Source organism: Clostridium sp. BIOML-A1, assembly GCF_009874105.1.
Classification (GTDB): Bacteria; Bacillota; Clostridia; order Lachnospirales; family Lachnospiraceae; genus Coprococcus.
Genome location: NZ_WWTL01000009.1, coordinates 1 through 115343 on the forward strand (window position 1 = coordinate 1; position 115343 = coordinate 115343).

At 40.5% G+C, this 115343-nt stretch carries 121 protein-coding genes and 2 tRNA genes (1 of these 123 running past the window's edge); 117 read left to right on the forward strand and 6 right to left on the reverse strand.

Going from position 1 to position 115343, the window contains the following annotated elements:
* The 15 genes from GT641_RS08315 to GT641_RS08385 form a co-directional block, all read left to right on the forward strand.
* Positions 1 to 874, forward strand: an 874-nt coding sequence (locus GT641_RS08315) for a hypothetical protein (protein WP_161117273.1), incomplete at its 5' end; no start/stop codon positions are given.
* 2 nt (positions 875 to 876) lie between these two features.
* Positions 877 to 1101 carry an alanine racemase gene (locus GT641_RS08320; RefSeq protein WP_161117274.1) on the forward strand — a complete coding sequence of 75 codons (225 nt, stop codon included), beginning with the start codon at positions 877 to 879 and terminating at the stop codon, positions 1099 to 1101.
* 187 nt (positions 1102 to 1288) lie between these two features.
* The gene (locus tag GT641_RS08325) at positions 1289 to 1522 is read left to right on the forward strand and encodes a hypothetical protein (protein WP_161117275.1); all 234 of its coding nucleotides are present in this window, start codon (positions 1289 to 1291) and stop codon (positions 1520 to 1522) included.
* Positions 1512 to 2207: a hypothetical protein gene (locus GT641_RS08330; RefSeq protein WP_161117276.1), complete on the forward strand. Its 696-nt coding sequence runs from the start codon at positions 1512 to 1514 to the stop codon at positions 2205 to 2207. Before GT641_RS08325 ends, GT641_RS08330 begins: the two co-directional genes overlap by 11 nt.
* A gap of 5 nt (positions 2208 to 2212) precedes the next feature.
* A complete protein-coding gene (locus GT641_RS08335) occupies positions 2213 to 2467 on the forward strand; it encodes a hypothetical protein (RefSeq protein ID WP_118488058.1) in 255 nt (84 codons plus the stop codon).
* Positions 2468 to 2558: 91 nt separating this feature from the next.
* Positions 2559 to 3395 (forward strand): DUF6273 domain-containing protein, encoded by an 837-nt coding sequence (locus tag GT641_RS08340; RefSeq protein ID WP_161117277.1) that lies wholly within the window; start codon positions 2559 to 2561, stop codon positions 3393 to 3395.
* 53 nt (positions 3396 to 3448) lie between these two features.
* Positions 3449 to 4786, forward strand: coding sequence for a ParB/RepB/Spo0J family partition protein (locus GT641_RS08345; RefSeq protein ID WP_161117278.1), 1338 nt, complete (start codon positions 3449 to 3451; stop codon positions 4784 to 4786).
* 2 nt (positions 4787 to 4788) lie between these two features.
* Entirely contained in the window at positions 4789 to 6126 is a 1338-nt protein-coding gene (locus GT641_RS08350; RefSeq protein WP_161117279.1) for a phosphoadenosine phosphosulfate reductase family protein, read from the forward strand.
* A gap of 1 nt (position 6127) precedes the next feature.
* Positions 6128 to 6631 carry a hypothetical protein gene (locus GT641_RS08355; protein WP_243143723.1) on the forward strand — a complete coding sequence of 168 codons (504 nt, stop codon included), beginning with the start codon at positions 6128 to 6130 and terminating at the stop codon, positions 6629 to 6631.
* On the forward strand, positions 6621 to 6959 hold the full coding sequence (locus GT641_RS08360) for a hypothetical protein (RefSeq protein WP_161117280.1): 339 nt from the start codon (positions 6621 to 6623) through the stop codon (positions 6957 to 6959). Before GT641_RS08355 ends, GT641_RS08360 begins: the two co-directional genes overlap by 11 nt.
* Before the next feature lie 3 nt (positions 6960 to 6962).
* Positions 6963 to 7352 carry a helix-turn-helix transcriptional regulator gene (locus GT641_RS08365; RefSeq protein ID WP_161117281.1) on the forward strand — a complete coding sequence of 130 codons (390 nt, stop codon included), beginning with the start codon at positions 6963 to 6965 and terminating at the stop codon, positions 7350 to 7352.
* The gene (locus tag GT641_RS08370) at positions 7346 to 7693 is read left to right on the forward strand and encodes an ASCH domain-containing protein (RefSeq protein WP_161117282.1); all 348 of its coding nucleotides are present in this window, start codon (positions 7346 to 7348) and stop codon (positions 7691 to 7693) included. The genes GT641_RS08365 and GT641_RS08370 overlap by 7 nt, the downstream gene beginning before the upstream one ends.
* Positions 7690 to 8118 (forward strand): single-stranded DNA-binding protein, encoded by a 429-nt coding sequence (locus GT641_RS08375; RefSeq protein ID WP_161117283.1) that lies wholly within the window; start codon positions 7690 to 7692, stop codon positions 8116 to 8118. Before GT641_RS08370 ends, GT641_RS08375 begins: the two co-directional genes overlap by 4 nt.
* An 11-nt stretch (positions 8119 to 8129) precedes the next feature.
* Positions 8130 to 8369, forward strand: a complete 240-nt coding sequence (locus GT641_RS08380) for a hypothetical protein (protein ID WP_161117284.1) — start codon at positions 8130 to 8132, stop codon at positions 8367 to 8369.
* A 7-nt stretch (positions 8370 to 8376) separates the two neighbouring features.
* On the forward strand, positions 8377 to 8616 hold the full coding sequence (locus GT641_RS08385) for a hypothetical protein (RefSeq protein WP_012742880.1): 240 nt from the start codon (positions 8377 to 8379) through the stop codon (positions 8614 to 8616).
* A 280-nt stretch (positions 8617 to 8896) separates the two neighbouring features.
* On the opposite strand, the gene GT641_RS08390 is transcribed toward GT641_RS08385, so the two are convergent.
* Entirely contained in the window at positions 8897 to 9478 is a 582-nt protein-coding gene (locus GT641_RS08390; protein WP_161117285.1) for a tyrosine-type recombinase/integrase, read from the reverse strand.
* Between GT641_RS08390 and GT641_RS08395 the strand changes: the two genes are divergently transcribed.
* The 22 genes from GT641_RS08395 (at position 9428) to GT641_RS08490 (ending at position 25562) form a co-directional block, all read left to right on the forward strand.
* Positions 9428 to 10333 carry a hypothetical protein gene (locus tag GT641_RS08395; RefSeq protein ID WP_161117286.1) on the forward strand — a complete coding sequence of 302 codons (906 nt, stop codon included), beginning with the start codon at positions 9428 to 9430 and terminating at the stop codon, positions 10331 to 10333. The two genes, GT641_RS08390 and GT641_RS08395, sit on opposite strands and share 51 nt — an antisense overlap.
* The gene (locus tag GT641_RS08400; protein WP_117822836.1) at positions 10330 to 10536 is read left to right on the forward strand and encodes a hypothetical protein; all 207 of its coding nucleotides are present in this window, start codon (positions 10330 to 10332) and stop codon (positions 10534 to 10536) included. Before GT641_RS08395 ends, GT641_RS08400 begins: the two co-directional genes overlap by 4 nt.
* 80 nt (positions 10537 to 10616) lie before the next feature.
* On the forward strand, positions 10617 to 11084 hold the full coding sequence (locus tag GT641_RS13190; protein WP_243143725.1) for a DUF2829 domain-containing protein: 468 nt from the start codon (positions 10617 to 10619) through the stop codon (positions 11082 to 11084).
* A 157-nt stretch (positions 11085 to 11241) separates the two neighbouring features.
* A complete protein-coding gene (locus GT641_RS08410) occupies positions 11242 to 11493 on the forward strand; it encodes a hypothetical protein (protein WP_161117287.1) in 252 nt (83 codons plus the stop codon).
* A 235-nt stretch (positions 11494 to 11728) separates the two neighbouring features.
* Positions 11729 to 11896 (forward strand): hypothetical protein, encoded by a 168-nt coding sequence (locus tag GT641_RS12990; RefSeq protein ID WP_192919820.1) that lies wholly within the window; start codon positions 11729 to 11731, stop codon positions 11894 to 11896.
* A gap of 112 nt (positions 11897 to 12008) precedes the next feature.
* A complete protein-coding gene (locus tag GT641_RS08415) occupies positions 12009 to 12377 on the forward strand; it encodes a MerR family transcriptional regulator (RefSeq protein WP_161117288.1) in 369 nt (122 codons plus the stop codon).
* Positions 12367 to 13224, forward strand: a complete 858-nt coding sequence (locus tag GT641_RS08420; RefSeq protein ID WP_161117289.1) for a DUF6591 domain-containing protein — start codon at positions 12367 to 12369, stop codon at positions 13222 to 13224. The genes GT641_RS08415 and GT641_RS08420 overlap by 11 nt, the downstream gene beginning before the upstream one ends.
* A gap of 207 nt (positions 13225 to 13431) precedes the next feature.
* The gene (locus GT641_RS13195) at positions 13432 to 13605 is read left to right on the forward strand and encodes a helix-turn-helix domain-containing protein (protein WP_008401550.1); all 174 of its coding nucleotides are present in this window, start codon (positions 13432 to 13434) and stop codon (positions 13603 to 13605) included.
* Positions 13602 to 13838 carry a hypothetical protein gene (locus GT641_RS13200; RefSeq protein WP_008401551.1) on the forward strand — a complete coding sequence of 79 codons (237 nt, stop codon included), beginning with the start codon at positions 13602 to 13604 and terminating at the stop codon, positions 13836 to 13838. Before GT641_RS13195 ends, GT641_RS13200 begins: the two co-directional genes overlap by 4 nt.
* A 206-nt stretch (positions 13839 to 14044) precedes the next feature.
* The gene (locus GT641_RS08430; RefSeq protein WP_008401553.1) at positions 14045 to 14668 is read left to right on the forward strand and encodes a TetR/AcrR family transcriptional regulator; all 624 of its coding nucleotides are present in this window, start codon (positions 14045 to 14047) and stop codon (positions 14666 to 14668) included.
* Between the two features lie 84 nt (positions 14669 to 14752).
* Positions 14753 to 15382, forward strand: coding sequence for a CatB-related O-acetyltransferase (locus tag GT641_RS08435; protein WP_161117290.1), 630 nt, complete (start codon positions 14753 to 14755; stop codon positions 15380 to 15382).
* Positions 15383 to 15447: 65 nt separating this feature from the next.
* Positions 15448 to 16797 (forward strand): MATE family efflux transporter, encoded by a 1350-nt coding sequence (locus tag GT641_RS08440; protein WP_161117291.1) that lies wholly within the window; start codon positions 15448 to 15450, stop codon positions 16795 to 16797.
* A 313-nt stretch (positions 16798 to 17110) separates the two neighbouring features.
* Complete coding sequence (locus GT641_RS08445) at positions 17111 to 17404, forward strand: hypothetical protein (RefSeq protein WP_133302407.1); 294 nt, start codon at positions 17111 to 17113, stop codon at positions 17402 to 17404.
* Positions 17401 to 17754, forward strand: a complete 354-nt coding sequence (locus GT641_RS08450) for a hypothetical protein (protein WP_119963249.1) — start codon at positions 17401 to 17403, stop codon at positions 17752 to 17754. The genes GT641_RS08445 and GT641_RS08450 overlap by 4 nt, the downstream gene beginning before the upstream one ends.
* A gap of 103 nt (positions 17755 to 17857) precedes the next feature.
* Positions 17858 to 18919 carry a histidinol-phosphate transaminase gene (gene hisC / locus GT641_RS08455; protein WP_161117292.1) on the forward strand — a complete coding sequence of 354 codons (1062 nt, stop codon included), beginning with the start codon at positions 17858 to 17860 and terminating at the stop codon, positions 18917 to 18919.
* Between the two features lie 305 nt (positions 18920 to 19224).
* The gene (locus GT641_RS08460) at positions 19225 to 20157 is read left to right on the forward strand and encodes a DUF5688 family protein (protein WP_161117293.1); all 933 of its coding nucleotides are present in this window, start codon (positions 19225 to 19227) and stop codon (positions 20155 to 20157) included.
* Between the two features lie 148 nt (positions 20158 to 20305).
* Positions 20306 to 20893, forward strand: a complete 588-nt coding sequence (locus tag GT641_RS08465) for a TetR/AcrR family transcriptional regulator (RefSeq protein WP_161117294.1) — start codon at positions 20306 to 20308, stop codon at positions 20891 to 20893.
* An 18-nt stretch (positions 20894 to 20911) separates the two neighbouring features.
* Positions 20912 to 21304, forward strand: a complete 393-nt coding sequence (locus GT641_RS08470; protein ID WP_008401563.1) for a response regulator — start codon at positions 20912 to 20914, stop codon at positions 21302 to 21304.
* Between the two features lie 9 nt (positions 21305 to 21313).
* The gene (locus GT641_RS08475; RefSeq protein ID WP_008401564.1) at positions 21314 to 22630 is read left to right on the forward strand and encodes a replication-associated recombination protein A; all 1317 of its coding nucleotides are present in this window, start codon (positions 21314 to 21316) and stop codon (positions 22628 to 22630) included.
* Positions 22630 to 22878, forward strand: a complete 249-nt coding sequence (locus GT641_RS08480; RefSeq protein WP_161117295.1) for a hypothetical protein — start codon at positions 22630 to 22632, stop codon at positions 22876 to 22878. Before GT641_RS08475 ends, GT641_RS08480 begins: the two co-directional genes overlap by 1 nt.
* A gap of 54 nt (positions 22879 to 22932) precedes the next feature.
* Positions 22933 to 23436 (forward strand): SEC-C metal-binding domain-containing protein, encoded by a 504-nt coding sequence (locus GT641_RS08485; protein ID WP_161117296.1) that lies wholly within the window; start codon positions 22933 to 22935, stop codon positions 23434 to 23436.
* Between the two features lie 107 nt (positions 23437 to 23543).
* Positions 23544 to 25562, forward strand: coding sequence for an ATP-dependent helicase (locus GT641_RS08490; RefSeq protein ID WP_161117297.1), 2019 nt, complete (start codon positions 23544 to 23546; stop codon positions 25560 to 25562).
* Here GT641_RS08490 and GT641_RS08495 read toward each other — a convergent pair.
* A complete protein-coding gene (locus GT641_RS08495) occupies positions 25559 to 25873 on the reverse strand; it encodes a DUF1292 domain-containing protein (protein WP_008401569.1) in 315 nt (104 codons plus the stop codon). The two genes, GT641_RS08490 and GT641_RS08495, sit on opposite strands and share 4 nt — an antisense overlap.
* A 228-nt stretch (positions 25874 to 26101) precedes the next feature.
* Here GT641_RS08495 and glgA point away from each other — a divergent pair, with 228 nt between their 5' ends.
* The 16 genes from glgA (at position 26102) to GT641_RS08575 (ending at position 44222) form a co-directional block, all read left to right on the forward strand.
* Positions 26102 to 27538, forward strand: a complete 1437-nt coding sequence (gene glgA, locus GT641_RS08500) for a glycogen synthase GlgA (RefSeq protein ID WP_044945451.1) — start codon at positions 26102 to 26104, stop codon at positions 27536 to 27538.
* 144 nt (positions 27539 to 27682) lie between these two features.
* Positions 27683 to 29431 (forward strand): NFACT RNA binding domain-containing protein, encoded by a 1749-nt coding sequence (locus GT641_RS08505; RefSeq protein WP_161117298.1) that lies wholly within the window; start codon positions 27683 to 27685, stop codon positions 29429 to 29431.
* Positions 29432 to 29499: 68 nt separating this feature from the next.
* On the forward strand, positions 29500 to 30378 hold the full coding sequence (locus GT641_RS08510) for a YicC/YloC family endoribonuclease (RefSeq protein WP_008401574.1): 879 nt from the start codon (positions 29500 to 29502) through the stop codon (positions 30376 to 30378).
* A 5-nt stretch (positions 30379 to 30383) separates the two neighbouring features.
* On the forward strand, positions 30384 to 31004 hold the full coding sequence (gene gmk / locus GT641_RS08515) for a guanylate kinase (RefSeq protein ID WP_008401576.1): 621 nt from the start codon (positions 30384 to 30386) through the stop codon (positions 31002 to 31004).
* A gap of 32 nt (positions 31005 to 31036) precedes the next feature.
* On the forward strand, positions 31037 to 31279 hold the full coding sequence (rpoZ, locus tag GT641_RS08520; RefSeq protein WP_044945455.1) for a DNA-directed RNA polymerase subunit omega: 243 nt from the start codon (positions 31037 to 31039) through the stop codon (positions 31277 to 31279).
* Positions 31280 to 31342: 63 nt separating this feature from the next.
* Entirely contained in the window at positions 31343 to 32842 is a 1500-nt protein-coding gene (locus tag GT641_RS08525; protein WP_161117299.1) for a UDP-N-acetylmuramoyl-L-alanyl-D-glutamate--2,6-diaminopimelate ligase, read from the forward strand.
* A complete protein-coding gene (gene priA / locus GT641_RS08530; RefSeq protein ID WP_008401580.1) occupies positions 32799 to 35051 on the forward strand; it encodes a primosomal protein N' in 2253 nt (750 codons plus the stop codon). Before GT641_RS08525 ends, priA begins: the two co-directional genes overlap by 44 nt.
* 14 nt (positions 35052 to 35065) lie before the next feature.
* Positions 35066 to 35527, forward strand: coding sequence for a peptide deformylase (gene def, locus GT641_RS08535; protein ID WP_161117300.1), 462 nt, complete (start codon positions 35066 to 35068; stop codon positions 35525 to 35527).
* Between the two features lie 40 nt (positions 35528 to 35567).
* The gene (fmt, locus tag GT641_RS08540) at positions 35568 to 36521 is read left to right on the forward strand and encodes a methionyl-tRNA formyltransferase (protein ID WP_161117301.1); all 954 of its coding nucleotides are present in this window, start codon (positions 35568 to 35570) and stop codon (positions 36519 to 36521) included.
* The gene (gene rsmB / locus GT641_RS08545) at positions 36514 to 37863 is read left to right on the forward strand and encodes a 16S rRNA (cytosine(967)-C(5))-methyltransferase RsmB (RefSeq protein ID WP_161117302.1); all 1350 of its coding nucleotides are present in this window, start codon (positions 36514 to 36516) and stop codon (positions 37861 to 37863) included. Before fmt ends, rsmB begins: the two co-directional genes overlap by 8 nt.
* A 70-nt stretch (positions 37864 to 37933) precedes the next feature.
* Positions 37934 to 38998 carry a 23S rRNA (adenine(2503)-C(2))-methyltransferase RlmN gene (gene rlmN, locus GT641_RS08550; RefSeq protein WP_243143726.1) on the forward strand — a complete coding sequence of 355 codons (1065 nt, stop codon included), beginning with the start codon at positions 37934 to 37936 and terminating at the stop codon, positions 38996 to 38998.
* Between the two features lie 14 nt (positions 38999 to 39012).
* Positions 39013 to 39735: a Stp1/IreP family PP2C-type Ser/Thr phosphatase gene (locus GT641_RS08555; protein ID WP_008401585.1), complete on the forward strand. Its 723-nt coding sequence runs from the start codon at positions 39013 to 39015 to the stop codon at positions 39733 to 39735.
* A 14-nt stretch (positions 39736 to 39749) separates the two neighbouring features.
* The gene (gene pknB, locus GT641_RS08560; protein WP_161117304.1) at positions 39750 to 41969 is read left to right on the forward strand and encodes a Stk1 family PASTA domain-containing Ser/Thr kinase; all 2220 of its coding nucleotides are present in this window, start codon (positions 39750 to 39752) and stop codon (positions 41967 to 41969) included.
* Positions 41970 to 41977: 8 nt separating this feature from the next.
* Positions 41978 to 42856 carry a ribosome small subunit-dependent GTPase A gene (gene rsgA, locus GT641_RS08565; protein WP_119963237.1) on the forward strand — a complete coding sequence of 293 codons (879 nt, stop codon included), beginning with the start codon at positions 41978 to 41980 and terminating at the stop codon, positions 42854 to 42856.
* Positions 42857 to 43516, forward strand: coding sequence for a ribulose-phosphate 3-epimerase (gene rpe / locus GT641_RS08570; RefSeq protein WP_161117305.1), 660 nt, complete (start codon positions 42857 to 42859; stop codon positions 43514 to 43516).
* 58 nt (positions 43517 to 43574) lie between these two features.
* Entirely contained in the window at positions 43575 to 44222 is a 648-nt protein-coding gene (locus GT641_RS08575; RefSeq protein ID WP_161117306.1) for a thiamine diphosphokinase, read from the forward strand.
* A 166-nt stretch (positions 44223 to 44388) separates the two neighbouring features.
* Here the strand turns inward: GT641_RS08575 and GT641_RS08580 are convergent, their stop codons facing one another.
* Positions 44389 to 46380: a Na/Pi cotransporter family protein gene (locus tag GT641_RS08580; protein WP_274922254.1), complete on the reverse strand. Its 1992-nt coding sequence runs from the start codon at positions 46378 to 46380 to the stop codon at positions 44389 to 44391.
* A 292-nt stretch (positions 46381 to 46672) separates the two neighbouring features.
* Between GT641_RS08580 and GT641_RS08585 the strand changes: the two genes are divergently transcribed.
* Together GT641_RS08585 and GT641_RS08590 are read left to right on the forward strand one after the other, a co-directional pair.
* Positions 46673 to 48097 (forward strand): hypothetical protein, encoded by a 1425-nt coding sequence (locus GT641_RS08585; RefSeq protein ID WP_161117307.1) that lies wholly within the window; start codon positions 46673 to 46675, stop codon positions 48095 to 48097.
* Positions 48094 to 48549: a 23S rRNA (pseudouridine(1915)-N(3))-methyltransferase RlmH gene (locus GT641_RS08590; protein WP_008401593.1), complete on the forward strand. Its 456-nt coding sequence runs from the start codon at positions 48094 to 48096 to the stop codon at positions 48547 to 48549. The genes GT641_RS08585 and GT641_RS08590 overlap by 4 nt, the downstream gene beginning before the upstream one ends.
* On the opposite strand, the gene GT641_RS08595 is transcribed toward GT641_RS08590, so the two are convergent.
* A complete protein-coding gene (locus GT641_RS08595; RefSeq protein ID WP_119963233.1) occupies positions 48533 to 48934 on the reverse strand; it encodes a 23S rRNA (pseudouridine(1915)-N(3))-methyltransferase RlmH in 402 nt (133 codons plus the stop codon). The two genes, GT641_RS08590 and GT641_RS08595, sit on opposite strands and share 17 nt — an antisense overlap.
* 184 nt (positions 48935 to 49118) lie before the next feature.
* Here GT641_RS08595 and GT641_RS08600 point away from each other — a divergent pair, with 184 nt between their 5' ends.
* From GT641_RS08600 to GT641_RS13360, 17 genes are all read left to right on the forward strand, one after another.
* Positions 49119 to 49928 (forward strand): Cof-type HAD-IIB family hydrolase, encoded by an 810-nt coding sequence (locus GT641_RS08600; protein ID WP_243143727.1) that lies wholly within the window; start codon positions 49119 to 49121, stop codon positions 49926 to 49928.
* Positions 49929 to 50065: 137 nt separating this feature from the next.
* Positions 50066 to 51298 carry an LCP family protein gene (locus GT641_RS08605; RefSeq protein ID WP_008401597.1) on the forward strand — a complete coding sequence of 411 codons (1233 nt, stop codon included), beginning with the start codon at positions 50066 to 50068 and terminating at the stop codon, positions 51296 to 51298.
* Positions 51299 to 51491: 193 nt separating this feature from the next.
* The gene (gene pyrH, locus GT641_RS08610; protein WP_008401598.1) at positions 51492 to 52193 is read left to right on the forward strand and encodes a UMP kinase; all 702 of its coding nucleotides are present in this window, start codon (positions 51492 to 51494) and stop codon (positions 52191 to 52193) included.
* 21 nt (positions 52194 to 52214) lie between these two features.
* Positions 52215 to 52760, forward strand: a complete 546-nt coding sequence (frr, locus tag GT641_RS08615) for a ribosome recycling factor (protein ID WP_008401599.1) — start codon at positions 52215 to 52217, stop codon at positions 52758 to 52760.
* A gap of 12 nt (positions 52761 to 52772) precedes the next feature.
* Complete coding sequence (locus tag GT641_RS08620; protein WP_008401600.1) at positions 52773 to 53501, forward strand: isoprenyl transferase; 729 nt, start codon at positions 52773 to 52775, stop codon at positions 53499 to 53501.
* Between the two features lie 12 nt (positions 53502 to 53513).
* The gene (locus GT641_RS08625; protein ID WP_008401601.1) at positions 53514 to 54311 is read left to right on the forward strand and encodes a phosphatidate cytidylyltransferase; all 798 of its coding nucleotides are present in this window, start codon (positions 53514 to 53516) and stop codon (positions 54309 to 54311) included.
* A gap of 140 nt (positions 54312 to 54451) precedes the next feature.
* Complete coding sequence (gene dxr / locus GT641_RS08630; RefSeq protein ID WP_008401602.1) at positions 54452 to 55594, forward strand: 1-deoxy-D-xylulose-5-phosphate reductoisomerase; 1143 nt, start codon at positions 54452 to 54454, stop codon at positions 55592 to 55594.
* A gap of 3 nt (positions 55595 to 55597) precedes the next feature.
* Positions 55598 to 56695 carry a M50 family metallopeptidase gene (locus GT641_RS08635; protein ID WP_008401603.1) on the forward strand — a complete coding sequence of 366 codons (1098 nt, stop codon included), beginning with the start codon at positions 55598 to 55600 and terminating at the stop codon, positions 56693 to 56695.
* A 27-nt stretch (positions 56696 to 56722) separates the two neighbouring features.
* Positions 56723 to 57781, forward strand: a complete 1059-nt coding sequence (ispG, locus tag GT641_RS08640; protein WP_008401604.1) for a flavodoxin-dependent (E)-4-hydroxy-3-methylbut-2-enyl-diphosphate synthase — start codon at positions 56723 to 56725, stop codon at positions 57779 to 57781.
* Between the two features lie 3 nt (positions 57782 to 57784).
* Complete coding sequence (locus GT641_RS08645) at positions 57785 to 62329, forward strand: PolC-type DNA polymerase III (protein WP_161117309.1); 4545 nt, start codon at positions 57785 to 57787, stop codon at positions 62327 to 62329.
* Between the two features lie 330 nt (positions 62330 to 62659).
* A tRNA-Glu gene (locus tag GT641_RS08650) sits at positions 62660 to 62731 on the forward strand.
* Positions 62732 to 62856: 125 nt separating this feature from the next.
* Entirely contained in the window at positions 62857 to 64263 is a 1407-nt protein-coding gene (cysS, locus tag GT641_RS08655; protein WP_008401607.1) for a cysteine--tRNA ligase, read from the forward strand.
* Positions 64248 to 64706 carry a ribonuclease III domain-containing protein gene (locus tag GT641_RS08660; protein ID WP_008401608.1) on the forward strand — a complete coding sequence of 153 codons (459 nt, stop codon included), beginning with the start codon at positions 64248 to 64250 and terminating at the stop codon, positions 64704 to 64706. The genes cysS and GT641_RS08660 overlap by 16 nt, the downstream gene beginning before the upstream one ends.
* Before the next feature lie 15 nt (positions 64707 to 64721).
* Entirely contained in the window at positions 64722 to 65477 is a 756-nt protein-coding gene (rlmB, locus tag GT641_RS08665) for a 23S rRNA (guanosine(2251)-2'-O)-methyltransferase RlmB (protein WP_008401609.1), read from the forward strand.
* Positions 65478 to 65492: 15 nt separating this feature from the next.
* Complete coding sequence (locus GT641_RS08670) at positions 65493 to 66095, forward strand: sigma-70 family RNA polymerase sigma factor (RefSeq protein ID WP_161117310.1); 603 nt, start codon at positions 65493 to 65495, stop codon at positions 66093 to 66095.
* A gap of 111 nt (positions 66096 to 66206) precedes the next feature.
* A complete protein-coding gene (locus GT641_RS08675) occupies positions 66207 to 67493 on the forward strand; it encodes a ComEC/Rec2 family competence protein (RefSeq protein WP_161117311.1) in 1287 nt (428 codons plus the stop codon).
* Positions 67494 to 67523: 30 nt separating this feature from the next.
* Complete coding sequence (locus tag GT641_RS13360; protein WP_161117312.1) at positions 67524 to 68474, forward strand: cysteine-rich small domain-containing protein; 951 nt, start codon at positions 67524 to 67526, stop codon at positions 68472 to 68474.
* 6 nt (positions 68475 to 68480) lie between these two features.
* Here the strand turns inward: GT641_RS13360 and GT641_RS08685 are convergent.
* Positions 68481 to 68553, reverse strand: a tRNA-Thr gene (locus GT641_RS08685).
* 171 nt (positions 68554 to 68724) lie between these two features.
* Here GT641_RS08685 and GT641_RS08690 point away from each other — a divergent pair.
* Together GT641_RS08690 and GT641_RS08695 are read left to right on the forward strand one after the other, a co-directional pair.
* Complete coding sequence (locus tag GT641_RS08690; RefSeq protein WP_044946142.1) at positions 68725 to 70389, forward strand: glutamine--tRNA ligase/YqeY domain fusion protein; 1665 nt, start codon at positions 68725 to 68727, stop codon at positions 70387 to 70389.
* 19 nt (positions 70390 to 70408) lie between these two features.
* Positions 70409 to 71023, forward strand: coding sequence for a hypothetical protein (locus tag GT641_RS08695; protein ID WP_161117313.1), 615 nt, complete (start codon positions 70409 to 70411; stop codon positions 71021 to 71023).
* 238 nt (positions 71024 to 71261) lie between these two features.
* Here the strand turns inward: GT641_RS08695 and GT641_RS08700 are convergent, their stop codons facing one another.
* Positions 71262 to 71981 carry a DUF6062 family protein gene (locus GT641_RS08700; protein ID WP_161117314.1) on the reverse strand — a complete coding sequence of 240 codons (720 nt, stop codon included), beginning with the start codon at positions 71979 to 71981 and terminating at the stop codon, positions 71262 to 71264.
* Positions 71982 to 72328: 347 nt separating this feature from the next.
* Between GT641_RS08700 and GT641_RS08705 the strand changes: the two genes are divergently transcribed.
* The 43 genes from GT641_RS08705 to GT641_RS08905 form a co-directional block, all read left to right on the forward strand.
* Positions 72329 to 72616, forward strand: a complete 288-nt coding sequence (locus tag GT641_RS08705; protein ID WP_021943267.1) for a co-chaperone GroES — start codon at positions 72329 to 72331, stop codon at positions 72614 to 72616.
* 35 nt (positions 72617 to 72651) lie between these two features.
* Complete coding sequence (gene groL, locus GT641_RS08710) at positions 72652 to 74283, forward strand: chaperonin GroEL (RefSeq protein ID WP_008402791.1); 1632 nt, start codon at positions 72652 to 72654, stop codon at positions 74281 to 74283.
* A 315-nt stretch (positions 74284 to 74598) separates the two neighbouring features.
* Positions 74599 to 76581 (forward strand): InlB B-repeat-containing protein, encoded by a 1983-nt coding sequence (locus tag GT641_RS13065; RefSeq protein WP_161117315.1) that lies wholly within the window; start codon positions 74599 to 74601, stop codon positions 76579 to 76581.
* A 388-nt stretch (positions 76582 to 76969) separates the two neighbouring features.
* A complete protein-coding gene (locus GT641_RS08720) occupies positions 76970 to 77971 on the forward strand; it encodes a calcium/sodium antiporter (protein WP_008402794.1) in 1002 nt (333 codons plus the stop codon).
* A gap of 15 nt (positions 77972 to 77986) precedes the next feature.
* The gene (locus tag GT641_RS08725; protein WP_161117316.1) at positions 77987 to 78682 is read left to right on the forward strand and encodes a TMEM165/GDT1 family protein; all 696 of its coding nucleotides are present in this window, start codon (positions 77987 to 77989) and stop codon (positions 78680 to 78682) included.
* Between the two features lie 185 nt (positions 78683 to 78867).
* Complete coding sequence (locus GT641_RS08730) at positions 78868 to 80187, forward strand: MATE family efflux transporter (RefSeq protein ID WP_347562877.1); 1320 nt, start codon at positions 78868 to 78870, stop codon at positions 80185 to 80187.
* 8 nt (positions 80188 to 80195) lie between these two features.
* Entirely contained in the window at positions 80196 to 81065 is an 870-nt protein-coding gene (locus tag GT641_RS08735; RefSeq protein WP_161117318.1) for an AraC family transcriptional regulator, read from the forward strand.
* Between the two features lie 63 nt (positions 81066 to 81128).
* A complete protein-coding gene (locus tag GT641_RS08740; protein ID WP_192919821.1) occupies positions 81129 to 82472 on the forward strand; it encodes an MATE family efflux transporter in 1344 nt (447 codons plus the stop codon).
* A gap of 391 nt (positions 82473 to 82863) precedes the next feature.
* On the forward strand, positions 82864 to 83277 hold the full coding sequence (locus tag GT641_RS08745) for a hypothetical protein (RefSeq protein WP_243143728.1): 414 nt from the start codon (positions 82864 to 82866) through the stop codon (positions 83275 to 83277).
* A gap of 83 nt (positions 83278 to 83360) precedes the next feature.
* On the forward strand, positions 83361 to 84158 hold the full coding sequence (locus GT641_RS08750; RefSeq protein WP_008402805.1) for a PfkB family carbohydrate kinase: 798 nt from the start codon (positions 83361 to 83363) through the stop codon (positions 84156 to 84158).
* Between the two features lie 128 nt (positions 84159 to 84286).
* Complete coding sequence (locus GT641_RS08755) at positions 84287 to 84544, forward strand: DUF4143 domain-containing protein (protein WP_243000361.1); 258 nt, start codon at positions 84287 to 84289, stop codon at positions 84542 to 84544.
* A 36-nt stretch (positions 84545 to 84580) separates the two neighbouring features.
* A complete protein-coding gene (locus tag GT641_RS08760) occupies positions 84581 to 85033 on the forward strand; it encodes a GNAT family N-acetyltransferase (protein WP_008402810.1) in 453 nt (150 codons plus the stop codon).
* A gap of 74 nt (positions 85034 to 85107) precedes the next feature.
* Positions 85108 to 85374 (forward strand): hypothetical protein, encoded by a 267-nt coding sequence (locus GT641_RS08765; protein ID WP_161117320.1) that lies wholly within the window; start codon positions 85108 to 85110, stop codon positions 85372 to 85374.
* A 7-nt stretch (positions 85375 to 85381) separates the two neighbouring features.
* Positions 85382 to 85579: a hypothetical protein gene (locus GT641_RS08770; protein WP_119963217.1), complete on the forward strand. Its 198-nt coding sequence runs from the start codon at positions 85382 to 85384 to the stop codon at positions 85577 to 85579.
* 74 nt (positions 85580 to 85653) lie between these two features.
* Entirely contained in the window at positions 85654 to 86412 is a 759-nt protein-coding gene (locus GT641_RS08775) for an EFR1 family ferrodoxin (RefSeq protein ID WP_161117321.1), read from the forward strand.
* 71 nt (positions 86413 to 86483) lie between these two features.
* Positions 86484 to 87110 (forward strand): alpha/beta hydrolase, encoded by a 627-nt coding sequence (locus GT641_RS08780; protein WP_161117322.1) that lies wholly within the window; start codon positions 86484 to 86486, stop codon positions 87108 to 87110.
* Between the two features lie 22 nt (positions 87111 to 87132).
* Positions 87133 to 87789: a hypothetical protein gene (locus GT641_RS08785; protein WP_161117323.1), complete on the forward strand. Its 657-nt coding sequence runs from the start codon at positions 87133 to 87135 to the stop codon at positions 87787 to 87789.
* A 22-nt stretch (positions 87790 to 87811) separates the two neighbouring features.
* A complete protein-coding gene (locus GT641_RS13365; protein WP_347559466.1) occupies positions 87812 to 88084 on the forward strand; it encodes a hypothetical protein in 273 nt (90 codons plus the stop codon).
* Positions 88069 to 88317 carry a GNAT family protein gene (locus GT641_RS13370; protein WP_347559467.1) on the forward strand — a complete coding sequence of 83 codons (249 nt, stop codon included), beginning with the start codon at positions 88069 to 88071 and terminating at the stop codon, positions 88315 to 88317. Before GT641_RS13365 ends, GT641_RS13370 begins: the two co-directional genes overlap by 16 nt.
* A gap of 192 nt (positions 88318 to 88509) precedes the next feature.
* Entirely contained in the window at positions 88510 to 89460 is a 951-nt protein-coding gene (locus GT641_RS08795; protein WP_008402817.1) for an alpha/beta hydrolase, read from the forward strand.
* Between the two features lie 117 nt (positions 89461 to 89577).
* On the forward strand, positions 89578 to 89988 hold the full coding sequence (locus GT641_RS08800) for a peptide deformylase (RefSeq protein WP_161117324.1): 411 nt from the start codon (positions 89578 to 89580) through the stop codon (positions 89986 to 89988).
* A gap of 12 nt (positions 89989 to 90000) precedes the next feature.
* Positions 90001 to 90732, forward strand: a complete 732-nt coding sequence (locus GT641_RS08805; protein WP_008402820.1) for a hypothetical protein — start codon at positions 90001 to 90003, stop codon at positions 90730 to 90732.
* A gap of 135 nt (positions 90733 to 90867) precedes the next feature.
* Complete coding sequence (locus tag GT641_RS08810; protein WP_161117325.1) at positions 90868 to 91635, forward strand: zinc ribbon domain-containing protein; 768 nt, start codon at positions 90868 to 90870, stop codon at positions 91633 to 91635.
* A 129-nt stretch (positions 91636 to 91764) separates the two neighbouring features.
* Entirely contained in the window at positions 91765 to 92514 is a 750-nt protein-coding gene (locus GT641_RS08815) for a helix-turn-helix transcriptional regulator (protein WP_118483741.1), read from the forward strand.
* Positions 92515 to 92671: 157 nt separating this feature from the next.
* Positions 92672 to 93019 carry a P-II family nitrogen regulator gene (locus tag GT641_RS08820; RefSeq protein ID WP_008402823.1) on the forward strand — a complete coding sequence of 116 codons (348 nt, stop codon included), beginning with the start codon at positions 92672 to 92674 and terminating at the stop codon, positions 93017 to 93019.
* Between the two features lie 27 nt (positions 93020 to 93046).
* Positions 93047 to 94183 carry an ABC transporter ATP-binding protein gene (locus tag GT641_RS08825; RefSeq protein ID WP_161117326.1) on the forward strand — a complete coding sequence of 379 codons (1137 nt, stop codon included), beginning with the start codon at positions 93047 to 93049 and terminating at the stop codon, positions 94181 to 94183.
* Between the two features lie 13 nt (positions 94184 to 94196).
* The gene (locus GT641_RS08830) at positions 94197 to 95063 is read left to right on the forward strand and encodes an ABC transporter permease (protein ID WP_118662678.1); all 867 of its coding nucleotides are present in this window, start codon (positions 94197 to 94199) and stop codon (positions 95061 to 95063) included.
* 3 nt (positions 95064 to 95066) lie between these two features.
* Positions 95067 to 95867 carry an ABC transporter permease gene (locus GT641_RS08835; protein WP_008402826.1) on the forward strand — a complete coding sequence of 267 codons (801 nt, stop codon included), beginning with the start codon at positions 95067 to 95069 and terminating at the stop codon, positions 95865 to 95867.
* Between the two features lie 74 nt (positions 95868 to 95941).
* Entirely contained in the window at positions 95942 to 97006 is a 1065-nt protein-coding gene (locus GT641_RS08840) for a spermidine/putrescine ABC transporter substrate-binding protein (protein ID WP_161117327.1), read from the forward strand.
* A 51-nt stretch (positions 97007 to 97057) separates the two neighbouring features.
* Positions 97058 to 98536 carry an aldehyde dehydrogenase family protein gene (locus GT641_RS08845; RefSeq protein WP_161117328.1) on the forward strand — a complete coding sequence of 493 codons (1479 nt, stop codon included), beginning with the start codon at positions 97058 to 97060 and terminating at the stop codon, positions 98534 to 98536.
* 334 nt (positions 98537 to 98870) lie between these two features.
* Positions 98871 to 100223 carry a putrescine aminotransferase gene (locus GT641_RS08850; RefSeq protein ID WP_008402829.1) on the forward strand — a complete coding sequence of 451 codons (1353 nt, stop codon included), beginning with the start codon at positions 98871 to 98873 and terminating at the stop codon, positions 100221 to 100223.
* 294 nt (positions 100224 to 100517) lie between these two features.
* Positions 100518 to 101081, forward strand: a complete 564-nt coding sequence (locus tag GT641_RS08855) for a rhomboid family intramembrane serine protease (RefSeq protein WP_117807660.1) — start codon at positions 100518 to 100520, stop codon at positions 101079 to 101081.
* Between the two features lie 33 nt (positions 101082 to 101114).
* Positions 101115 to 102380 carry a glycerate kinase gene (locus GT641_RS08860; protein WP_243143729.1) on the forward strand — a complete coding sequence of 422 codons (1266 nt, stop codon included), beginning with the start codon at positions 101115 to 101117 and terminating at the stop codon, positions 102378 to 102380.
* 107 nt (positions 102381 to 102487) lie between these two features.
* Positions 102488 to 103192: a response regulator transcription factor gene (locus GT641_RS08865; RefSeq protein ID WP_008402833.1), complete on the forward strand. Its 705-nt coding sequence runs from the start codon at positions 102488 to 102490 to the stop codon at positions 103190 to 103192.
* A complete protein-coding gene (locus GT641_RS08870; RefSeq protein ID WP_161117329.1) occupies positions 103170 to 104726 on the forward strand; it encodes a HAMP domain-containing sensor histidine kinase in 1557 nt (518 codons plus the stop codon). The genes GT641_RS08865 and GT641_RS08870 overlap by 23 nt, the downstream gene beginning before the upstream one ends.
* A gap of 223 nt (positions 104727 to 104949) precedes the next feature.
* Complete coding sequence (locus GT641_RS08875) at positions 104950 to 105366, forward strand: cytidine deaminase (protein ID WP_161117330.1); 417 nt, start codon at positions 104950 to 104952, stop codon at positions 105364 to 105366.
* Between the two features lie 13 nt (positions 105367 to 105379).
* Complete coding sequence (locus GT641_RS08880; RefSeq protein ID WP_161117331.1) at positions 105380 to 108310, forward strand: insulinase family protein; 2931 nt, start codon at positions 105380 to 105382, stop codon at positions 108308 to 108310.
* 121 nt (positions 108311 to 108431) lie between these two features.
* Complete coding sequence (era, locus tag GT641_RS08885) at positions 108432 to 109337, forward strand: GTPase Era (RefSeq protein ID WP_008402838.1); 906 nt, start codon at positions 108432 to 108434, stop codon at positions 109335 to 109337.
* Positions 109334 to 110077 (forward strand): DNA repair protein RecO, encoded by a 744-nt coding sequence (gene recO / locus GT641_RS08890; protein WP_161117332.1) that lies wholly within the window; start codon positions 109334 to 109336, stop codon positions 110075 to 110077. The genes era and recO overlap by 4 nt, the downstream gene beginning before the upstream one ends.
* Before the next feature lie 65 nt (positions 110078 to 110142).
* Positions 110143 to 111540 (forward strand): glycine--tRNA ligase, encoded by a 1398-nt coding sequence (locus GT641_RS08895; RefSeq protein WP_044946160.1) that lies wholly within the window; start codon positions 110143 to 110145, stop codon positions 111538 to 111540.
* Positions 111541 to 111819: 279 nt separating this feature from the next.
* Positions 111820 to 114465 carry a pyruvate, phosphate dikinase gene (gene ppdK, locus GT641_RS08900; RefSeq protein WP_119963205.1) on the forward strand — a complete coding sequence of 882 codons (2646 nt, stop codon included), beginning with the start codon at positions 111820 to 111822 and terminating at the stop codon, positions 114463 to 114465.
* A gap of 265 nt (positions 114466 to 114730) precedes the next feature.
* The gene (locus GT641_RS13210) at positions 114731 to 114979 is read left to right on the forward strand and encodes a DUF6075 family protein (protein WP_119963204.1); all 249 of its coding nucleotides are present in this window, start codon (positions 114731 to 114733) and stop codon (positions 114977 to 114979) included.
* A gap of 63 nt (positions 114980 to 115042) precedes the next feature.
* On the forward strand, positions 115043 to 115343 hold the 5' end (the start) of the coding sequence (locus tag GT641_RS08905; RefSeq protein WP_161117333.1) for a LytTR family DNA-binding domain-containing protein. Its footprint extends 443 nt past the window's final position; 301 of the gene's 744 nt are visible here — the first part of the coding sequence; the start codon lies at positions 115043 to 115045; its stop codon lies off the right edge, out of view.

Here is a 115343-nt window from a genome sequence, read left to right on the forward strand (position 1 = left end):
CGATATGATGTCATTCAGCGAGTATAAGACCGGGAGCAAGACTGCTGGTTACAAGGCACAGGTCGATAAGGCATACGAGCTGGCAGAGAAGGTAATCGAGGCAAGACCAACCGAAGAGGAAAGAGTGTCGAAACTCTGCGAGAGATATTCGAGACGACTGGCTCAGAACATCAACAAGGATATTCAGATCGGCATGATGTGTCCGTCGGTAATGATTTCCGGAGCAGGAAACTTCCCGGTCAAAAAGAAGGAAAAGCAGGTAGCGGCATGGGATAAGAACCATGAGGACTATAAAGAGGTTGAGGCAATCCTTGGAAAGATTGAGGCAATTTTTTATGGCAAGGACGTTATCAAGTCTGATGATGAGAACGCAATCGAGAAGCTACAGGATAAGGTTGACGGATTGAGAGAGGACCAGGAGAGAATGAAGCAGGCCAACAAAGCAATCCGCATGAAGGACAAAGAAAAGGGCGATGCAATGCTGCACGACATGGGATATACGGACGAGCAGATCGCCCAGCTGAGAGAACTGGACTTCTGCGGAAGAATCGGTTTTCCGGACTATATACTGACGAACAACAACGCCAACATCAGAAGATTGGAAGGAAGAATTAAGAGCCTGCAGAAAACAAAGTCCCAGGGAACACAGGAGAGCGAGAATAAGTTTTTTAAGGTCAAGGAGAACGTGGAGGCTATGAGAATCCAGCTGTTCTTTGAAGGAAAGCCGGAACCGGAGGTAAGAGATATTTTAAAAAGCAATGGGTTCAGATGGGCGCCGTCGGTAGGTGCATGGCAGAGACAGCTCAACAATAATGGAAAATATGCAGTAGAGAGAGTTGTCAGAGAGTTGGAAGAAATGGAGGCGGTAGAGTGAACATGAAGTTAGAACCAAGAAAGGCTGCAGATCGTGGCGGCTGGTTGTGTATGCCACTGGTGATGAACAGACAGGAAGGAAAGCCTGGCTGGAAAAAGGTGCATTGCCCGGAATGTGGAACGCTCTGCTGGCAGAGACCGGAGGATGCAGGAGTTGTTAAGGCATCACACCTTGACGGTGCGGTATGTACTAAGTGCGCATTAAGAAAGGCGGGTGATGTAGTGTGACATTACGAGAGGCAAGCAAAGGAGTAGTTAAATCCGGAGGAGGAACCTATAACATTGGCTTCAACGGTGGAGACGAGACGCAGTTTGACGCTCAGAACCTAAAAGAATTGCAGGAGTGCTGGTCGGAGTTCTGTAAGGATGAAAAAATCAGTCCTGGATGCGTTGATTACGTGGAAAGGGTGAGTTAGTGGAAATTCTGACAAGAGCCATAGCAAATGAATACAGAGACAGAGCGTTGCTCCTGCCGTCTAACGGACTGCAGGACATTGGAGAAAGAAGAACGTTGCGGGAAGAGCTGCAGGTCAGGTGCAATCTGACAGAGCTGCAGGCGGTGAATATCATAAATGGCTTTCATATCCCGGACTATGCGAGAATCGCAGAAGCGAGAGCAGCAAAGGAGGCAGAAGAACATGAGAATTGAGAAAGAAGGATTTGTGTTACACCTGGAAGGAACATGGTGCGAAATCTCAAATAAGTACGCTGTTTTGGAAAGTGGAGATGTAGCAGTAAACGAAGAGGACATTCCTGCAGGGTTTGCAGAAAAGAAACTGGATCGCTATATCGAAACGCACAAGATCAGAGGATATGGAAAGGTTGACGGATGCGTAAAGAGAGTTGCGTGCGACGAAAGAACGAAGGAGTACATTCAGTTGCAGGCAGTAAAGCTGGACGATGATACATACATGGTGCAGGAGTTTGATAATGAGCTGGTATTTATGGGCGAGTTATGGAGCGGATGCAAATATCCGGATGAAGTGCTTGACTGGATGAAGAGCAACTATGAGATTGAGAGCTGTCTGACCGCAGAGGTGTATCGTAGTAGTTTAGGAGATTGCACGAATAACGGCGTATCTTCTTACGCAAGAGAATTGTATATCCTGGACGCACAGAAAGGCCCTTTTGAGCCGGACGACATCAGACAGTGCGTGTATATCGAAAAGCGCGAGATTATGGGACAGGAGTATGTTGACTGCAAGCCTGCATACTGCAGGAAGCGCTGGTATATGGCGGGCGGCAATATTCTTTACACATCGGACAGCAGATTCAAACAGATTACCGGGATCAGCTACCCGATAGCGATTCACGACAGATACGAAGGGAGGTAGGAGATATGGTAATTGTCGGGTATTATGCACATGGCAATAAGCATTATGTGGCTTTCAAGGATGAAGCAGATACGAAGGGCAGATTTATGATTACGGACGGATTCCACGACAGACCGGTTACGGAAAGAAACCAGGGAAAGTATGAAGGGTACGTGAAAATCGACAAAGCAGAGTGCAATATCAAGAAGATTATCGGCCGCATTCGCGGTACAAGACCGTGGCATCCGCTTCTGAGATTACTGCAGAAGGAAGCGGGGTAATTTTTTTACCCCGGAAATTCGCAAATGTGAGCGTTAGGAAAAAGAAATTCGCAATAGTAGAACGCATGAGAATTAAATGGAGGTAGAGAAGATGAATGAAATCAGATTAAAGGCTTACGGATTTAGCATGGAGGCAGTAGGCAGTAAAAAGTTTATCGCACAGGAACGAGAGGCATTCTTGGATTTTACAGAAGAAAAGGTATCAAAAGCAGCAATGAAGTTATCCGGGAATGACGCTCGGGCAGAGGTTCATTCACAGGAAGTAAGAAACAGGGAAAACGCCGAACATGGCGAAGATTTAGTAACAATAACACATAAGACAACGCAGCCTATTTCGTTAGAATGGATACAGGAGGTTGTAAGACTTGGGCGTGCCAGGGATTATTTTTCAGAGGGTGACACGATCGATATTGAATTTGACGGAGAAGTTATCCAGCATGACATCATCGGAATTGACGCAGAGAAACTTGCAGACAAGAGCCTTGAACACAGTATCACAATTCAGATGCACGACCTTGTGATGGAGAAAAGACCGTTCGATACAACAGGCGATTATGGCAGTAATGTGTGGGAGACATCAGAATTGAGAAAGTACCTGCAGAGTGAAGAATTTCGTGAGAGATACAAAAAGCTCATTCCTTACCTCGCAAAGGTAGTGAAAGAGAATAACAGCGGAGATGATACAGAAGATCTGTTTTTCTTACTGTCGGCGGACGAAGTAGACCCAAAGAAAACGCCGTATAAGTATTACGAAGATGTTACTAACCGGCAGAAGAAAAATGCAGACGGAGAAACAGATTATCACCGCTTGCGCTCGGCTTATCGTGGCTATTCGTGCGGTACGTGGTACGTGAACTCTAGCGGCCACGTCTACGGCACCGGCGCGTACTGGGCCTATCGCTGCGCCCCGGCTTGTACCATCGCATAATCATATAATCCCGGCACCCGCGGATGCCGGAAAGAAAAAGGAGAGAAAAGAACATGGCAGAAATACAGAATATCAGCATTGAACTTGTAAAGGTCCACCCAAACAATGTGAGAAAAACGTATAACGATATTGAGGAACTTGCGGAGAGCATCAAAGCGAAGGGAATACTTCAAAATTTAACTGTTGTGCCCGACCCACAGGAACATGGAAAGTATTTGACTGTAATCGGAAACAGAAGATTGACAGCAGCACGCATGGCGGGACTTGAAACTGTTCCCTGCATTGTTTCGGATATGGACGAAAAAGAGCAGACATCTGTAATGCTTTTGGAGAATATACAGAGAAGCGATCTGACCGTATATGAACAGGCACAGGGATTTCAGATGATGCTTGACCTGGGAGAAACAGAGGACACAATCGCAGAAAAGACCGGCTTTAGCAAGAAAACAATCAGACACCGTTTGAACATTGCAAAGCTGGATTCCAAGACGCTGATGGAGAAAGAGAGACAGGATGGATACCAGCTGTCGCTTACGGATTTGTACGAACTGGAAAAGATCAAGGACGTAAAGACCAGGGATAAGATTTTGAAGGATTCCACAGATTCGAGAGATTTGGCAAGACGAGCAATCAATGCTCAGAAGGAGCAGAAACGCCAGGAGAACATGAAGCTGTACGTGGCAATGATGAAGAAACTGGGATTGAAGAAAGCTCCGAAGGAAGCAGACAGCGAGTTTTACACGGATAAGTGGGAACGTATGAAGGACTACAGCCTCGATAAGGAGCCGCCTAAGACGATGAAGTTCGAGGATAATGGCGAGCCGACGTTTTACCTGGAAAGATACGGAACATTGTACGTGATCCGTAAGAAAAAGAAGGAAAAGAAGGAGCTCACGCCCGCACAGGAAGCAGAGAGACAGAATAAGCGGAACAAGAAGCAAATCAAGGCAATTCTGAAGGAGGCGGCCAACACGAGGAAGGCGTTCATTGAAGGCATTTTATCCGGCAGAATTAAGAAGGTTACGAATGAAGAAAAAGTCGTTGCAGAACTTTTTGAGCAGATGATAAGCTGGGAGACATTCACGGGTCATAACACATTGAAGGAGTTTTTCCTGGGAGACAAGTGCTACAACGCTCAGAAAGAAGATATAGAAGCTGCAGAGAAGAAAATGGAAGGGCTCAGCGTACTCCATAAACTGCTTTGCATGGTATCGGCAATGGTTGCTGATGCAGATTTGATTGAGTGGAATTACACATACAACACGGTCAGAGGCAAGAGGGTAAAGGCATTCTACGGAATACTAGAACAGTACGGCTTCCAGTTCCCTAACGATGAAGAGAAAAGCGTGGTCGAAGGAACCAGCGACTTGTATGTAAAGAAGGAGTGCTAGCGATGCAGGAATGCGAGGGATTTATAAAAGACGCCGATTGCACCAAAGACACGCCGCTTATGTATGGGGAACTAGATATACCGATATATGGTACTGGCAAAAGGATAATTCCGAGAGTTGAAGGCAGGAGAGACTCTTCCCACTTCGAGAAGATTTTCCTGCCGGAACTGTTACCGCTTGAGGAGTACGACCTGGTTGCAATACTTCTTTCCGGAGGAAAAGATAGCATAGCTTGCTATTACAAACTGCTGGAACTCGGGGTACCAAAAGAGCGGATGGAGTTTTGGCACCATGATATTGACGGTGGAAACCCGGAGAGAAAAATGGACTGGAAATGCACACAGAATTATGTGAAATCATTTGCAGAAGCAGAAGGAGTAAAGCTGAGACTTTCGTGGAGGGTTAATGGATTTTTCGGGGAACTGTATAGAATCGGCGCAAGCGAACCGGTTGAATGGCTTGATCCGGATACCGGAGAAGTAAGGCAATGCAGATTGTCGAGAAATTATCTACAATGCCAGGAAATTAAAGAAAAAGCCACGGAAGATATGGAAGCAGAACTGAAAAAGCTGGGTTATAGAATGAAATTTCCTGCTAAAACAGGAGATTTGAGCAGGAGATGGTGCAGCGCATATTTGAAAATTATGGTTGCAGACACGGTGATGTCAAACCTTAGCCGACTGCAGGAGTTAGAACAGCTTGGAGGGAAGAGACATAAATTTCCGGCAAAAGGCGGTACCCACCAGGGACGTTGGTGCAGCGGAAATCTAAAGGCGGCAGTCCAGGACAGTGTAACATCGAACCTGGAACAGACAAAGGAAAATGTAAAGATTTTAGTCGTCTCCGGAGAACGACGAGGCGAGTCAAAAGGACGCTCAAAGTATAACGAAATAGAAATACACAGGACAAACGCACCGGCAAAAGCACATAGAATAGTGCATCAATGGCGGCCGGTGATCGACTATTCAGAAAGAGACATATGGGAAGTCCTAAAGAGGCACAACGTCAATCCGCATCCTTGCTACAGAGCGGGATGGAATAGATGCAGCTGTGCAATGTGCATATTCTCTACTCCGAAACTGTTTGCGGGAATAAAGGAGATATATCCGGAAGAATTTGAGGCATTAAAGAGAGATGAAGAGATACTTGGCTTCACACTGGATAACAAATGCGACTTAGAAACATTCGTCGGAGATGCGGAGTCATGTGTATATCACGGAGATTTCGAGGCATTGAGGAGTTTGATTACCGGAGAATTTACAATCGATGATGTGTATGTGAAGGGGCGATGGATGTACCCGGCGGGAGCATTTCATGGAGCGGAAGGAGGACCGTGTTAGGATGGAAAAGAATAAAAGACCGGAGATCACGGCGATGTTGTCACTCTCGATCCAGCGGCACATCTGCCCGAATAATGATCCGAGAATTTACTGGGCCAGGGAAGTGACTTTCGACTACGCCACCACGAATGCGGTGCGAGTGGATTTTATGAAATTCAAGCCGGTAAACAATACGGTGTCCGGTATAGAGAAGGGAGACTTCTACTGCTACGAGGTTAAGTCCTCGGTAGAGGATTTTCACTCGAAGAACGGTCATAACTTCCTGGGAGACTACAATTACTACGTGATGCCGGAAGAAGTGTACGAGCAGGTTAAGAAAGAAATCCCATACCAGGTAGGCGTGTATGTTCCGGATGGAATGAACTACCGGGGTGAGTGGTACGACCTCAAAGCAATCAAGAAGGCAAAGAGAAAAGATAGAAGCAGGCCAGTATCAGAAATGCTGTTGATGATGTTCCGGTCTGCAGCGCGAGATAGAAAGAAGGTGTTGAGCGATGGACATTAAAAACAAAAACGAATTAAAGAGAAGGATAGACCTGTTCTTGCATGACTTCACGCCGGAAGAATATAAAATCAACGAACAGTTTTGCAAGGAAACCATGAGAATGATGGCTGATTTTATCGGCCACGTAGATAACAGACTGGATTCGGCGAATGCCAAAATTATGGCCGGAAGGAAGAGAGAAAACGAACTGGCGGAATACATCCTCAAAGAGTGCCATTTCTGCCCGATCCCGGTTGAAGTTAAATGCCAGTATGGTTTCAGAGAGAACGGATGCAAGAAGTGCTTATTGAAACATACGGAATCGCTAGATAAACCAAGGGAGGACTGACGTATGGTGGTGAATGCAAAATGCAATCCCTGCAAAGAACCTACGAAATACGTGGTAGGGTTCTTCGATGGACCAAGGGGCAGGCACGGATGCCTGTTTGATTGCAAAAATGAGCGGTGCGAGGTTTATCAAGTGAAGAGATTTACAGAGTCAGAGGCAGTCAAGGAACGAATTAAGATTCAGAACTTGAACAGTCAGAAGGGAATGTATGCAGGTTATATTGCGGCGCTGAGAAAAGATGCCAAAATAACAATGATGAAAATGTCACAAATTGCTGGATGCAGTCCGGCAGAGTACAGTTCCTACGAGCATGAACGGAAAGAGTTCGATCCGGAAATATACCGGAAATGCGAAAAATATCTGAAAAAGAAGGAAGGTGGAGGGCGATGCTGACACTGCCAATAAAAAAGAAGTGGTTCGATATGATCGTCTCCGGGGAAAAGAAAGAGGAGTATAGAGAAATCAAGCCATATTACGACAGCCGGTTTATGAATGCGTTCGGATTTCTCAATGTAGGCGGACAGATGGTATATGGAGAGGCAGCACCGGAAGAAATCCGGAAGTCATGGCCGGTACCGATAGTATTTAGAAATGGCTATTCCAAAGAGTCTCCGGAAATCATCTGCAAATGCACATTGCATTTCGGAGAAGGCAAGCAGGAATGGGGAGCTGAGCCAGGAAAATTATACTATGTGTTAAAAATACAGGAAATCGAGAAAGGAGCAGGACAATGAATAAAGTAATTTTGATGGGTCGTCTTACACGTGATCCGGAGGTTAGATATTCCCAGGGAGAGCAGGCTACGGCAGTAGCTCGTTACACCCTGGCAGTAGATAGAAGGGGAAGAAACCAGGAGAACTCAGCAGATTTTATTCAGTGCGTTGCGTTTGGCAAGGCGGCTGAATTTGCTGAGAGATATTTGCATAAGGGAACGAAGATTGTATTGACCGGAAGAATACAGACCGGAAGCTACACCAATAAGGACGGTCAGCGAGTATATACGACCGACATTGTTGCGGAGGACCAGGAGTTTGCTGAGAGCAAAAACGCAGAGAGCGGCAACGCAGGAGGTTATAACACACAGCCTGCACCGGCACCACAGTCGGGGAAAGATGGATTTATGCCTGCAGGAGACGACAGCGAGTTACCGTTTGTATAGGAGGGTGAAGGATGAAACAGTACACATTGAACAGAAAAACATACAAGGACGTTAAGAGAATGGATCATCAGCAGATGGATGCGTTCTGTAAGAATTTATACAAGGCAGGTCATGCGGACGGCATGAAGGATGCGGAAGGTTTGACCGAGGATGAAGTGAGAGAAGTTATCCTGGGTGTGAAGGGCATCGGGCCAAAGAAGGCAGAGGATATTGTGAACGCTCTGACTGCAGCACAGAGAGAAAGGAGTTAGTTGACAAATGGATAAGAGTAAAGTATATTTAGAAGTACCGGAGTTCACTGGCGAAAATGTACCGGTGGCAGTAGCGGCAAGAGTAATGAAAAAGGATCAGCAGTTTATACGCCAGGGCATTATCCTTGGATTTCTGAAATTCGGAGTTGCTTTCAAGAAGGAAGGGAGCAGCCAGTACGATTACTACATTTCCCCGATGAAGTTTTGGGAAGAGACAGGTTTTGTGTATGCCGGAGAGGAATGCTAAATAAGCCGCGAGAAGTGCTGAATAGGTATAAAAATTGATGAATAGGAAACATACAGGCAACAAAAACGCCAGCGGATGCGATAAATACGTGCATTACTGTTTCTGTTGAGGAAGCTGCAAAGGCTGGTAAGTTCTAAAAAAGCTAGTATTTATGCGGTTCCTGGTTCTGCTAGAATGTGCCAAAATTAGTGCGTAAGACACAAATAAGACACAGGTAGAACACAGTCGTAGAACACAAATAATTGCCCCGGGAGATTATATGCTCCCGGGGTTTTTGCTATTATTGTATCAGTTCTATTTCTTCTTTTAATTGATCTAAAGTTCTGTGGGGGACTTTTTCAGTCACATCTTCGATAGAATGACCAACTATCAGCTTTATGATGTACTCATCCATACCAGCATCTTTTGCCAATGTAATAAATGTATGTCTTGTATCGTGAGGACGGTGGGAGAGTTGTAATTTTCCCATGACCTTATTCCAACGGCTTCTGTATTTGTCGTATGTCATGCGCATACCAGACTGACTATCTGGATCATTGAATAAATAATCGGATTCCAATTCTTTAGCCTGATCTATTCGTTTTATGATCAGATCTCTTATTTTTGAATGAATAGGAACGCACCTGTTGCGCCCTGCATCAGTCTTAAGACCGCCGAACATGGTATTATTTTCCAGATCAATATCAGCTATTTTCAAGATAGACAGTTCTTGTGGTCGCCATCCGCTGTATATACCAATTAGAATCATATCAACAACACCATAGTTTATGTTCTTCCAGAGTAGATCTATTTCCTTCGGCGTGAATGGAACATGGATGATCTGAGGCTTTCCACTTTTGATGGCAATACAAGAGATCTGCATAGACTGCTTGATGGACAGATTCGTGAAATAGATGAACCTTTTGAAGCTGGTGGTATACAAGTAGATGCTCCGGGGATGTTTGGAGATCCGGCAGAGGATTGTAATTGCCGGTGCTGCATATTACAGAGAGCAAGATGGGCATTGGATGATGATGAGCTTCAGCGACTGAAAGATCGAGCGGAATACTTCGGGCTGGATAAGACGACAGACTTTGAGGAGTATCAGACGAAGTATTTTAAAGTGTCGTTTCAGATTGAGCATGAAAAAGATATTGCTAATACAAAAAATGGTGATAATATAAAAGATATAATGTTTAAAGCGTCAAAGTCGGATGTCAACATTATTCGAGATGAAAAAGCTGTTGTTGACGCATATTCACAGTTGCCGGATAAAGTGCAGAAAGCGATGGCTGATGTAACCTTTAATATGGGTCAGAATGGCAGTAGTTGTGATGTGAAAAAAGGCGTTATCAACGTTGCCAAAGGTGCTGAGAAAGAGAATATAGACCATGAATTTGGACATCTGATAGAAGAACGTATGCTGGATCCTAAAGTTGTGGAAGAATACATGAAATATTTGACTGAAGGATTAAGCGATGCAGATATTACTTCGGAAATATATGAAAATGATTCAGGTGAAAAATTCAATATTTATATATTGCATGGCGATAAATTTATTAGCGAATATCAAGGCAGGTTATATGTTAGCCGCATATCTGATGCTGTTAATCCGGATGGAAGTATAAAAACTGAATTTTTATTGGAATCCACCTCAGAGCTTTTCAGAGTGTATCAAAAAGATAAAACAATCCTTAGTACATATGAAATCGGGTTAGTAGAGGAGTCTTTAAAATGAATTTAAAAGAAGAATTTTTAAATATTACATCGTATGAAGAATATGATAAACAAAGAGAAAAGTTTGGTACTTTGCCTCGTGATGCAGAATTTTTATCTCATTTAGACAAGTTGTATGGTCCAGGATACGTAGGCGGAGATATAGCCAATGGAGTTATAGAAGAACTATATAAACCCGGCAAAAGACACATAGGAGAAGAATAGAAAATAATGCTAGATGGATTACGAGCACTGTACAGAGATGTATGGTGTTTTTTTTATGCAAAAAATAGGAGGATGAAAGAATGCAGAAGTACATTGGAACAAAACAGATTGAGGCAAGACCGATGACAAGAGGCGACTATAACAATTACAGAGGATGGCAGATTCCAGCGGAAGAAAATCCAGCAGATGAAGGCTATCTCGTAAGATATTCAGATGGATATGAGAGCTGGTCGCCGGAGAAGCAGTTTAACGAAGCATACAGACCATGTGACAACATGACGTTTGGGATTGCTCTTGAAATGTTCAAGAAGGGCTTCAGAGTTGCAAGAAAGGGTTGGAATGGCAAAGGAATGTTTGTTGTATTCCAGAAGGGATATCCTGATGGCATACCATGTAACAAGCAGACCGCAGAAGCCTGGGAAATCAGCGAGGGTGACTTATTCAAGTGTAACCCATATCTGCAGATCAGATGTGTTGATGGTTCACACTCCATGTGGGTGCCGAGTATAAACGATTGTCTTGCTGAAGACTGGGTAATAGTGGAGTAGAAACGGAATAGCAGATAATTCAGACCGTGTTTTTACCATGGTCTTTTTTTATGCCCAAAATCGGCTTAAGGCGGTAAAACTGTGACGATAAAATAACTCAGGCAAGAGTGATAACTGCCATGTGTGGCTACAATTAAAGCCAAGAAAGGATGGAACAATGGAATTAAAGGAACTGTTAGGAGAAGAATTGTACAAACAGATACAGGCGAAGATTGACGAGAAGAACAGCACGGAGGCAGATAAACTCAAGCATGTAAGATACACAGATCTGTCCGAGGGCAAGTACGTCAGCAAGGAGAAACAACGAACATATCACGATGCATCTTCTAAAGTCAATACAAGAATATTAGCAAATGATTCTTCTGGAATAGTGACAGAAGATGGATTACTTGAATTTGGAAACTTATGACGATCTTCGAGTTCTCTGTAAATTCAACAAGATGTGGCATTTTGTCCCATGCCTGACAGATTTCAAATTCATGAATATCTTTCAGAGCTTCTCATATTCGCGAAAAATACAATTTCTTTTATAAGAGAAAAATTTTTTGACAGCACGTAACGTGCAGATTTAATCTGGAAATAGCATCAGAAAGATCATAACAAACGGAAAAGTAAAATTAGAATTTGAATAGGAGACAAATGAAATGCATAGAGAAGTGGAAGATAATACAGTTATATTTACAGCATTTAACAGAAAATTGTTAAGAGATTTAGAAGAACTGAGAAATCTTCTGGTTAGAAATAAACCTGAGAGAGTCATGAAAAAACTGAATGAATTAATTGAAGATACAAAGAGGGACATAACCGAATAATTTGTAGCATGGGAAATGGTTCGCGAAAAAAACATTCTCTTTTATGAAATAAAAAATCATAAAAGCCTTTGACAGCACGTAACGTGCAGATTTAGGCTGAAGGAGGATGTATATGGAACTAATGACTTTAAGAACAATGTGTGAACGATTGAATGTTTCAAGAAGAAGTATTCAATGTTATGAGCAGGCTGGTTTATTGAAGCCTTCGGCAAAAAATAAATATGGTCATTTGCTATATGATGAGCAGGCGTTTCAGAGAGCACAAATGATTCGTTTCTTACAACAGCTTGGGTTTAAACTGGAGGAGGTAAAAGAAATTATAGATGCACCTGATAATGTAAGAAAAGATGCGATGGAAGTACATGTGAGAATGCTTGAATGTGAAACAGAAAAAATGACGGAACTTATTCAACAGGCGAGAGTTTATATTAATAGCATTAATGGAAAATCTGAAAATGGAGGGAAGACAAATGAGAAGTAAAAAGAAAATTATAATCACAACATTTATTGGGGCAATCATGTTGCTAGCAGGTTGTCACAGTGTAAGAACAGATCAAGAGCAAAAAGATAATAAAAAAACAGACTCTGAAACTGTAAAAATTGAGGATATTGATTGGAATGTAGGAGAAGGAATAATAGATGGAGACAGACATATTGTGATGAATTATGTAAACAATTCAAAGTTGGACATTGTTTATTTCGGCCTGGGCTATACTGAAAAAGAGGGAATAACGGAAGAAGAAAAACAAAAGTTTTATTCGGACATAGAGAAGAAATTTAATTTGAGTGATGACGATATGATTAAAATAAAAGAAGAAACAATTGGAATGAATACAAGTGTAGAAAGATTGGTGAAAGAAGGAGATGAAGTATCTAATGTACCATGTCACTATTTTTCTGGAATTTATTATTTAAAGGATAAAGCACATCTGGAACTTATGCAGCCGGATATTGCAACAATAGAATTCGTAAGTAATGGTAGATTATATACAGAATATTATGATTTCAAATCACAGAAATACTCCTTGGAATCTGATAGTGAAGAGGCCGTACAATGGACAGAAAAAGAGATTGGAACAGAGATTGATAAGCCGGAAGCAGAAGTTATAAAAGTAACATTAGATCTGGATGATTATCTATGCTTTGATGTGTATGGAGTATCAGAGTCACAATTTGAGGAATATATGGATTTATGCAAGGAAAGGGGATATACAAAGGACGCAGATAAAGATGAGGATTATTACGATGCGGAGCGGGATGATGGATATAGTGTTTCTATAGATTATGATCAGACAGATTGTATTATGGATGTTTCTGTTAGTAAGTAAATTTATTTATGATAGGCATAGCCGGATGGTATATTATGCAAACAAATATACCGTTCGGCTATAGTTTATTTGTTTCGTGTAAAAGCCGATATGAGAACATTTCAGGTTTTGCTTAAATGTTAAAAAATGAAGCCTTGGCAAATAAACGAACGTTTACTAAAATAAAAGTGTAAACGGTCGTTTATTTTTTGCCCGGAGGTTATTAGTATGAGTAATAGAAAAGAAGAAATATTAATTGCGGCACTTAATCTTTTCGCCAGGGATGGTTACGACGCTGTCTCAGTCAGCCAGATAGCAGGAGAACTTGGTATGACAAAGGGAGATTATACCATCATTATAAGAGCAAAAAAGATATTTTTAACTGTATTGTGGAGCGGATGAAGCAACAGGATAGTGAGCAGGCATCAGATCATGATATGCCGGAGGATGATAAAGAGAGAATGCCTGAAAAGTATGAGACGGTGTCATTGGATGATTTTGTAAAATATAATATCATGAAGGAAATATTGATTTTTATGGTAAGAGTGGTTTCAGACAGGCAAGCGAGTATGGTATCCGTTATCACGGATTGCCGGAGGGGGAAGATGCATCATTTTTTTTGTGTAAAGAATTGATACCAGGGTTTCTGGATGGGATTACAGGGGAATATGCAACACCGGAGGGCTATCTGGTTGACGAGCAGGAAGTGGAAGAGTTTGATAGGCAGTTAACGATGTTCTTTTCTATTTTTAAATAATAGCTGTTGACAAGTAACCGATAGGTAACTATAATAAAGTGGCCAAAAGGTAACCGATTGATGAGGCTGATTTAGGAGACAAGTGTGGAGATTAAAGAAAAGAATACAAAGAACAAAATACTGGAAGAAGCTTTAAAATTATTTGCACAGAGCGGATATATGGGAACATCCATGAATGATATTGCTTCAAAGCTTGGAGTAACCAAGGCTGCATTGTATAAGCATTATAAAAGCAAGCAGGAGATATTGGACAGTATTATTGATAAAATGAATGAACTGGATATGGAGAGAGTAAAGCGGTATGAAATGCCGGAGGGCGATCTGGAAAAGGTTGTGGCCGAGTATAAAGAAACAGCATTTGATAAAATTAAGCAGTTTACAAAGGTGCAGTTTCTTCACTGGACAGAGGAAGAGTTTTCATCCTGTTTCCGTAAGATGCTGACATTGGAACAGTACAGGGAGCCGCAGATGGCACAGTTATATCAGAATTATCTTGCAGGTGGACCGTTAACTTATATAGAAGCTTTGTTCTCGGATATGCTGGGGGATACAAGAAAAGCCAGACAGACAGCACTTGATTTTTATGGGCCTATTTTTTTGCTTTACAGCATATATGATGGAGTAGATGACAAGAGTCGGGTGATAAGGCTTCTGGAAAATCACATGGATCATTTTCTACAGGAAATGCAGGAAAATATATCAAACTAAAATGTCCGGTGGTGTGATGCTGAAGGTTGCAGTTATGGAGATTTCGAGAATTATACAGATATTTTCGACAACAGGAGGAAGAAAATGAAAGATAAAATTTTCCCTAGGACATTCGATAAACAGATCGTTTATCTGAAAAATGTAATAAATACCCCTGATATAGAGGTAGGGGATTATACAATGTACAACGATTTTGTACATGATCCGATTGATTTTGAAAAAAATAATGTTTTGTATCATTATCCTGTTAATAAGGATAAGCTAAAAATTGGAAAATTCTGTTCTATTGCATGTGGAGCAAAATTTTTATTTACCAGTGCAAATCACGCAATGGAATCGTTATCTACGTATTCGTTTCCTATTTTCTTTGAAGAATGGGGGTTGGATGCAAAGAATATATGCGATGCATGGGATAATAAGGGTGATATTGTAATTGGAAATGATGTGTGGATTGGATATGAAGCAGTTATTTTGTCTGGTGTAACAATCGGTGATGGCGCAATTATAGGCACTCGTGCAGTGGTAACAAAAGATGTGCCTTCATATACGGTAGTTGGAGGAGTGCCGGCAAAGCCAATCCGTAAACGATTTGATGAAGAAACAATTCAGAAACTTGAAGAAATCAGATGGTGGGACTGGGAAGAAGAACGAATTAAAAAGAATATTCAGGCAATACAGTCTGGTGATATAAGTATGTTAGAGCGTATGAATTAGAAATAAAAACATGACTTTAATAAAGGATATATACCATTTTAATTACAAAAGAGGTGAATGTAGACATGAGTACATTTGAACATGATCTTACAAAAGGAAATATCTGGAAGCAGCTTGTATGGTTTGCTGTGCCGTTTTTTATCAGTAATTTGATCCAGTCCTTATACAGCCTGATCGATCTGATCATATTAGGACATTTTGGCGGAACAAATTCCATATCGGCAGCTAATATCGGAGGCCAGGTGCTTGTGATCCTGACAAATCTTGCCGCGGGACTGTCAGGCGGAGGAACTGTGATGCTTGGAAATTATCTTGGATCAAAACGTAAGGATAAGATTAATGGAGCGATCAGTACATTATTCATAACATTGACAGTTATGGCAGCAGTATTTATGGTACTGTTATTTATGTTAAAACAGCCATTACTTCGATTACTTGATACACCTGAAGAGGCATTTTCACAGGCAGAACAGTATTTGTTTATTTGCACTTTGGGCCTATTATTTATTTATGGTTATAATGCATTAAGTGCAATTATGCGTGGACTTGGTGACAGCCGGACACCGATGATCTTTGTTATGATTGCATGTGTGATCAACATTATTTTGGATCTGGTGCTGGTTGCCGGATGTCATTTAGGAGCCGGTGGTGCTGCTGTTGCAACTGTATTTGCACAGGGCTGTTCGATGTTATTTTGTATAATATATTTAAAACATCATGATTTTATGTTTGATTTCAAACCATCTTCTTTTCATTTTATAAAAGAGGAATTCCACACTCTGCTTCGTACCGGATTGCCGCTTAGTATTCAAATGGTTGGTACAAATTTTTCGTTTTTGATCTTGACTACATTCATTAACAGGGCGGGTGGTGTAGCAGCATCGGCTGCAGCAGGAATAGTAAATAACTTTAATGGATTTGCAATTCTTCCGGAAGCAGCGATCAGCTCGGCTGCATCAGCCATGATCGCACAGAATATGGGCACGAAAGATGTGAAACGATCATCAAAGACTATGCACTGTTGTCTGGTTCTCTGTATTGGTGTGTCTTTGGTCGTGTTTACGTTGATGCATATATTCCCGGAGCAGATATTTCATCTGTTTGGCGTAAAAGAAGATGTCCTGGTCTATGGTATGCCGTATATCTTTGCTTTTTCGTTTGAATATGTGGGACTTCCATTTATCATGTCATTTAATACGGTTTCAACCGCAACTGGAAATGGATGGATTACGCTGGTTACAAATATGATATCTGCATTTATCGTTCGTATTCCGTTAGCATATGTTCTGGCATTTCTTTGTGAACTTGGTGTAAGAGGAATTGCGATATCTATACCGATCGCAACAGCCGTTGGAGCTATAATATCATTTTTATTTTACAAAGCCGGAATTTGGAAAAAACACATTCTGTTATAAAAGGATTTATATGCCATATCTGAAAAATTGAGTATAATATTTCTATCCGGGCAGTACAGATATAGAATGTACCTATCCCCGGCATAGAACGAAGGTTGTAGTATGTCAGTTTGAATATGGAGCGGAAAATGGCATTTTCAGAAAATACAAAAACAGAAATTCAGATACGAAAATTTAAGGCAAAGACAATACTGCTGTTTTTTATTGTGATCACGATAACAGTAGGGGTTGTTTCATTTATAATAACAAGAAAATCTTGAAAAATAAGGTTGTTAACCTGGTTGCACAAGGAAATAGGCAGCAGATTAATAATGTGAACAGCTATCTTGGAAAGATAGAAGATACGGCGGCATTGTTATTCTCTGATGAGCTATATTATGAGTTCGATGCAACGGCGCCGGCTCTCGATACATTTGAAAAGCTTCAGACCGAGAAGACGATCAAGAACCGACTGGATGATTTGGGTATTCTGGAGAATTTCTCTGACTTTGGAATCGTGTATGCAGATGATTCTACGATTGGCTGGATATCGAATACAACGATACAGTTATTTCCAAATGGAGGGTTATTCGCTTATCTTGATAATAATATCAATATTACCAGTTGATCGGAGATGAAAATCTGATCGTGCAGGGAAAATGTGAGAATAACTGGAGAGTCATTTGCGCAGCTCCTGTTAAGGTTATTTTTTCAGAAGACCTTCAGGATACAGAGAAGGGAATACCGATCAGTGATGCAGCCAGAAATGTTCTGGATGAAGAAGGTAAGCTTGTTGGTTATGAGAAGCTTGCTGATGATAAGAGAGAACAGAATACAGATCGGTTGGAAATTTTGCCGCCGATATTTGAGAAGGAAAATATCTACGATTCCTTTAAAACGAATGCTGACTATTATCTGTATGGTAAAAAGTCCAAAGAAGAAGTTGTGGATGCAATCGTAGAGTCCTTTTATAAATAAGTGTCAGATGATTCCTATCTTGTATCTCATCCTACAAAATGATAGAATAGACAACTGAAAACGATAACCTGCTGATTAGCAGAGATAACATGGAGGATAAATCATGGCATCATGGAGAGATAATATTCGTCAGGTTGAACCATATGTACCTGGTGAGCAGCCAAAGAATACAAATGTGATCAAATTAAATACAAATGAGAATCCGTATGGACCGTCTCCAAGAGTAAAAGCGGTTCAGGATAATGAGGATCTGTTACGGTTATATCCGGATCCGACGGCAAGCGTACTGGTGGACGCACTGGCGGAGTATCATGGTGTGGATGCATCACAGGTATTTGTAGGTGTAGGTTCCGATGATGTACTTGCAATGTCATTTTTGACCTTCTTTAATTCGGATAAACCGATTCTGTTTCCGGATATCACATATTCTTTTTATGATGTATGGGCAGAACTGTTCCGGATTCCATATAAGCAGATGCCACTTGATGAGAACTTCCGCCTGAAGATAGATGATTATAAGGGCGAAAACGGTGGAATCGTATTCCCGAATCCAAACGCACCGACCGGTATCTACGAATCGTTGGATCATGTAGAGGAGATCATAAAGAACAATCCGGACGTGATCGTGATCGTAGATGAGGCATATATTGATTTTGGAGGAGAAACAGCACTTCCACTGATCGACAAATACGACAATCTTGTGGTAGTCAGAACCTTTTCAAAATCACGTTCTATGGCGGGACTTCGAATCGGTTATGCGATCAGCAACCCTGAACTGATCAAAGCCTTAAATGATGTGAAATACTCCTATAATTCATATACGATGAACCGTCCGTCTCTGGTGCTCGGTGTAGAATCCATTCATGATGATGCATATTTCAGGGAGAAGGTTGGACAGATCATTGCAACCAGAGAAAGATTTGTGAAAGAGATCGCAGAGCTTGGATTTACCTGTCTGCCATCATCTGCAAACTTTGTATTTGCAACACATGAGAGTATTCCTGCAAAGAAGATCTTTGCTGCGGCAAAAGAGAATAATATCTATGTGCGTTATTTTGATAAGCCAAGGATTGACAATTATCTGAGAATCTCGATTGGAACTGACGCAGAGATGGACGCATTTGTTGCATTCTTAAAGGGATATGTAGAGACAAAGCAGAATTAAAATTTACAATGACTGAAAATTAAAAGTAATTATAGTATAAAGCTAATAAATAAGCCAAAAGAAAGATTTGTTTTTCATAAAAATATCAGAAAACAGATTTGATTTTGGCTTATTTTTTTCGCGCAGTTATGCACGTTGCGTAGATGTATGTGTTAATATAGCACAAATGACTCAAAATAGCACACGCAAAATGTTGACTTTAATCTAATCTCTTTTTATTATGGGAGTCAGAAATATTTCAGACAAAAATCCGGATTTTATCAATTTTCGAAACGTTTCAATATAAGTTACGAAGGAGAGATAAAATGAATTTTGAGGAATTTACAGAAACTATAAGAACAGGGTTGGTTCAGGTATTTGAGATGAATGATATGGACATAACCGTGAATAAAATAGTAAAGAATAATGGAATTATGCTGACGGGAATTAATATAAGACAGGCACATACGATGGTGGCACCTACGATTTATATCAATGATTTTTACAGAGAAGATGTGGATAAAAAGGAGATTGACAACATTGTACTGAAGATCAAACGAATCTATCAGGGAAGATGCAAGGAGAATCCGGTCGGGGAAGAGGTGAAAAATTATTTGGATTTTGACTGGGTAAGTGAGAGAATCTTTTATACCTTGATAAACCATTCTATGAATGAAGAAATGCTGCAGAATGTCCCATATCTGCCATTCTATGATCTGGCGATTGTATTCCGTTGTGTTTTCCATATCGGTCAAAATGGGATTGCGTCATCGGTAGTATCCGAGGATGATATGAAACGATGGGGGGTAGATACGAAATTGTTGTATCAGTTGGCAGCAAAGAATACGCCACGACTTTTCCCTCCTGTAATGGATAAGATTACTCGTTATCTGAAGGTTCATGCAAACGTGCCGGATTCCTTATTAGAAGATTTCCCGCAGGACGATGATAAACTCTATGTGCTGTCTAATTCGTTTGGGATCAACGGAGCAGCGGCGCTTTTATATGAAGGTCTGCTTGCGGATTGTGCAGATCTGGTTGGGGAGGATATATATGTATTGCCATCCAGTATTCATGAAACGATATTTGCAGGGGTGTCTATAGTAGATGATCCTGAGTTGCTGACCGAGATTGTTCAGGAGGCAAACGACAAAGTTATCAGCCAGTCGGATATATTATCCTATAATGCATATCGGTACAGTAGAAAGGCGAAAAGGCTAATGATGATCCGGTCGGAACAGGAAACAGTTCCGGTATAGATCTCAAAGTATAAAGGTACATTGAAAAATAAATAACAAAAGAACTAACAGCACGGACGGATGATTCTCTGTATTGACAAAAGAAAGAGCATGACATAGAATTAAAAGGTGTATTGGGTGTAAATTTATGTGTTGAGAGGAGAACGGTGTGGCTGAAAATTATGTATCAAGGAGAGATAAAATTGTTGCATCGGCAGTCGAATTGATCGGCGATCTAGGGTTGAATGCTCTGACAACGAAAAATCTGGCTCGTAAAGAAAATATATCCGAAACCCTAATTTATAAGTATTTCGGGGGCATAGATGAAGTACTTACAGAAGTAGTTCTGCAGTATGCTGCATTTGATAAAAATATTCAGATGACGGTAGTAAAGCAGAGTGGCTCAAATATGGATAAGTTAAGGTTTTATGCAGATACATATGCTACATACTATGATAATTATATCGGTATGGGAGCAATCATGTTGCATTATGAGGAATTATTACATTTAAGTGAGACACGGGAGATTATCTCAGAATGTATACTGAAAAGGAACGAATTTGTCTGTAAGCTTTTTGAAGATGCTATAGCAGAGAGAGAGATTCGGGCTGTATTTACCCCGAGAGAACTGACATTGATGTTTAATGGTATATTTACTGAAGGCTTACTGGAGCGAAGAACAAAGTATTCGAAGAAAACATTTCGTGTGGAAGTGAAGGAAATGTTGAACCAGATTGAAAAGATGCTGAAATTCTAGTATAGGAGGAAGTTTGTCATGAGAATTTTAATTGCTGAGGACGATGTTGCAAATGCAAAGTTTTTATCAAAATATTTAAGCAAATTCGGAGAGGTTGTTATTACACCGGATGGAATTGCAGCTGTGGATGAGTTTGTAAAACACCTGGAAAAAGGCGAAAACTTCGAACTTGTATGTCTGGATATTATGATGCCAAAGATTGATGGTTATAAAGTACTTGCATCGATTCGAAATGCTGAGAGAAAGCACGGGGTATCCAGAATGCTACGTTCCAAGGTAATAATGACCAGTGCTTTGGATGAAACAAGTTTTGACAGCAATCAGGCAAGTGATGATTATGATGAATACATCTGTAAGCCGATTGATATTATGAAGTTAAATGATATTCTTAAGAAATTGGATGTAATTTAGGACAGATAGATGGATTTGTTTGATTATATGAGAGAGAATCAGAAGGATGATGATTCTCCACTGGCAAAGAGAATGCGCCCGGAAAATCTGGACGAAGTAATTGGACAGGAACATATCATAGGTAAGAATAAATTGTTATATCGTGCGATCAAGGCGGATAAGTTGGGCTCATTGATCTTTTATGGACCTCCGGGAACAGGAAAGACAACACTTGCTATGGTGATCGCGCATACGACAAAAGCGGATTTCAAACAGATCAATGCGACAACTTCCGGTAAAAAGGATATGGAGCAGATCATCGAGGAAGCAAAGAATACGAAAGCTATGTATGGCAGGCGTACGATTCTGTTTATCGATGAGATTCACAGGTTTAATAAATCGCAGCAGGATTATCTGTTGCCGTTTGTTGAAGATGGAACGATCATATTGATCGGTGCCACAACGGAGAATCCATATTTTGAAGTGAATGGAGCTTTGATTTCGAGGTCGAATATATTCGAGCTAAAGCCGTTATCAAAAGAGAACATTAAAGACATTATCTTAAAGGCTGTTTATGACCAGAAGGGCATGGGAGCCTTTAATGTATGTATAGATGATGATGCGGTAGAGTTCTTAAGTGATATGTCGGAGGGAGACGCCAGAAGTGCATTAAATGCAGTGGAACTTGGCGTGCTTTCTTCAGAGCCGGCAGCGGACGGCAGGATTCATATAACTCTGGCAGTAGCAGAGGAATGTATTCAGCGGCGGGCACTTCGGTATGATAAAGACGGAGATAATCATTATGACATTATATCAGCATTTATAAAAAGCATGCGTGGATCAGATCCGGATGCAGCTGTTTTCTATCTGGCTAAGATGCTTTACGGTGGTGAGAGTATCACGTTTATTGCCAGGAGAATTATGATTTGTGCCTGTGAGGATGTTGGAAATGCAGATCCGAATGCAATCTGTGTTGCAACGGCATGTGCGCAGGCAGTGGAACGGGTTGGTATGCCGGAGGCACAGATCATACTGGCACATGCAGCTATATATGTGGCGTGTGCTCCAAAGAGCAATGCTATTGTGAATGCGATCTTTTCTGCGAAGGATGTCGTAGAACATGAACAGTCGGGGCAGGTTCCGGTCTATCTTCGAGATGCACATTATGGCGGAGCGAAGAAGCTTGGACATACAGGTTATAAATATGCACATGATTATCCCAATCATTATGTAAAACAGCAGTATCTGCCGGATGAGATTGCGGACAGGCAGTTTTATGAGCCGTCGGATAACGGATATGAGCAGAATATAAAACAATATTTTAAGAAGATAAAGGAAGGACTTTAATGGAGATAATAAAGCGGATAGCAGCTTTTCTTATGATCCTAGTGATCTTAGGACTGGTTGTTTGGGCGTTTATCCTTGGGATAACAGGAAGTGAATATTTTTCGGCAGCATTGTTTCTGTGTATTCTGGTACCGGTACTATTTTATGGAATCAGTCTGGTCACAAGGCTGCTTACAGCAAAAGGAAAAGAACTTGCGGATCAGACCGGGTCAGACGTCGAAACAGAAAAGAATAATGTTGAAAAATAAGGTATAATCTGATATACTCTATAAAGTTTTAAAAATTGAAACGAGGTATGTAACATGAGTTTATTATCACAGTGGCGCGAATATGCGTATGGTTTTGATGACAGAACACCGGAAGGAAAGCAATTCTGGTTTGATTATTTTCAGGCTGAAAAAGGAATCTATGAAACAATTCTTGCAACACCAAAGGCAGATCCTGTGAAAGGAACTGTGAAAGAACTTGCAGAGAAGTATAATGTCAGCATTCAGACAATGATCGGTTTTCTGGATGGAATTGATGACAGTTTGATCACATCTAACAATCTGGATGATGTAACAGAGGATTCAGAAGTAATACTGGGTATTGATTATGAGAAACTGTATATGAATATGGTTGGGTGTAATGCAGAATGGTTATATACATTACCTGCATGGGATAAGATCTTTACAAAAGAAAAGCGAGACGAGCTTTATAAAAAAGAGAAGACATCCAGAACACTTGTAAAACCTCCAAAGGTTGGAAGAAATGATCCATGTCCATGTGGTAGCGGTAAGAAGTATAAGAAGTGCTGCGGTAGATAATCAGTTACAGGGTAACTATAGCAGAATTCAATAACAGGGAAAGACAAAGAGAACAGACAGATGGTGGTATCCGTCCTGTTCTCTTTTCAGTTGAAGGGAAGAAACAATTGGAAAAGAAACAGCAATTCAGCAAAGAACAAACAGATGCGATCCGGTATGAAGATGGACCTATGCTGGTCCTGGCGGGACCCGGAAGCGGCAAAACAACCGTAATTACGTATCGTGTGAAATATATGCTGGAGCAGACAGGTATAAACGGGAATCAGATTCTGGTGATAACATTTACAAAAGCTGCAGCAAATGAAATGAGGACACGATTTGAGAAAATAAGTGGTTATTCCGATGGAGTTACATTTGGAACATTTCATTCTGTGTTTTTCATGATCCTACGTCATGCTTACGGATATAATAGTAGCAATATTATACTCGAATCAGAGAAGTATCAGATCATAAATGGAATCATTGAAAAGCATAATATGGAATATAACGGACAGGATGATTTTGCAAAGAATGTGATAGCAGAGATTGGCTTGGTAAAAAGTGAGATGAAACCGGTGGAACAGTACCATTCAGTGAATATGAAGGCAGATGATTTTCAAATCACTTACCGGGAATATGATGAGATCCTGCGTGCAAACAATAAAATCGATTTTGATGATATGCTTGTATTTACATATGAATTGCTTCGTGACAGATCGGATATTCGGGAAATGTGGCAGCAGAGATTTCAATATATTCTGATCGATGAGTTTCAGGATATCAATTGGATACAGTACCAAACCGTAAAACTTCTGCTTGGAAAGAAACAGAATATATTTGCTGTAGGGGATGATGATCAGTCAGTCTATGGGTTCCGTGGAGCGGATACAAAGCTTATGCTTGGATTTCCAAATGAATTTCCGGGAACAAGGCTGGTATATCTGAATACAAATTACAGATGCAGCAGTGCCATTGTAGAATCTGCTTGTCGTATTATAAAGAATAATAAGGAAAGATATAAAAAGGCAATTCATTCGGCATTTGAAAAAAGTCAGTGTGAACGGGTTCATGTGATCGAGGTGGATGGAATGAGACAGGAAACAGACGGGATTGTACAGAAAATTCGGAAGATGAATCAAAACGGAATCCCGTATTCGAATATTGCTGTACTTTACAGGACAAATTCTGAACCATCAGGACTTGCAATGAAGCTGATGCAGAGTAATATCCCTTTTCGTGTGAAGGATAGTATACCTGATCTGATGTCACATTTCGTAGTTGTGAATATTCTTGATTATATAAAGGCAGCACTTGGAAACAGGGAACGAGCTTTGTTTTTACGAATTATAAATCGTCCGAATCGATACGTAAGCCGGGAAAGTCTGGAGACTGATCCGGTTGATACGGAACGGATGAAAGAATTCTATAGGGATAATAACAGGCTGGTACAGAATCTGGTAACACTGGAAGCAGATCTCAGAAGAATCGCAGAATTAAAGCCATATGCAGCGGTTAATTATATCAGAAAAGCAGTTGGGTATGACGAGTATTTGAAGGAATATGCCTCATACAGAGGGATTAATCCGCAGGAGTATATGGATATTGCGGATGAATTTCAGGAAATGGCACGGGATGCGGATTCTTTTATTGAATGGTTTAATTTTTTAAATGAATACAGGATAAAGCTTAAGGAACAGATGAAGACGACGGATCACACCAGGGATGCAGTTGTACTTGCTACGATGCATGGGGCAAAAGGTCTGGAATTTGATCAGGTATTTATCATGAATGCGGTAGAGGGGATGACCCCTCATAAGAAGTCGGTTGCGGATGCTGAATTAGAAGAAGAGCGTAGGATGTTCTATGTTGCAGTTACCAGAGCACGGTACGGATTATATATCTATGTACCTAAGGTGGTTTATGGAAAGACAGCCCGGATATCGCGTTTTGTCACAGAGATGGTAGTTGATCATGATATGCTGCAGATTGGAAATAAAATCATCCACAAACGATATGGCAGAGGTGTCATAACATTTGTGGATGATAAAAAAATTTGTGTTTATTTTGAGAAAGACCAGATCACAAAAACATTAAGTATTGAATATACGATTAAAAATAATCTGGTTACCATGTCTGAAGATGACTAATCATCTTCAGACATGGAATTGAATTCCATTTCGTCTAAGATTTCATCAAAAGCATCTGCGACAATATCAAATTCTTCTTCGTCCTCGATCGGTTCTAAGGTGAACTCGTCATTTGGAAGCTCGATATAGCGGTATACAAGGACTTCGTCATCATCGTAGCCTTCCGGTGCTTCTATAGGAAGCAAAGCAATATAAGAGGTATCTTCAACATCGAAGGTTGCAACAATCTCACATTCGAGCTTTGTTCCGTCATCAAGTTCAAGGGACATCATTTCGATGTCATCTAATTCTTCATCATTCTGTTTTGACATGTTTGATCTCCTTATCAAATAAAATTACCGGTAACTTTATGATATGTTGTTATCATTTAAAATCATATTGACCGGATAATTCCATGATAATGGAAAAATAACAAAAAGTCTACATCCAAATTTTTATAAAGCAATAAAATGCAGGTGCTTTATTCATTGAATTATATGTATAAATATGATAAAATTAATATTATTTTGGAGTTATTCCATGGGAGGAAATTAGAGAAGATGAAGAAAGTTGCTTATATTGCTTCAGAGTGTGTGCCATTTATCAAAACGGGTGGTCTGGCGGATGTTGTAGGAACACTTCCAAAAATATTTGACAGAAATGAATATGATGTTCGGGTTATTATGCCAAACTATCTTTGTATTCCAAATAAATACAGAGAAAAGATGCAGTATCTGACTCATTTCTATATGGATATCGGATACAAGAATGATTATGTTGGGGTTATGTATCTGGAGTACGAAGGAGTAAAAGTATATTTCATTGACAATGAATATTATTTTAATGGCTTCACTCCATATGGAGATGTAAAGTGGGATATTGAAAAGTTCAGCTTCTTTTCAAAGGCAGCGTTATGTATCCTGCCGGCAGTTGGATTTCAGCCGGATATCCTGCACTGCCATGACTGGCAGGCGGGTCTGGTTCCGGTATATTTGAAAACATTATTTGCCGGGAATCCGTTTTTCAGTGGAATGAAGTCGGTTATGACGATTCATAATTTACAGTTTCAGGGTAAATGGGATATCGATACGATCAAGGCGGATTCCGGTCTTCCAGATTATGTATTTACACCGGATAAGCTGGAAGTCAGAAAAGATGCAAGTATGTTAAAGGGTGGTCTTGTATATGCAGACAAGATCACAACTGTAAGTAACACATATGCCAGAGAGATTCAGACACCATATTACGGTGAAGGCTTGGATGGACTTCTGAGTGCAAGATGGCAGTCACTCTGGGGAATTGTAAACGGAATTGATTATGATGTATGGAATCCGGCAACAGATCCACAGGTATATAAGAATTACAGTGTAGATAACTTCCGTGAACTGAAAAAGATCAATAAGGTTGAACTTCAGAAGGAATGTGGACTTCCACAGGATGATAAGCAGTTTGTGATCGGTATCATATCCAGACTGACAGACCAGAAGGGACTGGATCTGGTTGATCGCATTATGAATGATATTTGTTGCGATGGTGTCCAGTTTATCGTTCTCGGAACCGGAGATAGCAGATATGAAGATATGTTCCGTTATTATCAGGGCATTCATCCGGCAAAGGTTTCAGCGAATATTTATTATTCGGATGAAAGATCTCATAAGATGTATGCTGGCTGTGATGTTATGCTTGTTCCATCCAGATTTGAGCCATGTGGTCTGACCCAGTTAATGGCACTTCGTTATGGAACAGTTCCGATCGTAAGAGAGACAGGAGGACTTAAGGACACGGTAGAACCATACAATCAGTTTGAGAATACAGGAACAGGTTTCTCATTTGCAAATTATAATGCATATGAGTTGCTTGATGCGATCAACTATGCAAAGGAAGTTTATTATAATAATAAAGACGCATGGTATGGTATTCAGGAGCGTGGCATGAGAATGGATTACTCATGGTATAATTCAGCAAAGATCTATAATGATCTGTATAATTCATTATAAAATGAACGAACAAACTTATTTTTCATAAATGAAAAATCAGGCAGAAGATGTTGCGATACATTTTCTGCCTTTTTACCGCAGAACGGAGAGACAAGCTGCGTGAATATGAAAATATGCGGATCTGCGCAGGAAAGGTGGTTTCATATGGCTTTTGACGGAGTTGTAATATCAAATGTTGTAAGTGATCTGAAAAAGAAATTAGTGGATGGAAGGATCTATAAGATCTATCAGCCGGAAAATGATGAACTGAATATTATTATAAAAAACAACAGGGAGAATTACCGCTTACTGTTATCTGCAGATGCAAGTCTACCTCTGATCTATCTGCTGCAGGTGCCGAAGGAGAATCCGATGACAGCTCCGAATTTCTGTATGCTGCTTCGTAAGCATATCGGAAATGGCAGAATCGTAGATGTCTGCCAGCCGGGTTTTGAACGTATCGTGGAATTCACGATCGAGCATCTTGATGAGATGGGAGATCTGTGCAGAAAGAAACTTATCATAGAGATCATGGGTAAGCACAGTAATATTATCTTCACGGATGCGGATGGAATGATCATTGACAGTATCAAACATATATCCCATCTGGTAAGCTCGGTAAGAGAGGTACTTCCGGGTAAAGCGTATGTATATCCGCCGTCCGGTGATAAGCGTCCCCCATATGATGCAGACCGGGATTATTTTATATCTACGGTATATACAAAACCAGTAACTGTCACAAAGGCAATTTATTCCTCTGTTACAGGTATTTCACCGCTGATCGCAAATGAGCTTTGTTATCGCGCGGGGATTGATGGCGGACAGTCAACAGCAGCGTTAACGGATATTCAGAAAGAGAAGCTGTATCAGGAATTTGAGAAACTGTTTTCCGATATAAATACAGAAAACTATGTGCCGAATATTGTATATGACGGGTATGTTCCGGTTGAATTTTCATCGGTAAGACTCAGTATGTATCAGGACTATCAGGCAGAAGATAAGGATGAAATTTCAAAGGTTTTAGATGAGTATTACTTTAAGAAGAGCAAGGTAACAAGGATCCGGCAGAAGTCGGCAGACCTGCGGAAGATCATCTCAACTGCGATCGAAAGAACCAGCAAGAAATATGATCTGCAGTTAAAGCAGATGAAGGATACCGAAGACCGGGAGAAATATAAGGTATATGGTGAGCTGATCAATACCTATGGATATGGAGTGGAGCAGGGAGCAAAGAGCTTCCATGCACTGAATTATTATACGAATGAAGAAATTGAGATTCCACTCGATCCAACGATATCGGTGCTTGAAAATGCCAAACGATATTTTGCAAAGTACAATAAACAGAAGAGGACGTATGAAGCATTAGAAAAGCTGATTGTTGAGACGGGACATGAGCTGGAATATCTTCAGTCGGTTCAGGCATTTATCGATATGACTCTGGATGAGAATGCATTGGCACAAGTGAAAGAGGAGCTTATGATAAGCGGATATATTAAAGGCAGATACGGAAAAAAGGGGGACAAGCATACGAATAAGAGTAAACCGTATCATTACATTTCGTCTGACGGCTTTCATATGTATGTCGGAAAGAACAATCTGCAGAATGATGAACTGACCTTCAAGTTTGCAAATGGTGGAGATATGTGGTTCCATGCCAAGAAGATGCCCGGATCACATGTGATCGTACGGATGGAGGGAGCGGAAGAACTTCCGGACCAGACTTATGAAGAGGCGGCAAGGCTTGCGGCATATTATTCCTCCGGCAGAGAAAACCCAAAGGTGGAGATCGACTATACAAAAAGGATGAATCTGAAAAAACCGGCAGGGGCAAAACCCGGATTTGTAATTTATCATACAAACTATTCTATGATAGCCGAGCCGACGATACACGGAATAGAAGAGGTAATCAGATAAAATATTTGATTTTTTATAGTGGTTGAAGTATAATATAGTATCCATTGTTTTAAGGAGAATGTGATTTTATGATTAAGAGTATGACAGGCTTTGGAAGAAGCGAAGTTGTTTCCGGAGCCCGTAAGATAGTTGTGGAGATTAAGGCTGTTAATCACAGGTTTTGCGAGATCAATGTAAAAACACCAAAGAAACTGAGTTTTTTTGAAACAACTATAAGAGCATATTTAAAGAAGTATATAGAACGTGGTAAGGTAGATGTCTTTATCACTTATGAAGATCTGACCGAGACAAATGTCTCAGTAAAATATAATAAGGAGCTGGCAGAGGAATATGTTGGCTATATGAATCAGATGGCAGCAGATTTCAATCTTACAAATGATATCAGTCCATCGGTTATATGCAGACTTCCGGAGATTTTTGTTCTGGAAGAGCAGACAGTAGATGAAGATGAGTTATGGAGCCTGATACAGGGTGCACTTGACGAGGCGGCTGATAAGTTTGTGAAGTCAAGAATGGTGGAAGGTGAGAACCTGAAGGTTAATCTGTTGGAGAAGCTTGATAATATGACGGCTGCAGTTGATTATATCGAAGAAGTTTCTCCGGAGCTAATAACAGCATACAGACAGAAGCTGATCGATAAGATTTCAGAACTGGTTGACAGTTCAGTTATTGATGAGAATCGTATTGCGACTGAGGTAGTTATATATGCGGACAAGATATGTGTAGATGAGGAAACGGTTCGATTAAAGAGCCACATTGACAGCACCAGAAAGATACTGGAGGCAGGCGGAAGTGTCGGAAGAAAGCTCGATTTTATTGCACAGGAGATGAACAGAGAGGCGAATACGATCCTTTCCAAGGCGAATTCTCTTGATGTATCGAACCGGGCGATCGAATTAAAAACAGATATCGAAAAAGTCAGAGAACAGATACAGAATTTGGAGTAAAAAAGATGGGAAACAGAGGTTCGTTAATTGTAATTTCGGGTTTTTCGGGAGTTGGAAAAGGAACGGTCGTAAAAAGACTGGTATCTGATTACGGATATGAATTATCTATATCAGCAACAACAAGAAGTCCACGTGCCGGTGAAGAACATGGAAGAGAATATTTCTTTATGGACAAGAGTGAGTTTGAGAATCTGATCGATTACGGTGGATTTATCGAGTGGACACAGTATGTTGAGAATTATTATGGAACACCGAGAAAGTTTGTAGAAGAAAGTCTGGATCAGGGTAAGAACATTATTCTTGAGATAGAAGTTATGGGTGCTATGAAGATTAAAGAACAGTACCCGGATGCATTGCTGATTTTTATCAGTGCGCCAAGCATAGACAGTCTGCGCGACAGATTGCGTGGAAGAGGTACAGAAGCAGAAGATGTGATACTGAAGCGCTTAAAGAAGGCAACAGAAGAATCAGCAGACATGGATAAATATGACTACATTGTTATCAATGATGATCTGGAGGAGTGCATACAGACGGTGAATTCAGTAATTGTAGGATATGCATGCAGAACATCGAATAATAAGGCATATATAAAAGAAATAAGGGATGACCTGAAAGGCATCTGGTAAGAAAAATAAATTCAGAAAGGGGATATAATATTATGTTACATCCATCATACACAGACTTAATGGCAGTTGTTAATTCAGAGGTTGAACCGGGAGAACATCCGGTAGTTCAGAGTAGATATTCTATCGTGCTTGCAACCGCTAAGCGTGCAAGAGAGATAATCGCAGGACAGGAGCCACTTGTAAATACAGCAAGCAACAAGCCTTTATCAATAGCAGTTGATGAGCTTTACAGCGGCAAAGTAAAGATTGTTGGCGATGACGAAGAAGAGAACTAATCAGAAAAAGAGGTTGTTGCAGTTTTGCGCAGCCTTTTTCTTTTATAAAAAGGAGAGCGGCATATGAAAGCAAGAGAATTGTTAAAAGGATTACAGTATTCAGTAATCTGCGGAGACGAAGATGTTGAGATAAAAGAGATTTATAATGATTCCAGAAAAGTAGGGGAACAGGGGCTGTTCTTCTGTATTGTCGGGGCAAACTTTGATGGACATGCTTATGTAAAGAATGTAATTGATAAGGGAGCAGTCTGCCTGGTCGTTCAGAAGGATGTAGAGCCGGTTCCGGGAGTACTGATCGTAAAGGTAGACAGTACGAGATATGCAATGGGAATCGTCAGCAGCAATTTCTACGGAAATCCTTCATCCAAGCTGACAGTGATCGGTATCACAGGAACAAAGGGTAAGACAACAACGACATATATGATTCGCGAGATGCTAATGAGTGCAGGACATAAGACCGGTCTGATCGGAACGATAGAGATTATTGACGGCAATAATGTTACGGCAGCAAATAATACAACACCGGAATCCATGATCGTGCATAAGAAATTAAAGGATATGGTTGACAACGGATTAGACAGTGTTGTTATGGAGGTGTCTTCACAGGGGCTGATGCTTGACCGTGTGGCCGGGGTTGATTTTGATTACGGAATCTTTTCAAATCTTTCCAGAGATCATATCGGACCAAATGAACATAAGACATTTGAAGAATATGCGATGTGGAAAAGCAAATTATTCACAATGTGTAAAATTGGCATTTTTAATGCAGATGATCCACATGTAGATACAATGACAGAACATGCAACCTGTAAGATTGTAACATATGGAATTAATGGCGATTATGATTATAAGGCAAATGACCATAATCTGTATAATAAAGATGGTCATCTCGGTATCGGTTATCATTTGTCAGGAAAGTTAGATGGAGATGTGCTGGTCAATCTTCCGGGTAATTTCAGTATCTATAATTCCCTGGCAGCTATTGCAGTTGCAGATCTAATGGGTGTTCCATTTGACAAGATACAAGAGATCCTGAAAACGATCAAGGTAAAGGGAAGGGTAGAACTGATCCCGATATCGGACAAATTTACGATCATGATTGACTACGCCCATAATGCAGTAAGCCTGATGAGCATTCTGGAGACATTAAGAGAGTATAAGCCGAAAAGACTGGTCAGTCTGTTTGGCTGCGGTGGTAACCGTTCAAAAGAGAGAAGATATGAGATGGGTGAAGTGTCTGGTAATATGGCAGATCTTACGATCATTACTTCCGATAACCCAAGATTTGAAGAACCACAGGATATCATTAATGATATAAAGACAGGAATCAATAAAACTACAGGAAAGTATGTAGAGATTATTGACCGGAAGGAAGCAATCCGGTATGCGATCATGAATGCTAAACCGGGAGATGTGATCGTGCTTGCCGGGAAAGGACATGAAGACTATCAGGAGATCAAGGGCGTAAAGCATCATATGGATGAGAGAGACCTGATCAGAGAGGTACTGGAGGAAGAAGATGTTACCAAGATATGCGGATATAATAATCGATATTTCGCATGAAGCTATTGATCGTCCATTTCAATACAGAATACCGGATGGCCTGAGGGAAGATATCCGGCTTGGCAGTATGGTTAAGATCCCATTTGGCAGGGGAAATCATCTTCGAACCGGATATGTGATCGGATTTTCAGATCAGACAGAGTATCAGCCGGATCGGATTAAGGAGATTTCAGAACTCTGTGATCGTTCCGTGCCTGTGGAAGGGCGGTTGCTTGCGCTTGCGGCATGGATTCGTGAGAATTATGGATCTACAATGATCAATGCGATCCGTACGGTAATGCCGGTAAAAAAAACAATTCGACAATTAGTAGATCAGGTCGTGGTGCTTGCGGAGAATATGGATACAGAGCATCTGGCAGATATCAGGGAGCAATATCATAGAAAACATGCACAGGCAAAACTGCGTCTGTTACAGGCGTTAGAAGAAACGCCGGAACGATATCTTTCGATGGATGTCGTGAAGCAGAAATGGAATATATCACCGGCTACACTTAAAACGATGCAGCAGGACGGTGTAATTACTGTAATCAGTAAAGAACGGTATCGGACAGCAGGTGTTTATGATTATAAAGAGAATTTTCAGATCACTTTAAATAATGAACAGCAGGCAGTTGTAGATGAAGTGACTGGTGATATGGAACAGGGAAGACAGAAAACATATCTGCTACATGGAATTACCGGAAGTGGGAAAACGGAAGTCTATGTTAAAATTGTAAAAAAGACAATTGAGATGGGAAAACAGGCGATCATACTGATTCCGGAAATTGCCCTTACCTATCAGACAGTCCGCTATTTTAGAAATTATTTTGGTGACCGGGTGACTATCATTAATTCCAGGCTAAGTGACGGAGAAAAATATGATCAGTTTATGCGCGCGAAAAATGGAGATGTAGATGTCGTGATAGGCCCGCGTTCTGCATTATTTGCCCCATTTCAGAATCTGGGGATCATTATTATAGATGAAGAACATGAGACAAGTTATAAGAGTGATTACCCACCCAAATATCATGCGAGGGAGACTGCAGTAAAACGTGCAGAGCTCGAACATGCAAGCGTGCTTCTCGGTTCGGCAACTCCGTCCGTTGAGAGTTATCACAGGGCACTTAACGGGACATATCGTTTGCTTGAACTGCATGAACGTGCGGGAAGCGGACAGCTCGCAAAGACATCGATCGTTGACCTGAGAAAGGAATTAAAAGCAGGAAACCGATCTATCATAAGCAGGGAGCTTGCAGATGATATCGCGGATCGGCTTGCCCGCAGGCAGCAGGTAATGTTATTTATCAATAAAAGAGGATATAACAGCTTCGTTTCATGCAGAAACTGTGGTGAGGCACTTAAATGTCCGCACTGTGATGTCAGCCTGACCAGGCATGAAAATAACCGGATGATCTGTCATTATTGTGGATTCCAGATGCCTCAGCCAAAAGTATGTCCGTCCTGTCATTCCGGGCTGATCGGTGGATACGGAACAGGAACCCAGAAGCTTGAGGAGGAGGTTCAGCGGTTATTTCCTCAGGCGAGAGTCCTTCGTATGGATAAGGATACAACGGCAGCGAAGGATGCACATGAACAGATCCTAGAGAAGTTTGGAAACGGAGAAGCGGATATATTGGTTGGAACTCAGATGATCGTAAAGGGACATGATTTTTCGAATGTAACTCTGGTTGGAATCATTCTTGCAGATCTTACTTTATTCCAGAATGATTACCGGGCAGGAGAACGTACCTTTGATCTGATCACACAGGCGGCCGGAAGAGCCGGGAGAGGGACACAGCCGGGTAAAGTCGTGATCCAGACTTATAAGCCGGAGCATTATGCGATAAAGGCAGCAGCAGCTCAGAATTATTTGGATTTTTATAAGGAAGAAGAAGCGTACCGTGGACTTATGAAATATCCGCCGGAATGGAATATGATGGTGGTATTGATGGTATGTTCCGACGAGACTTTTCTGGATCAAATGGCGGAAGATATCTGTTCAAATATCAGAAGCTGTTCAGAAAATGACCGGGATATGAGAATAATCGGACCATCGGCACCTGTAATAGCAAAGATACGAGATATTTACAGAAGGGTTGTCTATATTAAGAATTATCGGTATAATGAGCTGGTGGCTTTAAAAGACCAGATTGAAATATATGTATCAGAGAAAAAAGAACTTCAGGATTTTAGTCTGCAATTTGACTTTAATCCATTAAATATGTATTAAGGAGAGAATGAAAAATGGCAACAAGAAAGATAAGAATCGATGGCGACAGCGTTTTAAGAAAGAAATGTAAGCCTGTTACGGAGATGACACCACGGTTATCCCAGTTGATCGATGATATGTTTGATACCATGTACGAGGCGAATGGTGTCGGACTTGCAGCGCCACAGGTTGGAATTGTAAAGAGGATCGTTGTAATTGATATCGGAGATGAGCATCCATTGACGCTTATTAATCCTGAGATTATAGAGACGTCCGGTGAGCAGACCGGAGACGAGGGGTGTCTGAGCCTTCCGGGAAAGGTTGGACAGGTGACAAGGCCGATGCATGTTGTCTGTAAAGCACTGGATCGTGATATGAATGAGATCACGGTAACAGGTGAAGGCCTTCTGGCACGGGCAATCTGCCATGAGACAGACCATCTGGATGGTATCTTATATAAAGATAAAGTAGAAGATGGTTTATACGAGACAGAATAGAAAAGTAAGCAGATAATAATAAGGAGGCAGAGACAGTCGTATGAATATTATATATATGGGAACCCCTGAATTTGCAGTAAAACCATTACAGACGATCGTAGATGCAGGACATAATGTCCTTGCATGTTTTACACAGCCGGACAAGCCAAAAGGAAGGGGCAAGACACTTCAGCCGACACCTGTTAAGGAAAAGGCTCTTTCTCTTGATATACCTGTCTATCAGCCGGTAAAACTCAGGGAAGAAGAAAATGTTCAGATTATCAGGGACTATCAGCCAGATGCTATCGTTGTTGCGGCCTATGGTCAGATATTGCCGGAATCAATCTTGAATATTCCAAAGTATGGCTGCATTAATATCCATGCGTCCCTGCTTCCCAAATACAGGGGAGCCGCTCCGATTGAATGGGCTATTATCAATGGTGAGACGGAATCCGGTGTCACAACGATGTATATGGCAAAAGGACTTGATACCGGAGATATGATCGAGAAGACGGTTGTTCCGATCACAGATACAGATACCGGTGTTACACTTCATGATAAACTTGCTGATGCAGGTGCAGCGTTGATCCTGTCTACGCTTACAAAGCTTGCGGATCATACAGCAGTACGAACCCCGCAGGATGATTCCTTAAGCTGCTATGCATCCATGTTAAAGAAAGAGCAGGGTGAGCTTGATTTTACGAAAGATGCAGTTTCACTGGAACGATTGATCAGAGGATTGCAGCCATGGCCGGTTGCTTATATGAAAATGAATCAGAAGACGGTACGTATCTATGAGGCTTCTGTATGTGAACAGACAGAGGAGACATTAGAGGATGGAACAAAGATCGTACCGGGGATGATCGTTCATGTGACGAAGAAAAACTTTACGGTTGCATGTGGAAGTGGAGCATTAACGATAAGAAAGCTTCAACCGGAAGGCAAGAAACCGATGGATTGTGCAGCATTTCTTGCAGGAAATAAACTTAAGACAGGTCAGATGATATATGAGTAAAACTTCAAGAGAGATAGTTCTGGATATTCTGCTGGATATTGAAAAAAATGACAGATTTGCCGGTGAAGCATTAGGGGAAGCACTCCGGGCAAACCAGTTTATGAATAAAAAAGAGAGGGCTTACATCGGTCGGTTGACAGAAGGTGTAACAGAGCAGAAAATCAGATTGGATTATATTCTTAATCAATTTTCAAAAGTAAAAGTAAAAAAATGTAAACCGGTCATCCGCTGTATTTTACGGATGGCTGCTTATGAGATCTTTTATATGGATTCTGTTCCGGATGAGGCAGCCTGTAATGAATATGTGAACCTGACTGCTAAAAGAGGATTTCGGACATTAAAAGGCTATATGAACGGTGTCCTTCGAAACGTGTGCAGAAATAAAGCAGCTATCATCTTTCCGAAAAAAGAGGATGGTCTAGAAGCGTATCTGTCTGTTAAATATTCGATTCCGGAGGAACTGGTAAAATTCCTGTTAAATGATTACAGTGCAGAACAGTTAGAACAGATTCTGCAGGCGGGTGAAACAAATCGCGGAACGACGGTTCGTGTGAATACTATGCATACAACACTTGAGGAATTTCGGAATAATTTGATTGAAAAGGGCATAAAGGTAGAAAAAGGATATTATAATCCGACTTCTCTTATTATTTCGGGATATGATTATATTCGTATGGTTCCGGGATTTCATGAAGGCCTGTTTACGGTTCAGGATGAGAGTTCCAGTTTGCAGGTGCTTGCAGCAGGAATCAGACCGGGAAATGTGATCCTTGATGTTTGTGCGGCTCCGGGAGGAAAGACCATGTATGCGGCAGAACGCACCGGAGAGCAGGGACATGTGTATGCGAGGGATATTTCAGAAGAAAAGATCGATAAGTTGGAAGAGAATCTGGGTCGATTAGAGATTCATAATGTGACAACTAAGGTATGGAATGCAATGGATACTGATCCGAAAATGATAGAAAAAGCAGATGTCGTTCTTGCGGATCTTCCATGCTCCGGACTGGGTGTTATGGCACGAAAAAATGATATCAAATATCATGTGACGGCAGACTCGATAAGTGAACTTGCCGAGATACAGAAGAATATTCTGGATGCCTGTGCGTCTTATGTAAAACCGGGTGGAACGTTAATTTTTTCCACCTGTACAATTGATCGGACAGAGAATGAAGAAAATGTAGAAATATTTTTAAAAAGGCACGAGGAGTATTATCTGGAAAGTCTTGCACCATATCTGCCGGAGAAGTTGAAAGAACGTGGAGAAAAAGGATATATCACGCTTTTGCAGGGAATTGATCATTGTGATGGATTCTTTATTTCGCGATTACGAAGAAAAAAATAATAGATGACAGAATGACACAGAGGAGTTGAGCTTCTCGTGTTATCAGTACATGATTCAGGAAGAAAAGAGTATGTTTACAGAGGTAGAAGATATAAAGAAACTGGATATCCGTTCCATGATGTTTGATGAACTTGCGGTCTGGGTAAAATCAGTAGGACAGCCGGCGTTTCGAGCAAAACAGATATTTGAATGGGTTCATGCCAAAGGTATAGCACATGCGGAAGATATGACCAATGTTCCGAAAAAATTAATTGAAGAAATCAAAAAGCAGCACATGTATGGTGTGGAAGAAGTGACCAGACTGGTGTCAAAACAGGATGGCACAAATAAATTTCTGTTTCGTTTACAGGATGGAAATGTGTTGGAAAGCGTATTAATGAGATATAAGCATGGCAACTCTGTCTGTATATCTTCTCAGGTCGGATGCCGTATGGGATGTAGATTCTGTGCATCTACGATCGGTGGCTTGATCCGTAATCTGGAGGCGTCTGAGATGCTCGATCAGATCTATGCGATCGAACGGATCACGGGTGAACGTGTATCGAATATCGTTGTAATGGGAACAGGGGAACCACTTGATAATTATGACAATCTTATCCGATTCATTCGCATTATCAATGATGAGCAGGGTAAGAACATCAGTCAGAGAAATATCACGGTTTCAAGCTGTGGATTGGTTCCGCAGATAAAAAGACTGGCAGATGAAGGCCTTTCTATTACATTTGCATTATCCCTTCACAGTCCGACTGATGAAGACAGAAGAAAACTTCTTCCAATCGCAAATAAGTATTCAATTGCAGAATTGATGGATGTATGTCGGTATTATTTTGAAAAAACAGGAAGAAGGGTTACTTTCGAGTATTCACTGGTGAAAGATGAAAATGATACACCGGAACATGCATATAAGCTAGCTGAGCTTCTTAAGAATATGCACGGACATGTGAATCTGATTCCGGTAAATCCGATAAAGGAGAGAAAGTATTGTCGATCTCTCAATGATTCTGTTGAAAAATTCAAATATATACTTGAAAAGAAAGATATAAATGTTACAATAAGAAGGAGTATGGGCAGAGATATTGACGCTGCCTGTGGTCAGCTTCGGAGAAAATATGAAGAAGCAAAAGATACTTTTTAGACGGGAGGCAGCAAATGAGATCTGATGGAAGAACCGACATCGGTAAGAAAAGAGTTCAGAATCAGGACAGCATTTTCTTTACAGATGAGCCGATCGGACCATTACCCAATCTTTATATAGTGGCAGACGGAATGGGTGGTCATAAGGCAGGAGATGTTGCATCAAAGACTGCGATAGAATGTGTAACTGAATATATAAAAGAGAGTGCAATAAATAACTCGGTATCCGTTCTAAAAAGAGCGATTCTGTATGCCAATGACAAGATATATAAAATGGCAAAGGAAAATGAGGATTGGAAGGGAATGGGAACGACCCTTGTAGCTGCTGTATGTGAGGATGATATATTATATGTAGCAAATATCGGTGACAGCAGATTGTATTTCATAGATGATGAGATACGGCAGGTAACGATGGATCATTCACTGGTTGAAGAGCTGATCCGTTCCGGTCAGCTTGATCGAAATAAAGGACGTAACCATCCGGAAAAGAACATTATTACTAGAGCACTTGGAATATCTGACAAGATTATGACAGACTTTTTTGAATTAGAGATGAAACAGGGGGATGGAATCCTTCTTTGCTCAGATGGTCTTTCTAATATGCTTGAGGATGATGAGATAAAAGAAATCGTGTTGGAGAGCAGCGGGGATATAACAGCAGCGGTTGAAAAGTTGATAGACAGAGCGAATTACTATGGTGGTAGAGATAACATATCCGTAGTGGTAGCTGTAAAATAGTGAGAGGTGTAAGCATGTTAAATCCAGGAATGATACTCAGTAATCGTTATGAGATAATAGAATTGATCGGTACAGGCGGTATGTCAGAAGTCTATAAGGCAAAATGCCATGTACTGAACAGATATGTTGCAATTAAAGTATTAAAACCGGAATTTAGTTCTGATGTAAATTTTGTTACAAAGTTTAGAATTGAAGCACAGTCCGCAGCCGGACTTTCTCATCCGAATATCGTAAACGTATATGATGTCGGAGAGGATAATGGTATCTATTATATAGTAATGGAACTTGTAGAGGGCATTACTTTAAAAGAATATATTCAGAAAAAAGGCAGACTGCTGCCTGAGCAGGCAATTGATTTTTCTATTCAGATAGCCCAAGGCCTGGAGGTAGCTCATCAGAACCATACGATCCACCGAGATATTAAGCCGCAGAATATTATTGTATCGAAAAATGGCGGAATCAAGGTTACAGATTTTGGTATTGCCAGAGCTGCTTCATCAAATACAATGACAGCGAATGCAATGGGAAGTGTACATTATATTTCTCCGGAGCAGGCAAGAGGCGGCTTCAGTGATGAGAGAAGCGATATATATTCTCTTGGTATCACCATGTATGAGATGGTTACGGGACATGTTCCGTTTGAAGGCGAGAATAATGTTGCAGTCGCTCTTATGCATATACAGGGAGAGATGGTTTCTCCTAGAGAATATTATCCGGATATTCCAACCAGTCTGGAAAAGATAATTTTAAAATGCACACAGAAGAAAGCAGAACGCAGATATTTAACTGCAAGCGCATTGATTGCAGATTTGAAACGCGTACAGGCAAATCCTGACATAGATTGTGTTGTAGTTCCACCGGTTGTACCGAATTCACCAACGGTAGAGATCACATCAGATGAGATGAAAGCGATCAAAGAGGGTAGACAGATGAATGAAGCACCTGTTGTTGAGGAAACTCCGTCAAGTGTAGTGGAACGTCCGGATATTACGCCAATCATTCCGCCATCCAAATTTGATAATCTGTTTGACGATGATGACGATGATGATTCATATGGTGATGAGGGGATGACTCCGGAGGACGATGATGATAATGAGATCGAGGAATTGGATCCGAAGCTTAAGAAGATTATTATGATATCCAGTGTAGCAGTTGTGATTATCATTGCGATTCTTGTTGCAATCCTGATTCTTAAGATTACAAGCCCCGGTGGACTTGGAGGAATATTCTCCGGAAATAATAAAAAGACAGAAAACAGTTCAGAAGAAAATTCAGGAGATCCCACCGAAGATGGATCTACAGATGAGGATACTTCGGATAAGGCGACGATTCCTATGGTCAATGTAGTAGGTCTTTATAAGACGGCTGCAGAAGAAGAATTAAAGAAAGCAGGATTTACTGCATATACAATTGAGACGGCAACAGATGATAAGGTAGAAGAAGGTTATGTTATCAGTCAGAGTGTAGATGAAGGAACAGCGATTCCTGCTGATGAAAAAATTGTTATCACGATATCAGAGGGAAAAGAAGATGTCGAAGTACCTGATGTAAGAGGTTATTCGGATGATCAGGCAACTACACTTCTTACGGAAGCCGGATTTGTTGTTACTCACGGTTATGAATACGATGATACGGTAGAGAAAAATAAGGTTATCAGTCAGTCGCCGGAAGGAAAAACGATGCAGAAATCCGGTTCAACAGTTAAGATCATAATAAGCAATGGTAAAGAGGTTGAGGAAGTTGAGGTTCCGAATCTGCTTGGTAAATCTGAAAGCAAGGCAGCCAATTTGTTGGAAAATGCAGGATTAAGCGGTAAAGTATCGCATGCAAACAGTGATGAGGTTAAGAAAGGCCAGGTTATCAGTCAGGATGTTTCGGCCGGCTCGTCTGTAGAAAAAGGTTCAACAGTTGGTTATGTGATCAGTGATGGACCGGAAAAAGTAACATATTCTGTTAAATTTACAGGAAGTATAACAAATTCCGGATTTGATTTTGCAACCTTTGGAAATGTAACAGTTAATGTTACCTATACGGTTGGTGACGCAACCTATAAGTTGTATTCCGGAGCTGCAGGAGAAGATTCGTTCCCTCTGGATATAGGATCTGCAGATCCTATCGGTGGCTTATCGCAGAACTCCGGTACATTTGCAGTAACAATCACGGATTCAGATGGAATAGATGTAACATCAAGCTTTAATACCAGTGGTTTGTCTGCGTCATTCTCAAAGGAATAGGAGAGATTATGACAGGAAAGATCATAAAAGGTATTGGAGGTTTCTACTATGTCGTCTGCGAAAATGGCGTCACATATGAGTGTAAAGCAAAAGGAGTTTTTCGAAATCGAAAGATCAAGCCTTTAGTTGGTGACAATGTAGAGATAGAGATATTAGATGCGGAGAAGAATCTGGGCAATATTGAAGATATATTGCCCAGATTTAACTGGTTAAACAGACCTGCAGTTGCAAACGTAGATCAGACTGTAATTATTTTTGCAGTGTCTGCACCAGCACCTAACTTCAATCTGCTTGACCGCTTTCTGATCAATATGGAGCAGCATGAAGTTCCGACTATAATCTGCTTTAATAAGATAGATTTGGAAGGATTTCGTCAAAGTGAGGATATATGCAGATCTTATACAAAGAGCGGATATGAAGTGTTGTTTATCAGTGCGGAGAGTGGTTATGGAATCAATACATTAGAAGCAGTTATAAAAGGAAAGACAACGGTATTCGCAGGTCCGTCAGGAGTAGGTAAATCCTCAACGCTTAATTCGTTGTTTCCGGATGCAAATGTACAAACTGGTGGATTAAGTGAAAAGATACAGCGTGGAAAGCATACAACGAGGCATTCAGAGCTGATGTTTGTAGATGATGATACTTATATTATGGATACACCGGGTTTCAGTTCGTTATATACAGAAGGAATCGAAGCAGAAGATCTGAAGCTGTATTTTCCTGAGATTGCAGCATATACAGGAACCTGCAAATTCAATATGTGTAATCATATCAGTGAACCGGGATGTCTGGTAAAAGAAGCCGTCGGTGATGGAAGGATCAGTAAGATGCGGTATGATGATTATGTCATGATATACAATGAATTAAAAGAAAAGAGGAAATGGTAAATGTTAAAGCTGTCACCTTCAGTATTATCTGCGGATTTTGGACATCTGGCAGAAGATATACAGATCATAGATCAGGCAGGAAGTGAATATATTCATCTGGATGTTATGGATGGGTCCTTTGTGCCGAATATTTCATTTGGAGCACCGGTTATCAAGAGTGTTCGTCCGGTATCTGATAAGGTGTTTGATGTTCATCTTATGATTGATGAACCGACGCGTTTCTTACAGGATTATAAGAATTGCGGAGCAGATATCGTAACAGTACATGTAGAAGCCTGCAAGCACCTTCACAGAACCATCGCAGCCATAAAAGAGCTGGGAATGAAAGCCGGAGTTGCATTAAATCCTGCAACACCATTATCAGTAATTGATTATGTATTAGAGGATGTAGATATGGTTCTGATCATGTCGGTAAATCCGGGTTTTGGCGGACAGAAATTTATTCCGTCTTCTCTGCGGAAGATTGCAGAGACCAGAAAACTGTTAAACAGCCGTGGACTTCAGACGGATATTCAGGTGGATGGTGGTGTTACCCTTGCAAATGCAGCAGAGATTATTCGGGCAGGAGCGAATGTATTGGTTGCCGGTTCGGCAGTATTTAAAGGGGACAAGACAGAGAACGTAAAAGCCTTCCGTAAGATTTTTTCAGAAATACAGTAGATAGTAATAAAAAGGCGGAAAGTAGATCTGCTGTCTGCCGGAACAGGTAACAGGATAGATGAATCGATATTTAATCGTTACAGGAGGAACCGTTTCAAAAAGATTGCTTGAAACGGTTCTTTCCGATTATGATTTTCAAAAAATAATAGCATGTGATAAAGGACTTGAGATCTGTAAGGAATGTAATATACTGCCGAATCTGATCATTGGAGACTTTGATTCTGCAAAGATAGATGTCGTAGCGGCATATCGGGGAAAGACAGAATTTCTGGATCTGGATACACATAAGGATTTTACAGATACCCATGTTGCAATCTCGTATATACTGGAGCAGGAGATCAGACCGGATGAAGTAATTCTGGTTGGAGCAACCGGAACCCGTATGGATCATACCCTTGCCAATATTGGCTTATTAAAGCAGTTTGCAGAGGCCGGAATATCGGCATATCTGATCGACGAGCATAACAGGATCACGATGACAGCACACCGGCATATTGTGAAGCGTAACGATGCATACAGATATGTGTCACTGCTTCCATATACGGAACAGGTGACCGGAGTAACGCTTCATGGTTTTTATTATAATGCGCAGGGGCTTACATTGAAGCTTGGAGAAAGCATCGGCGTCAGCAATGAGCTGATCGCAGAGAGCGGCCTGATCGAATTTGAATCCGGATTGTTAATTGTAATTGAAAGCCGTGATTGAGATAGAGTCATTATGTATATCTGTCTATACGATATACAATATCAGATAATAATAAAATGCAGTATCAAAGAATAAAAGAAAATAAAAAAGATACTCTGAAAGCAAAGGACCTGTATGATCCCGTGATCAGAGTATCTTTTTATAATACTTATTATCAGAATAATCTTTATTTTTTCTTAGAGTCTTTCTTCTGTTTTACTTTTTCAATCTTTGCCTTTTTGATTTCTTTTAATTTAGGCTCTTTTTTGGTATGCTGTTCGTTTTTATCTGCCTTAGCTGTGTTCAGATCCACAGATTTCGGAGCAGAAGATTTATTTGCATCTGATTGCGAGATCTTATGTTCCAGCTCTGACAGGCTCGCTTTATACTTTTCGGTGATCGGATCAGAGTACAGAGACATGTAGTAACAGTAGAGTGCTTTGTATTCTTCGGAGGTCTTATATCCATTTGTGTAGATATGACCATGCATTTCGTCAAAGGAATCTGTAGTTAATTTCTTTGCAATATGAAGTCCGATATTGGAACAGTGACTTCCGATACGATCCAGACTGGTCAGGATATCTACAAGAGCAAAACCACCGTCGATATCGCAGTCTCCGGTCTGTAAACGGATAACATGGTGATCTTTGATGATCTCTTTTACCTCTGTGATCGACTGAGCAAGCGGTTCGATACGGGAAACAGCAGTCAGATCATCATTTTTAAAAGCAGTAAAGGTTGTATCGATGATATTGGCTGTAGCCTGTAAGAGCGTATTGATCTCCATGGTTCCCTGTGTAGAGAAGGAGATCTTTTCATCGGAGATCTTTCTGCTGACGATCAGAAGATTTTCACAGTGGTCACCGATTCGTTCCAGGTCACTGACACTGTTTAATAATTCCGATGCCAGCTTTCGTTCGGATGAATGCAGTCGCTTGGAGGTGATCTTTAACAGATATTCGTTTAACGCACTTTCGCATTTATCAATGAACATCTCATTTTCCAGAAGTTTTCCGGCAGTTTCTTCATTATATTCCGATAATAACTGACTTCCAAGTTCGAAGTTTTCCTTGATGGAGTCTGTCATGGAGAACATTACCTTCTGTGCCTGGGTAAGAGCGATGTTTGGTGTATCAAGAAGCATTGGATCGAGAGACGCAAGCTCTTTGTCAATCTTGGATTCCATATCGTCACCGATGATCTTACCGGTCAGATCTGCGATCTTATTTGCGAATGGAAGCAGTAGGATCGCAATGATAAAGTTAAACATAAAATGCAGGTTTGCAATTACACCACGGTTGATGATCTTATCCATGAATGGGAATGTGATAAACAACTGAAGTCCATAGATCACAACAACGAAGAAGATCGCACCGATAATATTAAATAACAGATAGGACATGGCAACACGTTTTGCCTTTTTGTTTGCACCGATACTGCCGAGCAGGATCGCGAAACACTTTCCTATATTAATACCGATAATAATTGGAATCGAAGAACCATAGGAAACAACTCCTGTTGAGGATAATGCCTGAAGGATACCGACCGAAGCAGAGGAACTCTGGATGATCGCTGTTAAGATAAGACCGATCAGGATACCAAGGAGTGGATTGCTGAAAGAAATGAACAGGTTCTGGAAGGTTTCGGATTCTTTTAAAGGAGCGAACACAGCTTCCATTGTATTCATACCAAGGAATAAGATACCAAGACCGACTAAGATACCGGCGATATCTTTATGTTTTTTCTTATGGGCAAACAGAATGATAAAAGCACCAATACCGATCAGAACGGGTGCAAAAGAAGACGGTTTTAATAATTTGAGGATAAACATATCTTCGCCAAGATCACCAAGCCGCAGAATCTGTGCAGTTGCGGTGCTGCCGACATTGGCACCAAATACTACCGGAATTGCCTGACTGAGCTTCATAATACCGGCATTTACAAAACCGATCAGCATGATCGTAGTTGCTGCTGAACTCTGAATGATCGCTGTGACACCGGTACCGAGCCCAAAGCCTTTAATCGCACCGGTTGCCTGACTTTTACCGGTCGTCAGTTTTTCAAGTATCCGTTCCAGACTTCCTCCTGCCAGATTTTTCAGGGAATCACCCATCATGTTCATTCCAAACAGGAAAAGCCCTACGCCTCCCAGTAAAGTCAGAATTGAAAAAAAGTCCACGTCCATATCCTCCTGTGAAAAAATAACTTATTTAATGTCAAATCAATGTAATTAAATTGTAAATCAAATTTTACATACTTGGGTATTATAACATAGATTATTTTCATGTTCTATATTTTTTATTATGAAGCACAGAAATTTGGAATATTACATATATTTTAAAAAGAATTCTGGAAAAAATATATAATATGGTCTTGACAGTACAGAGAACTTGGTGAGAACATAAGGCGGAAGGAAAAACTGTGTTTATGATAAAGTTGAATGGAATGAATATAAATTTGGGAGAGAAAAAATGATACGAAAAAAGCAGGATGATCTAAATGGAATGCAGCTTGCCGGAAATAATTCAATGGCCGAGGTTCTGCTATGGGCGTTAATCTTATTACCACCGGTTATTGCTGTAAATGGAGCAGGGGTTTGTTTTATTCATATAGGATTGTTTGCAGGGATAACCTTTGCCTGCCTTTTCCTTGTAAAAAGGTTACGTTCTTATCGGGATATTTCAGGAAAAGAAATTTCTGATATGGGTGATTTTCTGTACGCCAGATATTCTTCTTTTATTATAAAAGAGATGTTCATGTGTGTTTGGCTGATCCTGACCGGAATGATCACAATGGGTATTCTCAGTTATATTGGAAAATATCTTAGTGGTGCGACAAACCAACATATGATCGTGGTTGTATGTGTGATTTCATTATTTTGCGTATGTTCTATGTGTTTTATAAGTCGCAGGATAAGAAGTACTGTAAGAAATATTATATATACATTGATGGTGGTGATGTTTCTTGTACTTGTCATATGGCTGTTTGCGGTGAATACGCCGGCTGAGATACTGGATACTTACGGTAAAGTTCATTTGTCGGGTGGAACAAGTACATATCTCAATATTTTGTATTATGATGGAAGAGGTATAGGGGTTTCTCATATTATATCCATGCTTGGAATGGGACTTGGGTGTCTGGGATTACCATTTTTGTTCCATGGAGCAATGGAAGCAAGAGATGTACGCAGTCTGGATCGCGGACGTGTTCTTTCCATAATATATACAGGTATAGCTGTTGTGATTCTTAGTGTATGGGCGTTGTTAAATGTTGTCAGCATGTATCCGTTAAAAGCCAGTGAAGATATTGAAATGGGAAAACTGCTTGATATCTATATTACGTCATTATGTTATAAAGAGGAGTATCCGTTGTTTTTCCGATATATAGCCGGTGGACTGTTCTTATGTGCCGTGATCTGTCTGTTGGAACGCATTTATACAATGATGTTTGATCTGTTATTTGGTATGGTTGGATACGAGAAAAAGATCCGGTCAAAAACTCTGATAACCGGGATTGATTTGATGGCTGCTTTGTTTTTTACAGGATTTATTGCTGTAATGTCGATAATTATTCAGAATAATTACCGGGAAATATTATATATTGCATGGGATTATTCAGCTGCGATAGCAGCAGTCTGTATACTGCCGATTTTGTGGAGAGAGACCAGTAAGGCAGGAATCATTTCGGGTTTTTTTACAGGTCTTGCTGTCTGTACGATCTGGAGATTTATTCCTCTCCTTGAGAATCAGACACTTGCAAATGCAACAGAGCTAGGAAGCGGGGTTGCAGCATTTATCATCAGTCTGGCAGTTACGGTTATTGTAAGTATGTTTACACATAAGGCAGATGAAGCAGAGAATAAATTATTTGAACAGATTAAATTGGAGCAGAAATGACATTTAAAATAGTGTGTGTGGGTAGAATAAAAGAGACGTATTACACTGATATGATCGATGCATATAAAAGACAGATCGGCAGAAAACATGAACTTGTGATCATACAGCATGAAGATGAGAAAATACCACAAAATGCATCAGATACGATAAAAAAGAAAATTGTTGATACAGAGAGCCACAAATGCATGGAAAGTATTGGAAAATCAGAATATGTGATAGCGTTGTGCATTAATGGAAAGAAGTGTACAACAGAGTTATTAAGAGAAAAGATACGGCAGGCAGAAGACAGAGGGATTACGACAGTTACATTTCTGATCGGAGGCTCACTTGGGATGTCAGATGAACTGATTCGAAAGGCAGATTTTAAGCTTAGTTATTCAAATATGACATTTCCACATCAGTTAATGCGTGTCATGTTGCTTGATCAGCTTCAGATTATTTGTGATATGTAATATGGTTGTTGATCGTATAAGCACGATATAACTGTTCTGTAAATGCGATAAGAGTTACTTCATCGGACATGGACATACTGGAAATAAAGAAGCTTTCATTATAAGCATCTGATGCCGGAAAACCGATATAATAACAGATGTGAGAGTACCCGTTTACATTCATCCGGTTGATCTTGGATGCAAACTGTTCGGAGGATATGGTCTGAGTGCCTGCCTTATCGGGAAGAAGCTGGATGTTATACGCATCCTGAACAGGCTTCGGAGTTTTTTTGCATGGAATGACGGTGACCTTACAGAAAGGGGAAAGTCGTTTTATATATTCCGTAACAGCGTCTTTTGTACCGGCTGATATTTTTTTCTGATTAACAAAAAGCTCGTAATTCATGGTATTTCCTCACAATTTTAATAAAAAAGATGCATTTATGATTGGTTATTATAATACAATCACGCGGTAGTTTACAAGAAAAGAAAATTACGGTATGAGATTCTTTTTTTTTCGGCAAACTACTGGACAAAGCTGCAAATCTAATATATATTATCAATTTGATTACACATAATGGAGAAAAATGATGAAGAAGATTATTGCATTAGATATTGATGGCACACTTACAAATTCAAAAAAAGAAGTGACACAGCCGACACTTGATAAGATCATCGAGATACAGAAGAAGGGACATGTAGTAGCAATTGCTTCAGGCAGACCGCTTCCCGGGATCAGAAAGATAGCTGATACATTGAAGCTTGATAAATATGAAGGCTATGTACTTGCATTTAATGGTGGAAGAATCGTTGATTATAAGACAGGAGAAGTGGTATATCAGGCATGTGTCGATAATGATATTGCACGGAGAATCTATGATTATTGTGTGAAAAAGAAGATTGGAATGGTTACTTATGAAGGAGATACAGTTATCACAGGTACGCCGATCGACGAATATATGAGTCTTGAAGCAAGATTGAATTTTATGGAGATACATCAGGTGGACAATTTCAAAGAGTATATTGATTTTCCGCTGAACAAATGTCTTCTGACGGCGGAAAGTACTGTTGCAGAACAGGTGGAACAGGAATTAAATGCACTATATGGAGATAAAGTTACAGTTTTTCGTTCCGAACCGTTCTTTGTAGAGATCATGCCGAAGAACGTCCATAAGGCAACTTCGCTTGAAAAGCTTTTGAAATATCTGGATATGGATGTCAAGGATCTGATCGCATGCGGAGATGGATTTAACGACTTGACCATGATAGAGTATGCGGGAGTCGGAGTGGCAATGGGAAATGCACAGCAGATCGTAAAAGATCATGCGGATTATATCACACTTACTAATGATGAAGATGGTCTGGTTCCGGTGATCGAGAAGTTTATTTTAAATTTATAGTGTAAATGTTATATTTTTATGAACAGGTTGAATTTGAAATATGTTTGTAGTAGAATACACTTTGTTTATTCGTAAATAATTGACAGTAACTGATTTGATGTGACAGATCAGATGTACAAATGCATAGGAGAATAAAAATGAGCGATAATATTTTTAGCGATGAAGATTTTGACGATTATAATGATACAGATGATGTTCATTACGAGAAATCACCGGCCAGAGAACCGGTAAGAAGAAGCGCTTCCGGAAATGGTAGAAAAAAGAGAAAGAAGAAAAGCAGAAACAAACCATGGATTATTGCATTGATCGTAGAAGTACTTGTGATCATCCTTGGAGTTGTATTATTTGTAAATGCTTATATCAATTCTGCCCTTGGCAAGATGCACTACGAGAAGTTAGAGGGTGTAAAGGCCAATGATGACCTGTCAGAAGAAACAGTAAAGAAGATGACCGGATATACGACGATTGCATTGTTTGGTGTTGACAGCCGAGATATTGATATGGTAGAGAACGGAGCACGTTCTGATGCGATCATTATTGTAAGCATCAATAATGACACACAGGAAGTCAAGATGTCTTCCGTATATCGTGATACTTATTTAGAGCTTGCCAATGACTCACAGAGTTATGAAAAAGTAACACATGCATATGCATATGGCGGTGCCAAGGAAGCAATCAATACATTAAATAAGAATCTTGACCTGAATATCACAGCTTATGTAACTGTAAATTTCAAGGCACTTACAGAAGCAATCGATGCACTTGGTGGCCTTGATATCGAATTGAAGTCCAGCGAGCTTGACAAGCTGAATCAGTGTATCGATGAACAGCAGAGAGTCAATGGCATCCAGTCTTCTTATGTATATGAGACAGGTGTTGTACATCTCGATGGTGTTCAGGCTACCGCATATGCAAGAATCCGAAGTACAGACCAGGGAGATATCACAAGAGCATGGAGACAGAGAAAGGTTATCAGCCTTATGATCGAAAAGGCAAAGAGTGCCGGAATCTCCAAGTTAAATGACTGTCTGAATGCAGTTGTAGATGATATCAGCTCCAGCCTTACAAAGAAAGAGATCATGGATCTTGCAACGAACTGCTTCAATTACAAACTGAAATCCTCAACCGGTTTCCCATTTACATGGTCAACACCGACACTTGGAAGCAAGGGAAGTCTGGTTGTAGCAGGAGATCTGGAGAACAATGTAGTTGTTCTTCACAGATATCTGTTTAACGATTATGATTATGTTCCATCCCAGACAGTTAAAAATATCAGTGCAAATATCATCAACGATACAGGATATTATAACCAGATCGATCTGGATACGTTTACAGTAGAAGATGATCCGGATTCAATTGTTAATGAATAGTATATAGAAACATATCAGAAACGAAAGAACATCATGAAACCAGTCGGATTTTGTGGTGTTCTTTTTGTTATGGAGAACAGATCCGGAGCTACGATAATTTGAATAAAATCTTTCCAACTTCCTGTTTGAAATATAGTTATATTGTGCTATACTAGGATAGAAAAATTTTGAGAAAACATAAGAGGTTACAATTATGGAAATGAACAGAGTGTTATTGAAACTTAGTGGAGAAGCACTTGCCGGAGAAAAAAAGCAGGGCTTTGATGAAAAGACTGTATATGATGTTGCCGGACAGGTGAAGAAGATTCTGGATAAAGGAATCCAGCTTTGTGTAGTAATCGGTGGTGGTAATTTCTGGCGTGGCAGAACCTCAGAAAATATGGATCGTGTAAAAGCAGATTCAATCGGCATGCTTGCAACTGTTATGAACTGTATCTATACCGCAGATGCTTTTCGTGTATTCGGAATCAAATCACATATCATGACCCCATTTGCATGTGGAACAATGACAGAGCTGTTCAACCGTGATAAAGCTGTAAAATATATGGAGCAGGGAGAAGTTGTTTTCTTTGCCGGAGGAATCGGACATCCGTATTTCTCAACAGATATGGCAACTGTTCTTATGGCGGTTGAAGTAAAGGCAGATGTAGTCTTATCTGCAAAAGCAATTGACGGCGTATATGACAGTGATCCTAAGACAAATCCAAATGCAAAGAAATATGACAGCATGCAGATGAAAGACATTGTTGATAATAAGCTTGGAGTTATCGATCTTGCATCTGCAGTTCTTGCAATGGAAAACAAAATGCCGATGATGTTATTCGGCTTAAATGGTGAAGACAGTATTGTAAAGGCCGTTACCGGTGGCTTTACAGGAACATATGTGAACGTATAAATAAACAGGAGGAACAAAGATATGTTGACACAGTACGAAGAGAAAATGACGAAGACAGTTGAAAACCTGGAAGGGGAATATGCTACGATCCGTGCAGGACGTGCCAACCCTAACATTTTAAATAAGATCAAGGTAGAATATTATGGTGTACCGACACCGATGCAGCAGCTTGCAAATATCACCGTACCGGAAGCAAGAACGCTGATGATCGCACCATGGGAGCCATCACTGGTAAAGGCGATCGAGAAGGCGATCCTGAATTCAGATCTTGGGCTGACACCAAACAATGACGGTAAGAACATCATCCTGAATTTCCCTGAACTGACAGAGGAAAGAAGAAAAGAGATTGTTAAGGATATTAAGAAAAAAGGTGAGAATGCAAAAGTTGCTATCCGTAATGTCAGAAGAGATGCAAACGATGCGATCAAGAAGATGGAGAAAGCCGGAGATATCTCAGAGGATGAATTAAAGACAAACGAGGATAAGATCCAGAAGATGACAGACAAGTATGTTGGTCTGATTGATAAGGCTATTGAGAAGAAATCAACAGAGATTTTAACTGTTTAATTTGGAGTAATTATGAATAAAGAAATAAATGGAGAAATGATCAATATTCCTGAGCATGTTGCGATCATCATGGATGGAAACGGAAGATGGGCGAAGAAACGACTGATGCCAAGAACCTATGGACATTCAGAGGGCGCAAAGGCAATCGAGCGAACATGCGAGAATGCAGATGAACTTGGTATTAAATACCTGACTGTATACGCATTTTCTACCGAGAACTGGAAACGTTCAGTAGAGGAAGTATCTACGATCATGAATATTTTCCGTAAGTATCTGGTTGACAGCATCGAGCGATCCAATCGGAATAACATGCGCGTAAGGATCATCGGTAAGCGCGAGGATCTTCCGGAGGATATCGTGGAGAAGATGTATAATCTGGAGAAAGCTACAGCAAATAATACAGGACTTCAGTTTTCTGTAGCGATTAACTATGGCGGACGGGATGAGATCACAAGAGCGGTCAGACAGATTGCATCCGACTGTATGGCTGGAAAGCTATCACCGGATGCGGTTACAGAGGATACAGTCAGTTCCTACCTCGATACAAAGGAACTGACGGATCCGGATCTGTTGATTCGTACCAGCGGAGAGCTTCGGACATCGAATTTTCTTCCATGGCAGATCGCATATTCGGAATTTTATTTTACGGATGTGTTATGGCCGGACTTTGATATGGACGAGCTGGTCAATGCATGCCGGTATTACAGTCATAGAGACCGTCGGTATGGCGGGGTAAAATAAAGAGGAAATAATATGTTTAAACAACGGGCAATCAGTGCAGTGATCCTGGTGATCATTGCAGCAATCACACTTTATTTTGGCGGAGCACTTACATGTCTGGTAATGTGTGCGGTTTCGCTGATCGGTGTGATGGAGTTACTTCGTATATATGGGCTGAACAAGAAAGGACTTGGATATGCAGCTTACGGTGCAACGGTTTTTTATTATGCATTGTTGTATTTTGACCTGCATCAGTTTATATTACCGTTGATCGCGGTCTATATGCTGGTCATCCTTGCAATCTATGTGCTCACATATCCGAATTACAAAGATAAAGAGATCATGGCGGCATTTTTTGCATTTGTATATGTAGGTGTAATGTTGTCGTATGTGTATCTCATACGAGATATGAAACATGGACTGATTCTTGTTCTGCTGATCTTTGTCAGTTCCTGGGGTAATGATACCTGTGCCTATCTGGTCGGACGTGCGATCGGTAAGCACAAGATGTCACCGATCTTAAGCCCGAAGAAGAGTATCGAGGGCCTGATCGGCGGAATCGTTGGAGCAGGAATATTAGGTGTTGTATTTGGTTTGATTTATAATCATTTCATGCAGGTTGCACATTCTGTATGGATATTTGCATTGATCGGAGCTGTATGTGCGTTGCCTGCAGTTATCGGGGATCTGGCGGCTTCTGCAATCAAGAGAAATAATGATATCAAAGATTATGGCAAGCTGATACCGGGACATGGCGGAATCCTTGACCGGTTTGACAGTATTATATTTACAGCACCAATTATGTATTATCTTATATTATATTTGTTGTAATCAGAAAAAGCAGTGTGGGAGAGCGTACAGATGAACTGTGCTCATAATTACGCTGCTTTTCCTTTATGTCGCATTGGAAATAGTGCAGACAGATAAAAATGTTAGATACAGATGTTTGAAATGGGTAAAGGAGAACAAATATGAAACATGTAGCTATCATTGGATCCACAGGATCTATAGGAACACAGACACTTGAGATCGCAAGATGGAATCAGGATATAAAAATCTGTGCTTTATCAGCAGGAAGAAACATAGACTTATTAGAGAAGCAGGCGAGAGAGTTCCGACCGGAGATCGTTGGTCTGTGGGATGAGAAGCTGGCAGATGAATTAAAAGATCGTCTGAAGGATATGGATATCCGTGTCGTATCAGGCATGGATGGGCTGATCGAGATTGCAGAATACAAGACATCGGATATATTAGTTACCGCTATTGTAGGAATGATCGGTATCCGCCCGACTGTGGCAGCGATTAAAGCGGGAAAAGACATTGCCCTTGCAAATAAAGAAACTCTGGTTACAGCGGGACATATCATTATGCCGCTTGCAAAGGAAAAAGGAGTATCAATCCTTCCGGTTGACAGTGAACATTCGGCAATCTTCCAGTCATTGCAGGGAAACACACATGATTCCATTGAAAAAATTCTGTTGACAGCATCCGGTGGACCATTTCGTGGCAAGAGCAGAGAGTTTTTAAAGCATGTGAAATTAGAGGACGCATTAAAACATCCAAACTGGAGCATGGGAAGAAAAATCACCATTGATTCAGCAACGATGGTAAATAAAGGGCTGGAAGTTATTGAAGCAAAATGGTTATTTGATGTAGCCCCGGAAAATATTCAGGTTGTGATCCAGCCGCAGAGTATCATTCATTCTATGGTAGAATATAAAGATGGAGCAGTGATCGCACAGCTCGGTACGCCGGATATGAAGCTGCCGATCCAGTATGCGCTGTTCTATCCGGAACGAAGATACATGCCGGGAGATCGTCTTGACTTTACGAAGCTTTCATCGATTGTGATCGAGACACCGGATATGGATACCTTTCTTGGGTTACGATATGCATATGAGGCAATCGGGATCGGCGGTTCGATGCCTACAGTATTCAATGCGGCAAATGAATATGCAGTAAAGCAGTTCTTAGACAGAAAAATCGATTTTCTTGATATCTATGATATCATCCGTGCATCCATGGATCATCATAATTTGATTGAAAATCCTGATATAGATGAGATTCTTGCAACCGAGCAGGAAGTATATGAATTTATTGAAAGTGGGTGTTAGTTTTTGAATATCATATTAATCATACTAGTCTTTGGTGTCATCATTTTCTTTCATGAGCTGGGACATTTTATCGTAGCAAAGATCAATCATATCACAGTAAAAGAGTTTTCGATGGGATTCGGACCGAAGCTATTTCAGTTTCATAAGAAAGAAACACAGTATACGCTGCGGCTGATTCCGCTTGGCGGCTATTGTATGATGCTCAGCGAAGATGATGAAGAAAACGAAAATGATGAGAATTCCTTTGAGAAGAAATCCATCTGGGCAAGAATGGCGGTTGTACTTGCAGGACCTGCCATGAACTTCGTGATCGCATTTTTATTTTCCATGGTGATCATTCATTTCTGTGGAAGTGATCCTGCGATCATAGGAGCAGTATACAATAAAGATAATATTGAAAAATACCAGATCAAAAATGCCGAGGAATATTTTAATGGTGTATATCCGGCGGAAGAAGCCGGGATATCAGATGGCGACCGGGTATTGAAAATCGAGGGAAGCACGGTTAAGAATTTCCGTGAGTTACAGATCTACCTTCAGATTTATGGAGATGGTTCACCGATCGATCTGACACTTGAGAAAGAAGACGGAACGGTCTATGATACGACGGTATATCCGGCAAAGACACCGGATGGCTATAAAATCGGAATAATGAGTGTCGGTTATCAGCTCCCGAAGAACTTTGGAGAGCTTTGTAAATATTCTGCTTATGAGACCAGATACTGGGTAAAAGCAACCTTCTTAAGTCTGAAGCTGATCGTTACCCGTCAGGTAAGTTCGGATGAAGTATCCGGCCCGGTCGGAGTAGCGAAGAACATGAACGATACCTTCAATGAGGCAGCAAAGAGCAGTGTGCTCGATCTGTTCTTAAACTGGATGAATTATATCGTACTGCTGTCGGCAAACCTTGGCGTTATGAACCTGCTGCCGATACCGGGCTTGGATGGAGGACGATTTATCTTCCTGTTAATTGAAGCAGTAACGAGAAAGAAGGTTCCGAAGGATAAGGAGAATATCGTGACGCTGATCGGATTTGTTCTGGTTATGCTGTTGATGGTTGTGATATTATTTAACGATATCAAGAACGTATTCTTTCATTAGATGAATAGGAGTTAAACAGGAGTTAATATGTACAGAGATCATACAAAAGTTATCAAGATAGGAGACCGGGTGATCGGTGGTGGGAATCCGATCCTGATCCAGTCGATGACAAATACAAAAACCAGTGATATAGATGCTACAGTTGCACAGATCTTAAAACTTGAAAAGGCAGGCTGTGACATCATCAGAAGCACCGTAAATGATGATGCGGCAGCGGCAGCGATCCCTGCGATCAAGAAACAGATCCATATTCCGCTGGTTGCAGACATTCATTTTGATTACCGTCTGGCGATCGCAGCGGCTGAGGCGGGAGCAGATAAGATCCGTATCAATCCGGGTAATATCGGTGGTAAGGATAAGCTGGCACAGGTAGTAGCGGTATGTAAGGAACGGAATATACCGATCCGTGTCGGTGTAAACAGCGGTTCCCTTGAAAAAGAATTAGTTGAAAAATACCATGGCGTGACAGCGGAAGGAATCGTTGAGAGTGCGTTGGATAAGGTTCATATGATCGAAGACTGCGGATATGACAATATGGTCATCAGTATTAAATCTTCCGATGTTATGATGTGTGTAAAAGCACATGAGCTGATCGCAGATCAGACGAATTATCCGCTGCATGTGGGTATCACGGAATCCGGTACGGTTATGAGCGGTAATATCAAATCCTCCGTAGGACTTGGTATTATCCTGCATGAGGGAATCGGAGATACGATCCGTGTATCCTTAACAGGGGATCCGGTCAATGAGATCATGACAGCAAAGATGATCTTAAAGACGCTTGGACTCCGTACAGGAGGAATCGAACTTGTGTCCTGCCCGACCTGTGGAAGAACGGAGATTGATCTGATCGGACTGGCAGAACAGGTAGAAAAGCTGGTTGCCGATTATGATCATCTGAATATCAAGGTTGCTGTTATGGGCTGTGTTGTAAACGGACCGGGCGAAGCAAAGGAAGCAGATCTTGGAATTGCGGGCGGAAAAGGCTGCGGTATCCTGATCAAAAAAGGCCAGATCATAAAGAAGATCGACGAGAAAGATATATTATCAACATTAAAGTACGAGTTAGATAACTGGAGTGAATAGAACGTGCCGGTAGAAGCAAAATTATTTTTTGAAGTATTTCCTGAACTGAATATGGATAAAGAGCTGTCTTCCCTGTTTGAGGATACGATGATCGAAAAGGTGGTAATGAAGCAGGCAGAACGACGGCTTATTATCAGCCTTCTGTCGAAGCATCTGATTAGCCGTCCGAAGATTGTACAGGTGGAAGATATCATTTGCGGACATTTATTTCGTGGACGTGGTTATAAGGTCATCATTGATGACCGTTATGAGCTGTCTTCCCAGTACAATACCAGAACCTTAACAGAGGTATATAAGGACAGTATCTTGTATGATGTCGAGAAGATCAGTCATGTTGGATATCGTTTATTAAAGCGGGCAGAATGGTATTATGCAGATGATATTATCACGCTTGCGATGGAAGACAGTAAGCTTTCAAAGAGCCATTCAATCGGGATCAAAAAATATCTGGAGGAGACCTATAAGAAACGGTTCGGTATGGATATCAAGGTCGGTTTTGATTATACGGAATCTGATAAAGAGATGCTCCGCCGTGCAAATGAACAGAAGATGAAGCTTGAGATCGAGGCAATCTTAAGTAATGTACATGAGGATGCGGATCTGACCTTGGATGGTAAATCAGTAGATAAAAAGAAGCTGGTCGGAGAAGGCAAGAAGGATGCTCCGGCTGAAAAGAAAGCACCTGCACAGGAGGAAAAGTCGAAGGAGACATTTGCCGCCAGAAGAAAGAAATATACCTCGAATGATCCGGATGTATTCTATGGCAGAGACTGCGAAGGGGAACTGGTAAAGATTTCTACATTAGTAGATGGTATCGGTGAAGTCTGTATTCATGGCCAGTTGATCAAGATGGAAGAAAAGGTTCTCCGAAATGGTAAGACTTTATTCATCTGCAATATTACGGATTTTGAAGATACGATCGCATTTAAGATATTTGCATCAGAGGATGATGTGCCGGTTTATAAGGATGAGTTAAAAGAAGGAAGCTTCTATCGGTTAAAGGGTGTGCCGTTATACGATACTTTTTCCAAGGAGTTAAATATTGCATCTGTGCGTGGTATCAAGCATATACCGGATTTCCGTGTGCCAAGAGTTGACACATCACTTGAAAAACGTGTGGAATTACATATGCATACGGTTATGAGCGAGATGGACAGTGTTGTTGATATCGAGAAGATCGTGAAACGTGCAAATGACTGGGGACACCCGGCGATTGCAATCACGGATCACGGCGTTGCACAGGCGTTCCCGATTGCAGCACATGCAAAGGGTATGAAGGATGGCTTTAAACTGATCTTTGGCTGTGAGGGATATTTTGTCGATGACCTGAAGAATCTGGTTATCAATCCCAAAGGACAGGATTTGAATACAGAATATATCGTATTCGATATCGAGACGACCGGTCTTAGTCAGAAGAAGAATAAGATCATAGAGATCGGAGCTGTAAAGGTAAAAGATGGAGAGGAGATCGATCGTTTCTCGGAATTTATCAATCCGGAAGAACCGATCCCTTATAGTATAGAGCAGTTGACTTCCATTACAGATGAGATGGTTATGCATGCACCGACCGTCGACGTGATCCTGCCGAAGTTTTTGAAATTCTGTGGTGATGATATCGTTGTTGCACATAATGCAGCATTTGATACCGGATTCATCAAGAAAAATGCCAAAGATCTTGGAATGAAATTCGATAATACGATCATGGATACCATGACACTCAGCCATGTGTTATTGCCGGAGCTTGGTAAGTTTACACTGGATCGTGTCTGTAAGGCGTTAAATGTAAAAAATGAACATCATCACCGTGCTGTTGATGATGCAAATGCAACCGCAAAAATTTTCGTAAAATTATATGAGATGTTAGTGGAACGTGGCGTAAAGACGGTGGAGGATGTAAATGAATTAGGTTCTGCATCGGATGATACGATCAAAAAAGGCAGAACATATCATGGCATCATTCTGGCAAAAAATGAGATCGGCCGTGTGAATCTGTATCGTCTGATTTCTGAAGCGCATGTCAGATACTTCAACCGCAGACCGCGTATGCCTATGAGCATGATCAATAAATACAGAGAAGGACTGATCTTAGGTTCTGCCTGTGAAGCAGGTGAGCTGTTCCGTGCGGTCGTAGATGATGCACCGGATGAAGAAATTGCAAGACTTGTTAATTTCTTTGATTATCTGGAGATACAGCCGATCGGAAATAACGAGTTTATGACCAGAAAGAAGGAGAATCCTTGTACGATCGAGGATCTTCAGAATTATAATAAGCGTATCGTGGAGCTTGGACGATTATTTAATAAGCCGGTCGTTGCAACCTGTGATGTCCATTTCCTTGATCCGGAAGACAGTATCTATCGTGCGATCATCATGAAAAGTAAAGGTTTTGAGGATGCAGTTAATCAGCCTCCGCTTTATTTCAGAACGACGGAAGAAATGTTGGCGGAATTCGAATATCTGGGAAGTGAGAAAGCCAGAGAGGTCGTTATCACGAATACGAATCTGATCGCGGATATGGTGGAATATATGGATCCGGTTCGACCGGATAAAGCTCCGCCTATCATCGAGAATTCAGATGAGACACTTACGAATATCTGTTATGAAAAGGCTCATAAGATCTATGGACCTGATCTGCCGGAGGTCGTTGTAGAACGACTGGAACGTGAGTTACATTCCATTATATCAAATGGATTTGCCGTTATGTATATCATTGCACAGAAGCTTGTGTGGGATTCCAACGATCATGGCTATCTGGTTGGTTCCAGAGGATCTGTAGGTTCTTCCTTCGTAGCAACGATGGCGGGTATCACAGAAGTTAATCCTCTGTCGGCACATTATATTTGTCCGGAGTGTCATTTTGTTGATTTTGATTCCGAGCTTGTAAAATCATATTCCGGTATGTCGGGATGTGATATGCCGGATCGTGACTGCCCTCGATGCGGTCATCCACTGATCAAAGAGGGACACGATATCCCGTTTGAAACCTTCCTTGGATTCAAAGGAGATAAGGAGCCGGATATCGATCTGAACTTCTCCGGTGAATATCAGTCATGTGCACATGCTTACACAGAAGTATTATTCGGTAAGGGTAAGGCATTCCGTGCAGGAACTGTAACAACGGTAGCAGATAAGACAGCGTATGGTTATGTATATAATTACTTCAAAGATCTTGCAAAGGATGAAGCGAGAGCAGAAGCTACGGCAATGGGAGATCTGACCCAGAAGGAGATCGAGAAATATGTCGATGAAAAGGCTATCGTCACGAAACGAAGCTGTGAGATGGAACGTCTGGCAATCGGCTGTACCGGCGTTAAGCGTTCGACCGGACAGCATCCGGGTGGTATGATCGTTCTTCCAAGGCATGAGGAGATCTATTCCTTCACACCGATCCAGAAGCCGGCAAATGATATGACGACGGATGTCGTAACATCTCATTTCGAGTACCATTCGATCGATCATAACCTGTTGAAGCTTGATATTCTCGGTCATGATGATCCTACGATGATCCGAAGACTGGAGGATCTGACCGGCCTTGATGCAACCACGATCCGGTTAGATGATCCTGATGTTATGGCGTTGTTCCATGGAACAGAAAGTCTTCATATTACACCGGAGGATATCAATGGCATTCCGCTTGGCAGTCTGGGTGTGCCGGAGTTCGGTACGGATTTCGCCATGCAGATGTTAATTGATGCAAATCCACAGAACTTCTCGGATCTGGTGCGAATCGCAGGTCTGGCGCATGGTACGGATGTATGGCTTGGAAATGCACAGGAGCTGATCAAATCCGGTCAGTGTACGATCTCGACCGCAATCTGTTGTCGAGATGATATCATGGTATATCTGATCCATATGGGCCTGGAATCCGGTACAGCATTCCAGATCATGGAGAATGTTCGAAAAGGTAACGTAGCAAAAGGCAAATGTGCAAAATGGGAAGAATGGAAAGAGGATATGAAGGCACATGGTGTACCGGACTGGTATATCTGGTCGTGCCAGAAGATCAAATACATGTTCCCGAAAGCCCATGCGGCGGCTTACGTTATGATGGCGTGGAGAATTGCATATTTTAAGGTGAATTATCCGCTTCAGTATTATGCAGCGTTTTTCAGTATCCGTGCATCAGCCTTCAGCTATGAAATGATGTGTTTTGGAAAAGAAAAGGTACTGTATCATATCAATATGATACAGAGCATTGATAAGAATAAACGAACCGCAAAGGATGAAGATAAGTTAAAGGATCTGAAGCTGGTTCTTGAGATGTATGCGAGAGGTTTTGAGTTCATGCCGATCGATATCTATGTGGCGGATGATATCCGTTTTCAGGTGATAGATGGTAAGATCATGCCGTCACTGGCTTCCATTGAAGGAATGGGAGAGAAAGCTGCAAAGCAGTTGAAGGATGCAGCCGGCAAAGGCAGGTTTATCTCAAAGGAAGATCTGCAGGCTCATTCTAAGATTGGAAAGAGTGCGATCGACAAGCTGTCAGAGCTTGGCATCTTAGACGGTATGCCGGATACCAACCAGCTTACCTTTGATTTTGTATAGACGGGCAGACCCGCTGCATAGATTTTCCTTATATCATTTGTTACGCAGAACGTTTGCACTCTGTTTCTTACGTAGTGGTACTAAACTCGCTCCGTATAAAGGAGCTCGTTAAGGACCAACGTAAGAAAAGGTCTGCTTCACAAAGATATAAGGAAGATCTATGCAGCAGCCCTGTATCCTTTTCATTACGCAAAACACTTGCGTATTTGATTGACAATGCCCTTATTACAAGCTAAAATATGGTCAGTATAAAAAAATGTAAATTTACTGAAAAAAAAGCTTGCATTTTATCGTAGCTTCTGGTATATTAAACAAGTCGCTAAGATATATGGTTCATTGGTCAAGCGGTTAAGACGTCGCCCTCTCACGGCGAAAACAGGGGTTCGATTCCCCTATGAACTGCTATTTGATAACCTGGAAGTTTTTTCCAGGTTTTTTCTTTTTTATGCGTAATCTATAGTGCATGATAAAACTGCTTCGAATGAAAGACAGGCGAAAATAAAAACTATATTTATTGGAGGATTCCCATGAAGATTTTTAATACTCTTACAAGAACAAAAGAAGAATTTGTACCGATCAATGAAGGTAAAGTAGGAATCTATGTCTGCGGACCTACCGTATATGATTATATCCACATCGGAAACGCAAGACCAATGATCGTATTTGACACATTGAGACGGTATCTCACATATAAGGGATACGATGTAAATTATGTATCCAATTTTACAGATGTTGATGATAAGATCATCAAACGTGCAAATGAAGAAGGTGTTGATTCTAAGGTGATCTCTGAGCGTTTCATTGCAGAGACAAAGAAGGATATGGCAGCGATGAATGTACAGGAAGCTACGACACATCCAAAGGCTACCGAAGAGATACCGGATATGATCGAGATGATCAAGACACTGATTGAAAAAGGACATGCATATGAAGTAAATGGCACTGTATATTTCCGTACCAGAAGCTTTGCAGACTATGGTAAATTATCCCATAAGAATATTGATGATCTGGAATCCGGACACAGAGCAGAGAACCATCAGCTTAAGGTTTCCGGTCAGGATGAGAAGGAAGATCCACTGGATTTCGTTCTCTGGAAGCCAAAGAAAGAGGGGGAACCGTTCTGGGAGTCACCATGGGGTGAAGGAAGACCAGGCTGGCATCTGGAATGTTCTGTTATGTCTAAGAAATATATCGGTGATATCATTGATATCCATGCAGGTGGTGAGGATCTGATCTTCCCACACCACGAAAATGAGATCGCACAGAGTGAAGCAGCAAATGATAAGGAATTTGCAAGATATTGGATGCATAACGGTTTCTTAAAGATCAACAACGAGAAGATGTCCAAGTCACTTGGCAACTTCTTTACAGTTAGAGAGATCGCAGACAAATATCCACTTCAGGTTATTCGTTTCTTTATGCTGTCTGCTCACTACAGAAGTCCATTGAACTTCTCGGCTGATCTGGTAGAGGCATCCAAGAATGGTCTGGAACGTATCTTGACTGCTGTTGACAAGTTAAAGTCACTTGCGCCGGCAGATGTGGAGGGTTCCGATGTTTCTGTCGAGGCAGAATTAGATGGATATACAAAACGATTTGAAACAGCTATGGACGATGATCTGAATACAGCAGATGCGATCTCAGTTATCTTTGAATTAGTAAAATATACAAATATCAATATTTCAAATGATACACCAAAGAAAACAGTAGATCTGGCAATCCGGACGATTGAGAAGCTGTGTGATATTCTCGGTATCATTACAGAGCGGGAAGAAGAACTGTTAGATTCTGATATCGAGGCTTTGATCAATGAACGTCAGGAAGCAAGAAAAGCAAAGAATTTTGCAAGAGCAGATGAGATCCGTAACATGCTCAGTGATAAGGGCATTATTCTTGAGGATACAAGAGAAGGAGTAAAATGGAAAAGAGCTTAGATCAGTATTTTACTGCGATATTAGGTGTAGAAGATTCCAATCCGGCAGAATATTCCGGGCTGGCGCTTGCTTATATAGGGGACAGTGTATTTGACCTTTTAGTAAAGACCGTTCTGGTATCAAAGGATAACAAGCAGGCATTCAAATATCATAAAGAAGCTATTCATATCGTAAATGCAGAGTCACAGGCAGGTTATATCGATCTGTTGGAAGAGAAACTGACCGAGCAGGAAATGGCGATATATAAGCGTGGAAGAAATACAAAGACACATTCCAAGGCAAAGAATGCGTCGGTAGGACAGTACAGGAAAGCTACCGGTTTTGAAGCGCTGATCGGCTATCTTTATCTGAATAAAGAATATGACCGTTTATTTGAGTTGACAAGAGACTGCCTGGAATCAAAACAACTGATTGAGCATTTACAATCTGATGATGTGGATTAGAAATGGAGCATAAGCATGGAAGAAAACAGAAATGAAAAGTTTGAGATAGAGGGTAGAAATGCAGTTATGGAAGCATTTCGTTCCGGTAAAACAGTTGACAAGTTATATCTGCAGGATGGCTGTCATGATGGCAGTATCAATTCAATCGTGCGTGAAGCAAAGAAGCAGGAGACGATTATTAATTATGTTTCGAAAGAGAAGCTGAACCAGATGTCTTCGACCGGGAAACATCAGGGTGTGATCGCTCATGTGGCAGCCTATGAATATTCAGCAATCGATGAGATCTTTGCAAAGGCTGAGGAAAAAGGACAGCCGCCATTTATCTTTATTTTGGATGAGATTGAAGATCCTCATAATCTTGGCGCGATCGTTCGTACAGCGAATCTGTGCGGTGCACATGGCGTTATTATTCCGAAACGAAGAGCGGTCGGAATCACAGCAACAGTTGTTAAGGCTTCTGCCGGTGCAATCGCATATACACCGGTGGTTAAGGTAACAAATCTGGCGAAGACGATTGATGAATTGAAAAAACGTGGTATGTGGTTTGCCTGTGCTGATATGGATGGAGAACTGATGTACCGCTGCAATCTGACCGGACCGATGGGACTTGTGATCGGAAATGAGGGTACAGGTGTCAGTCGTCTGGTAAAAGAAAAATGTGATTATGTTGTATCCATACCAATGAGTGGAGATATCGATTCATTAAATGCTTCGGTTGCGGCCGGAGTATTGGGATATGAGGTTGTCCGTCAGAGGATGGGTGTGAAATAGGGGAGTACCAGCGTCGTGGGTGTGTATGAAACAAATACCGATGAAGAAAATATCCGGTTGATCCGGGAAGAAAATGATAATGCCGCTTTTGAATATCTGATCAAAAAGTATATGGGAATCGTAAAGAAAGAGAGCCGTGCCCTGTATATTATCGGTGCAGAAAATGAGGACATCATTCAGGAAGGAATGATAGGGCTCATTAAAGCTATCCGAAGCTTTGACGGAAGCAAAGGGGCATCTTTTTCTACATTTGCAAATCTGTGTATTAAGCGACAGTTGATCACTGCGGTGAAGCTGTCGAATAGGAAGAAGCATTCTCCGCTTAATTATTATGTATCATTTTATACGGAAAATGACGATGATGTTGCGCTTGTGGATGAGCTGCAGGCAGACCAAGCATTTGAACCGGAGAATCAGATGCTTGGGCAGTTGAAATCCCAGAAGCTTGCGGAAGCGATTGATAAAAAACTCAGCAAATTTGAAAGACAGGTGTTAGAAGGATATCTTGCCGGAAAAAGTTATGATGAGCTAGCGGAAGCATTTGGCAAGCCGTATAAATCTATCGATAATGCGATCCAGCGAATACGAAAGAAATTACGGGATATAGAACAGGATTAAATATATATTTAATAAACAGGATTTGGTCTGGAAATTGCAAAGAATAATTCGATAGTGACAAATGATCTATGAAAAAACTGAGCAAAAGATATAATTCTGGGGGAGCAGCTTATGATAAATTCTATAAATAAAAAGAATGGCCTGAGGAAAGTGATGATCATTGTCGGCATGTGCTTTGTCCTTGGGCTTTTTTCAGGATGTCTGGATTTATCGGATGAAACGAACGAAAATCCGACAGGAAATACAACAGAGAATATAACAGAGAATATAACAGAATCGATTGACAGTACGGAAGCTACGTCAGATGAGCAGATAACCTCGGAAGCGAATACCGGGGGCACAACAGACGATCTTGCCGGACTTACAGTTACTTTCTTAGATGTCGGTCAGGGGAATGCGGTGTTATTTTCCTGTGATGACCATTACATGATGATGGATGGAGGTCCGTCGTCAGCGTCTTCATTTGTCGTGGCATACCTGAAAAAACAGAATATAGAGTCACTTGATTATGTGATCGCGAGCCATTATGATTCTGATCATATAAATGGTCTGGTGGGTGTGTTGAATGTATTTGACACAGAGACTTTTATCGGCCCGGATTATGTTGCAGATACAAAGATCTATGATTCGTTGATGGATAAGCTTGCGGCGCAGAACCTGACTGTTACATTCCCAAAGGCAGGGGATTCTTATACCTTTGGTGATGCGGTATTTACGATAGTAGCACCAATCACTTATAGTGATGATAATGAAAATGATAATTCTGTTGGAATTCGTATGACATATGGGGATACTTCATTCCTGATCTATGGGGATGGAGAAGAAGCCGGTGAGCAGGCAATGATCGCATCTGGAGAGGAGCTTTCCAGTGACGTTCTGATGGTCAGTCATCACGGCAGCAGAAATGCCACAACAAAAGAGATGTTAGAGGCTGTTAAGCCCGGTTATGCGGTAATCAGCGTTGGGGCAGATAATTCATATGGACATCCGACCGAAGAAGTGCTTGATCGTTTGGCAAATGTAGGATGCACGGTGTATCGTACGGATCTGAATGGTACGATTCAGGCGTACAGTGATGGAAAAACAATTACTTTTATACCGGAACGGCAATCAGATATGTCAGGGGTGGGAGAAAATCAGAATCTGTCGGATGATACAACGAAAACTGATAATGTAACAAGAGAGAGTACGACAGAGAAAGTTCAGACGGAAATAGAAGCAGGATTAGAAAAGGCAGCAGAGCATACTTATATTATTAATACAAATACAGGAAAGTTTCATGAGCCGTCCTGCCGTTCAGTAAAGCGCATGAATGACAGCAATAAGAAAGAATATATCGGAAGCCGGGATGATCTGATCACGCAGGGGTATGAGCCATGTAAGATCTGTAATCCATAGGGTATGTTAAGAATGGGAGGATAAACGGATATGAAAAACAATTACAAATTTTTTCAGAATCGGGATTGTGAATTTTTCCCATGCCATAAAATAGAAAATGAAGATTCCTTTAATTGTCTGTTTTGTTATTGCCCCTTGTATCTGAAGGAAAACTGTCTTGGAAGTCCTGATTATATCTTAAATGGGAAAGGACAGAAAATCCGGGATTGCAGTAACTGTACGATCGTACATCGCCCGGAGATGTATGAAGCAGTGATTGCACAGTTTCAAAAGCAGGACTGTGTGGTATTCGTCAGTATTTGGGATCTGAAGGATGAAATCATGGCGCGGATCGCAGAGATTGCTTCATGGGAACAGATGGAGCCGGAGAGCAGAAAAGAGCATAAGGATGAAGCCGAGAAAACGGTTATGCGTTTTTTATCCAGATACAATAATCGAAACCGGTATCTGGTACCTGTACTTTTGCAGCCATTTTCCAGAGACTGTATTAAGTCTGATGGATTTATGCTCGGCAAAAAGAATATTTCATGCCGGATACTGGAACGAATAGATCCGTCAAAGATTACACAGGGATATCTGTATGCATTTCATGCCCCGGAGATCCGGATCGAGGAGATGGATTCATTACTAGGAACTTATTATCTGGAAACCTTTCAGATCGCATGTATGGATATTGTAAGAAAATGGATAAGAAAATACCTGGAACGAAAGCACAGTGTAGAGTTGGTGCATTACTGTAGTCCTTCTTTTGGACCCGGTTATTATGGAATGCCATTGGAAGCTGCCGGAATTCTTTGCAGCCTGATGGATACGGAACAGATTGGAATCAGTTGGCATAAAGAACGAATGGAGCCAATGATGAGTCTGGCAGGAATTTATCTGATTAGTGAAGAACCACTGATACAGAACTGGAACGATTGTGAAAACTGTATCGGACAGTCCGTTGGATGTGAATACTGTATAAATAAATCCGGACATTAAAAAAAGAGCTACTAACGGGAGTCGGACCCGTGACCTCCACATTACCAATGTGGCGCTCTACCACCTGAGCTATAGTAGCAACAACATTAGTTAATATATAGTAAAATGACGTATTTGTCAATAAGAGATTTGCTGAAAGTTATTGAAAATTACTGAGTTTTGCTGAGTTTTAGAATTTGCAGTTGAGGCTTTATGTAAAATGTGATAGACTAAAAAAAGTCATGCTAATTATATGAAGGAGGCATTAATGATGGCAGAAGAATCAATCGGGAAAAATTTTATTGAACAGATTATTGATAAAGATATAGCGGAGGGCAAGGTAACGAAGGTAGTCACAAGATTTCCTCCGGAACCGAATGGATATTTGCATATAGGACATGCCAAATCCATATTATTGAACTATGGCCTTGCACAGGAATATGGCGGACAGTTTAATCTGAGATTTGACGATACAAATCCAACAAAGGAAAAGACAGAATTTGTAGAATCCATATTAGATGATGTAAGATGGCTGGGTGCCGATTTCGGAGACAGAGTATTCTTTGCATCCAATTATTTTGACCAGATGTATGAAGCAGCAGTCAAATTGATCAAGAAAGGCAAGGCATTTGTATGTGATCTGACAGCAGATGAGATCCGCGAATACAGAGGAACTCTGACAGAGCCGGGTAAAAACAGCCCATACAGAGACAGAAGTATTGAAGAAAATCTTGCATTATTTGAAGCAATGAAGAACGGAGAGTTCCCGGATGGAAGCAAGGTGCTTCGTGCAAAGATCGATATGGCTTCACCGAATATTAATATGCGCGATCCTGTTATCTATCGTGTTGCCCGTATGACACATCATAATACAGGGGATAAGTGGTGTATTTATCCAATGTATGATTTTGCTCATCCGATTGAGGATGCGATTGAAGGTGTAACGCATTCTATCTGTACACTGGAATTTGAGGATCACAGACCTTTATATGATTGGGTAGTACGGGAACTGGAATATGAGAATCCACCAAAGCAGATCGAATTTGCAAAGTTATATCTGACAAATGTAGTTACAGGTAAGAGATATATTAAGAAGCTGGTAGAGGATGGTATCGTAGACGGCTGGGATGATCCAAGACTTGTATCGATCGCAGCACTTAGAAGACGAGGATTTACTGCGTCTTCTATTAAGAAGTTTATGGAGTTGGTTGGTATCTCAAAGAGCCAGAGCTCTGTTGATTATGCGATGCTTGAGTATTGTCTGCGTGATGATCTGAAGCTTACAGCAAACCGTTATATGGCAGTCCTGAATCCGATCAAGCTGGTGATCGATAATTATCCGGAGGATCAGGTAGAATATCTGCCGGTTGAAAATAATCAGGAAAATGAGGAAGCAGGCTCCAGAGAAGTTGCATTCAGCAAATATCTCTATATTGAAAGAGATGATTTCATGGAAGAACCGCCTAAGAAATATTTCCGTCTGTTCCCTGGCAATGAGGTACGTCTGAAGAATGCATATTTTGTAACCTGTACAGGATATGAGAAGGATGAAGATGGAAATGTAACAGTTGTTCACTGTACTTATGATCCTGCAACCAAGAGTGGTTCAGGATTCGAAGGAAGAAAGGTAAAAGGAACGATACATTGGGTATCAGCAGAAAGTGCAATTGATGCTGAGGTTCGTTTATATGAGAATATCGTGGATGAAGAAAAAGGTAAGCTGAATGAGGATGGTACTTTGAATCTGAACCCAAATTCATTGACCGTATTACAGGGATGTAAGCTCGAGAAAGCATTTGAAGATGCAAAACCCGGTGAAGCATTCCAGTTCCTTCGTAATGGATTTTTCTGTGTAGATTCCAAAGACTCTACTAAGGAGCATCCTGTATATAACCGTATTGTTTCATTAAAGAGTTCCTATAAGCCGGGAAAATAATATTTAGCCTATTAAAAGTATGAAAAATGATATATCAGAATTAGAAAACAGAAAATTATATATCCTGGTCTCCAAGACACACACAGTTCCTGCAAGAATCATCAAATTCTGGACAAAAGAGCCATATGCACATGCATCCATTGCATTGGATCTGGAGCTTCGGGAGATGTACAGCTTCGCCAGAAAGGGAATCTATAATCCGTTCAACTGTGGATTCATTATAGAAGATATTGATACCGGAATATTTGGCAGAGATGTTGAAACAAGCTGTGTTGTTCTGGAACTGATCGTGACAGATAAGCAGTACAGACATGTATTGCAGGAGCTTGCGGCATTTAAAGCAAATGCTGATCGCTATCGGTATAATTTTTGGGGACTTTATGGTGTTATACGAAATAAGGCGATTGAGAGGAAATATAATTATTTCTGTTCCCAGTTCGTGGCAAGTGTGTTAGAACGTTCTGGTATACATATTCTCGATAAACAACCGGGGCTTGTAAGGCCGGATGATTTTCGGAAGAGCAGTAATGTTAAGGTGATTTACAAAGGCCTGCTTAGAAGATATCGTGAATACCTGTGGACACATGATCTGGCACAGGCATTTGGCGGTCATGTAACCAAACAGGCAATGTAAAAAGGTGACAATATTGCTGTGAATTTTATACTATATAAAAAATACTGTGTACATTACACTCACTATTATGAAGCAAACCTGCCCGAACGCCAGTCCTTAGTGAGCCGTATAATACGGCGAACTTAGTACTGCTGCGTTGAGGGTAGAGCGAAAGCGTTTTGCGGAATAATAGTGAGTGTAATGTACACAGTATTTTTGTGTGTATCCTATGTTTATCAGGCAGTAATATTGTCGCTTTTTATTCTACAAATGTATGATTAGCCTTGATTATGCTGCGAGGTAGGGCATCCTTTGAGTTCTTCCATGGTTCATTCTTGAATCGATAGTCGAATTTATCGATGAACCATCCGATATCTCCGTTGACACGTTCCATGTTTTCAAAATATAAGTGATTCAAGGCTTCTATGAATTCTTCACATTGGTTTTTGGACAGCTTTGTGACAGAGGTATCGTAGAGGATACCGTAGTGGTAAGTACAGAAGCCCTTGCTGCTTTTGAAGGTATCCTTGAATTCAGGATCTTTTTTCCACATATGAAAGATCGTATCGACATAGCGGTCAAAGGTACGATTCATACGGTCACAGATAAAGCAGGAGCTTTCCAGTTCTTTGATATATGCACCGACACCGGAAAAATTTGACTGCTTGGAAAAAAGTCCCGGTTTTGCAGGAGTTCCTTTTTCTGATAAAGCTTTCAGATCCCGGATCGTTTTATCAGTGTGTGTCTTTAACATCAGGGCAAGTCCCAGACGATTCTTTTCTTTATATAACATGCCGATGTGATGGGAGCAGAAGCCCATTTTATCTGTCATAGCACGATTATCGTCTTCCATATAGCTTGGTCCCATCGTATATTCGATGGCATGTTCCTCCAGCGTTTTCTGCATCTGACAGAGAGGACATTCACAGTCTGCATGAAAGGCATCGTTGACAGGTATTGTGTATAATTGTTCAGCCATAGTATTCTCCATTTCTATATATCATTTGGATAGTAGCCTTTGAACAGGCGTTATCCTGTATCATGTCAGAAATCATCGGTTTGATTCCTGTATTAGAAGCATATCATGCAACACCTGAATTTACAAATCAAAATCGCCGGTTTTCGTTCTGAATTCAGGGTATATTTCATATAATGTAAGAGACCTTGTCCATTTAATATATTTTTTATCATTTTAGGGGTTGATTTTTTCCACAAAATGAATACAATAATAATTGTGTTAGCACTCGAGAGATATGAGTGCTAGGAACTGCCGGAGTACATAAGGCAGATAAGAACGGATTTAATATGTTAGGAGGAATATATATTATGAAATTAGTACCATTAGGAGACAGAGTTGTATTAAAACAGTCCGTAGCAGAAGAGACAACAAAATCAGGTATTGTATTACCGGGACAGGCAAAAGAGAAGCCACAGTACGCAGATGTTGTAGAAGTTGGTCCCGGAGCTGTTGTCGATGGCGTTAAGGTTCCTATGGAAGTAAAGGCAGGAGACAGAGTTATTTATTCTAAATACGCAGGAACAGAAGTTAAGCTCGGTGATGATGAATATATCATCGTAAAACAGAGTGACATTCTTGCAGTTGTAAGTGAATAATCAGATAGCAGAAAAACAGTTGGAGGTAGAAAGAAATGGCAAAGGAAATTAAATACGGAGCAGAAGCCAGAAAGGCTCTTGAAGCAGGCGTAAATCAGTTAGCAGATACAGTAAGAGTAACACTTGGACCAAAAGGAAGAAACGTAGTTCTTGCAAAGTCATATGGTTCACCACTTATCACAAATGATGGTGTTACAATTGCAAAGGATATAGAGTTGGAAGATGCATTTGAAAACATGGGTGCTCAGATCGTAAAAGAAGTAGCAACAAAGACAAATGATGTTGCAGGTGATGGTACTACAACAGCTACTGTTCTTGCTCAGGCAATGATCAATGAAGGTATGAAAAACCTTGCAGCAGGTGCTAATCCAATCATCCTCAGAAAGGGTATGAAGAAGGCTTGTGACAAGGCTGTAGAAGCAATCTCAGAGATGAGCCAGACAATCAACGGCAAAGAGCAGATCGCAAGAGTTGCATCTATTTCAGCCGGTGATGATGAAGTTGGACAGATGGTTGCAGATGCTATGGAAAAGGTATCAAACGATGGTGTTATCACGATTGAAGAGTCCAAGTCCATGAAGACAGAGCTTGACCTCGTAGAAGGTATGCAGTTCGACAGAGGATATATTTCAGCTTACATGTCAACTGATATGGAGAAGATGGTTGCAGAACTTGATAATCCATACATCCTGATCACAGATAAGAAGATCTCAAATATTCAGGATATCCTTCCGGTACTTGAGCAGATCGTACAGGGTGGTCAGAAGCTTTTGATCATTGCGGAAGATGTAGAAGGCGAAGCACTTACAACATTGATCGTAAACAAGTTAAGAGGTACATTCCAGGTTGTAGCTGTTAAGGCTCCTGGTTATGGTGACAGAAGAAAAGAAATGTTACAGGATATCGCTATTCTTACAAATGGTAAGGTTATCTCTGAAGAACTCGGTTATGACTTAAAGGATACAACATTAGATGACCTTGGCCGTGCTAAGAGCGTAAAGGTAACAAAAGAGAATACAGTTATCGTAGATGGATTCGGAACAAAGGAAGATATCCAGGGCAGAGTAAATGTTATCAAGGCTCAGCTTGAGGAGACAACATCTGAATTTGATAAAGAGAAGCTTCAGGAAAGACTTGCAAAGCTTGCAGGTGGTGTAGCAGTTATCCGTGTTGGTGCAGCTACTGAGACAGAGATGAAGGAAGCTAAGCTCCGTATGGAAGATGCATTAAATGCTACCAGAGCTGCTGTAGAAGAAGGCATCATCGCAGGTGGTGGATCAGCATATATTCATGCAGCTAAGAAGGTTGCAGAACTGGTTGCAGACCTTGAAGGCGATGAGAAGACAGGTGCTAAGGTAGTTCTTAAGGCTATGGAAGCTCCGTTATTCCACATTTCAGCAAATGCCGGTCTGGAAGGATCTGTTATCATCAATAAGATCAAAGAATCACAGCCGGGTATCGGTTTTGATGCATACAATGAGAAGTATGTAGATATGATCGAAGCAGGTATCATCGATCCTGTTAAGGTTACAAGAAGTGCTTTACAGAACGCAACATCCGTAGCATCTACATTACTGACAACAGAATCTGTTGTAGCTGATATTAAGGAAGATGCTCCAGCTATGCCGGCAGGTGCAGGTATGGGCGGCGGAATGGGTATGATGTAAAAATAAAATATCACTCATAAAGTTCAAATAGAGAATAAAAAGGAAGATAGTATTGTTTATTATCGTGTAAGATACATGATAGTGACAGGCTATCTTTCTTTTTTTATACACGCATAGACCATATTTCCAGACCTAGTGAAACATTTCATGCCGTTTTTCAGACATTTCGTGCATAGAATCCGGTAAGGAGAAATGATTATGGTACAATACCAGAAAATAACTTATTTGGAACAACATAATGAGATATGCAGATATAATTATACTATATGTTGTATTATGTGTTGTATTCAGATGAATGAAAGGGGATAAGAAAATATGGTAAGACGACTAAAAGAAAACAAAGTTACAGGCATCCTGACGGCCTTGCTGGTTGGCATTGTTATGTTTGTTGGCATGGGAACAATGAAAGTAAATGCAACAGAATACAGGTCAGGAACGATTGATCCTACGACTCTACAGGTAGGGGATACGGTTTATGTAGGAGCTGAGTTATCTCCAGACAAACAGATAGTAGTTTGCAAGCAATGTCATATGATCTGGATAACATACGGTGGCTCTTCGCAATATGGAATTGGAGACAGAATCAATTCTATTGTAATGAGATCAGATGCACACAAAGATCATGCCGGTTATGTTGGATATAGTGAGTTTAATTTTTACTTCACAGGAGAATATTTACCTAGTAATACTCCATATACAGTTATGGGAAATTCAAATCTTGGATATACGATTAAATATAATACAAATGGTGGTAGTGCAATAGCGGATGCTGTTAAACAGACACATATACCGAGTACATTTCCAACAACGACCAAAGCTGGATATGATTTTATTGGCTGGTATACAGATGAAAATCTTACACAGCCGGTATCGCGAGAACTTTCAATATTTGAAGATATAACATTGTATGCAAAGTGGTCGAAATCAAGTGTACACCAGCATACATTTTCTGATAGTTGGAGCAGTAATAAGTATGGTCATTGGCATGCGGCAACCTGTGAACATAGTGATTTGAAGGAAGATTTCCAGGAACATTCTTATGGAACTGCAGGTGAAGCCAGATATACATGTTCAATTTGTAAGTATGTAGATGCAGACAAGAAAGCTGCGGCAGATATCGTAGATGCGTCAAATACAGTATTAAAAGCAGACGAAGTGCAGGTTGGGGACAAGATTTATTTTGGTAATCAGCTATCACCTAATAAATGGATCACTGTATGTAAGAAGTGTCATATGATCTGGATCACATCTGCTGATTCTGATCCGGATGATATAAGCGTTGGAATCGGTGTTGGAAGCCAGAAGTGTTACGAAGTTGAGCAGACGGATGAACATAAAGACCATAAAGATGATGTTGGATATGCAGATTTTAATTGGTATACAACAAATTCAAACAGTCCATTAGAGAGAAATGTTCCATATACAGTTATCGAGAATGATAACCTTGGATATAAGATTACATATAACACAAATGGTGGAAGTGAAGTAACTGAAGCCGTACATCAGAAGAAGCTCCCGGGTGTGCTTCCAACAACAAGTAAAGCTGAATATGAATTTGCAGGCTGGTACACAGACGAGGCACTCACAAAGGCGGCTGTGCCGGGCAAAGCTTTAACAGGAAATACAATTCTTTATGCAAAGTGGACAGTGAAGCAGTCTACGCCATCAGATCCAGAGCCTTCAAAGCCAGTAGTAAAAGCAAAACGGACAAAAGTAAATGATCAGGCATTAAGCTCCAAGTTCAGTATCACTACAGGAAAGACGATAAAAGTAACGTGGGGTAAGGTTGCAAAAGCAGATGGATATGATGTATATATGGCATATTGTAAGAAGGGAAAATACACCGTTGTTAAGTCTGTAAAAGCTGCAAAGACCTTATCTGTGACGATCAATAAGCTGAACAAGAAGGCTGTAAATCAGAAAGATAATGTAAAATGTTATGTAGTTGCATATAAGAAGGTTGACGGCAAGAAAGTGACCATTGGAAAATCCATTACAGGTCATGCGGTTGGCAAGAAGAATACGACTGTAACAGATGTCAAGAAGATTCAGATAAAGAAATCTGCTTACAGCCTGAAAAAGGGAAAAACAGCTAAGATAAAAGCAACTATTGTTAAAAAGAATAATAAACTTCCACTTTTTGGTCATACAGCAAAATTCAGATATGACACATCAAATAAAAAGGTAGCAACTGTATCCAAAGATGGCAAGATCACAGCAAAAGAAAAAGGCACCTGTTATGTATATATCTATGCAGTAAATGGATGCGCTAAGAAAGTAAAGGTAACAGTTAAATAAAAGTAAATAGAAAGAAGTTATAAATTCGGCAGTGGCTTGGATGGACAGTAGTCTGAGACCACTGCTGATAAATGTTTCTGATAAATATTTCTAAAATAAGATGTTGACACACATGGATACATTTGATAATATTTATCGAGTAACTTAATATTCCATGAGGGAGTAGTTAGCGCGAAAGTGTGATTTGTCAACATTCTGATTATAATAAGAGAGTATAATCTGGCAAATCTTAAATAATGAGACTCATGTATATCGATTAACAGCTTGTGTAATATACACCGGCGGATAATTGATATACATGAGTCTTTTTTAATCTGTCGGACATACTTTATAGTAGCAGACAGTTCGGCTGACATCACTGGTATGGATAGAGAAAAAGGAGAATAACATGGAAAAATTCATTAACAACGCCCCGTTTGCTCTTGTAATTGTAATTCTTGTGATCGGTTTTGTACTGCTGATCAAAGGAGCGGATTTTTTTGTAGAGGGAAGCTCGAGTGTAGCAAAGAGACTGCATGTTCCATCTATAATTATTGGACTTACAATTGTTGCGATGGGAACATCACTTCCGGAAACAGCGGTCAGTGTATCAGCATCAATAGCAGGAAATAATGAACTTGCAGTTAGTAATGTAGTTGGTTCTAATATTTTTAATCTGATGGTTGTTATCGGAGTGTGTGCAATATTAGCCACAGTAAATGTTGCAGGAGAAACGATAAAGAGAGATATTCCGCTTTCGCTTATATGTGCCGGACTCTTAATGCTTTTAGGAATAATCGGCCTTGGAGACAAAACAGGCATGACGTTGGGACATATGGATGGTGCTATATTTATTGGTTTATTTGCAGGATACATTTTTTACATGATCAGGATTGCATTAAAGGCCAACAAAGAAGGAAAGAAAGTTGAGATTGAAGGTGGCTCGGATGAGGAAATTAAGCTTGTATCCGTTCCGGTCAGTATTCTGTTTATCGTTGGCGGAGCAATAGCGATTGCAGTCGGAGGGGATGTGACCGTTGATGCGGCATCAAGAATTGCAAGTGATCTCGGAATGAGTCAGACACTGATCGGACTTACAATCGTTTCGATAGGCACGTCACTCCCGGAGCTTGTGACCTCAATTGTTGCAGCCAGAAAGAATGAAGTTGATATGGCGCTTGGTAACGCGATCGGTTCAAATATATTTAACATACTTATGGTACTTGGTATTGCATCAGTGATCAGTCCGATCAGTATAATCAGAGAGAATATTATTGATCTGTGTGTACTGGTTGCATTTACTGTGTGTGTATGGATATTCGCAGGGACAAAGAAGAAAATCGGAAGAATCGAAGGTTTGTGTATGGTTGCTCTCTATGCAGTATATGCAGTTTATATTGTAATAAGATAAATGTGGGTATAACAAATGATATTATTTTTAAAGGTATTTTTTACGGAATTCATAGCGGAGATGGGAGATAAGACACAGCTTATGTTGATTGCTCTTACGTCTAAGTACAAATTAAAAGATATCATATTAGGAACTGCTGCCGCAATTCTTGTACTGAATGGTCTGGCGGTTCTTGCAGGTGGACTTGTCAGCGAATTTGTTCCGGAATGGCTCATTAAGAATATTGCAGCACTTGCATTTCTTTACTTCGCAGCATCAACGATTTCCGATGGCGACGAAGAGGAAGAAGAAAACGGAAGATCAAAGATCAAGTTTGCGCCATTGGCTGTTTTCTGTACTTTTTTTGTAGCTGAGCTTGGAGATAAGACTCAGCTTACCGCTATAACATTTGGTGCAAATGAAGGTATGGGGGCAGCACTTATTGTATGGATCGGTTGTTCGCTCGGATTATTTGCAGCGGACATTCTTGGAATGCTGATCGGTTATCTCTTAAAGAGCAAAACTCCGGATGGACTGCTTAACACACTGGCATTTGTGATATTCTCGATATTTGGTGTGTATGCACTTTATCAGGGCCTTAAGCTCATCTCTTCAAGTGTCTGCCGGATTCCGGTACTGCTGATACTTATAGCTGTAGTCGTTGTATTTGCGGGCTTATGTGCATTCCTTTTCGTACGGCGAAAAAAGAAAAAAAATACAGGAAACGAATAGAATACAAATCTCATTTCATTAAATAAATAGTCTGGATGTCAACGATAAGATTAACAATTCTGATAGATTATTGCGCGAAATAGTAGAAATAGTGCCATTTTTGTTTGATATTATACAAGAAACACATAAAGATATATCGTATTATTGATAATATATGTTATATTTGTATGTAAGGAGAAAACATGATGGTTGAAAGGAAAACATTATCGCAATTATCTGTGCCAATATGCCTGGAAACTTTATTCTATATGCTTTCAGGGATGGTTGATACACTTATGTTATCATCTGTAAGTGATCAGGCTGTGGGAGCAGTGGGAACAGCAAATACTTATATAGGTGTTTTCATTGTCATGTTTGGAGTGATATCATCGGGTATGATAGCTGTTATGTCACAAAATATCGGAGCGGGAAGACCTGGGATAGCGTATCAGGCCAGACAGCTTGGACTTATGTTTAATGCGTTCATTGGTATTCTGATGTCTGTTGTTCTTGCAATTTTTTCCGGCAGAATACTTAAAATAGTAAGTATTGCTTCTGCTTTGTTTGAACCGGCTGAAACATACCTCAAAATTGTTGGTGGAACATGTTTTTTAAATGCGCTTATTCCTATTTTTTCCAGCTATTTGAGAGTATTTGGATATACAAAGCATTCCCTGATAGGAACTATTGTTGGAAATGTTCTTAATATAATACTTAATTCGGTATTCTTATTTGTATTTAACTGGGGAGTAATGGGAGTTGCCGTTGCCACGGTTATTTCAAGGGTTGTAAATCTTGTTATTGTAGCGGTGATGGGCGCTGTACTTATAAAAGCAAAACAAAGTCCTGATCGTATTTTGCCGCGAAAGATACTTGCGCAGATTGTTAAAATAGGTTTTCCTTCTGCATTTGAAACAGCACTTTATAATATAGCAATGACATTTATAGTGCGTTTTATGAATCAGATGGATGCGAACGGAATGAATGTCACAGCTCGTTCGTATGCTATGCAGATAGCAAATTTCTCATATTGTGCAGGAGCTGCATTGGCACAGGCTAATGCTATTATGACAGGCTGGAGAATCGGAGCAAAGGATTTTGAAGAATGTGACAGGGGTATAAAAAAAGCAGAGATATATGGCCTTGTAATAGCCACATGCTTCTCTGTGACATTTGCACTGTTCGGACACATTATAGTGTATATATTTACGGATGATGCACAGATGATAAGCCTTGTGGTAAAATTGTTAATAATAGATATATTCCTTGAACTTGGAAGGGTGACAAATCTTGTGTATAGTCAGGCGTTAAAAACCAGTGGAGATGCAGTTTTTCCGGTTATAATGGGTGCAATTTTCATGTATCTGTTTGCGGTTGGCGGTACATATTTTCTTGGAATACATATGGGCTTTCTGGCGGTAGGAGCATATATTGCCATGGCAGGTGATGAATGTGCGAGAGCTGTTGGAATGGTGCTTCGATGGAAAAGCGGAAAATGGAAAAGTAAGAGTCTTATAGAATTATAGGAGCAATTATGTATTTTGAATTAAAGGAAAATAAACCACATGGTACAAAGGATGATCCGTTCAGTACATATCACATAGAGAATGCGGGTCAGTCCTTTCAGATACCGGTACATTGGCATGATGAATTCGAAATTATATATGTAAAAAGTGGCTTTTTGACTGTAAACATATCAGGAGAGAACTATATCGGGAAACCCGGGGATGCCTTCGTTGTATCACCGGGCAATCTGCATTTTATGGGTTCAAAGACCGGTACTGTAGATTATTTTACTTTTCTTTTCCCATTGAAATATATATCTTTTTATACAGATGATATACTAGATGATAGATTACTTGAACCATTAGACAGTGGTCGTCTGATGATAAGTCCCAGTGTAAAAGATACGATAAAAGAATTGTGTGAGCAGCTAATTGAGATATATGAAGTAAAAAAGAGTGAAAGAGAGTTGAACGTAACGACGCAGATAAAGACCAAAATAATTCTTTTACAATTTATTCTTGAAATGTGGGAAAAAGGATTTATAGTAGAAAATAACACAAGTGGTAGAAATATTGTAGAAAAAGAAATGGTCTCGTATATACAGCAGAATTTTACAGGAAAAATATCATTAAGAGAATTTGGGGAGCAATTTCATCTTTCTGAGAAATATATATCCAGATATTTTAAGGAGCATTTTCATATTACCCTTTCACAATATGTGGCGTATTTACGGTTAGAGTATGCAAAACAGCTGTTGCAAGACACCGATATTTCTGTTACAGAGGTAGCAATGCGGAGCGGTTATCAAAATATAAGCTATTTTATCAGAAGTTTTAAAAAAACATACGGAGTTTCTCCGTTAAAATACAGAAAAAAGCAAGTTGACTGTATGCAATAACATTGTATTGGCCGCGTTAGCTCTGATTTTGTAACGTTTTACGTTTTATGGAGGAAAATGATAATGTCAAAAGATGAATATTTAATTACAGATGCCCCTATAAAAGCACTGACTGTATTTGCAATGCCTATGATTCTGGGCAGCTTCTTTCAACAGGTATACAATATGGCAGATTCAATCATTGTTGGTCAGTATGTCGGTGCTCCTGCACTTGCGGCAGTTGGCGCCTGTGCCGCACTGACAAATGTTTTTATCTGTATAGCACTCGGTGCCGGGGTAGGGGCGGGAGTGCTCGTAAGTCGTTATTTTGGTGCCCAAAATTATAGCAAAATGAAAACAATTGTAGCAACATCCTTGATCAGCTTTTTGATTTTAAGCGTACTTTTGGGTATTTTCGGTTTTTGTTTTTCTCGTTTTATGATGACTTCATTACAAACACCTGCTGATATACTGGAGGAAGCAGTGTTGTACCTTCGCGTTTATTTTGTGGGATTTCCGTTTTTGTTTATGTATAACATTCTTTCAACGATGTTTAACTCAATCGGTGAATCGAAGATTCCGTTAGGCCTTTTGATAGTTTCTTCTATTTTGAATATTTTTATGGACATTTGGCTGGTAGCCGGTCTTGGTCTGGGTGTGTTCGGTGCTGCTCTCGCAACTCTTATTGCACAGGGAATTTCCGCCGTGTTCTCGCTTTTGATTTTCTTTAGCCGGATGCGTCGATATAAAAGTCCCTTTAACTGGTTTGACAGGCAGGAACTATCTTCTATGCTTCAAATTGCCGTTCCGTCTGTTCTGCAGCAGTCTACAGTGTCAATTGGTATGATGATCGTTCAGGCTGTTGTAAATCCATTCGGCACGCAGGCTCTTGCAGGTTATGCAGCAACGATGAGAGTAGAGAATGTTTTTTCATTGATATTCGTATCCATTGGTAATGCAGTTTCACCATATGTTTCCCAGAACTATGGTGCAAAGAAAATTGAACGTATCAAAAAAGGATATCATGCTGCGTTGGTGTTGGATGTATGTTTTGCAGTGCTTGCTTTTGTAGTCATTGAAACACTGCACACACAAATTTCTTCGCTATTTCTTGGTAAAGATGGAACTGCTTTGGCGTATCAGGTGTCTGGCGATTATATGAGATGGCTTGGTTATTTTTTCATTTTTATGGGTATTAAGATGGCAACTGACGGAGTCCTTCGCGGACTTGGAATTATGCGTCCGTTTCTCATTGCAAATATGGTAAACCTTGCGATACGATTGTCGGTTGCATTGATTTTTGCACCCCGTTTCGGTATTGCATTTGTCTGGCTTGCTGTACCGGCCGGCTGGCTTGCAAACTTTCTGATTTCGTATGTGGCACTTAGAAAAAGCTCGATTATTCATCTAAAATTATACAGCAATTAATACGGAAAAGAAGTTGGAATGATATAAAAGAATTTGAGCGATTAAAATCAATTTACACGTTTGTAAGAGATGAAGATCATAGAGTGTGGTTTTGTCCGTTTACATAGCATAAATCTCAATTAGTTTTATTGCTTTTTTCTTGATAATTACATATAATGTAAACGAGCAAGTACACTTGCTTGATTTAAGTGCGTTGCTACTTTGAGTGCAAACCTTTAATTTAAGTGCTTTGCAGCTTAAAATGCGAATTGTTAATTTCAGGGAGATAAGATGATTAGCTCCCTGTTTTGCTATACTATGGAGATAAAAATGAAAAACAAATCGGTGAATGCGTTCTATACGGCTGAGATTTTAGCACTTGTAGTTGCTTTGATTTTCTTTGCGGCCGGGTATGCCGAAGGTGGTCGGATATGCCTGTAAGAAGAATCATACAACAGGAACTGTAACATATCAAAGTTCTCGGCAGAGCTCCAATCATGTCAAGGTACATAGCGGAAATGATGTCAGAAATTATAAATCACGTTATGGGAAAGGCATCCGGTCAACTTATACGGTGCTGCAGATTAAGTCGAATTCGCCTGTCAATGGTGCCGATGTGTTCTGGTATGAGGGAAATTGCAGCACTCTGGGCAGTAAGAATGTTTATATAGGCTATAATGATAATTCCATGTCGGTCTTATCACAGTTTGAACTGGTAATGACGATCATAAGCGGTGCATTTTTATTATTACATGCAGTTTCAGCACGGTTGCTCAGTAAGAAAAATCCATATGGCGGGAAGCTTTTCTGGTTTTTTAAATTTTGACCAACCCTGCCGGAAGTCATTTTATATTATGACAGAATTAAGTTGATAAAACAGAAAAATTAGAAATTTTAGAGGTATAAAGAATGATAAATTTAGTAGCACTTCCGTGTTTATGTGTAGATGTTTTTGATGGAACTGATGAACTATATGCTGGCGGTGAAGCCCTTAATTTTGCAGTCCATGCATCAAAATTTGAGGAGTTCAATGTTTCAATATTGGGTGCGGTTGGACAGGATTCTTACGCAAAATTTATTATGGATTCTATTTCTGATAAGAGAATAGATGTAAGCCACGTAAGAGTAGAAAAGGATAAAGTAACAGCGAATAATCGTACATATCTTACAGCCGACGGTGACAGATATTACAAAGATGATTCATGGACGGGTGATATTGTTGATAAAATGATATTGAACCATGATGAATTGGAGTTTATCAAAAAATCAGATGTTGTATTTGTACATTTTTGGGCAGGCTGTTTTGGACAAATTATAGATTTAAAAAAGAATAACAATTTCAGATTGGCAGTGGATTTTGTAGAATATCGTAATTTTAAAGAAATGGAAAAATATGCACCATATATAGATTATTTCATGATTAGTGGAGAGAAATCAATTCTCCCAATATTTGAAGCGTTTTCAGAGAAGTATAAAGGGCTATTTAATGTGTCTTTAGCTGATAAAGGAAGTGTTACATATCATAATGGTGAAAAGTATTTTGTTCAAGCTAATAAAGTTAAAGAAGTAATTGATACTACAGGTTGTGGAGATAGTTACCATGCAGGCTTTGTATGTTCACATTTGATAAATGGGAATATTTATGAGGCTATGAGAGTTGGGACAGAATTAGCAACAGAGACGCTGTCTCATTATGGTGGATTTTAAGAGGAAGAGAGTTTTTGGAGTTCCTGAATTTCAATGATGGTTGGAATAGTATTGGATAATCTGTTACGGTGAAAAGAATTGTTATGAGAAAACAGCATATATTTCTTTTTATAACAACCAACGGATGAATGCGGTATAAATTATTTATGCTGGATGTCGGATTACTGGGGGCATTAAGTGAGTTGCCGGCGACATCTATATTGGAAGAAAATGATATTTTTATGGAATTCAAGGGTAATCTCACAGAGCAATATATGTTGCAGCAGATGATTTCAGATACACCGCACACACCGTATTATTATGGAACAGAGAAAGCTACGTTTTTCGGCTCTAAAGTATATGGATCAGGAATGGATGGTAAATATACCATTGTATGCGGTATGTAATTTATAAATATCAGTTTGTATAAGGGAATCGTGAAAATGGATATTAGATATAAAAGACTTACAGAAAAAGAACTGAATACGTTTATTCACATGAGGATAAATCAGCTTAGAGAAGAAGGTGCTAAAGAAAAGATAGATTTGGTTCCTGCATTGAAGGAATATTATACTCGACATATGGCGGATGGAACATTTGTATCTTGGCTTGCCCTTGATGAGGAAAATATTATTGGAACAAGCGGGATGTCATTTGTGGAGAAGCCTCCCTATTTTGGATGCCCAAGTGGAAAGATAGGATTGTTGTCCAGTATGTTTACTGATCCGAAATATAGAAGAAGAGGTATTGCAAAGGAGCTGCTATCCCGCGTTATAGATGACGCCAGGGAATATGGCTGTGGAACAATACAGATTACGGCGTCTGATATGGGAGTTAAATTATATACGGATTTTGGATTTGTACATAATGGTAACTTCATGCAATATAAACTTTAACGGCTATAGTATTTCTGATTGAAATGGGTAGAAAACAGAGGGATTATTTGATAAATTAAAAAGAGGAAAAAAATTTGACGATTGGTGCGATTATAGGCAAAGAGTATGAGCAGCAGTATTTTGATGAGTGTAAATATATTTGGAAAAATTATGTTTCGCAAGCTGGACAAGCAGATAATCTGCAGGGAAAATTATTAAGAGAAATAGAAAAGATCCGATGTGAAGACCAGGACAATGGAAATATTAACTGGGATGATGACTATTCCTATTTTTGTGATTTTATCAGTGGAAAATTAACGGAACAACCTATTTTTTTCAGAAGTCGAGAAACAAGAAATTAATTTAATAATGGCTTACATAAAAGAAAGTGGAACATACGCCCAAAAATTCTACAGCGGAAAAATATCAGAGAACAATGTGGATATGGAGAAGATTGCATATGTGAATGATAATTTGTACGATAGGATCTGCGATAAAATAGGACGCCTACATAAAGAAAATGGGGAGCCGATGCCATACGAGAAAAATGACGATATTGTGAGATGATTTCAAGAAGAGTGTTGGAGAAAAAACTTTTATGAAAAGCTTGGCTTTGAGGCAAATACGGAGGTAATGTTATTATGATCTTGTGCTTTTCCGGAACTGGTAATAGTCGTTATATAGCAAAGAAAATTGCAGATGAATTGCAGGACGAGATTGTAGATATGAATGCAAAAATCAAGGCAACAGATTATTCGCCAATGAAAACAGGCAGAAATATAATCGTAGTGGTTCCAACTTATGCGTGGCGTATTCCACAAATTGTATCGGAGTGGCTTTGTAAAACGGAACTGCTTTCTGCAGAACGCATTTGGTTCGTGATGGACTGTGGAGGCGAGATTGGGAATGCAGCGAAATATAATCGGCGCCTTGCGGAGCAAAAACATTTATGGTATATGGGTACAGCTCAGGTTATTATGCCGGAAAATTATATTGCTATGTTTGGTGCACCGAAAACAGAAGAAGCAAGAAAGATTGTTAGAAATGCGGAACCTGCTATTATGGATATAATTGCGCACATTAAGGCAGAGCAGCCGTTCGCTGTACCAAGAAACAATCTTTATGACCGGTTAATGAGTGGTCCGGTAAATCCGATTTTTTATCATTTCTTTGTGAAATCTGATGCATTTCGTACGGATGCTACCTGTGTCGGTTGTGGTCAATGTGTTAAGAACTGTCCATTGAACAACATTACGCTTAAGGACAGAAAGCCTGTATGGGGAAAGCAATGCACTCATTGTATGGCTTGTATTTGTTATTGCCCTACAGAAGCTATTGAGTATGGAAAAAAGAGTGTTGGAAAGCCGCGTTATCATTTCGAACAATTAGAGAGCAGATGATTTATAAATCTCTGTACGGAAATTAGAAATTGATAATTTGAAAAATTTCCAGTTTGAAGGAGCGACAGTATATGAAGTATTTATACTTGCATGGATTAGGACAAAAACCAGACAGTTGGAACAGAGTAATAAAGGAAACGAAAGTGTCGGAAAGTAGTGTCAATTTGAGTTTGGCAGGGATGCTAAAGGGAAAAGCTGTTACATATAAGGAATTATATTCAGCATTCTCAGGAGAATGCGACAGGGAGAACGAAGAAATTGTCTTATGCGGGCTTTCTCTAGGCGCTGTTTTGGCACTTAATTATGCGATAGACCACCCAGATAAAGTAAAGGCGCTCGTATTAATTGCAGCACAATATAAAATGCCAAAAAACTTATTGAAAGTTCAGAATATATTGTTTCATCTTATGCCGAATTCGGCATTCAGTAAAATGGGTTTCAAAAAAGCGGATGTTATCAGCCTGTGCGGGACGATGGCTGAATTGGATTTCAGTGACTCCCTGCATAAGGTGTCTTGCCCAGTATTGCTCATTTGTGGAGAGAAGGACACTGCAAATAAAAAAACTTCAAAAGAACTTTGCCATTATTTGAACAATCCCTACTTCCATGAACTTATGAAAGCAGGTCATGAAGCAAACATAGAAGCTCCGGAAGAGTTGGCGATCGTGTTGCAGAAATTTTATGAAAATATCAGATGAATTTTGATTTGCGAGGGTAATTATGATAAAAATTTTGAATGATATAAAGAATGCAGAAAATTCAATATCTAATAATAGAAAACTTATAAATACCATGGCTATATTGTTCCTTGGAATAGCTTTGGGATTTTTTTCAAAATATCTGGATTTTCGTCAAGCTGAACTTCCAGGTGTGCTTATGGCAATAAATGGAGTATTAGATATTAGTAATTTCCTTGGGCGTTTTGCAATCTGGGTATTGATTGCACTGTGTATTTCTATTTATAGCAATTCTGCAATAAGAGCAAGCATTAATGTTTTTGTATTCTTTGTTGGTATGGTTGCAACTTACTATTTGTATTCAAACTATATTGCAGGATTTTTTCCAAGAAGTTATGCAATGATTTGGGTTGGATTTACAGCTGTTTCTCCATTATTGGCTTTTGTCTGCTGGTATGCAAAGGGAAAAAGCAAACTGGCATTTATACTGTCGGCTCTGATTTTGGCAGTATTGTTCAATATGTGCTTTGTATATGGATTCGGATATTTTAGTGCATGGTCTGTTTTGGAAGTGATAGTCTTTATTATTGGATTTATTGTTTTGAAGAGAGACACATTGAGGAGTTCTGCGATAATGGGAACAGTTAGTATAGTTCTTGCATTCCTGTTTAATATTATTATTCCATTCCAGTTTGGATAAATAAGAGTTTGAGGAGAGAAATATGAATCTGACTATAAGAAAATGGAGAATTGATGATAAATTCAATCTTGCAATAAACTTAAATGATCTAAGAATTTTGAATAACCTTAGGGATGGCTTGCCTTATCCGTACACGGAAAATGATGCAGAAGATTTTATACGGGCGATGTTATCAGCGAATAAAGACAATACATTTGCATTTGCGATAACACTTGATGATAAAGTGATTGGAAGCATGGAGTATTTCGACAGGATAATATCCATTGCAAAACCGCTGAAATGGGTTATTACATAGGAGAACCCTACTGGGGAAATGGATATATGACAAATGCAATCAAACAGGTTTGTGAATATGTGTTTGAGAAAAAGGATATTATTCGTATTTTTGCTGAACCATTTGCTCACAATATAGCTTCATGTAGAGCATTGGAAAAGGCAGGATTTCAATACGAAGGAACATTAAAGAGTAATGCTGTGAAATGTGGCAGTATCATTGATATGAAAATGTATGCACTTGTCAGAGAGTAATTCAACTTCCAGTTGTACGCCCAGCCGATGGTGTGGCACTGCGGAGTCAGAGAACCAATTATGTTTTACATTGTGAATATTTAAGCTGGTATGCAAAAGGGTAGGAAGCGTTGCAGTCTTTATGTCAATTGGTTATTCCATATTGGGGATAGATGCAGGAATCATCAGGCACTTGATTAAAGGAGATACAGTATGAAAAAGATATTAAGAAATATTCTAAGAGTAATATTGATTGTAATCACGGTTATTGCATTATTCGTGATAATATCATTGGTTCGCCATAAAGTATGCAGTTCAAGAGAAAAGGATTTATTAACTCCGTTAGGTGAACTGGTAGAAGTCAACGGGCACAAGATGAGCGTATATACAGAGGGGGATGGTGATAAAACGCTTGTGTTCATGTCCGGAGGTGGAACCTGCTCGCCAATATTGGATTTTAAGTCTTTGTATTCGCTGCTTAGCAATGATTATAAAATCGTTGTAGTGGAAAAATTCGGTTATGGCTTTAGTGATGTTGTAGACGAAAACAGGGATATCGATACGATGTTAAGCGAAACAAGGATGGCACTTGATAAAGCCGGAATAAAAGGCCCATATGTGCTTTGCCCCCATTCAATGTCCGGACTTGAGGCTTTATACTGGGCACAGAAGTATCCGGAAGAAGTTGAGGCTATTGTTGGTTTGGATATGGCAGTACCAGACTATTATGATGAAATGAACATTAATATTCCTATTATGAAATTAGGGCAGTATGGTGCGGCACTTGGAATCACCAGATGGATACCGAGCCTTGCCGAGAGCGATGCAATCAAAGCCGGAACATTGTCTGAAAAGGAAAAAGAGATTTACAGAGCAGTATTTTATCAAAAAACTGCAACTGTAACGATGATCGATGAAGTAAAAGCTGTAAAACAGAATGCAAATATTGTAAAAGAAAACGGAATTCCGCAGGTGCCGATGTTATTGTTTATTTCTGACGGCTCCGGTGGAACCGGTTTTACAAAAGAAAAGTGGAGAAGTATTCCCGAAAATTATATTTCAGGTTGCGACAATGCAGGTTATATTGAATTAGATTGTCCGCATTATGTCCACGACTACAAATATGATGAGATAAGTAAAGAAATCAGGAAGTTTATTCAGTGAATGGAACAGGTGGTACATATGACTGTGTTGCTTTAATGGCATATTATGTCATTTGCAAATCAGTGACAAATCTTTACGAGATAGAAGAGATAAATGAGAACTTATGGAGGATGGAAAATGGTAAAACCTATTGTAAAAGATATTCTTTTTCTGGGACAGAAATCCGTTCCGGCAACACAGCTTGATATGAATGTGGTAAATGATCTTCGGGATACATTAGCTGCAAATCGTGAGCGTTGTGTCGGAATGGCAGCAAATATGATCGGGTATAAGAAAAATATGATTATTGTAAGTGCCGGACCTGTAGATATGATTATGATCAATCCGGTGATCTGTTCTAAGATCGGACGTTATGAAACAGAAGAAGGTTGTCTGTCATTAGAGGGAAAACGAAAAACAACGCGGTATAAGAAGATAGAGGTAGAGTTTCAGGATGCTGGTTTTGTAAAAAGAAAGATGGTATTTGAGGGATTTGTGGCACAGATTATTCAGCATGAGGTGGATCACTGTAATGGGATAGTGATATAACAGGAGACAAACATGGAAAAAGACTCAGGCAAATGGATCATGTATGGTGTAGACTGGGATGATCCGGAGTGTATTCATACAGTAGATGAGGCAATAGAATATATAAATGAGATTGGCTTCCTACCGCTTTTTAGAAATGATATACCGGGATTTTCGCTGGAAGAACGAACCGTGCCGGAGTACTGGTGGTGTGAGGATGTTGACAGAGATCCATGGATGTGGCGGGCGGTTATCGCAAGAAGACATGACATCGTATATGGCAAGTTTTTTAATAAAAAGGCAGGTTTTATATCGAGAAAATGGCTTCCTGTATTTGCCAATTACAGACGGGATGGATATGATTTTGATGCGCTGTATGAGGATGGAAAAGCCCCGAATAAGCATAAAAAGATCATGGATCATTTTATGGAAGCACATGTAGATACAGAACTGTATTCCAACGAACTGAAGAAAATGGCAGGGTATGGAAAAGACGGCGAAAAGGGATTTGATGGAGCTGTCACCAATCTTATGATGCAGATGTATCTTTGTAATTGCGACTTCAGAAAACGTGTAAATAAAAAAGGACTGGAGTATGGTTGGGATGTGGCGGTTTACTCGTCTCCGGAACATATCTATGGATATGATTATGTAACCTCCTGTTACAAGGATGATCCACAGGAGTCGTGGAATACGATCATCCGACACATGCATGATATTTATCCGATCGCAACAGATGCACAGATAAAAAAGCTTTTGAAATAGAATCAAAGAAATTTATTATATTTAATTAAATTTATCTTATGTGCAGGATAGGAGCACATATGACAGGCAGGAAACAGCAGGTTGCTTTTTATAAAACAGATTCTCCTATATGATATGAATAAAGGAGGACGAGTCATGGAAACAAAAAATATTATTTTTGAACTTCGTACAAAGAGAGGCATGTCACAGGATGAACTGGCTGAGAAAATAATGGTGACGAGGCAGGCTGTATCACGTTGGGAGAATGGAGAGACAATTCCTAACACAGATACATTAAAGCTTTTATCGAAGGAATTTGATGTATCGATCAATACACTACTGGGAGAGCCTAGAAAACTTATCTGCCAGTGCTGCGGAATGCCGCTTGAGGATGACACAATCATAGGACATAATAGTGATGGTTCATTGAATGAGGACTATTGTAAGTGGTGTTATGCGGATGGAACATATACCTATAGTGATATGGATGAATTGATAGATGTCTGTGTTAAACATATGGTAGACGAAAATGTTACAGAGAATCAGGCGCGTGTTTATATGAAGAAACTTCTTCCAAAATTGGATTACTGGAAAAGATATGAAGAACTGAGTGACAATGGTCAGTTTGATCAATTCAAGAAGGAGCTGATCAGAGAAATTAATGATCTTCATGTAGAAGGTCTGCCTGAGGTAAAAAGACTGAATGCCCTTGTTGGAGAATATGTGAATTTAGAATACAGGCTTCCGAATGGAGAAAAAGTGAAATTCCTGGATGACCGGAAAACATATTTAGGCAATCAGCTTGAATGTGAATTTGGTGGAGACAGATACTTTGGAGTTCTTGCAGATATGGATTTTATTCTGATTTCAACATATGAAGCTCAGGGCAAAGATCCGGAACTGATAATTTACAAAAAAAGATAATTGCTTGACAAATCATCTTTTTGTGCTATACTTCGTACCAACAGAATAGTAAAAAATAAGTACGCAAGGGTGTGTTACATCGGTTGCGTACTTTTTTTGTTTTATGAAATACAAGGGAGGTGGAAACTGGTGAAGACCCTTGAAACAAATGACTGGCTGGTCATGAACAGTATCATATACAAGATCTACACAACCGGTGATTTTGATGCCATGCGGACACAGTTTCTGGAACAGATCAAGACCGTCATAGATTTTGACAGTGCAGATTTTTATCTGGCATCATCAAATGAGAAAGAAAATCTGGAACGTCCGGTATTCCTCAACTGTGATGAAGACTTGTCAGATATTTATGAGAATATGGATTACAGCCGTGGTATTATGTTCAGTGGCAGGAGTATGGTATACCGGGAAACTGATATCATATCTGATGAGAAAAGAGTTCAAACCGAATATTATCAAAGAGTATATAAGCCAAATAACTGGCATTATGCGTTACAAATGATATTTGGACGGAACAAACATTTTCTGGGCGTAGTGACACTATATAGGACGATTGGTAAAGAGGACTTTACATATGAAGATGTATTCCTGATGGATATGCTTAAGGATCATATGGCATACCGGTTGTCACAGGACAGAAATAATCAGATGACCAGTCAGGAGAAAATGACGCTGACACAGGCAGTAAAGACTTATGATCTGACGAAGCGGGAGCAGACCATATTGCAGCTTTTGCTGCAGGGAATGGAGAATACGGAGATCTGTGACCATTTATCCATAACGGTAAATACACTAAAGAAGCATATTTTAAATATTTACCGGAAACTGGGAATTCGAAACCGTGTTCAGATGTTTAAACTGATTAAAGAAAAAGAGTAGTTAGTACTATAAAAGTAGTAGAAAAATGGTAATCCTGTTCTATTGAAGAATTAATTTGAAAGTAGTATATTTTCGTTAACAAGCAAAGGAGCTGTTCAGAGATGAACGGCTCTTTTTTGTTATATTAGTTGTATGTTGCAGATTGGAGGAAGAAAGAATGAAAGAAATTATATTAATAATCAGACCGGAAAAGCTGGAAGTATTAAAAAGCATATTGGATGAGAAGAATTGTGGTGGTATGACGATCTCAACCGTTATGGGATGCGGAACACAGAAAGGAACTGTTGAGGGCGTAAATGAGATTAAAGGCTTTAAAACTACGATCAATCTTCTTCCAAAAGTAAGAGTTGAAGTAGTAGTTGAAGATTCCAAGGTAGAACAGATTATTCTGGATGTCAGAGAAAAGGTAGCTACCGGACATGTCGGAGATGGTAAGATCTTCATTCGAAATATCGAAGAGGCTATACGAATCCGTACCGGTGAACGAGGAGAAAAAGCATTATAGAGAAATTTGAAAAAGAGGTGATATGATTTGGCAAATGTTATAGTTGATATCAAAGACGTAAATAAAATATACGGAACAAATCATGTTGTAAAAGATCTGAATCTGCAGGTAGAGGAAGGCGAGTTCCTGACATTGCTTGGATCATCCGGATGCGGTAAGACGACAACGCTTCGTATGATCGCAGGATTTGAAGAACCGACGACAGGCTCCATTCAGGTAGAAGGTGAGCCGATTGAAGATAAAGAGCCATTTGAGAGAAATGTAAACACTGTCTTTCAGAGTTACGCTTTATTTCCACATAAAACCATATATGACAACGTAGCATATGGTCTTAAGATGAAAAAGGTTCCAAAGAAAGAGATCAAAGAACGGGTAACGGAGATGTTAGAGATGGTTCAGTTATCCGGATTTGAGAAACGGTATCCAAGTCAGTTGTCCGGTGGACAGAAGCAGCGAGTTGCGATTGCAAGAGCGTTGATCAATCGTCCGAAGGTTCTGCTGTTGGATGAGCCGCTTGGTGCATTGGATCTGAAGCTTAGAAAACAGATGCAGCTGGAACTGAAACGGCTGCAGAAGAAATTACATATCACATTTATCTATGTTACACATGATCAGGAAGAAGCGCTTACGATGAGCGACAGGATAGCTATTATGCATGATGGTGTCATGGATCAGATCGGATCACCGACAGACATCTATGAAAGACCGGCAACCAAGTTCGTAGCAACCTTCATCGGAGAGACAAACGTATTTGACGGAACGATCAAATCGATCGTAAACGGAAAAGCGGTTATAGGAATTGAAAATGGAGATGTAACAACCTCCGGTTCCGCGACCGAGACAGAGGAAAAGAACACCGGATTTTCAGTTGGTGAATTTGTAACTGTTTCTGTTCGACCGGAAAAGCTTCATTTTTCGGCAGAACCGGTAGAGGGCTTCAGCGTACCGGCACTGGTCAAGGATTATATCTATGTTGGCTCAGTCGTCAAATGTCTGGCGGTTCTTCCAAATGGAAATGAAGTAAAGATGGAACGTCTGGCAGGCGAAGAACTTCCAAAATCCGGTGACAAAGTATTTATCTGCTGGAATCCGGAGGATGCGGTATTGATCCACAGTCTGGATAACAGCTTCTATCAGAGTCTGGAAAATATAACACTGGCATAAGGAGGTGTTTGATATGAATAAAAAGAGATTCAGAGAAAAGACACTTCCGGCAACGATCATGGTAGGGCCGGTGACCTTATGGCTGATCCTGTTGGTAGCGGTTCCACTCATCTATATACTGGTCATGAGTTTTTGCAGTATTGATCAGTATTACAATGTAACATTTCAGTTCACATTCGATAATTACAAACATCTGGCGGACAGTTCTTATATTAAGATCTATGTTCAGTCACTTGTGATCGCATTACTTACAACCGTGATCTGTATCGTGCTTGCATATCCGTTTACCTATATTATTGCAAGGACAAAGAGCAGATCAAAGAATCTGTTATATATGCTGGTTATCATTCCGTTCTGGACGAATTCACTGATCCGTATCTATGGATGGAAGACATTCCTTGGTTCATCCGGCTGGTTGAATACCGTGCTTATGAAGCTGCATCTGATATCAGAGCCATTGAACCTCTTATATAATCAGGGAACTACCGTATTTGGTATGGTGTACTGCCTGTTCCCATTTATGGTACTTCCGCTTTATACCGCGATTGGCAAGCTGGATCATACTTTACTGGAGGCTTCCTCTGATCTTGGAGCTAAGGGCTGGCGGACTTTTTTTGAAGTGATCCTGCCGCTGACAGCCAGCGGAATTTTCTCCGGCTGTATCATGGTATTTATCCCATGTCTTGGATATTTCTTTGTATCGAATATCTTAGGTGGTGGAAATGCAGATGTTATTGGTAACCTGATCGAGCGCCAGTTCAAGAGTGGAAATAACTGGCCTCTTGGTGCAGCCTTATCCATCATATTAATTGTTGTCACATTGATTCTCGTCAAACTGTACCAGAAGACAGGCGGCGATATGGATAGTCTGGGGGTGTAAACGATGAGCAGAAAAGCAAAAGTAAGAACAAAGAGTATTCTTTCAAAGATCTTTTGTTCTCTGATTTATATTGTATTGTTTATGCCGATTGCAGTTGTTGTAGTGAATTCTTTTAATGCAACGACATCAAAACCATATCTGACCTGGAAGGGGTTTACATTTGACTGGTATGTGAAATTGTTTGAAAATCAGTCGCTTCTTACATCCTTTGGCAATACGATGATCATAGCATTGGTCACAACTGTACTTTCAACGATTATAGGTACGCTCGGTGCGATCGGAATGTACAAATATAAATTCAAAGGAAAAGGGATCATAGACGGACTTTTATATATCCCGGTCGTTATTCCTGAGATTGTAATGGGTATATCCTTACTTACGGTATTCGCAAAGGTCTCGATCCCAAGAGGTATGCTTACATTGATCATTGCACATATCACCTTCTGTGTGCCATATGTTATCTTCAATGTCAGGGCAAGATTATCCGGCTATGATATTTCGATTGAAGAAGCAAGTATGGATCTGGGAGCTAACCGCATTCGTACATTCTGGGAGATCACACTTCCGGTTTTAAGACCCGGCATTACAGCCGGTGCATTACTGGCATTTACGTTATCGATTGACGACGTTATCATAAGCTACTTTGTAAATGGTAATACGATGACTTATCCGTTACAGGTTATGGCAAGTATTAAGAGTGGAGTAGCACCTGATGTAAATGCATTATCAGCGCTGATCTTAGCAGGCACGATCATCTTTGTTGTCCTGACTCAGGGCAATCTGTTTAAGAAGAAAAAACAGTAGCTGTATAGAATGAAACAGTAAACAATTTATAGAAGTAACCGAACAAGGTTCAAGAGTAGAAGGGAGACATAATTATGAAGAAAAACAGAAAAAGAGCAGTAAGTATTGCATTATCACTTGTTCTTGCAATGACAGCAGTAAATATCACAGGCTGTGGTAAGAAAGCAGACAGTACAAACGGAGAGTTAAACCTGTTCATCTGGACAGAGTATGTACCGGATGAAGTAATTAAGGATTTTGAAAAAGAATATGGAATTAAAGTAAATGTATCAACATTCTCATCCAATGAGGATATGCTTGCAAAGGTAAAATCAGAGGATGAAGGAACTTATGATATCGTACAGCCGAGTGACTATATGGTAGAATCCATGATCGCTCAGGGAATGCTTGAGAAGTTGGATCAGGATGCACTTACCAATCTGTCAAATATTGGTAGTCAGTATCTGGATCCTACATATGATCCGGGCAATGTCTACTCCGTTCCTTATCAGGGTGGTGTGGCAGCGATCGCAGTCAACACCGACAAGGTATCAACAGATATTAAGGGATATGCAGATCTCTTTGATCCTTCATTAAAAGGGCAGATCGTAGCACTGGATGACTACAGAGCAGTTATCGGTATGACGGAGAGAAGCATGGGACTCAGCATGAATGAAACAGATACAGCAAAGCTTGCCGAGGTTGAAACGAAGCTTCTGACATTAAAGGATAATATCGCAGTATATGACAGTGACAGTCCAAAGTCATCTCTGATCAGCGGAGATTGTAATATTGGTTACTGCTGGTCTGCTGAAGTAGCGCTTGCTATGGATGAGAACCCATCGATCAAGATTGTATTCCCTGAAGAGGGCGCATATAAATTCATTGATAACTGGGCAATCGCAAAGGGTGCCAAGAACTATGATAATGCAATGAAATTCATCAACTATATGTGTGATCCGGATGTTGCTACAAAGGTTATGGCGGAATACCCATATCTGAATGCGAATGCAACTGCAGTGGAGGCAAATGAAGATTACAGGGACAATGAAGCAAAGAATGTACCGGCTGAGGTATTTGAAAAAGGTGAATTTGTTGGAAATCTTGATACAGATACATTGACTGTTTACAACGATATGTGGAACAAATTAAAGCAGTAATACAAAACGGCAAAAGGCAGACAAAAAAGTTGATCAGGAGGAGTAAGATATATGGAACCAAAAAAGATGTATATTGATGGTGAGTGGGTAACAGGAAGTATGGAAAAGCCGTTTGACGTTATCAATCCGGCGACCGGAGAAGTGCTCGCGCAGGTCTATGAAAGCAGTGTAGAAGATACCAGACGTGCGATCGCTGCGGCAAAGAAATCATTTTACCAGACAAGAGAGTGGCGTGATATGGATTCCCAGACCAGAAGTGATATGATTCTAAAGATCGCAGATCTGATCGACAAATATGCCGATGAACTGGCAATGCTGGATACTCTGGATAATGGTAAGCCTCTTCGTGAAGCAGAAGGAGATATCAGTGATGGTATTCATTGCTTCCGTTATTACGCAGGCCTTTGCAAGACTCCGCATGGTGGTGTATATGAGGTAAATGATGGATTTGGTAAGATGCATTCATATGAGACCAGAGAGCCGGTCGGTGTCTGTGCGCAGATCACTCCATGGAATTATCCGTTTCTGATGTCTGTCTGGAAACTGGCTCCTGCACTTGCAGCAGGAAACAGTATCGTGTTTAAACCAAGTCCAAAGGCTCCGCTTTCAACAATCCGGTTATTCGAGATCTTTGAAGAAGCAGGACTTCCGAAGGGCTGCGTCAATCTGTTACAGGGTGATGCTGAGATCGGAACGGAAATGGGCGAGAATACCGATGTTGATATGATCACATTTACTGGAAGTACCAGAGTCGGTCAGAGTCTGATGAAAGCAGCCGCTACAAATGTGAAGAAGATCGGACTGGAGCTTGGTGGTAAATCACCAAATGTCATTTTCGCAGATGCAGATCTGGATGGCGCTGTAGAGTGGGCAATGATCGGTATTTTCTTCAATCAGGGCGAGGTATGTTCCGCAGGATCCAGAATCATCATAGAAGAAAGCATCCATGATGAGTTTGTTGCCAGATTAAAGAAAAAGGCGGAAGCCATGACGATCGGCAATCCGGTGAACAATCCGGATATCGGACCAGTCATTACGGAAAAGGATATGGAGAAAGTTCTGTCTTACATAAAGAGCGGTATTGAGGAAGGCGCAACACTTGTAACAGGTGGTGAGCGCTATACAGAAGGAGAATGTGCAAAGGGCTACTTTGTACGTCCAACGATCTTTGATAATTGTACTTCGGATATGAAGATTGTCCGTGAGGAGATCTTTGGTCCCGTTGTCAGCATCCAGACCTTTAAGACAGAGGAAGAAGCGATTGCGATGGCAAATGATACTGTATATGGTCTTGCCGGAGCTGTATTTACTTCCGATATAACCAGAGCACATCGTGTGATCAGTGAGCTTCGCGCAGGTATCACATGGATCAACTGCTACAACCCAACCTTCAATGAAGCACCTTGGGGCGGCTATAAGATGAGCGGTATTGGCAGAGAGCTTGGCGTTCATGGTATCGAGGAATATCAGGAGGTTAAGCAGATCAATATCAATCTGAACCCGGGTATTGTAGGCTGGTATGAACACTAGATAAAGCAGACCGTTCACTTTCTGAAAAATGAAGGTGGGCGGTTTTTTAATGCGTTTCAAATACCGAATGATTTGGCGAATAACAGAAATAGGGTAGAAAATGATACTTCGATAGAGGTATGACGATGAAATTACAAGTCAGTTATATGAGCTAAATATACTTATATTTAATTATATATAATAGATAAATGGTAGATAAATGGTATAAATTAGTAATTGAAAAAGAGCATGAGATACGATAATATACAGACATAGAAGCAAAGGAGCTTGTGAACAGGTCACAGGCTCCTTTTTTTCAGTTTAAAGATGAATATATTTTAAGGAGGATTTTAATATGAGTTATGAACAGGTAAGTAAGGATTTGGAAAAGGTAATAGGTTATATCCATTCAGATGAATTAACAGACGATGAAAAGAAATTAATGACAGAACAGACATTAGATTATTTTGATAATTATGTAAGCCCGGGCTGGTTAAAATACAGAAAGTCAGTATCTACCAACTCAGCAGTGCTTGAGTGGAAAGATCATGACGGCGTATGTGATGGCTTATATGGTGAAGAATTCATTGACTGTCTTGGTGGTTTCGGTATTTATACATGTGGTCATAGAAATCCGGAGATCCTTGATACCGTAAAGGCACAGCTTGATCATCAGGCGCTTCATTCACAGGAGCTGTTGGATCCGCTTCGTGGATATCTTGCGAAGGCAGTTGCAGATATCACACCGGGTGATCTTCAGTATTGTTTCTTTACAAATGGTGGTGCAGAGGCAGTCGAAATGGCATTGAAGCTTGCCAGAATCGCAACAGGCGGAAGATGGTATATCTCAACCGTTGGTGCATTCCATGGTAAATCAATGGGTGCAATCTCAATGGGTGGTAAGAATACATACAGAGTTCCATATACACCTATGGTACAGCAGGTACAGCATGTAGAATATGGTAATGCAGAGGATGCAAGAAAGGCAATCCGTAACCTGATCGCTGTTGGTGAAAAGGTTGCAGCCATGATCGTTGAACCAATTCAGGGCGAGGCTGGTGTTATCGTTCCACCGGAAGGATATCTGACAGAGTTAAGACAGATCTGTGATGAGTATGGTGTAGCGTTGATCTTTGATGAGATCCAGACAGGTATGGGTCGTACCGGTACAATGTGGAGATGCGAAGCAGAAGGCGTAACACCGGATATCATGACATTCGGTAAAGCATTTGGTGGTGGTATTATGCCAATCACAGGTATTATCTGTAAGCCATCCATGTGGGTACAGCAGTTGATCGACAACCCATGGTTACTTGGTTCTCCTACATTTGGTGGTAACCCTGTATGTTGTTCGGCAGCGATCGCAACGATCAAATACATGATTGATAATGATATTCCAGGACAGTGTGCAAGCAAAGGTAAGATCTTAAAGGCAGGACTTGAAAGTCTGAAGGCAAAATATCCTGAGATCATCGATGATGTCAGAGGCGTAGGTCTGATGCTTGCGGTTGAGTTCGTTACATCTGATATCGGTTACAGCATCGCAAAGGGCTTGTTCTCAAGAGGTGTTATGACAGCCGGAACACTTGTAAACTCCAAGTGTATCCGTTTCGAGCCGACAGCGGTTATTACAGAGGAACAGATCGCAGCCGTTATCGAGCGTATGGATGCGGCACTTGCTGATACGAAGAAAGAATATAATCTGTAAATTCATCGGTATATCGTGATGGAAAATCATCTGACCATAGTATAGGCAATGATTTTTCGGATGCATAGAATGTGCGAAGTATATATAAGACTACCGTTTATTCGGATACAGATTTGATCGTCAGTTGAAACTGCTATGATCAGACTGCCGGATGGACGGTAGTTTTGTTTTATAGAAATATTTATCCTGTAAAGCAATTTTGTTCTGGGGTAAAAGAGTCGAAGCGGCTCTTTGTATTTATACATAAATAGGGTATAATAAAGCTATTCATTCTATATGGGGAGGTATATACAGATGAGAAAATTAAAGATCACATTTAACGCGCCGGTGACGCTGGGCTTTGTATTCATTTGTTTTGTTGTAACACTGCTTGGGGTACTGACCGGTGGCGGAAGTACCCGGTTATTATTTATGACATATCATTCATCGCTTACAAATCCACTCACATATCTGCGATTCTTTACACATGTATTCGGGCATGCAGGATGGAGTCATTTTATCGGAAATGCCTCCTATCTGTTATTGCTTGGACCGATGTTAGAAGAAAAATATGGTTCGAAAGAAATGTTGGAAGTGATCGGTGTAACAGCACTTGCGACCGGTATTGTGAATTACATCTTTTTCTGGAATGTAGCACTTTGTGGAGCGAGTGGTGTCGTATTTGCATTTATCGTGCTGGCGTCCTTTACCGGATTCCGAGCAGGCGAAATTCCGTTATCCTTTATTCTGGTTGCGATCATCTTTATCGGACAGCAGGTATATGAAGGTATCGCAGTACAGGACAATATCTCGAATATGGCACATATCGTTGGCGGTATTGTGGGTGCAGTTGTCGGATATAATCTGAACCGAAAATAAACGGTGTGATATTTGCAAGGGAGGACTTCTCAAATGAATCGAACATGTGAAATACATGACACCATATTGCAGGATGATCTGAAATTGAGAGAAAGACCGCTTAAGGTTCTGGCGGCTGTTGATTCTTTTAAGGGCAGTATGACATCTGTTCAGGCAGGCATGGCGGTCAAAAGAGGTCTGGAGAAAAATTATAAGAATTGTGAGATCGAAGTGGTTCCGGTTGCAGATGGCGGAGAGGGAACCATGGATGCGATCGCCTATGGAAAATCGAACATGAAACGTCATACAGTTAATGTAACAGGACCGCTTGGACAGGCCATAAAGGCTTCTTATATCAGTTATGATGAAGCAGGAGAAAAAGTAGCATTGATCGAGATGGCAGAGGCAGCAGGTCTTCCGCTTGTACCGGAGTCAGCCAGAAATCCGATGCATACAACTACATATGGAGTAGGCGAGATGATAAAGTATGCCATGCTGCATGGCTGCCGGAGCTTTATTATAGGAATTGGCGGAAGTGCAACAAATGATGCCGGGATCGGAATGCTGCAGGCACTTGGCTGCCATTTTCTTGACGAACATGGGAATGAAGTTTCCTATGGAGCGGAAGGACTTTCCAAAGTATGCGAGATTCACAAAGAGGATATGTTACCGGAGCTTTCAGCATGTTCATTTCAGATTGCCTGTGATGTTACAAATCCGCTGGTTGGAGAGAAAGGCTGCAGTCATATCTTTGCATCGCAAAAAGGAGCGGACGCTCAGATGGTAGAGAACATGGAGAAATCTATGGTGCGTTATGCAGATCTGGTGGAACAGCAGAGCTGGTCAGGCTGTAAGCAGGATAATATGGGCACAGATACAAAACCGGAGAACTGCCGGTCAGACTACGCTATAAATCGTATGACACCGGGAGCAGGTGCAGCAGGCGGTCTTGGATATGCATTTCTAATGTTCCTGCATGCAAGATTACGACCGGGAATTGATATAGTATTTGATGAGATCCGTTTAAAAGAAAGAATAAAAAATGTCGATCTGGTTATTACCGGAGAGGGCAGGATGGATGCACAGACGTTAATGGGAAAAACACCGGCGGGCGTAGCGAAACTTGCAAAAGCACAGCAGAAAAAAGTGGTTGCATTTGCAGGCTGCTTCGGGGAAGGCATCGAACAATGTATGGAGAGCGGCTTGTTTGATGCGTGTTATTCCATAACCGACGGACTGTCCGAAGAGGAACGAGGGAGAGCCATGCAGACAGAATGTGCCATGCAGAATATGGAACGAGCTGTGAGAGAGAAACTATAGCAAATAAGAAAGCCTGAATAGAGCAGTAAACTCTATTTGGGCTTTTTATGTAAGAACATTTAAAAGTCATATCACACTGTTAATATAGGCGTAAGGAGGTAAGAAATATGACATATCAGATACTGATGATTGAAGATGATGAACAGATCTGCGAAGTGGTGAAAGATTACTTTACCAGAGAAAGTGAAAATGAGATCGTGGTACGGACGGCACAGAACGGACAGGACGGGCTGGATTTATTTGAGACGGAACGGGTGGATCTTGTATTGTTAGACATCATGCTTCCGGGAATGGACGGCTTTGCGATCTGCCGGGAGATGCGCAGGACGAGCATGGTTCCGATCCTGTTTTTAACAGCCAGAAGTTCCGAACGGGATATCCTGCTTGGATATGATCTCGGCTGTGACGATTATATCATCAAACCATTTTCCCTTGTGACCTTATATGCGAAATGCAAGGCACTGATCAGACGATCAAAGGATATCAGCAGAACCGGAGAACTGGTCTGCGGCAGGATACATATGAAGCCGTCGGAGTACAGGGTTCTTGTGGATTCTCAGGAAATTGAACTTGCGCCGAAAGAGTTTGCATTGTTACGGATGCTGCTCGAGAACAAAAACAAAACTGTGGCAAGGGAACGACTGCTGATCGGGGTATGGGGCTATGATTATGATGGCAGTGATCGTTGCGTGGATAATCACATTCGAAAGATCCGAAAACATCTTGGAAGTGCAGGAAAGCAGATTAAAACAGTGATAGGAAATGGATATCAGATACGGGGTGATGACGATGAAAAAGAACAAAAACAATAAAAAAAGAAATGCCATATTGTCGGAGCGGCAGAAAAGAAAAAGACAAAAGGTAAGAAGAAAATGGATATGGATTTCATCTGGCATTATAGCAGTCAGCATAATGTTGTATCTGTTGGTGATCGGTTATTACAGAAATCAGGTCAATCTGGAATTAAAAGAATATTTTCAGGTGTCAACAAATAGTGTCAGTGCAAGTTTGGCTGAATGTCAGGAAGATATTGCAGGTATGACAGATATAGAGGAAGCCCGTAATAGAATACAGGAGATCTTTGCGGAGGAAAATACACCATATTTTTTGACAGCAGTTTACAGGCGGCATTTGGAAAGCTCAGATGCAGTAGACAATATAGAAGAAAAAGACGATGTAAATGTTGCAGATGAAAATCAAGAAACAGAAACTACGAAGCATACAGACGAAAATGATACAGAAAAATTAGAACAACAGGTACAGGATATAGAGGATGATATGGAGCAGATGCAGTCCGAAGTACAGATGTATTCACCGATTATGCCTTCTTTCCGGCAGGTGGTTCAAAATGCTGATGCAGGGGAATTTGCATGGAGTCTTCATGGCAGAGTAGATGATGCCAATCAGTATAGTAAGACGAGCAGGTATTTGTTGGATAAGATGGAGACCCTCGGAACATATCCGGAAGATACAACAGAGAGTATAAGTGGTTATCTGGGTGAAAACTATTATTTTAAAAGTCAATATATCGTTTTTGACAATGATATATACTATATCGTATCCGCTATGTATGCAGATCCATTTGGCTGGCATACAGAAGGCATCTGGTTATTTTATGGAGGGCTTGCAGTTGTATTTCTCATTATAATTGCAACGATCCTGACTGCGTTTATATCCTGTAGACGGACATTTTCACAGATGGAAGATGCAGAGAGAAAAGAAACGGTTATTACAGCACTTGCACATGATGTAAAAAGTCCATTGATGGCAATTTCCGGGTATGCAGAGAATCTGAAACAGTTAAACCAGACAGGAGAGTGCCGGCATTACATAGATGTTATTTTGGAAAATACATCTTACATGAATGAACTTTTATGTCAGTTAAGCGAGTATATCAAGCTTGGTAAAATGGAAGCGTTACAGACAGAGTCTGTAAGCATCGAACAGATATGGGAGCCGTTACAGGAACGGTATCAGAATCTTCTGGATGAAAAAGGTCTGGAGGTAAGAATGTCAGGAAACTGTACGGTAAAAGGTGATCCGCTGATGCTTTCCCATATGTTAGAGAATCTGTTTGTAAATGCAATTAAGTATTCACTGAAAGGAAGTGTGATCCGGCTGGTATTAAAGGAAGATCATCTGATCCTTAGCAATCCGATGGAACAGTCGATTGCAACCGATCCGGAGGAGTTATGGAAGCCATTTGTAAAGGGAGACGAAGCAAGAACCGGCAGAAGCGGAAGCGGAATCGGATTGAGCATCGTGCAGGAAATCATGCAGATATTCGGCTACCACGGAAGTTTAAAAACAGAAGACGGTGAATTTGAAGTAACAATTTATTTTTAAATAGAGAGTAGAAATTTTAAATAGTAGATTGACAGTGGTCTTACTATTATGTAACAAGCCTATCTGAATGGCTTGTGTAATAATAGGTAAGACCACTGTCAATCTGTTTTGTATAGTTTGCAGTTAGAATACGCCAGAATCGCATTGCAAACACATGGAAAATAGGCTATATTTATGGGTGGTACTGTTAGTTCCATGTAACAGGAAGTAAGAGGAAATTTGTATGAATGAAAACGAGATTTCAGAGATGATCGAGCTTGCGATGCAGGCAAGAACAAAGGCATATGCGCCATATTCGAATTTTCAGGTGGGAGCCTGTGTAAAGATGGAGAATGGAAGTTATTATACAGGATGCAACATAGAGAATGCTTCCTATGGGGCAACAAACTGTGCGGAACGGACGGCTGTTTTTAAGGCAGTCAGTGAAGGGTACAGAAAGCTGTCTGCGATCGCGATCGTTGGCGGACTAAAGAACGGAGAATGTGACTATACTTATCCATGTGGGATATGCAGACAGGTCATTGCCGAATTTGCCGAACAAGGCTGCGTGATCGTTGTAGCAAAGAACAAACAGGAATATCGGATGTATTCGGTAGAAGAGCTGCTTCCGGAGACATTTCATTTGAATAAAGAAGAATAAAGGAGACATCAGATTGAGAGACTTAAAAGAATTAACAGGGTATGACATCATAACAGAAGAAAAGATCCCTGAAGTAAATGGAACAGGTTATATCTTAAGCCACAAGAAGACAAAGGCCAGAGTGCTTGTAATTGCAAATGATGATGAGAACAAGGTGTTTAATATCGGATTCCGGACACCGCCGTATGATGATTCTGGTATTCCGCATATTCTGGAACATTCGGTATTATGCGGTTCCAGAAAATATCCGGTAAAAGACCCGTTTGTAGAACTGGCAAAGGGTTCATTAAATACTTTCTTAAATGCAATGACATATTCTGATAAGACGGTATATCCGATTGCAAGCTGTAACGAAAAGGATTTTGAAAATCTTATGGATGTCTATCTGGATGCGGTATTCTATCCGAATATTTATGAACATACAGAGATCATGCGTCAGGAAGGCTGGCATTATGAACTTGAAACTGTAGAAGGGGAACTGATCTATAATGGTGTTGTGTTTAATGAGATGAAGGGTGCATTTTCATCTCCGGAACAGCAGATGTATTCAAAGATTGAAAAACTTCTTCTTGCTGACACACCATACAAGAATGAATCCGGTGGTGATCCTGCAGCGATTCCAACATTAAGTCAGGAACGTTTTCTTGATTTTCACAGAAAGTATTATCATCCGTCAAACAGTTATATTTATCTGTATGGTGATCTTGATATGTATAAGGAATTGGACTATATCGATAAGGAGTATCTCTCGAGCTTTGATTATAGAGAGATTGATTCTACGATCGCTGTGCAGACAGCCTATGAACAGATGAAGGATGAGAGCTGCTTTTATTCGATCGCAGAAAATGAGAGCGAAGAAAAGCAGACATTTTTAACCTATAATATGGTAGTTGGCAGCAGCCTTGATAAGCAGCAGTCCGTTGCCATGAATATACTGGAATACGCAATCATGGACGCTCCGGGCGCACCATTGAAGAAAGCATTAGTAGATGCAGGGATCGGAGAGGATGTCTTTGTTTCCTTTGATGATGGGATCCGGCAGACAATCTTTTCAATCGTAGCAAGAAATGCAAATATGTCCGATAAGGAACGTTTTGTGTCTGTGATCAGGGATACACTGACCGATCTTTCCGGGCATGGAGAAGAAGGAAAGGCGATCGATCGGACTTCGATCGAGGCTGCGATCAATAATTTTGAGTTTAAACATAAGGAAGCAAACTTCGGCAGATTTCCGAAGGGGCTTATGATGGGTCTGGATGCATTTAATACATGGCTGTATGATGATGCATCTGCACTTGAAATGTTTAAGTTAAATGAAGTATATGATGAATTGAAAGAAAGTCTGAAAACCGGATATTTTGAAGAACTGATCTGGGAAAAGCTGGTTCAGAATACCTTTGGTATGATTTTTGTTATGAAGCCGAAGAAGGGGCTTGATAAGGAGAATGATGCAGCAGAGAAGCAGAAGCTTGCAGACTATAAGGCCTCTCTTACGGAAAATGAGCTTGAACAGGTTGTATCAGATACAAAGGAATTAAAATTATATCAGGAGACACCATCTCCGGCAGAGGATATGGAGAAGGTTCCGTTGCTTAGTATTTCTGATATCAGAAAAGAGATCCATCCGTTAAAGAACCGTGAGGACAGCATTTATGGTATGCCATTAATAAGTCATGATATCTTTACTAACGGAATTGGTTATCTGGAGTTTATATTTGATATCAATGATCTGGATGCAGAGTTTGTTCCATATGCAGAGCTGCTCACCAGCATTTTCAAATATGTGGATACAGAGCATTACACATATAGTGAACTGTCCAATCAGATCAATTTCCATACCGGTGGTATCGGATTTTCTACAGGAGCCATGTATAAGGATGGCGGAAAGGATCATCTTTCATTCTTCTCCGTTAAGACAAAGGCCATGTATGACAAGCTTGGAGAAGGCCTAAAGCTGATCGAGGAGATCCTGTTCACATCGAAGCTTTCGGATAAGAAGAGATTGAAAGAGATTATATCGGAAGAAAAAGCCGGACTTAAGACTGATCTGATATCCTCAGGGCATATCACATCTGCAACACGCGCGATGTCTTATATCTCAGATGTGATGGCATTTAAGGATATGACAGAGGGAATCGGATATTATGATTTCTTACAGGAGCTGGATCAGAATTTTGAGCAGAATGCAGATGCGATCATTGAGAAACTGCAGACAACGCTTGCCGAGATCCTCAGAAAAGGAGCGGTAACAATCTCTTATACCGGTGACAATGATATTAAGGAAATATTGGGTGCAGATATTGAGGCATTTGCAAGAAAGCTGTCGACCAGACCTGCCTTTGCAGAAAAACGTGTGATGGAAAAAGCTGTTAAGAACGAAGCCTTTAAGACAGCAAGCCAGGTACAGTATGCGGCTCTCGCAGGAAATTATAAAGAAAAAGGATTTGAATATACCGGAGCACTGGAAGTCCTTCAGGTGATCTTCTCCTATGGATATCTCTGGGAGAATATCCGTGTAAAGGGTGGGGCATATGGAGCTATGTGTTCATTTGCCAGATCAGGAATGGGATATTTTACATCCTACAGAGATCCGAATCTGATGGAGACATATGATATCTATAAGAAGGCAGCAGACTATGTAGCAGGCTTTGATGCAAGCGACAGAGATATGACCAAATATTTGATTGGTGCGATCGCAAAGTTAGATTCTCCAATGACACCATCAGCAGAAGGAGCATTCAGCCAGACCTGTTACTTTGCAGGTATTACAGATGAGCAGCTTCAGAAAGAACGTGATCAGGTGCTTACTGCAAATGTAGAAACGATTCGTTCACTGGCACCTGTGATCCGGGCGATCACAGATGGCGGGGTTATCTGTGCGATCGGTGGGGAAGATAAGATCGAACAGAATCGGGCAAAGTTTAAAGAAGTAAAAGATCTATAGTTTTTACAGAAGTAACGAAAGAAGATATAAGTATATAGATTTGTAAATAGTTCTCCGGCAGGTTACAGAATTCTGTGCCGAATGGAGAACATGAATACATACAGAGTATGGAAGGAGAAGTATGAACGATACATACAAATCAGGATTTGTTGCGATCATAGGAAGACCAAATGTAGGTAAATCCACACTGATGAATCAGTTGATCGGACAGAAGATCGCGATAACGAGCAGTAAGGCGCAGACAACAAGAAACCGTATTCAGACCGTGTATACCTCGGATGAAGGACAGATTGTTTTCCTCGATACACCTGGAATCAACAGGGCCAAGAACAAGCTTGGTGAATATATGTTAAAGGTGGCAGAGGGAACATTAAATGAAGTAGATGTCGTTATGTGGATCGTTGAAGCAACGACATTTATCGGAGCAGGAGAACGGTATATCATTGAACAGTTAGAACGTGTTAAGACCCCGATCATCATTGTGGTAAATAAGATCGATGCGGTAAGTGAAGAAGAAGTATTCAAGGCGATCTCGACCTATAAGGATGCCTGCAGTCATGCGGAGATCGTTCCGGTATCGGCATTAAAGGGAAAGAACAAAGATGAACTGATAAAGACGCTGTTCAAATACCTTCCATACGGACCACAGTTCTATGATGAAGACACGATCACCGATCAGCCGGAGCGACAGATCGTATCCGAATTGATCCGGGAGCAGGCTTTAAGACTTCTGGATAAAGAGATTCCACACGGAATCGCGGTTGTTATTGATTCGATGAAGGAACGTCCGAACGGACGGCTTATGGATATAGATGCAACAATCATCTGTGAGCGGGATTCCCATAAGGGTATTATTATTGGAAAACAGGGCGCAATGCTGAAAAAGATCGGCAGCAATGCAAGGTATGGCATTGAACAGCTATTAGATACACATGTGAATCTGAAGCTTTGGGTAAAGGTGAAGAAGGATTGGCGGGATACCGATACCCTTCTTCGAAATTATGGTTATAAGATGGATGAATCATGAAGGATGAGATAGTATTAAACGGAATCGTGCTTTCCTCCGGCCTTCAGGGAGAATATGACAGACGGCTTGTTATACTGACCAGAGAGCAGGGGAAGGTCACAGCATTTGCAAAGGGAGTCCGACGACCAAGCAGCCAGTTGATCTCAAAGACGCAGCTGTTTGTCATGGGAGCATTTACTGTATATCCGGGAAGAAATGCATATACACTTATCAACGTAGATGCAAAGGAATATTTTCATGAACTGACCTTTGATATGAACAAATACTGTTACGGATCTTACTTTTGTGAGATGATGTCATATTTTACAAGAGAAGGTGACCGGTCGGCAGATTATCTGAATCTGCTGTTTGTCAGCCTGAATGCATTAAAAAAAGGACTACTGCCGGTGAAACTGATCCGTTGTGTATATGAACTGAAGATCATGGATATCTTTGGACAGGGCCTGCAGAGCTTTCACTGCCCGATCTGTGGAAGCGACAGGCTGACACGGATATTTGATCCCTTGTCCGGTGGAATCCTGTGTGAGAACTGCCGGAGCAAGGCTAAGAAAAGTATCCATATATCAGAGGACGCCAGATATGTGCTTCAGTATATTAATGGAGCAACGCTTGGAAATCTGTATAATTTCACGGTTTCAGACAGCGTGCTGGAAGAACTTATGATGATCACAAAGGAATTTCTGGCGGTATATGTAGACCGAAAATTCAATTCTGTAGAAATAATTGAATCCCTGTCTTGAAAAAAACAGGGAGAGAAGGTACAATAACGTACAAATATAAAGATGAAATATAAATGGAGGACATTATGGAAAAGACATTAGACAAGATCGTTGCTTTAGCAAAGAACAGAGGTTTTGTATATCCGGGTTCAGAGATTTATGGTGGACTTGCAAATACATGGGATTACGGTAACCTTGGTGTTGAGTTAAAGAACAATGTAAAAAAGGCTTGGTGGAAAAAGTTCATACAGGAGAATCCATATAATGTAGGTGTTGACTGTGCGATCCTGATGAACCCACAGACATGGGTAGCATCCGGACATCTTGGCGGTTTTGCAGATCCTTTGATGGACTGTAAAGAGTGCCATGAAAGATTCCGTGCAGACAAACTGATCGAAGACTACATGGCAGAGAATAACATGGAGATCGAAGGTTCCGTTGATGGCTGGTCAAATGAAGAAATGGAGAGCTTTATCGAAGAAAAGAATATCTGCTGTCCTTCATGCGGAAAACATAATTTTACAGGTATCAGACAGTTTAACCTGATGTTCAAGACATTCCAGGGTGTAACAGAGGATGCAAAGAACACAGTATATTTAAGACCTGAGACAGCACAGGGTATCTTTGTAAACTTCAAGAATGTACAGAGAACATCCAGAAAGAAGATTCCGTTTGGTATCGGACAGATCGGTAAGTCATTCCGTAACGAGATCACACCGGGTAACTTTACGTTCCGTACCAGAGAGTTTGAGCAGATGGAGCTGGAATTCTTCTGTGAACCGGGAACAGACCTTGAATGGTTTGATTACTGGAGAAGCTTCTGTATCAACTGGCTAAAAGACCTTGGTATCAAGGATGAAGAGATGCGTGCTCGTGATCATTCACCGGAAGAGCTTTGCTTCTACAGCAAGGGAACAACAGATATAGAGTTTTTATTCCCATTTGGGTGGGGCGAGCTTTGGGGTATCGCAGACAGAACGGATTATGATCTGACCCAACATCAGACTGTATCCGGCGAACCAATGGATTATTTTGATGATGAGAAGAAAGAGAAATACATTCCATATGTTATCGAACCATCACTTGGTGCTGATCGTGTAACACTTGCATTCCTTTGTGCTGCATATGATGAAGAAAATATCGGAACAGAGGAGAAGCCGGATGTAAGAACTGTATTACATTTCCATCCTGCACTTGCACCTGTTAAGATCGGTGTCCTTCCACTGAGCAAGAAACTTGGCGAGGAAGCAGAAAAGGTATATGCTGAATTATGCAAATACTACAACTGTGAATACGACGACAGAGGAAATATCGGTAAGCGTTACAGAAGACAGGATGAGATCGGAACTCCGTTCTGTGTAACTTATGATTTTGATTCAGAAGAAGATGGTGCTGTAACTGTCCGTGACAGAGATACCATGGAGCAGGAAAGAGTAAAGATCGAAGATCTGAAGGCATATTTTGAGAAGAAATTCGAATATTAATCAGACGAAATGAATCAATATCTCAGATAGAGTACCCGGTTGATCGAATCTGTAAAATAAAAGGGACATTTGTCGGAAAAGAACATTATCCAGCGGATGTCTCTTTCTTTTTGAAAAAGATTCCGGAATATGCGGTTAAAAAGAGAAAAAAATTGAAAAAAGTGGTTTAATATTATTAGGTCATATGATATAATCACGTCAGAGTGGTGGGAAAATTCTGCCCTAAAGCAGGTTTTTTTCAGCATATATTTAATTAGATACGTAGGAGGTAATAAACAAATGGCAAACAAGTGGGTTTATATGTTTAGCGAAGGCGACATGACCATGCGTAATCTTCTCGGTGGTAAGGGTGCAAACCTTGCAGAGATGACAACAATTGGTCTTCCAGTTCCACAGGGTTTCACAATCACAACAGAGGCTTGTACTCAGTACTATGAAGATGGTCGTAAGATCAACGACGAGATCATGGCACAGGCTATGGAAGGTGTTAAGAAGATGGAGGAGATCAACGGCAAGAAGTTCGGAGATCTTGAGAATCCATTATTAGTATCAGTTCGTTCAGGTGCTAGAGCATCTATGCCGGGTATGATGGATACAATCCTTAACCTTGGTTTAAATGACGAAGTTGTTGCTGCAATGATCGCACACAACCCAGATCCAGCATTCGAGCGTTTCGTATATGATTCTTACAGACGTTTCATTCAGATGTTCTCAGACGTTGTTATGGAAGTTGGTAAGAAGTACTTTGAGCAGCTCATCGATAAGATGAAAGAAGAGAAGGGTGTTAAGTTCGACGTAGAACTTACAGCAGCTGATCTTAAGACTCTTGCAGAGCAGTTCAAGGCTGAATACAAGAACCAGTTAGGAACAGATTTCCCTTCAGACCCAGTTGAGCAGTTAAAGTTAGCTATCGAAGCTGTATTCCGTTCATGGGACAACCCACGTGCAAACGTATACAGAAGAGATAACGATATCCCTTATTCATGGGGTACAGCAGTTAACGTAATGCCTATGGTATTCGGTAACTTAAATAATGAATCTGGTACAGGTGTTGCATTTACTCGTGACCCTGCAACAGGTGAGAAGAAGCTTATGGGTGAGTTCCTTATCAATGCACAGGGCGAAGACGTAGTTGCCGGTGTTCGTACACCAATGCCAATCGCTCAGATGGAGCAGGAATTCCCAGAAGCATATGCAGAATTCCTTAAGGTATGTGAGACTCTTGAGAATCACTACCATGATATGCAGGATATGGAGTTCACAGTTGAGAACAAGAAGCTTTACATGCTTCAGTGTAGAAATGGTAAGAGAACAGCTCAGGCAGCTCTTCAGATCGCTTGTGACCTTGTTGATGAAGGACATAAGACAGAGGAAGAAGCAGTTGCAATGATCGATCCTCGTAACCTTGATACACTTCTTCACCCACAGTTTGATGCAGCAGCTCTTAAAGCAGCTACACCAATGGGCAAGGGCCTTGGTGCTTCACCGGGTGCTGCTTGTGGTAAGATCGTATTTACAGCTGACGATGCAGAAGCATGGGCAGCTAAGGGCGAGAAGGTTGTTCTTGTACGTCTTGAGACATCACCAGAAGATATCACAGGTATGAAGTCAGCACAGGGTATCTTAACAGTTCGTGGTGGTATGACATCACATGCTGCTGTAGTTGCTCGTGGTATGGGTACTTGTTGTGTATCAGGTTGTGGCGATATCATTATGGATGAAGAGAACAAGAAGTTCACACTTGCAGGCAAAGAGTTCCATGAGGGAGATTTCATCTCAATCGATGGTACAACAGGTAACATTTACGATGGAGTTATCAAGACAGTTGATGCTTCAATCGCAGGTACATTCGGTCGTGTTATGGCATGGGCTGATAAGTACAGAACACTTAAGGTTAGAACAAATGCTGATACACCGGCAGATGCTAAGAAGGCTCGTGAGCTTGGTGCAGAAGGTATCGGTCTTTGCCGTACAGAGCATATGTTCTTTGATCCAGAAAGAATCGCAGCATTCCGTGAGATGATCTGCTCAGATACAGTAGAAGAAAGAGAAGAAGCTCTTGATAAGATCCTTCCATATCAGCAGGGAGATTTCAAGGCTCTTTACGAAGCACTTGAAGGTAACCCAGTTACTATCAGATTCCTGGATCCACCTCTTCATGAGTTCGTTCCTACAGAGGAAGCTGATATTGAGAAGCTTGCAAAGGCTAAGAATAAGTCAGTAGAAGAGATCAAGGCACTCTGCAACTCACTTCATGAGTTTAACCCTATGATGGGTCACAGAGGATGTCGTCTTGCTGTAACATATCCAGAAATCGCTAAGATGCAGACAAAGGCTGTTATTCGTGCAGCTATCGAAGTTCAGAAAGAGCATCCAGATTGGAATGTTGAGCCAGAAATCATGATCCCACTTGTATGTGAAGTTAAAGAGCTTAAGTACGTTAAGAAGGTAGTAGTTGAGACAGCTGATGCTGAGATCGCTGCTGCAGGCGCAGATCTTAAGTATGAAGTTGGTACAATGATCGAGATCCCAAGAGCTGCTCTTACAGCTGATGAGATCGCTAAGGAAGCTGACTTCTTCTGCTTCGGTACTAACGACCTTACACAGATGACATTTGGTTTCTCAAGAGATGATGCAGGTAAGTTCTTAAATGCTTACTATGATGCTAAGATCTTCGAGAATGATCCATTTGCTAAGCTTGACCAGACTGGTGTTGGTAAGCTCATGGATATGGCTGTTAAACTTGGCAAGCCGGTTAATCCAAAGCTTCATATCGGTATCTGTGGTGAGCACGGTGGAGATCCTTCATCCGTTGAATTCTGCCACAAGATCGGTCTTGATTATGTATCATGTTCACCATTCCGTGTACCTATCGCTAGACTTGCTGCTGCTCAGGCTGCAATCGCTAACAATGCAGGAAAGTAGATTACAACTATATGTACTTCACGGAATTTCTGATTACCAGAGCTGATGTTAATGATTTCATGACACATCGTCCGGAGTACACGAAAGCGAACCGTTTTAAGGATTTCGTTTGTAAAATCTATCTTTGATAATTAGGGGAAAATTCCAAATATTGGGTTTTCCCCTTTTTTATTGGGTTTTCTAAGGATTCTATCTCTTACTAAGAGGTAGAGTCCTTTTATTTTATACAAAATTCCTAAAGGAGGTTCGAGGTTATGAACAACACATGGTATTTGAATCAGTAGATCACAGGACATTTTACAGAGAAAAATTAGCGAGAGCGAGATACAGAGACAGTTATCACAAGTCACTCATTTATATCCTTGGCATATCTGAGGACACGAGACGGCATTGCGATGAAATCTACGTGAAGAAAGTACTGAATTTATGGTATGTTAGATTGTCATTTAACTTTTTATTATGGCTTATAAGGAAACAAAGAGCAATACCTTCTACTGCAAAGCATTTGATTTAGGATGGTATGGGTGATATAATCTGAAATGTAAATATTTTGTTTAGTTATAGGGGATTGATGGGAGTGCTTAGAGTAGGAATTTGTGATGATGGGTCGGCAATCTGTTCGGAAATTGAAAGGATCGTTAAAGAATATGGGAAGAAGCATGACTTGAGACTTGATACAGAGATATGGAGTACGGGAGAGGCACTGGTGGATTATCTTGAGGATGGAAATGCGATTGATTTATTATTCTTGGATATTGATTTGATTACGACCAGCGGTGTAGATATAGGACAGTATATTCGGCATAGACTGAATAATTATAGCATGAAGATTGTGTTTATATCTGCAAATACAACATATGCAATGAGCCTGTTTGATA

Excerpts from the sequence above, each read along its gene's own strand:
- GT641_RS08320 (WP_161117274.1), top strand. The coding sequence starts at position 877 with ATGAAGTTAGAACCAAGAAAGGCTGCAGATCGTGGCGGCTGGTTGTGT.
- GT641_RS08330 (WP_161117276.1), top strand. The coding sequence starts at position 1,512 with ATGAGAATTGAGAAAGAAGGATTTGTGTTACACCTGGAAGGAACATGG.
- GT641_RS08335 (WP_118488058.1), top strand. The coding sequence starts at position 2,213 with ATGGTAATTGTCGGGTATTATGCACATGGCAATAAGCATTATGTGGCT.
- GT641_RS08340 (WP_161117277.1), top strand. The coding sequence starts at position 2,559 with ATGAATGAAATCAGATTAAAGGCTTACGGATTTAGCATGGAGGCAGTA.
- GT641_RS08345 (WP_161117278.1), top strand. The coding sequence starts at position 3,449 with ATGGCAGAAATACAGAATATCAGCATTGAACTTGTAAAGGTCCACCCA.
- GT641_RS08350 (WP_161117279.1), top strand. The coding sequence starts at position 4,789 with ATGCAGGAATGCGAGGGATTTATAAAAGACGCCGATTGCACCAAAGAC.
- GT641_RS08355 (WP_243143723.1), top strand. The coding sequence starts at position 6,128 with ATGGAAAAGAATAAAAGACCGGAGATCACGGCGATGTTGTCACTCTCG.
- GT641_RS08360 (WP_161117280.1), top strand. The coding sequence starts at position 6,621 with ATGGACATTAAAAACAAAAACGAATTAAAGAGAAGGATAGACCTGTTC.
- GT641_RS08365 (WP_161117281.1), top strand. The coding sequence starts at position 6,963 with ATGGTGGTGAATGCAAAATGCAATCCCTGCAAAGAACCTACGAAATAC.
- GT641_RS08370 (WP_161117282.1), top strand. The coding sequence starts at position 7,346 with ATGCTGACACTGCCAATAAAAAAGAAGTGGTTCGATATGATCGTCTCC.
- GT641_RS08375 (WP_161117283.1), top strand. The coding sequence starts at position 7,690 with ATGAATAAAGTAATTTTGATGGGTCGTCTTACACGTGATCCGGAGGTT.
- GT641_RS08380 (WP_161117284.1), top strand. The coding sequence starts at position 8,130 with ATGAAACAGTACACATTGAACAGAAAAACATACAAGGACGTTAAGAGA.
- GT641_RS08385 (WP_012742880.1), top strand. The coding sequence starts at position 8,377 with ATGGATAAGAGTAAAGTATATTTAGAAGTACCGGAGTTCACTGGCGAA.
- GT641_RS08395 (WP_161117286.1), top strand. The coding sequence starts at position 9,428 with ATGGATGATCTGAGGCTTTCCACTTTTGATGGCAATACAAGAGATCTG.
- GT641_RS08390 (WP_161117285.1), bottom strand. The coding sequence starts at position 9,478 with ATGCAGATCTCTTGTATTGCCATCAAAAGTGGAAAGCCTCAGATCATC.
- GT641_RS08400 (WP_117822836.1), top strand. The coding sequence starts at position 10,330 with ATGAATTTAAAAGAAGAATTTTTAAATATTACATCGTATGAAGAATAT.
- GT641_RS13190 (WP_243143725.1), top strand. The coding sequence starts at position 10,617 with ATGCAGAAGTACATTGGAACAAAACAGATTGAGGCAAGACCGATGACA.
- GT641_RS08410 (WP_161117287.1), top strand. The coding sequence starts at position 11,242 with ATGGAATTAAAGGAACTGTTAGGAGAAGAATTGTACAAACAGATACAG.
- GT641_RS12990 (WP_192919820.1), top strand. The coding sequence starts at position 11,729 with ATGCATAGAGAAGTGGAAGATAATACAGTTATATTTACAGCATTTAAC.
- GT641_RS08415 (WP_161117288.1), top strand. The coding sequence starts at position 12,009 with ATGGAACTAATGACTTTAAGAACAATGTGTGAACGATTGAATGTTTCA.
- GT641_RS08420 (WP_161117289.1), top strand. The coding sequence starts at position 12,367 with ATGAGAAGTAAAAAGAAAATTATAATCACAACATTTATTGGGGCAATC.
- GT641_RS13195 (WP_008401550.1), top strand. The coding sequence starts at position 13,432 with ATGAGTAATAGAAAAGAAGAAATATTAATTGCGGCACTTAATCTTTTC.
- GT641_RS13200 (WP_008401551.1), top strand. The coding sequence starts at position 13,602 with ATGAAGCAACAGGATAGTGAGCAGGCATCAGATCATGATATGCCGGAG.
- GT641_RS08435 (WP_161117290.1), top strand. The coding sequence starts at position 14,753 with ATGAAAGATAAAATTTTCCCTAGGACATTCGATAAACAGATCGTTTAT.
- GT641_RS08440 (WP_161117291.1), top strand. The coding sequence starts at position 15,448 with ATGAGTACATTTGAACATGATCTTACAAAAGGAAATATCTGGAAGCAG.
- hisC (WP_161117292.1), top strand. The coding sequence starts at position 17,858 with ATGGCATCATGGAGAGATAATATTCGTCAGGTTGAACCATATGTACCT.
- GT641_RS08460 (WP_161117293.1), top strand. The coding sequence starts at position 19,225 with ATGAATTTTGAGGAATTTACAGAAACTATAAGAACAGGGTTGGTTCAG.
- GT641_RS08470 (WP_008401563.1), top strand. The coding sequence starts at position 20,912 with ATGAGAATTTTAATTGCTGAGGACGATGTTGCAAATGCAAAGTTTTTA.
- GT641_RS08475 (WP_008401564.1), top strand. The coding sequence starts at position 21,314 with ATGGATTTGTTTGATTATATGAGAGAGAATCAGAAGGATGATGATTCT.
- GT641_RS08480 (WP_161117295.1), top strand. The coding sequence starts at position 22,630 with ATGGAGATAATAAAGCGGATAGCAGCTTTTCTTATGATCCTAGTGATC.
- GT641_RS08485 (WP_161117296.1), top strand. The coding sequence starts at position 22,933 with ATGAGTTTATTATCACAGTGGCGCGAATATGCGTATGGTTTTGATGAC.
- GT641_RS08495 (WP_008401569.1), bottom strand. The coding sequence starts at position 25,873 with ATGTCAAAACAGAATGATGAAGAATTAGATGACATCGAAATGATGTCC.
- glgA (WP_044945451.1), top strand. The coding sequence starts at position 26,102 with ATGAAGAAAGTTGCTTATATTGCTTCAGAGTGTGTGCCATTTATCAAA.
- GT641_RS08505 (WP_161117298.1), top strand. The coding sequence starts at position 27,683 with ATGGCTTTTGACGGAGTTGTAATATCAAATGTTGTAAGTGATCTGAAA.
- GT641_RS08510 (WP_008401574.1), top strand. The coding sequence starts at position 29,500 with ATGATTAAGAGTATGACAGGCTTTGGAAGAAGCGAAGTTGTTTCCGGA.
- gmk (WP_008401576.1), top strand. The coding sequence starts at position 30,384 with ATGGGAAACAGAGGTTCGTTAATTGTAATTTCGGGTTTTTCGGGAGTT.
- rpoZ (WP_044945455.1), top strand. The coding sequence starts at position 31,037 with ATGTTACATCCATCATACACAGACTTAATGGCAGTTGTTAATTCAGAG.
- GT641_RS08525 (WP_161117299.1), top strand. The coding sequence starts at position 31,343 with ATGAAAGCAAGAGAATTGTTAAAAGGATTACAGTATTCAGTAATCTGC.
- priA (WP_008401580.1), top strand. The coding sequence starts at position 32,799 with ATGTTACCAAGATATGCGGATATAATAATCGATATTTCGCATGAAGCT.
- def (WP_161117300.1), top strand. The coding sequence starts at position 35,066 with ATGGCAACAAGAAAGATAAGAATCGATGGCGACAGCGTTTTAAGAAAG.
- fmt (WP_161117301.1), top strand. The coding sequence starts at position 35,568 with ATGAATATTATATATATGGGAACCCCTGAATTTGCAGTAAAACCATTA.
- rsmB (WP_161117302.1), top strand. The coding sequence starts at position 36,514 with ATGAGTAAAACTTCAAGAGAGATAGTTCTGGATATTCTGCTGGATATT.
- rlmN (WP_243143726.1), top strand. The coding sequence starts at position 37,934 with ATGTTTACAGAGGTAGAAGATATAAAGAAACTGGATATCCGTTCCATG.
- GT641_RS08555 (WP_008401585.1), top strand. The coding sequence starts at position 39,013 with ATGAGATCTGATGGAAGAACCGACATCGGTAAGAAAAGAGTTCAGAAT.
- pknB (WP_161117304.1), top strand. The coding sequence starts at position 39,750 with ATGTTAAATCCAGGAATGATACTCAGTAATCGTTATGAGATAATAGAA.
- rsgA (WP_119963237.1), top strand. The coding sequence starts at position 41,978 with ATGACAGGAAAGATCATAAAAGGTATTGGAGGTTTCTACTATGTCGTC.
- rpe (WP_161117305.1), top strand. The coding sequence starts at position 42,857 with ATGTTAAAGCTGTCACCTTCAGTATTATCTGCGGATTTTGGACATCTG.
- GT641_RS08575 (WP_161117306.1), top strand. The coding sequence starts at position 43,575 with ATGAATCGATATTTAATCGTTACAGGAGGAACCGTTTCAAAAAGATTG.
- GT641_RS08585 (WP_161117307.1), top strand. The coding sequence starts at position 46,673 with ATGATACGAAAAAAGCAGGATGATCTAAATGGAATGCAGCTTGCCGGA.
- GT641_RS08590 (WP_008401593.1), top strand. The coding sequence starts at position 48,094 with ATGACATTTAAAATAGTGTGTGTGGGTAGAATAAAAGAGACGTATTAC.
- GT641_RS08595 (WP_119963233.1), bottom strand. The coding sequence starts at position 48,934 with ATGAATTACGAGCTTTTTGTTAATCAGAAAAAAATATCAGCCGGTACA.
- GT641_RS08600 (WP_243143727.1), top strand. The coding sequence starts at position 49,119 with ATGAAGAAGATTATTGCATTAGATATTGATGGCACACTTACAAATTCA.
- GT641_RS08605 (WP_008401597.1), top strand. The coding sequence starts at position 50,066 with ATGAGCGATAATATTTTTAGCGATGAAGATTTTGACGATTATAATGAT.
- pyrH (WP_008401598.1), top strand. The coding sequence starts at position 51,492 with ATGGAAATGAACAGAGTGTTATTGAAACTTAGTGGAGAAGCACTTGCC.
- frr (WP_008401599.1), top strand. The coding sequence starts at position 52,215 with ATGTTGACACAGTACGAAGAGAAAATGACGAAGACAGTTGAAAACCTG.
- GT641_RS08620 (WP_008401600.1), top strand. The coding sequence starts at position 52,773 with ATGAATAAAGAAATAAATGGAGAAATGATCAATATTCCTGAGCATGTT.
- GT641_RS08625 (WP_008401601.1), top strand. The coding sequence starts at position 53,514 with ATGTTTAAACAACGGGCAATCAGTGCAGTGATCCTGGTGATCATTGCA.
- dxr (WP_008401602.1), top strand. The coding sequence starts at position 54,452 with ATGAAACATGTAGCTATCATTGGATCCACAGGATCTATAGGAACACAG.
- ispG (WP_008401604.1), top strand. The coding sequence starts at position 56,723 with ATGTACAGAGATCATACAAAAGTTATCAAGATAGGAGACCGGGTGATC.
- cysS (WP_008401607.1), top strand. The coding sequence starts at position 62,857 with ATGAAGATTTTTAATACTCTTACAAGAACAAAAGAAGAATTTGTACCG.
- GT641_RS08660 (WP_008401608.1), top strand. The coding sequence starts at position 64,248 with ATGGAAAAGAGCTTAGATCAGTATTTTACTGCGATATTAGGTGTAGAA.
- rlmB (WP_008401609.1), top strand. The coding sequence starts at position 64,722 with ATGGAAGAAAACAGAAATGAAAAGTTTGAGATAGAGGGTAGAAATGCA.
- GT641_RS08675 (WP_161117311.1), top strand. The coding sequence starts at position 66,207 with ATGATAAATTCTATAAATAAAAAGAATGGCCTGAGGAAAGTGATGATC.
- GT641_RS13360 (WP_161117312.1), top strand. The coding sequence starts at position 67,524 with ATGAAAAACAATTACAAATTTTTTCAGAATCGGGATTGTGAATTTTTC.
- GT641_RS08690 (WP_044946142.1), top strand. The coding sequence starts at position 68,725 with ATGGCAGAAGAATCAATCGGGAAAAATTTTATTGAACAGATTATTGAT.
- GT641_RS08695 (WP_161117313.1), top strand. The coding sequence starts at position 70,409 with ATGAAAAATGATATATCAGAATTAGAAAACAGAAAATTATATATCCTG.
- GT641_RS08700 (WP_161117314.1), bottom strand. The coding sequence starts at position 71,981 with ATGGCTGAACAATTATACACAATACCTGTCAACGATGCCTTTCATGCA.
- GT641_RS08705 (WP_021943267.1), top strand. The coding sequence starts at position 72,329 with ATGAAATTAGTACCATTAGGAGACAGAGTTGTATTAAAACAGTCCGTA.
- groL (WP_008402791.1), top strand. The coding sequence starts at position 72,652 with ATGGCAAAGGAAATTAAATACGGAGCAGAAGCCAGAAAGGCTCTTGAA.
- GT641_RS13065 (WP_161117315.1), top strand. The coding sequence starts at position 74,599 with ATGGTAAGACGACTAAAAGAAAACAAAGTTACAGGCATCCTGACGGCC.
- GT641_RS08720 (WP_008402794.1), top strand. The coding sequence starts at position 76,970 with ATGGAAAAATTCATTAACAACGCCCCGTTTGCTCTTGTAATTGTAATT.
- GT641_RS08725 (WP_161117316.1), top strand. The coding sequence starts at position 77,987 with ATGATATTATTTTTAAAGGTATTTTTTACGGAATTCATAGCGGAGATG.
- GT641_RS08730 (WP_347562877.1), top strand. The coding sequence starts at position 78,868 with ATGGTTGAAAGGAAAACATTATCGCAATTATCTGTGCCAATATGCCTG.
- GT641_RS08735 (WP_161117318.1), top strand. The coding sequence starts at position 80,196 with ATGTATTTTGAATTAAAGGAAAATAAACCACATGGTACAAAGGATGAT.
- GT641_RS08740 (WP_192919821.1), top strand. The coding sequence starts at position 81,129 with ATGTCAAAAGATGAATATTTAATTACAGATGCCCCTATAAAAGCACTG.
- GT641_RS08745 (WP_243143728.1), top strand. The coding sequence starts at position 82,864 with ATGCCGAAGGTGGTCGGATATGCCTGTAAGAAGAATCATACAACAGGA.
- GT641_RS08750 (WP_008402805.1), top strand. The coding sequence starts at position 83,361 with ATGATAAATTTAGTAGCACTTCCGTGTTTATGTGTAGATGTTTTTGAT.
- GT641_RS08755 (WP_243000361.1), top strand. The coding sequence starts at position 84,287 with ATGCGGTATAAATTATTTATGCTGGATGTCGGATTACTGGGGGCATTA.
- GT641_RS08760 (WP_008402810.1), top strand. The coding sequence starts at position 84,581 with ATGGATATTAGATATAAAAGACTTACAGAAAAAGAACTGAATACGTTT.
- GT641_RS08770 (WP_119963217.1), top strand. The coding sequence starts at position 85,382 with ATGGCTTACATAAAAGAAAGTGGAACATACGCCCAAAAATTCTACAGC.
- GT641_RS08775 (WP_161117321.1), top strand. The coding sequence starts at position 85,654 with ATGATCTTGTGCTTTTCCGGAACTGGTAATAGTCGTTATATAGCAAAG.
- GT641_RS08780 (WP_161117322.1), top strand. The coding sequence starts at position 86,484 with ATGAAGTATTTATACTTGCATGGATTAGGACAAAAACCAGACAGTTGG.
- GT641_RS08785 (WP_161117323.1), top strand. The coding sequence starts at position 87,133 with ATGATAAAAATTTTGAATGATATAAAGAATGCAGAAAATTCAATATCT.
- GT641_RS13365 (WP_347559466.1), top strand. The coding sequence starts at position 87,812 with ATGAATCTGACTATAAGAAAATGGAGAATTGATGATAAATTCAATCTT.
- GT641_RS13370 (WP_347559467.1), top strand. The coding sequence starts at position 88,069 with ATGGGTTATTACATAGGAGAACCCTACTGGGGAAATGGATATATGACA.
- GT641_RS08795 (WP_008402817.1), top strand. The coding sequence starts at position 88,510 with ATGAAAAAGATATTAAGAAATATTCTAAGAGTAATATTGATTGTAATC.
- GT641_RS08800 (WP_161117324.1), top strand. The coding sequence starts at position 89,578 with ATGGTAAAACCTATTGTAAAAGATATTCTTTTTCTGGGACAGAAATCC.
- GT641_RS08805 (WP_008402820.1), top strand. The coding sequence starts at position 90,001 with ATGGAAAAAGACTCAGGCAAATGGATCATGTATGGTGTAGACTGGGAT.
- GT641_RS08810 (WP_161117325.1), top strand. The coding sequence starts at position 90,868 with ATGGAAACAAAAAATATTATTTTTGAACTTCGTACAAAGAGAGGCATG.
- GT641_RS08820 (WP_008402823.1), top strand. The coding sequence starts at position 92,672 with ATGAAAGAAATTATATTAATAATCAGACCGGAAAAGCTGGAAGTATTA.
- GT641_RS08830 (WP_118662678.1), top strand. The coding sequence starts at position 94,197 with ATGAATAAAAAGAGATTCAGAGAAAAGACACTTCCGGCAACGATCATG.
- GT641_RS08835 (WP_008402826.1), top strand. The coding sequence starts at position 95,067 with ATGAGCAGAAAAGCAAAAGTAAGAACAAAGAGTATTCTTTCAAAGATC.
- GT641_RS08840 (WP_161117327.1), top strand. The coding sequence starts at position 95,942 with ATGAAGAAAAACAGAAAAAGAGCAGTAAGTATTGCATTATCACTTGTT.
- GT641_RS08845 (WP_161117328.1), top strand. The coding sequence starts at position 97,058 with ATGGAACCAAAAAAGATGTATATTGATGGTGAGTGGGTAACAGGAAGT.
- GT641_RS08850 (WP_008402829.1), top strand. The coding sequence starts at position 98,871 with ATGAGTTATGAACAGGTAAGTAAGGATTTGGAAAAGGTAATAGGTTAT.
- GT641_RS08855 (WP_117807660.1), top strand. The coding sequence starts at position 100,518 with ATGAGAAAATTAAAGATCACATTTAACGCGCCGGTGACGCTGGGCTTT.
- GT641_RS08860 (WP_243143729.1), top strand. The coding sequence starts at position 101,115 with ATGAATCGAACATGTGAAATACATGACACCATATTGCAGGATGATCTG.
- GT641_RS08865 (WP_008402833.1), top strand. The coding sequence starts at position 102,488 with ATGACATATCAGATACTGATGATTGAAGATGATGAACAGATCTGCGAA.
- GT641_RS08870 (WP_161117329.1), top strand. The coding sequence starts at position 103,170 with ATGAAAAAGAACAAAAACAATAAAAAAAGAAATGCCATATTGTCGGAG.
- GT641_RS08875 (WP_161117330.1), top strand. The coding sequence starts at position 104,950 with ATGAATGAAAACGAGATTTCAGAGATGATCGAGCTTGCGATGCAGGCA.
- era (WP_008402838.1), top strand. The coding sequence starts at position 108,432 with ATGAACGATACATACAAATCAGGATTTGTTGCGATCATAGGAAGACCA.
- recO (WP_161117332.1), top strand. The coding sequence starts at position 109,334 with ATGAAGGATGAGATAGTATTAAACGGAATCGTGCTTTCCTCCGGCCTT.
- GT641_RS08895 (WP_044946160.1), top strand. The coding sequence starts at position 110,143 with ATGGAAAAGACATTAGACAAGATCGTTGCTTTAGCAAAGAACAGAGGT.
- ppdK (WP_119963205.1), top strand. The coding sequence starts at position 111,820 with ATGGCAAACAAGTGGGTTTATATGTTTAGCGAAGGCGACATGACCATG.
- GT641_RS13210 (WP_119963204.1), top strand. The coding sequence starts at position 114,731 with ATGGTATTTGAATCAGTAGATCACAGGACATTTTACAGAGAAAAATTA.